Annotated in this window: 97 protein-coding genes and 2 rRNA genes (1 of these 99 cut by a window edge); 67 read left to right on the top strand and 32 right to left on the bottom strand. The window is 50.3% G+C overall.

Features of this window, described 5'->3' with window-relative positions:
* The 4 genes from ACJJIJ_RS00510 to ACJJIJ_RS00495 form a co-directional block, all read left to right on the top strand.
* Nucleotides 1-19, top strand: partial view of a proline--tRNA ligase gene (locus ACJJIJ_RS00510; RefSeq protein ID WP_444938372.1) — the 3' end only. It extends 1,712 nt beyond the left edge of the window; only the last 19 of its 1,731 coding nucleotides appear in the window; its start codon lies off the left edge, out of view; the stop codon is at nucleotides 17-19.
* A 209-nt stretch (nucleotides 20-228) separates the two neighbouring features.
* Nucleotides 229-771, top strand: a complete 543-nt coding sequence (locus ACJJIJ_RS00505; protein WP_444891703.1) for a lytic transglycosylase domain-containing protein — start codon at nucleotides 229-231, stop codon at nucleotides 769-771.
* A gap of 3 nt (nucleotides 772-774) precedes the next feature.
* Nucleotides 775-1,842 carry a helix-turn-helix transcriptional regulator gene (locus tag ACJJIJ_RS00500; RefSeq protein WP_444938371.1) on the top strand — a complete coding sequence of 356 codons (1,068 nt, stop codon included), beginning with the start codon at nucleotides 775-777 and terminating at the stop codon, nucleotides 1,840-1,842.
* Between the two features lie 185 nt (nucleotides 1,843-2,027).
* Nucleotides 2,028-2,870 carry a sterol desaturase family protein gene (locus tag ACJJIJ_RS00495; protein WP_444938370.1) on the top strand — a complete coding sequence of 281 codons (843 nt, stop codon included), beginning with the start codon at nucleotides 2,028-2,030 and terminating at the stop codon, nucleotides 2,868-2,870.
* A gap of 18 nt (nucleotides 2,871-2,888) precedes the next feature.
* On the opposite strand, the gene ACJJIJ_RS00490 is transcribed toward ACJJIJ_RS00495, so the two are convergent.
* From ACJJIJ_RS00490 to ACJJIJ_RS00475, 4 genes are all read right to left on the bottom strand, one after another.
* The gene (locus ACJJIJ_RS00490; protein ID WP_252084612.1) at nucleotides 2,889-3,842 is read right to left on the bottom strand and encodes an AEC family transporter; all 954 of its coding nucleotides are present in this window, start codon (nucleotides 3,840-3,842) and stop codon (nucleotides 2,889-2,891) included.
* 162 nt (nucleotides 3,843-4,004) lie between these two features.
* The gene (locus ACJJIJ_RS00485) at nucleotides 4,005-4,409 is read right to left on the bottom strand and encodes a DUF4345 family protein (RefSeq protein ID WP_444888048.1); all 405 of its coding nucleotides are present in this window, start codon (nucleotides 4,407-4,409) and stop codon (nucleotides 4,005-4,007) included.
* Between the two features lie 642 nt (nucleotides 4,410-5,051).
* Nucleotides 5,052-5,528, bottom strand: a complete 477-nt coding sequence (locus ACJJIJ_RS00480; RefSeq protein WP_226644702.1) for an Lrp/AsnC family transcriptional regulator — start codon at nucleotides 5,526-5,528, stop codon at nucleotides 5,052-5,054.
* 134 nt (nucleotides 5,529-5,662) lie between these two features.
* Nucleotides 5,663-6,871, bottom strand: a complete 1,209-nt coding sequence (locus ACJJIJ_RS00475) for a pyridoxal phosphate-dependent aminotransferase (protein ID WP_444938369.1) — start codon at nucleotides 6,869-6,871, stop codon at nucleotides 5,663-5,665.
* 503 nt (nucleotides 6,872-7,374) lie between these two features.
* Here ACJJIJ_RS00475 and ACJJIJ_RS00470 point away from each other — a divergent pair.
* From ACJJIJ_RS00470 to ACJJIJ_RS00455, 4 genes are read left to right on the top strand one after another with little or no spacing between them, the layout of a single operon-like run.
* The gene (locus ACJJIJ_RS00470; protein ID WP_444938368.1) at nucleotides 7,375-8,394 is read left to right on the top strand and encodes a S41 family peptidase; all 1,020 of its coding nucleotides are present in this window, start codon (nucleotides 7,375-7,377) and stop codon (nucleotides 8,392-8,394) included.
* Between the two features lie 29 nt (nucleotides 8,395-8,423).
* Entirely contained in the window at nucleotides 8,424-9,134 is a 711-nt protein-coding gene (locus tag ACJJIJ_RS00465) for an aspartate/glutamate racemase family protein (protein ID WP_444938367.1), read from the top strand.
* Nucleotides 9,135-9,193: 59 nt separating this feature from the next.
* Entirely contained in the window at nucleotides 9,194-10,126 is a 933-nt protein-coding gene (locus ACJJIJ_RS00460) for a DUF4124 domain-containing protein (protein WP_444938366.1), read from the top strand.
* Between the two features lie 46 nt (nucleotides 10,127-10,172).
* Nucleotides 10,173-10,499 (top strand): hypothetical protein, encoded by a 327-nt coding sequence (locus tag ACJJIJ_RS00455; protein ID WP_444938365.1) that lies wholly within the window; start codon nucleotides 10,173-10,175, stop codon nucleotides 10,497-10,499.
* 152 nt (nucleotides 10,500-10,651) lie between these two features.
* On the opposite strand, the gene ACJJIJ_RS00450 is transcribed toward ACJJIJ_RS00455, so the two are convergent.
* A complete protein-coding gene (locus tag ACJJIJ_RS00450; RefSeq protein ID WP_444938364.1) occupies nucleotides 10,652-11,092 on the bottom strand; it encodes a YqaA family protein in 441 nt (146 codons plus the stop codon).
* A 325-nt stretch (nucleotides 11,093-11,417) separates the two neighbouring features.
* Here ACJJIJ_RS00450 and ACJJIJ_RS00445 point away from each other — a divergent pair, with 325 nt between their 5' ends.
* Complete coding sequence (locus ACJJIJ_RS00445) at nucleotides 11,418-11,615, top strand: CPXCG motif-containing cysteine-rich protein (protein ID WP_444938363.1); 198 nt, start codon at nucleotides 11,418-11,420, stop codon at nucleotides 11,613-11,615.
* A 130-nt stretch (nucleotides 11,616-11,745) separates the two neighbouring features.
* Here ACJJIJ_RS00445 and ACJJIJ_RS00440 read toward each other — a convergent pair whose 3' ends face one another.
* The 3 genes from ACJJIJ_RS00440 to ACJJIJ_RS00430 are packed head-to-tail and all read right to left on the bottom strand — an operon-like array spanning nucleotide 11,746 to nucleotide 15,127.
* A complete protein-coding gene (locus ACJJIJ_RS00440; RefSeq protein ID WP_444938362.1) occupies nucleotides 11,746-13,224 on the bottom strand; it encodes a cryptochrome/photolyase family protein in 1,479 nt (492 codons plus the stop codon).
* Nucleotides 13,221-14,156, bottom strand: a complete 936-nt coding sequence (locus ACJJIJ_RS00435; RefSeq protein WP_444938361.1) for a MerR family transcriptional regulator — start codon at nucleotides 14,154-14,156, stop codon at nucleotides 13,221-13,223. Before ACJJIJ_RS00435 ends, ACJJIJ_RS00440 begins: the two co-directional genes overlap by 4 nt.
* Nucleotides 14,157-14,164: 8 nt before the next feature.
* The gene (locus ACJJIJ_RS00430; RefSeq protein WP_444908721.1) at nucleotides 14,165-15,127 is read right to left on the bottom strand and encodes a YbgA family protein; all 963 of its coding nucleotides are present in this window, start codon (nucleotides 15,125-15,127) and stop codon (nucleotides 14,165-14,167) included.
* A gap of 242 nt (nucleotides 15,128-15,369) precedes the next feature.
* Here ACJJIJ_RS00430 and ydiJ point away from each other — a divergent pair, with 242 nt between their 5' ends.
* The 4 genes from ydiJ (at nucleotide 15,370) to ACJJIJ_RS00410 (ending at nucleotide 21,384) form a co-directional block, all read left to right on the top strand.
* Complete coding sequence (gene ydiJ / locus ACJJIJ_RS00425; RefSeq protein WP_444938360.1) at nucleotides 15,370-18,408, top strand: D-2-hydroxyglutarate dehydrogenase YdiJ; 3,039 nt, start codon at nucleotides 15,370-15,372, stop codon at nucleotides 18,406-18,408.
* A gap of 68 nt (nucleotides 18,409-18,476) precedes the next feature.
* Complete coding sequence (locus tag ACJJIJ_RS00420) at nucleotides 18,477-19,229, top strand: tetratricopeptide repeat protein (RefSeq protein ID WP_444938359.1); 753 nt, start codon at nucleotides 18,477-18,479, stop codon at nucleotides 19,227-19,229.
* A 517-nt stretch (nucleotides 19,230-19,746) separates the two neighbouring features.
* Nucleotides 19,747-20,148, top strand: a complete 402-nt coding sequence (locus ACJJIJ_RS00415) for a 3D domain-containing protein (protein ID WP_444883789.1) — start codon at nucleotides 19,747-19,749, stop codon at nucleotides 20,146-20,148.
* Nucleotides 20,149-20,982: 834 nt separating this feature from the next.
* Complete coding sequence (locus tag ACJJIJ_RS00410; RefSeq protein ID WP_252084600.1) at nucleotides 20,983-21,384, top strand: 3D domain-containing protein; 402 nt, start codon at nucleotides 20,983-20,985, stop codon at nucleotides 21,382-21,384.
* A gap of 237 nt (nucleotides 21,385-21,621) precedes the next feature.
* On the opposite strand, the gene ACJJIJ_RS00405 is transcribed toward ACJJIJ_RS00410, so the two are convergent.
* Both ACJJIJ_RS00405 and ACJJIJ_RS00400 read right to left on the bottom strand, forming a co-directional pair.
* Nucleotides 21,622-22,155, bottom strand: a complete 534-nt coding sequence (locus ACJJIJ_RS00405) for a hypothetical protein (RefSeq protein WP_444899067.1) — start codon at nucleotides 22,153-22,155, stop codon at nucleotides 21,622-21,624.
* Between the two features lie 219 nt (nucleotides 22,156-22,374).
* Nucleotides 22,375-22,635 (bottom strand): hypothetical protein, encoded by a 261-nt coding sequence (locus ACJJIJ_RS00400; protein WP_252084598.1) that lies wholly within the window; start codon nucleotides 22,633-22,635, stop codon nucleotides 22,375-22,377.
* Between the two features lie 199 nt (nucleotides 22,636-22,834).
* Here ACJJIJ_RS00400 and trhO point away from each other — a divergent pair, with 199 nt between their 5' ends.
* Nucleotides 22,835-23,830 (top strand): oxygen-dependent tRNA uridine(34) hydroxylase TrhO, encoded by a 996-nt coding sequence (gene trhO / locus ACJJIJ_RS00395; RefSeq protein ID WP_444903875.1) that lies wholly within the window; start codon nucleotides 22,835-22,837, stop codon nucleotides 23,828-23,830.
* 9 nt (nucleotides 23,831-23,839) lie between these two features.
* Here the strand turns inward: trhO and ACJJIJ_RS00390 are convergent, their stop codons facing one another.
* A complete protein-coding gene (locus tag ACJJIJ_RS00390) occupies nucleotides 23,840-24,232 on the bottom strand; it encodes a hypothetical protein (protein ID WP_444938358.1) in 393 nt (130 codons plus the stop codon).
* A gap of 735 nt (nucleotides 24,233-24,967) precedes the next feature.
* A complete protein-coding gene (apbC, locus tag ACJJIJ_RS00385; RefSeq protein ID WP_252085959.1) occupies nucleotides 24,968-26,119 on the bottom strand; it encodes an iron-sulfur cluster carrier protein ApbC in 1,152 nt (383 codons plus the stop codon).
* A 214-nt stretch (nucleotides 26,120-26,333) separates the two neighbouring features.
* Here apbC and metG point away from each other — a divergent pair, with 214 nt between their 5' ends.
* Nucleotides 26,334-28,361, top strand: coding sequence for a methionine--tRNA ligase (gene metG, locus ACJJIJ_RS00380; RefSeq protein WP_444938357.1), 2,028 nt, complete (start codon nucleotides 26,334-26,336; stop codon nucleotides 28,359-28,361).
* A 28-nt stretch (nucleotides 28,362-28,389) separates the two neighbouring features.
* Here the strand turns inward: metG and ACJJIJ_RS00375 are convergent, their stop codons facing one another.
* Nucleotides 28,390-29,292 carry an EamA family transporter gene (locus ACJJIJ_RS00375; protein WP_444938356.1) on the bottom strand — a complete coding sequence of 301 codons (903 nt, stop codon included), beginning with the start codon at nucleotides 29,290-29,292 and terminating at the stop codon, nucleotides 28,390-28,392.
* 147 nt (nucleotides 29,293-29,439) lie between these two features.
* Here ACJJIJ_RS00375 and ACJJIJ_RS00370 point away from each other — a divergent pair, with 147 nt between their 5' ends.
* From ACJJIJ_RS00370 to ACJJIJ_RS00355, 4 genes are all read left to right on the top strand, one after another.
* Nucleotides 29,440-30,381 carry a D-2-hydroxyacid dehydrogenase gene (locus tag ACJJIJ_RS00370; protein ID WP_444938355.1) on the top strand — a complete coding sequence of 314 codons (942 nt, stop codon included), beginning with the start codon at nucleotides 29,440-29,442 and terminating at the stop codon, nucleotides 30,379-30,381.
* Between the two features lie 169 nt (nucleotides 30,382-30,550).
* Entirely contained in the window at nucleotides 30,551-30,799 is a 249-nt protein-coding gene (locus ACJJIJ_RS00365) for a hypothetical protein (protein ID WP_444938354.1), read from the top strand.
* Between the two features lie 41 nt (nucleotides 30,800-30,840).
* Nucleotides 30,841-31,335 carry a hypothetical protein gene (locus ACJJIJ_RS00360; RefSeq protein ID WP_444888032.1) on the top strand — a complete coding sequence of 165 codons (495 nt, stop codon included), beginning with the start codon at nucleotides 30,841-30,843 and terminating at the stop codon, nucleotides 31,333-31,335.
* Nucleotides 31,313-31,555 carry a hypothetical protein gene (locus tag ACJJIJ_RS00355; protein ID WP_444938353.1) on the top strand — a complete coding sequence of 81 codons (243 nt, stop codon included), beginning with the start codon at nucleotides 31,313-31,315 and terminating at the stop codon, nucleotides 31,553-31,555. The genes ACJJIJ_RS00360 and ACJJIJ_RS00355 overlap by 23 nt, the downstream gene beginning before the upstream one ends.
* A gap of 83 nt (nucleotides 31,556-31,638) precedes the next feature.
* Here ACJJIJ_RS00355 and yghU read toward each other — a convergent pair whose 3' ends face one another.
* Nucleotides 31,639-32,514: a glutathione-dependent disulfide-bond oxidoreductase gene (gene yghU, locus ACJJIJ_RS00350; protein WP_444885955.1), complete on the bottom strand. Its 876-nt coding sequence runs from the start codon at nucleotides 32,512-32,514 to the stop codon at nucleotides 31,639-31,641.
* A 354-nt stretch (nucleotides 32,515-32,868) separates the two neighbouring features.
* Between yghU and rsxA the strand changes: the two genes are divergently transcribed.
* From rsxA to ACJJIJ_RS00315, 7 genes are all read left to right on the top strand, one after another.
* On the top strand, nucleotides 32,869-33,444 hold the full coding sequence (rsxA, locus tag ACJJIJ_RS00345; protein ID WP_444883780.1) for an electron transport complex subunit RsxA: 576 nt from the start codon (nucleotides 32,869-32,871) through the stop codon (nucleotides 33,442-33,444).
* Between the two features lie 9 nt (nucleotides 33,445-33,453).
* Nucleotides 33,454-34,068: an electron transport complex subunit RsxB gene (rsxB, locus tag ACJJIJ_RS00340; RefSeq protein ID WP_252084588.1), complete on the top strand. Its 615-nt coding sequence runs from the start codon at nucleotides 33,454-33,456 to the stop codon at nucleotides 34,066-34,068.
* A 116-nt stretch (nucleotides 34,069-34,184) separates the two neighbouring features.
* Nucleotides 34,185-36,212, top strand: coding sequence for an electron transport complex subunit RsxC (gene rsxC, locus ACJJIJ_RS00335; protein WP_444939547.1), 2,028 nt, complete (start codon nucleotides 34,185-34,187; stop codon nucleotides 36,210-36,212).
* Nucleotides 36,212-37,264, top strand: a complete 1,053-nt coding sequence (locus tag ACJJIJ_RS00330; RefSeq protein ID WP_444883778.1) for an RnfABCDGE type electron transport complex subunit D — start codon at nucleotides 36,212-36,214, stop codon at nucleotides 37,262-37,264. The genes rsxC and ACJJIJ_RS00330 overlap by 1 nt, the downstream gene beginning before the upstream one ends.
* Nucleotides 37,264-37,968, top strand: a complete 705-nt coding sequence (gene rsxG / locus ACJJIJ_RS00325) for an electron transport complex subunit RsxG (protein ID WP_252084586.1) — start codon at nucleotides 37,264-37,266, stop codon at nucleotides 37,966-37,968. The genes ACJJIJ_RS00330 and rsxG overlap by 1 nt, the downstream gene beginning before the upstream one ends.
* The gene (locus tag ACJJIJ_RS00320; RefSeq protein ID WP_444899076.1) at nucleotides 37,968-38,681 is read left to right on the top strand and encodes an electron transport complex subunit E; all 714 of its coding nucleotides are present in this window, start codon (nucleotides 37,968-37,970) and stop codon (nucleotides 38,679-38,681) included. Before rsxG ends, ACJJIJ_RS00320 begins: the two co-directional genes overlap by 1 nt.
* A 354-nt stretch (nucleotides 38,682-39,035) precedes the next feature.
* The gene (locus tag ACJJIJ_RS00315) at nucleotides 39,036-39,746 is read left to right on the top strand and encodes a TetR/AcrR family transcriptional regulator (protein ID WP_252084584.1); all 711 of its coding nucleotides are present in this window, start codon (nucleotides 39,036-39,038) and stop codon (nucleotides 39,744-39,746) included.
* Between the two features lie 92 nt (nucleotides 39,747-39,838).
* On the opposite strand, the gene ACJJIJ_RS00310 is transcribed toward ACJJIJ_RS00315, so the two are convergent.
* Both ACJJIJ_RS00310 and ACJJIJ_RS00305 read right to left on the bottom strand, forming a co-directional pair.
* Nucleotides 39,839-40,999, bottom strand: a complete 1,161-nt coding sequence (locus tag ACJJIJ_RS00310) for an SO2930 family diheme c-type cytochrome (RefSeq protein ID WP_444888028.1) — start codon at nucleotides 40,997-40,999, stop codon at nucleotides 39,839-39,841.
* On the bottom strand, nucleotides 40,992-42,293 hold the full coding sequence (locus ACJJIJ_RS00305; RefSeq protein WP_444883774.1) for a parallel beta-helix domain-containing protein: 1,302 nt from the start codon (nucleotides 42,291-42,293) through the stop codon (nucleotides 40,992-40,994). The genes ACJJIJ_RS00310 and ACJJIJ_RS00305 overlap by 8 nt, the downstream gene beginning before the upstream one ends.
* A gap of 257 nt (nucleotides 42,294-42,550) precedes the next feature.
* On the opposite strand from ACJJIJ_RS00305, the gene ACJJIJ_RS00300 reads away from it, so the two are divergent.
* On the top strand, nucleotides 42,551-43,036 hold the full coding sequence (locus ACJJIJ_RS00300; protein WP_252084581.1) for a hypothetical protein: 486 nt from the start codon (nucleotides 42,551-42,553) through the stop codon (nucleotides 43,034-43,036).
* Between the two features lie 15 nt (nucleotides 43,037-43,051).
* Here ACJJIJ_RS00300 and ACJJIJ_RS00295 read toward each other — a convergent pair whose 3' ends face one another.
* The 3 genes from ACJJIJ_RS00295 to ACJJIJ_RS00285 all read right to left on the bottom strand — a co-directional run bounded on the left by ACJJIJ_RS00295 (nucleotide 43,052) and on the right by ACJJIJ_RS00285 (nucleotide 46,209).
* Nucleotides 43,052-43,987 (bottom strand): alpha/beta hydrolase, encoded by a 936-nt coding sequence (locus ACJJIJ_RS00295; protein WP_444938352.1) that lies wholly within the window; start codon nucleotides 43,985-43,987, stop codon nucleotides 43,052-43,054.
* A 184-nt stretch (nucleotides 43,988-44,171) separates the two neighbouring features.
* On the bottom strand, nucleotides 44,172-44,768 hold the full coding sequence (locus tag ACJJIJ_RS00290) for a Yip1 family protein (RefSeq protein WP_252084579.1): 597 nt from the start codon (nucleotides 44,766-44,768) through the stop codon (nucleotides 44,172-44,174).
* Nucleotides 44,769-45,141: 373 nt separating this feature from the next.
* The gene (locus tag ACJJIJ_RS00285; protein WP_444938351.1) at nucleotides 45,142-46,209 is read right to left on the bottom strand and encodes a branched-chain amino acid aminotransferase; all 1,068 of its coding nucleotides are present in this window, start codon (nucleotides 46,207-46,209) and stop codon (nucleotides 45,142-45,144) included.
* Nucleotides 46,210-46,795: 586 nt separating this feature from the next.
* Here ACJJIJ_RS00285 and ACJJIJ_RS00280 point away from each other — a divergent pair.
* The 15 genes from ACJJIJ_RS00280 (at nucleotide 46,796) to glpQ (ending at nucleotide 65,259) form a co-directional block, all read left to right on the top strand.
* Nucleotides 46,796-48,091 (top strand): tetratricopeptide repeat protein, encoded by a 1,296-nt coding sequence (locus ACJJIJ_RS00280; RefSeq protein ID WP_252084577.1) that lies wholly within the window; start codon nucleotides 46,796-46,798, stop codon nucleotides 48,089-48,091.
* Nucleotides 48,092-48,257: 166 nt separating this feature from the next.
* Nucleotides 48,258-49,415 (top strand): hypothetical protein, encoded by a 1,158-nt coding sequence (locus ACJJIJ_RS00275; protein WP_252084576.1) that lies wholly within the window; start codon nucleotides 48,258-48,260, stop codon nucleotides 49,413-49,415.
* A gap of 17 nt (nucleotides 49,416-49,432) precedes the next feature.
* The gene (locus ACJJIJ_RS00270) at nucleotides 49,433-50,656 is read left to right on the top strand and encodes a hypothetical protein (protein WP_444883770.1); all 1,224 of its coding nucleotides are present in this window, start codon (nucleotides 49,433-49,435) and stop codon (nucleotides 50,654-50,656) included.
* Between the two features lie 95 nt (nucleotides 50,657-50,751).
* On the top strand, nucleotides 50,752-52,305 hold the full coding sequence (locus ACJJIJ_RS00265) for a tetratricopeptide repeat protein (protein ID WP_444938350.1): 1,554 nt from the start codon (nucleotides 50,752-50,754) through the stop codon (nucleotides 52,303-52,305).
* A 275-nt stretch (nucleotides 52,306-52,580) separates the two neighbouring features.
* Nucleotides 52,581-54,671 (top strand): PEGA domain-containing protein, encoded by a 2,091-nt coding sequence (locus tag ACJJIJ_RS00260; RefSeq protein WP_444903865.1) that lies wholly within the window; start codon nucleotides 52,581-52,583, stop codon nucleotides 54,669-54,671.
* Between the two features lie 13 nt (nucleotides 54,672-54,684).
* Entirely contained in the window at nucleotides 54,685-54,891 is a 207-nt protein-coding gene (locus ACJJIJ_RS00255) for a hypothetical protein (protein WP_444938349.1), read from the top strand.
* A 25-nt stretch (nucleotides 54,892-54,916) separates the two neighbouring features.
* Nucleotides 54,917-55,711: a MotA/TolQ/ExbB proton channel family protein gene (locus tag ACJJIJ_RS00250; RefSeq protein ID WP_252084571.1), complete on the top strand. Its 795-nt coding sequence runs from the start codon at nucleotides 54,917-54,919 to the stop codon at nucleotides 55,709-55,711.
* 47 nt (nucleotides 55,712-55,758) lie between these two features.
* Nucleotides 55,759-57,063 (top strand): hypothetical protein, encoded by a 1,305-nt coding sequence (locus tag ACJJIJ_RS00245; protein WP_252084570.1) that lies wholly within the window; start codon nucleotides 55,759-55,761, stop codon nucleotides 57,061-57,063.
* Complete coding sequence (locus ACJJIJ_RS00240; protein WP_444888019.1) at nucleotides 57,053-58,135, top strand: VWA domain-containing protein; 1,083 nt, start codon at nucleotides 57,053-57,055, stop codon at nucleotides 58,133-58,135. Before ACJJIJ_RS00245 ends, ACJJIJ_RS00240 begins: the two co-directional genes overlap by 11 nt.
* Entirely contained in the window at nucleotides 58,132-59,136 is a 1,005-nt protein-coding gene (locus tag ACJJIJ_RS00235; protein WP_252084568.1) for a VWA domain-containing protein, read from the top strand. Before ACJJIJ_RS00240 ends, ACJJIJ_RS00235 begins: the two co-directional genes overlap by 4 nt.
* A gap of 23 nt (nucleotides 59,137-59,159) precedes the next feature.
* Nucleotides 59,160-59,828, top strand: coding sequence for a hypothetical protein (locus ACJJIJ_RS00230; protein ID WP_444883764.1), 669 nt, complete (start codon nucleotides 59,160-59,162; stop codon nucleotides 59,826-59,828).
* An 11-nt stretch (nucleotides 59,829-59,839) separates the two neighbouring features.
* Nucleotides 59,840-60,502 carry a hypothetical protein gene (locus tag ACJJIJ_RS00225; protein ID WP_444899086.1) on the top strand — a complete coding sequence of 221 codons (663 nt, stop codon included), beginning with the start codon at nucleotides 59,840-59,842 and terminating at the stop codon, nucleotides 60,500-60,502.
* A 28-nt stretch (nucleotides 60,503-60,530) separates the two neighbouring features.
* Nucleotides 60,531-61,991 carry a M48 family metalloprotease gene (locus ACJJIJ_RS00220; RefSeq protein WP_444938348.1) on the top strand — a complete coding sequence of 487 codons (1,461 nt, stop codon included), beginning with the start codon at nucleotides 60,531-60,533 and terminating at the stop codon, nucleotides 61,989-61,991.
* A gap of 347 nt (nucleotides 61,992-62,338) precedes the next feature.
* The gene (locus ACJJIJ_RS00215) at nucleotides 62,339-63,970 is read left to right on the top strand and encodes a long-chain-fatty-acid--CoA ligase (RefSeq protein WP_444938347.1); all 1,632 of its coding nucleotides are present in this window, start codon (nucleotides 62,339-62,341) and stop codon (nucleotides 63,968-63,970) included.
* A gap of 191 nt (nucleotides 63,971-64,161) precedes the next feature.
* Nucleotides 64,162-65,259, top strand: coding sequence for a glycerophosphodiester phosphodiesterase (gene glpQ, locus ACJJIJ_RS00210; RefSeq protein ID WP_444938346.1), 1,098 nt, complete (start codon nucleotides 64,162-64,164; stop codon nucleotides 65,257-65,259).
* A 36-nt stretch (nucleotides 65,260-65,295) separates the two neighbouring features.
* On the opposite strand, the gene ACJJIJ_RS00205 is transcribed toward glpQ, so the two are convergent.
* The 3 genes from ACJJIJ_RS00205 to ACJJIJ_RS00195 all read right to left on the bottom strand — a co-directional run bounded on the left by ACJJIJ_RS00205 (nucleotide 65,296) and on the right by ACJJIJ_RS00195 (nucleotide 68,705).
* Nucleotides 65,296-66,075: an enoyl-CoA hydratase gene (locus ACJJIJ_RS00205; RefSeq protein ID WP_252084561.1), complete on the bottom strand. Its 780-nt coding sequence runs from the start codon at nucleotides 66,073-66,075 to the stop codon at nucleotides 65,296-65,298.
* A 376-nt stretch (nucleotides 66,076-66,451) separates the two neighbouring features.
* Nucleotides 66,452-67,372, bottom strand: coding sequence for a dimethylarginine dimethylaminohydrolase family protein (locus ACJJIJ_RS00200; protein ID WP_444938345.1), 921 nt, complete (start codon nucleotides 67,370-67,372; stop codon nucleotides 66,452-66,454).
* Between the two features lie 85 nt (nucleotides 67,373-67,457).
* Entirely contained in the window at nucleotides 67,458-68,705 is a 1,248-nt protein-coding gene (locus ACJJIJ_RS00195; protein WP_252084559.1) for a Zn-dependent hydrolase, read from the bottom strand.
* A 126-nt stretch (nucleotides 68,706-68,831) separates the two neighbouring features.
* Here ACJJIJ_RS00195 and ACJJIJ_RS00190 point away from each other — a divergent pair, with 126 nt between their 5' ends.
* Nucleotides 68,832-69,008, top strand: a complete 177-nt coding sequence (locus ACJJIJ_RS00190) for a tryptophan 2,3-dioxygenase family protein (RefSeq protein WP_444888016.1) — start codon at nucleotides 68,832-68,834, stop codon at nucleotides 69,006-69,008.
* A 58-nt stretch (nucleotides 69,009-69,066) separates the two neighbouring features.
* On the top strand, nucleotides 69,067-69,486 hold the full coding sequence (locus ACJJIJ_RS00185) for a tryptophan 2,3-dioxygenase family protein (RefSeq protein ID WP_444938344.1): 420 nt from the start codon (nucleotides 69,067-69,069) through the stop codon (nucleotides 69,484-69,486).
* Here ACJJIJ_RS00185 and ACJJIJ_RS00180 read toward each other — a convergent pair.
* Together ACJJIJ_RS00180 and ACJJIJ_RS00175 are read right to left on the bottom strand one after the other, a co-directional pair.
* The gene (locus ACJJIJ_RS00180; RefSeq protein ID WP_252084556.1) at nucleotides 69,456-69,878 is read right to left on the bottom strand and encodes an ExbD/TolR family protein; all 423 of its coding nucleotides are present in this window, start codon (nucleotides 69,876-69,878) and stop codon (nucleotides 69,456-69,458) included. The two genes, ACJJIJ_RS00185 and ACJJIJ_RS00180, sit on opposite strands and share 31 nt — an antisense overlap.
* Nucleotides 69,879-70,063: 185 nt before the next feature.
* A complete protein-coding gene (locus ACJJIJ_RS00175) occupies nucleotides 70,064-70,516 on the bottom strand; it encodes a methylglyoxal synthase (RefSeq protein WP_444883759.1) in 453 nt (150 codons plus the stop codon).
* 157 nt (nucleotides 70,517-70,673) lie between these two features.
* On the opposite strand from ACJJIJ_RS00175, the gene ACJJIJ_RS00170 reads away from it, so the two are divergent.
* Both ACJJIJ_RS00170 and ACJJIJ_RS00165 read left to right on the top strand, forming a co-directional pair.
* Nucleotides 70,674-71,078: a hypothetical protein gene (locus ACJJIJ_RS00170; RefSeq protein ID WP_444938343.1), complete on the top strand. Its 405-nt coding sequence runs from the start codon at nucleotides 70,674-70,676 to the stop codon at nucleotides 71,076-71,078.
* A gap of 1,494 nt (nucleotides 71,079-72,572) precedes the next feature.
* The gene (locus ACJJIJ_RS00165) at nucleotides 72,573-73,487 is read left to right on the top strand and encodes a hypothetical protein (RefSeq protein ID WP_444938342.1); all 915 of its coding nucleotides are present in this window, start codon (nucleotides 72,573-72,575) and stop codon (nucleotides 73,485-73,487) included.
* A 70-nt stretch (nucleotides 73,488-73,557) separates the two neighbouring features.
* Here ACJJIJ_RS00165 and ACJJIJ_RS00160 read toward each other — a convergent pair whose 3' ends face one another.
* The 4 genes from ACJJIJ_RS00160 to ACJJIJ_RS00145 all read right to left on the bottom strand — a co-directional run bounded on the left by ACJJIJ_RS00160 (nucleotide 73,558) and on the right by ACJJIJ_RS00145 (nucleotide 79,946).
* Nucleotides 73,558-74,523 (bottom strand): phosphoribulokinase, encoded by a 966-nt coding sequence (locus tag ACJJIJ_RS00160; RefSeq protein ID WP_444938341.1) that lies wholly within the window; start codon nucleotides 74,521-74,523, stop codon nucleotides 73,558-73,560.
* A 113-nt stretch (nucleotides 74,524-74,636) separates the two neighbouring features.
* Nucleotides 74,637-77,789, bottom strand: a complete 3,153-nt coding sequence (locus ACJJIJ_RS00155) for an efflux RND transporter permease subunit (RefSeq protein ID WP_444883756.1) — start codon at nucleotides 77,787-77,789, stop codon at nucleotides 74,637-74,639.
* Nucleotides 77,790-77,791: 2 nt separating this feature from the next.
* On the bottom strand, nucleotides 77,792-78,979 hold the full coding sequence (locus tag ACJJIJ_RS00150) for an efflux RND transporter periplasmic adaptor subunit (protein ID WP_444891347.1): 1,188 nt from the start codon (nucleotides 78,977-78,979) through the stop codon (nucleotides 77,792-77,794).
* A gap of 268 nt (nucleotides 78,980-79,247) precedes the next feature.
* Nucleotides 79,248-79,946, bottom strand: coding sequence for a cyclic nucleotide-binding domain-containing protein (locus tag ACJJIJ_RS00145; protein ID WP_252084550.1), 699 nt, complete (start codon nucleotides 79,944-79,946; stop codon nucleotides 79,248-79,250).
* 343 nt (nucleotides 79,947-80,289) lie between these two features.
* On the opposite strand from ACJJIJ_RS00145, the gene ACJJIJ_RS00140 reads away from it, so the two are divergent.
* The 5 genes from ACJJIJ_RS00140 (at nucleotide 80,290) to ACJJIJ_RS00120 (ending at nucleotide 90,060) form a co-directional block, all read left to right on the top strand.
* On the top strand, nucleotides 80,290-81,525 hold the full coding sequence (locus ACJJIJ_RS00140) for a TonB family protein (protein ID WP_444883754.1): 1,236 nt from the start codon (nucleotides 80,290-80,292) through the stop codon (nucleotides 81,523-81,525).
* Between the two features lie 202 nt (nucleotides 81,526-81,727).
* Nucleotides 81,728-83,797, top strand: a complete 2,070-nt coding sequence (locus ACJJIJ_RS00135) for a M13 family metallopeptidase (RefSeq protein ID WP_444883753.1) — start codon at nucleotides 81,728-81,730, stop codon at nucleotides 83,795-83,797.
* A gap of 210 nt (nucleotides 83,798-84,007) precedes the next feature.
* The gene (locus tag ACJJIJ_RS00130; RefSeq protein WP_444938340.1) at nucleotides 84,008-85,894 is read left to right on the top strand and encodes an MFS transporter; all 1,887 of its coding nucleotides are present in this window, start codon (nucleotides 84,008-84,010) and stop codon (nucleotides 85,892-85,894) included.
* Between the two features lie 270 nt (nucleotides 85,895-86,164).
* Entirely contained in the window at nucleotides 86,165-87,955 is a 1,791-nt protein-coding gene (locus ACJJIJ_RS00125; RefSeq protein WP_444938339.1) for an MFS transporter, read from the top strand.
* A gap of 251 nt (nucleotides 87,956-88,206) precedes the next feature.
* Nucleotides 88,207-90,060, top strand: a complete 1,854-nt coding sequence (locus ACJJIJ_RS00120; RefSeq protein WP_444938338.1) for an MFS transporter — start codon at nucleotides 88,207-88,209, stop codon at nucleotides 90,058-90,060.
* A 218-nt stretch (nucleotides 90,061-90,278) separates the two neighbouring features.
* Here the strand turns inward: ACJJIJ_RS00120 and ACJJIJ_RS00115 are convergent, their stop codons facing one another.
* Entirely contained in the window at nucleotides 90,279-92,210 is a 1,932-nt protein-coding gene (locus tag ACJJIJ_RS00115; protein ID WP_444938337.1) for a cytochrome c/FTR1 family iron permease, read from the bottom strand.
* Between the two features lie 178 nt (nucleotides 92,211-92,388).
* Between ACJJIJ_RS00115 and ACJJIJ_RS00110 the strand changes: the two genes are divergently transcribed.
* From ACJJIJ_RS00110 to ACJJIJ_RS00060, 11 genes are all read left to right on the top strand, one after another.
* On the top strand, nucleotides 92,389-92,868 hold the full coding sequence (locus ACJJIJ_RS00110) for a glutathione peroxidase (RefSeq protein WP_444883748.1): 480 nt from the start codon (nucleotides 92,389-92,391) through the stop codon (nucleotides 92,866-92,868).
* Between the two features lie 2 nt (nucleotides 92,869-92,870).
* Nucleotides 92,871-93,380 carry a MarR family winged helix-turn-helix transcriptional regulator gene (locus tag ACJJIJ_RS00105; RefSeq protein ID WP_444938336.1) on the top strand — a complete coding sequence of 170 codons (510 nt, stop codon included), beginning with the start codon at nucleotides 92,871-92,873 and terminating at the stop codon, nucleotides 93,378-93,380.
* A 397-nt stretch (nucleotides 93,381-93,777) separates the two neighbouring features.
* Nucleotides 93,778-95,313: a 2-isopropylmalate synthase gene (locus tag ACJJIJ_RS00100; protein WP_444938335.1), complete on the top strand. Its 1,536-nt coding sequence runs from the start codon at nucleotides 93,778-93,780 to the stop codon at nucleotides 95,311-95,313.
* Nucleotides 95,314-96,087, top strand: coding sequence for a uracil-DNA glycosylase family protein (locus ACJJIJ_RS00095; protein ID WP_444938334.1), 774 nt, complete (start codon nucleotides 95,314-95,316; stop codon nucleotides 96,085-96,087).
* Complete coding sequence (rimI, locus tag ACJJIJ_RS00090) at nucleotides 96,084-96,557, top strand: ribosomal protein S18-alanine N-acetyltransferase (RefSeq protein ID WP_444888004.1); 474 nt, start codon at nucleotides 96,084-96,086, stop codon at nucleotides 96,555-96,557. Before ACJJIJ_RS00095 ends, rimI begins: the two co-directional genes overlap by 4 nt.
* A 153-nt stretch (nucleotides 96,558-96,710) precedes the next feature.
* Nucleotides 96,711-98,093: an MATE family efflux transporter gene (locus ACJJIJ_RS00085; protein WP_252084538.1), complete on the top strand. Its 1,383-nt coding sequence runs from the start codon at nucleotides 96,711-96,713 to the stop codon at nucleotides 98,091-98,093.
* A gap of 231 nt (nucleotides 98,094-98,324) precedes the next feature.
* Entirely contained in the window at nucleotides 98,325-99,662 is a 1,338-nt protein-coding gene (locus tag ACJJIJ_RS00080; RefSeq protein ID WP_444938333.1) for a YHYH protein, read from the top strand.
* 420 nt (nucleotides 99,663-100,082) lie between these two features.
* On the top strand, nucleotides 100,083-101,444 hold the full coding sequence (locus ACJJIJ_RS00075) for a YHYH protein (protein ID WP_444938332.1): 1,362 nt from the start codon (nucleotides 100,083-100,085) through the stop codon (nucleotides 101,442-101,444).
* Nucleotides 101,445-101,473: 29 nt separating this feature from the next.
* Nucleotides 101,474-102,034 carry a hypothetical protein gene (locus ACJJIJ_RS00070; protein WP_444938331.1) on the top strand — a complete coding sequence of 187 codons (561 nt, stop codon included), beginning with the start codon at nucleotides 101,474-101,476 and terminating at the stop codon, nucleotides 102,032-102,034.
* 223 nt (nucleotides 102,035-102,257) lie between these two features.
* Nucleotides 102,258-103,700 carry an ATP-binding protein gene (locus ACJJIJ_RS00065; protein ID WP_444938330.1) on the top strand — a complete coding sequence of 481 codons (1,443 nt, stop codon included), beginning with the start codon at nucleotides 102,258-102,260 and terminating at the stop codon, nucleotides 103,698-103,700.
* Between the two features lie 5 nt (nucleotides 103,701-103,705).
* Nucleotides 103,706-104,377, top strand: coding sequence for a response regulator (locus ACJJIJ_RS00060; RefSeq protein WP_252085957.1), 672 nt, complete (start codon nucleotides 103,706-103,708; stop codon nucleotides 104,375-104,377).
* 83 nt (nucleotides 104,378-104,460) lie between these two features.
* Here the strand turns inward: ACJJIJ_RS00060 and ACJJIJ_RS00055 are convergent, their stop codons facing one another.
* Entirely contained in the window at nucleotides 104,461-106,224 is a 1,764-nt protein-coding gene (locus ACJJIJ_RS00055; RefSeq protein WP_444938329.1) for an aminopeptidase P family protein, read from the bottom strand.
* 283 nt (nucleotides 106,225-106,507) lie between these two features.
* On the opposite strand from ACJJIJ_RS00055, the gene ACJJIJ_RS00050 reads away from it, so the two are divergent.
* The 5 genes from ACJJIJ_RS00050 to ACJJIJ_RS00030 all read left to right on the top strand — a co-directional run bounded on the left by ACJJIJ_RS00050 (nucleotide 106,508) and on the right by ACJJIJ_RS00030 (nucleotide 111,341).
* Complete coding sequence (locus tag ACJJIJ_RS00050) at nucleotides 106,508-108,091, top strand: peptide chain release factor 3 (RefSeq protein ID WP_444883737.1); 1,584 nt, start codon at nucleotides 106,508-106,510, stop codon at nucleotides 108,089-108,091.
* Between the two features lie 70 nt (nucleotides 108,092-108,161).
* Nucleotides 108,162-108,794 (top strand): lysophospholipid acyltransferase family protein, encoded by a 633-nt coding sequence (locus tag ACJJIJ_RS00045; RefSeq protein WP_444938328.1) that lies wholly within the window; start codon nucleotides 108,162-108,164, stop codon nucleotides 108,792-108,794.
* Complete coding sequence (locus ACJJIJ_RS00040) at nucleotides 108,766-109,545, top strand: TSUP family transporter (RefSeq protein WP_444938327.1); 780 nt, start codon at nucleotides 108,766-108,768, stop codon at nucleotides 109,543-109,545. Before ACJJIJ_RS00045 ends, ACJJIJ_RS00040 begins: the two co-directional genes overlap by 29 nt.
* 3 nt (nucleotides 109,546-109,548) lie before the next feature.
* Nucleotides 109,549-109,899 carry a hypothetical protein gene (locus tag ACJJIJ_RS00035; RefSeq protein WP_444891384.1) on the top strand — a complete coding sequence of 117 codons (351 nt, stop codon included), beginning with the start codon at nucleotides 109,549-109,551 and terminating at the stop codon, nucleotides 109,897-109,899.
* Between the two features lie 29 nt (nucleotides 109,900-109,928).
* Nucleotides 109,929-111,341 (top strand): M20/M25/M40 family metallo-hydrolase, encoded by a 1,413-nt coding sequence (locus ACJJIJ_RS00030; protein WP_444891385.1) that lies wholly within the window; start codon nucleotides 109,929-109,931, stop codon nucleotides 111,339-111,341.
* Between the two features lie 785 nt (nucleotides 111,342-112,126).
* Here ACJJIJ_RS00030 and rrf read toward each other — a convergent pair.
* Both rrf and ACJJIJ_RS00020 read right to left on the bottom strand, forming a co-directional pair.
* Nucleotides 112,127-112,242, bottom strand: a 5S ribosomal RNA gene (gene rrf / locus ACJJIJ_RS00025).
* Between the two features lie 203 nt (nucleotides 112,243-112,445).
* Nucleotides 112,446-115,327 (bottom strand): 23S ribosomal RNA (locus ACJJIJ_RS00020).
* Nucleotides 115,328-115,343 lie beyond the last annotated feature (16 nt).

The following is a 115,343-nucleotide window of genomic DNA, read 5'->3' as shown; positions in this document are numbered from 1 at the left end:
GAAATTCGGCCTGCGCTAATTTGATGATGAGATAGATTTTCTTTATCTATCTCAAAATACCTCCGTGAAATACCAACACAGCACTTTAAGTCCGTTGGTATTTCACAGCCCCATTCAATTCAAATGCCTCTCCCTGTCCAGATTTGCGTAAAAGGTCCATAAAAGGCGCTACCCAATCTCTCTGGATCTCGTAAAATTCCCAACATGATAAGAAAAGCTATTACCGCGATGGGGTTCTGCCTTATCTGCTGCGGTGCGATATCCCAGACTAACACCAAGCAAGTGGACCCCGAGTTGCGGCTCGCCCTGCGCGAGGCCATTACTCAGGCAGACAGCTTTGTCGATCGCTTCGATGCGGAGGTGTGGCTGATGTCAAAATCCCAGCCCCTAGCACGCTACATCAAAGACCCTAAAAGGCGCATGCACGTTCTTAAGGCTGTACATCGCGAGGCAACCCGAGCGGGTTTACGCCCGGAAATTGTTCTAGCGGTAATCCAGATCGAAAGTGCCTTTAACCCCTACGCAGTATCCCGGGTAGGCGCACAAGGCATGATGCAGGTAATGCCATTTTGGAAGAAAGAGATCGGCCGTCCCGGTGACAACCTGATTGATATGGATACCAACCTGCGTTACGGCTGCACCATCCTCAAGCACTACATCAAAAAAGCGAAGGGCAATCTGGCCAACGCCCTCGCCTACTACAACGGCAGCTATGGCCGCCACACCTATAGCAGTAAGGTGCTGGATGCCTGGGCCAACCGCTGGAGATAAGTCGTGACTTCAGGCTATTTATTTTTTTCCGGCGGGGCCTGCGCCTTACTCTTACTGGCCGCAACCAAGGTTTCCGTCAATCACCGACGTCTCGCGGCGGGCCGCTGGCTGATTTTGGTTTTGATCGGTGTTATCTGTTATTTACTGTTACCGACACTCCCTCCCCTTGTCGGGCTCATGGGGCTGCTGATTCACCTGCCGGTGATTCTGGTGCCCGCCGCCTTCTGGCTGTTTACCCACTTGCTCTGTCGCGAGGAAGAACCCTTTCCCCGCTGGGGCTGGGTGCCTATCGGACTCTCCATTGCCTTTAGTGTCGCCGCTAGTCACTCGCCAATCCCTTTAGGCAATAGCGCCGAAGAGGTTTTTTTTAATCTGTCCCAATTTACCCGCTTAGGTCTGATTGGCCTGGGCATGCTCACCCTACTCGGGCAGTTTCACTCGGATTTGGTGGAGGAGCGCCGTCGCTTGCGCGCCATACTGTTGATTGCGGTAGGCACTTATATGCTGATCGTTATCAGTGCTGAATCATTGTTTGCCTACCGCCCCGTCCCCAATGGTGTGCCAACTCTTCACGCCCTACTCGCCAGCCTGCTGTCCCTGGCAGCCTGTTTATGGCTGCTTGCGCTCTCACCCAGCGCCCTGGGCGACTCTCTACCACAACCAGCAACAGATATCCCTGAAGAGGAAGCACCACCTCCAGCACCTGTACCAACCTTGGATGAGCAGCAGCAGATGCAATTGGCTAAATTGCAAAAGCATATGGAAGGTGGAGGCTATAGACACACCGGGTTGACCATTCGCGAACTGGCGGAGCAACTGGATACCCGCGAGCACCTGCTGCGCACCCTGATAAACCGCCACTTGGGCTATCGAAACTTCAACGAATATCTCAATCAATTTCGTATTGATGAGGCCAGCACCCGCCTGGCCGATCCGGAACAGGCGCATCTACCAGTGCTGACCATCGCCCTGGATATCGGCTACCGATCTCTCAGCCCGTTTAATGCCGCTTTTAAGCGCCGTCACAACCAGACCCCAACCGAATACCGTCGCGACAAGCTGCCCGCCTAAGAGGGCAGCAATTCGGAATTCGTCAGCATTTTTTCATTTTCCGTAAGCCTCAGTCAGCAAAGCCCCCCAGACTGCAAGCACTGATGCAAAAGCTCCCCATGTGAGTAGCACCTAGAATCCCAATAGATCCTCAATATCCAACGCTGCCCCTGTAGCAACGCCGATGAAAAAGGATGGTGAAAAAGATGGATTTCTTCGCAGATGTGGCTGATTACGGGACCACCCACTTTAAACTGACCCTATTTCGCTATGTGTTGGCGGCTTCTGTGATGAGTATCTGCGCGAGCTGGCTGTTTCGCGCCTGGATGAACCGGCGCCGCATCCAAAAACGGCGTGCTAGCTGGAGGGATATTCGCCGGGAAGTCAGCTACTCCATGCTGACCGTTTGTATTTTCACCCTGTTTGGCATCAGCATAAATTTGCTACAGGATATGGGGATCGCCAAGCTGTATTGGAACTGGAGTGACTACCCGCTCTGGTGGAGCATCTTGAGCCTGCCTGTGGTAATTCTCCTGCATGACGCCTATTTCTACTGGACCCATCGGACAATGCACCACCCAAAGCTGTTTAAGCACTTCCACAAGCTACACCATATGTCGCGAACCCCAACTCCCTGGACTGCCTACAGCTTTTCTATCGGTGAAATATTTATCAACGGACTTTTCTCTCCACTGATCGCCCTAACGATACCACTGCACCCAAGTATCTGGCTTAGCTTCCTTTTCATAATGATTTTCCGCAACGCCATGCTGCATACAGGCCGCGAATTCCACCCACGCAGCTGGGTCGATGGCGTGCTGGATAATATGACCACCACAACTCATCACGATCTGCATCACCAGCGCTTTCAGGGCAATTACGGTTTTTACTTCACTTGGTGGGACCGCCTAATGGGCACGGAATTTAAGGATTACAAAGAGGTTTTCCGCCAGGCTGTAGACGGTAAACTACACGGCGGGCAGCAGGTGGAAACTACCACGCTGGAACAGCACTCCAGCGATAACAATTCTGGGGAAATAACCGCCTGACCAATGGCTGCAGTGCAATCACTGACTTTCAAAGTAAAGTGTCAACGGTAGTGTTATCAAACTGATAAAAGAGGTGGCAACCACCATTGCGGATGCAACGCCGCCATCGCATCCATAGCGTTTCGCCAGTACGGCGGCAATCGCCCCAGAGGGCATTGCCGCCTGTAAAACCAATAGCTCCCGCTCGATGTGCGGCAACTCAATTGGCATTGCCAGAGCCCATGCCACCATAGGCTCTGCCACCAGCTTTAACAGGACGACCACCAGGATCAGGCCCGCCAGTTGGCGCACAGCGATGGGGCGCAGGGCCAGACCGATACTAAATGCCACCAGCACTATCAAGGATTGTCCGGAAATCCGTAATATATCCTCCAGCAGCTGCACAGTAACATTCCCCTGGGGCAGGCCAAATAGGGAAATAATTGTGCCTAAAACCATCGTGATAAAAATTGGTGATACAAAGAAAGGCTTACAGGCCTGCCAAACATTGACCTGCTCTCCCTCATCCCGGCCGAAATAAATGGCCACAGCAACACCGACAGTGAATACAGATAAAAGTGCGCCATATTCACCAATGAGAACACTGTCTCTCATAACCAGAGGGTTATCGTGAAAAATCCGACGAATCAGCGATAACCCTAAAGTCGAAGAGCCGCCAAAACCGGCAACCAACACGATCGAGCCGAGGGTCTTACGCCCCAGCCCCATCAATTTACCCACTGCCCACGCAGGCACCATGATTGCAATACTCACAGCAAATAAGGCCAGTGCGGGAAGAAGAGCCTGGGAAGAGAAAGGGACTTTAATCAAGCTATGTAAAATTACTGCGGGCAGCGCAAAGTCTGTTGCCAGGCGCCCAAATACTCCTTGTTCTTCTCTAAGAATCACCCCGCGACTGCGTAGCCAAATCGCGCAGGCACAGAGCGCAACCAGGATAACCAGAGCTTCCACCAAACTTTGGAATTGAGACATTACTCATATCCATCAGTGACAGGATGCGGCAAACACCAGACCAAAGCCTTTGAATACAGGCCAGACATCTCTCAGTATTAACGCGAAAAGTAAGAACTGCCCACAGGCCAAAGTCACCGATGAACAGAGCTAAGGGCGATCCCAGTATTTAGCTGTTTTGGATTAATGCCCGTGTTGCAGGGGAAGCCAACGAGATTCCCGATAACAGTAGAGTCCCCAAATTACCATGATCACTTCCAGGGCGAAGAACAGTAAATTGCGTTCATCGAAGCTACCGCTGGAAAACATGCCAAAGAGACGGCCAGCCGCAAATCCAATGTAAGAGATTGAGAGTGAAGCATAGGCGGCACGGCGGTGAGGGCGCATGGCCAACGCAATCAGTAAGAGAACGGCGATTGCCAACATAAAGCCGGCGTAAGTTGCAAGAAACTCGGGCACAGCGGTAGGTGAGGTAAATGAAAACCCGATAGCCGCAGCAAACGACTCCGGATTAAACAGGGCCCCAAGACCGATAGACGCAAAAGCCAATAAATTGAGAGTCAGGTAGACTCGCCCTAAATATTTCAACTGCCACTCCCCTGCACCAGCGGTGATTACCAGCCTCTGGATAGCAGCTTTCCAACCACTGTCGCTGCACAGAAGCCTGTCTAAAGTATATATGAGGTTACAGCCGCCACTCTTTCAATTGGATCACCAACCTCACAAAATGGACATAAAAGGGAGGTAAGTTCTTTAAATTCCGCACAGGATCAAGCCAGACCACCCGCCTGACAGCTAATTCAACCAATTAGAATCCCAGAAGAAAAACGGCTCAAAACAACATGGGTACCCGCCACCTGGGCCAGCCCGAAATTAATCTGGCCGACTAGAGACACCACATTTAACACGCTTGTACAAGAAGGCAGGGCTTACCGCAACAAAATTGTCATACGCATGGCGCAGACTGAGCAGCTCTCCGCAATCTCTAGGCTGGATAACTATTAATAATGCTCAACTCTTTGAGCTGGGGCGCTTCAAGCTATTGAATAAACAGCAAGGAAAGCAAGAGAAAGGATTCTTGACCAGCTGGCAACAGTCTCTATTCGCTGTAGGTATCGCCGAAGAATAAGGATCACTTTTTGACCAGCATGTCAGAAAGTGCAAACGAAAGCCGCACCGCAAATAAGGAGCAGGCAGTGGCATTAAACCTGCCCACTGCCTGGCCTGTTCCTAATCCTGGAAGAGAAGCTCCAATGGATAACCGGTAAAAGGCTTGGTTTTCTCGATCACCAAATGCGAAGTCATACGCGAGATAGCGGCCTCCTCATTGGCCAGTAACTGCTCGGAAACCCGGTTGAAGTCTGCCGCATCAGGGCAAATAAAGCGCAGCATATAATCGAATTCACCAGACATCTTCACGCAGGAAACGATCTGTGGGATATCACTGATAATTCGCCGGAAGTTTTCACTGGTGCGCGCATCCTGGCGCTTCAGGGCCACATTTACATAAAACTCAGCGTGGCGCACCTTGTCCAGATTGATCTCGGCAAGGAACTCACGGATATAACGCTCACTGGTAAGGCGCTTCACCCTGGCCAGGCAGGCGCTCTCCGACAAGCCAATTTGTTCACTCAAATTCAGGTTGCTAATACGGGCGTTAGTTTGCAGAGCCTGCAAAATACGCAAATTATGCCGGTCAATTTTCACGGAACTGATTTCTTTTGAATCTGAAAGGGGGCAAGGATAGCGGTAATCGCCGGAGGCTGAAACTCTATAACCTCCAGAGATGAAAAAGCCAGCCCCCGGCAAGAGAGGCTGAGAGCTGGCTACCGCCACTTGGGTTAACTAGCCTGGCGATTAGCGCAGGTGACAAAACGCTCGATTCGGTCCAGAGCGCGCGACAACTCACTGTCATCGGCCGCTAGCGTCAAACGCACATGATTCACCGCACTTTCACCAAAAGGTGTGCCCGGCAATACTGATACCCGCTCGGCTTCCAGCAGGGCCTCGGCGAATACCTGACCAGAGCTGGCCAACTCGGAAACATTGACCATCACAAACATACCCGCATCCGGGCTGTAACAGCTAAGCCCCGGAATTTTGCCGATTCTCTCAACGATCAAGTTGCGACGACACTCATAGGCGTCACGCATCTGTTTCACGAAATAGGTATCGAACTCCAGGGCAAAAGCCGCAGCTTCCTGGATAAACTGTGGACAGCCGAAGATAGTGGCTCCGGCGAATGCCGCAAGGCGCTCCACCAGGGGGCCGCGCGCTACCGCCCAGCCCAGACGCCAACCACTCATGGCATGAGACTTAGACAGACCATCAATCACCACAATATTGTCCAGAGACTCTGCTGCTGTGCGCAATGAGGTATGGCGGCGGGCAAAAGTGATCATGGAGTACATTTCATCGGACACCAGCCAGATGTCACGCTCACGGCAAAAGGCAGCCAGTTCACGCAACTGTTCGGGAGTTGCCATTGCACCGGTGGGGTTGACCGGGGTATTGATCATGACCACTCGGGTCTCTTCAGTGACTGCCGCTTTGATCGAGTCCACATCGAACGCAAAATTCTGTTCCGCCGGGCAGGCCACCCGCTTTACAGACAGCCTGAGACTGTCGCAAATGGGGACATAACCGATATACATCGGTTCTGGGATAACAATTTCCTCACCAGGGTTCAACAGGCAGGAAAGTACCGCGTAGATAGCATTGGTACCGCCGGGAAACACCACAACATCATCGGGATTGCAGGGGTGGGGTGATACCTTACTCTCGATATCCGCGATAGCTCTGCGCAACACCGGCTCACCGGCGGCGGGAGAGTAATGAGTCCGCCCGACACCCAGGCGAGCGCGGGCAAAATCCAGAATTGGCTCGGGGGTATCGAAGTTGGGGTCCCCCACACAGAGGAAAATGACATCCTCCCCCTTATCGGCAAGATCATGGGCCCGGTCACTGACCGCCCAGACATTGGAATCCTCACAGTTCAGAGCCTCGCTTTGAAGGCTGAATTGGGGGGTAAAATCTGTCACGTTTTTCACTATTTATCTGCCATTTATGCCTGCTAAGGTAGCAACCATCAAAGTAATCTATACCGCTATATAGCCGCATATTTCGCATTACTCAGGAGTTTCTATGGGGATTACCGCAGAAAATTCTGAAGACATTGTCTACACATAAAGGCGGGATAGACTGTTTGGCACCAATAGGTCACAAAATATCTATCGCAGGCGACCGAACAGCCTATTAGGCAGATGCCAGTACATCTGCTCCCTCCGATCACACACAGAAACAGATTCTCCAAACTGGCTCTATAAACGAACCCAGACTCCATAGATGGCGCTCAGTCTTGGGCGCATTTCAACAGCAAAAGAAAAGATAAGAGTCATACATCCTTCACTTACAGCCAAGCCCCCAGTCAACCCCTCCCTATCGACTTAACTGAGGCAAATGTGCCAGAAATTATCCTTGGCGGCCTCTTTTTTCTGCAATCCAGGCCCGTATATTGATTTCGAGGGAATAACGAAAATAGAGGGTTACTGTAATGAAGAAATATCTAGCGGTTGTATTCTTGCTTATCTCATCGCACGGCTTCTCCGCCACCTTCTCAGCAGAGCAAAAAAAATCTCTCATTGATGCGCTTGAGCTTGAGATTTCCAACCGCTATATACTTCAGGAGAACATCCCCTCAATTCGTGAAAGCTTGCAAAAAATTGCACACTCCGAGGCCCTAAAAAAAATTAAAACTCCAAAACAAACAGCCGATCTACTTACTAAGGCACTGGAAAAACACGATAAGCATTTTGGTGTACGTTGGTACGATCCAAACATCCCAAATAAACAACCGAAGCGAGAGGATTGGTTCAGTAAACTGGGCAGGAAAAATTCTGGTTTTACGCGCATTGAAGTGCTCGAAGGTAACATTGGCTATATCGATTTCTGGGGCTTTGATCATGTCAACGAAGTCTCAAAGAAACGCCTAGAAGCCGTAATGACCTTGATTGAAGATACCGATGCCATCATCTTCGATCTTAGAAATAATGGCGGCGGTGATGGCAATATGGGCCGCCTAATTAGCAGTTATCTTTTTGAGAAGCCCACCCACCTGAACAGTATTTACTGGAGAGCAACAGATAGCACCACCGAATTCTGGACTTTCGAAACCCTCAATGGCAAAAGAAAAGCCAAAGTTCCAGTCTTCGTTTTAACCAGCAAAGATACCTTTTCAGCCGCGGAAGCATTTACTTATTATCTAAAACATCTTAAACGAGCCACAATTATTGGCGAAGTCACCAAAGGTGGAGCCCATCCCATACAATTTCTCAGCCTTGATAAGGAGTTCAAGGTATCAATTCCTATCGCAAGAGCTGTAAATCCAATTACCAAAAGCAACTGGGAAGGTACCGGCGTTTTACCAGATATTATCGCTTCAAAAGAGGAGGCTTTTGATATTGCTTACCAAAAGTCTCTACATATCATTCAAAACACAACAAACAACCCACAACAACTCAAGGAAGTTAGTGAACAGTTAGAAGTAATGACTAACAAAGAAAAACTCAACTAGATCAACTTCAGCCTGAGTGATTTCCTCGAATGAAGAATTTTAATCAGACAAAACATATTGGTATTGTTGGCTGCTCCTCTGAGGGCGCAGCCCTATGCTATAAGACAATTTGCACAGAAAGTGGCAAATATCTTGGTGAATATGCTCATCCCGAGATATCCATGCACACTCATTCACTGGCTCGTTATGTAGAATATTTGGATTCCAATGACCTTCAAAGTGTTGGCGATCTAATGCTCTCTTCCGCAGACAAGCTAAAATCCCAGGGGGCCTGTTTTCTGATCTGCCCCGATAATACTATTCACCAAGCCTTTGACTATGTAATAGAGAGATCCCCCCTACCCTGGCTAAATATTGCCGACAGTGTTATTGCTGAAGCCACCATCAAGGGCTATAGAAAGCTGGGCCTACTCGGTACCCGATGGTTAGTTGAGAGCGACGTTTATCCGTCCAAACTAGAGACCGCAAACATAGGTTGGTTACGGCCGCCTAAGAAGGCTGTTAAACGGATCGGGCAGCTGATTATGGGCGAGTTAGTCACTGGGGTATTTCGACAGGAAACAGTGCAATACTTCCAGGACACTATTAACAACCTCAAACAGGATGGATGTGATGCAGTAGTCTTGGGTTGCACCGAAATACCATTGATTATCGATGATAGTAATTCTGCGTTACCAACGTTAAACTCTAACCACCTTTTAGCTGAGGCCGCGATAAAAGAGGCGATTGTAGCCTCTTGAGTCAGGTGTCAGTCAAAGAATCATAGTACCAACTTTCAATTAGTTAAAAGTTTCAAGCAGTGACTCCTCACCTACCAGCTGTATTAGCTACTCTTCTGTCTCTAATTCCACTAAGCGCGACAGCCAATATCTACAAGTGGACCGATGAGAATGGTCAAGTTCACTTCAGTGACAAGAAAATAGAACATGTTAAACAAGAAGTTATTAAGCCTAGAAAGCACAAGTCTGATTGGTCTCGATATGATATTTCCGTCGAAGCCATTGACACCAACCTGAGCAATCAGGAATTAAACAAGATTGTTACAGACGTCAATCTCGTCTATGAATTTTACGATCGCGTTCTGTTTTTTGACTTTTATAAAACGGTACCCGTTAAGGTCTTGGTTCTAAAAGATAAAAAGGCCTACTACGAACACCTAAGAAAGAGAATGGGAAAAGAACCATCAGCCTCTTATGGGATATATTTCTCTCAAGATAACCAAATTATTGTTTACATCCAAGAGGATAGAGCCAGAACCTTCCGCACTATTAAACACGAGGTTAGTCATGCAATAACCGATACTGTCACTCCCTACGCCCAATCCTGGTTAAATGAAGGTTTGGCCGAGCAGATGGAAACCCTCACTAAAGTGAACGGGCAACTGCGCATCACTAGTCACGGGGAAAATTATAGATGGGTAAATCCTCTCAAGCGCCATGAGAGGCTTATGGATATCAGTACATTCCTTAGGCTTCCTAACACAAGATGGCGACATGCACAAAGAAATGGGACTGCGCCTTTACAAGCACAGGCCGGGCAATTTTTATACTTTCTATTATCAACACCAGTCGGTAAAAGCTTTGTAATTCGTTTAGTCCATAAGCTGGAGCGTGGTGATCGTACGCACTCGTATTATCTGGTCGATAAAGACTATATTGGCGGGATCAGAGGTCTGGAAATCAACTGGAGAAATTGGTTAAGTGGGGAAACTGACAAACATATCAACTTTTAAAACGAAGATTTAAGCAAATTTAGACAAAAAATATTCGGTTTAAACTATGAAAGACTTAAGAATCGCAGGCAAGCTCCTTCAATTCAATGGATGGCTAACACTTTTGTTTGGCATATTATTAACTGCCATTTATATATACAGTCAGGGGGCAGCCTTTACTATCAAAGCAGCAGCCCCAGCTATTTTATTTTTAAGCTGGTGTGTAGCACTTATCAGCATAGGAGGAAAGATAAAAAGCGGGGCTAGAATTTATAAAATTCCCGGCATTATTGCTTCATTACTCAGCCTAATAACTTCACCCATAGGCTTTATTTTTGGCCTGGCTTCACTGTTTTATCAAATCAGGGGAAAAGACTCTTTTCTAAATAGCTGACTTGAGTAGCTGGGGGCGCCTTCCCCTCAGCACCCCATCAACTGATGAGGGCCGACCATTTAGTACATATAGCCAGAATATAACACGCATGGATTTTATATGAAATTTACTCGCTTATAGCTCAGCAAACAACACAGTCAAGCCTCCTAAATTCAGGAAACCTGCAACACCATATAACTAACAACTACATAGCGTAAAAGCTTACCTGCCGTCACCAAAATCAAAAACCATAACAATCGTATTCTTAACACCCCTGCCATAACGGTTAATGGATCTCCGACAACTGGAACCCAAGCAAAAGCTAATGAAATCAGGCCATATTTTTTAAAGCGCTGCTCAGCCTTTACAAATTCATTTTCTGACATCCTCAACCATTTTTTTATAATACCCAAACTTGCCCAATAGCCAAGAGCATAATTCACCAATGAACCAGCCACATTACCAATTGTTGCAATAGTCACCAATGCAAATGGCGAAAAACCATTGATCAGCAGAGTGGTTAATACGATCTCCGAACTTACTGGCAAGATTGTTGCCGCCAGAAATGCTGAAACAAAAAGACCGACAAAGCCTAATTCGACCAAACTCCCCATTTAACAAAAACATCCTCCAGGAAAACCATAAGAAACCTATAGGATTTATGCAGAAAAATAAAATTACTATCTCTCCTTTGCATTAACCCCTAAAACTGCCAACACCCATACTCAAAAAAATAAATATACTCCCCTTGAGTAATCACATACCTCAACTCCCCAATACTACTAATTTACTAGCTAAATTATTAGCAAGAATTACAGAAAGATAGAATTTCAAAAATATCACTCCAGACATTCAACTAGAAATAAAATCATTCTGGCATTTTACGTAGGCTTTAACCTAAAATTCAAAAGTCTCGAACTAGATAGACTTTACTTCAGCATGAACCCAATCCTAGAAGAAATTATTCAATGCCCTTACTGCGGCGAACACTTTAGTACACTCATTGATACTTCTGTACTTCCGCAAGAATATATAGAAGACTGCCAGGTCTGCTGTAGACCCATAGTTTTTCACGTTACCGCTGACCTAGAGGGCTCTATTTCTATTAATGTATACAGGGAGGATGAGTCGTTTTGAATACTATCAAATAGTCGGCATAGTCCTCTTCTATTTATCTAGAGTACCTGCTCTGAAATTTATCACTCCAAAAATAAGCCTCAGGCTCTACAAAACTTATCTCTCTCTACCAACTTGGCCTTGGACATGGTTATTTAAGGTTGGCAAATACCTCTATCGCTCGCTTGCGTCCGGCACTCACATCACAAATCACTTGGGGATACCCTTCAATCATTGGGGGCTCATGAATCTCCTTGTTACTTAGTGAGGAAATTTCCGGGACATAATGTCGAATAAACTCTCCGTTGGGATCGAACTTCTGCGACTGGCTATAAGGGTTGAATACACGGAAATAAGGTGCTGCATCTGTACCGGTTGAGGCGGTCCATTGCCAGCCGCCATTGTTTGAGGCAAAGTCACCATCAATCAAGTGCTGCATAAAGTAGCGTTCACCCCAACGCCAGTCGATCAGCATATTTTTACTCAAGAACGAGGCGACAATCATTCGTAAGCGGTTGTGCATCCAGCCGGTTTCATTTAGCTGGCGCATTGCAGCATCGACAATAGGCACTCCGGTTTCACCACTTGCCCAAAGGGAAAATAATCCTTCATCATAGCGCCAAGGAATTTGTTCTGTTTCCTCTTTAAATGGCCTTCCCATACTCAAGCGGGGAAAATCAGTCAGTAAATGTGTATAGAATTCCCGCCAGATAAGTTCGCTGATCCAGCAGGCAATCCCTTCATCTCCACCCTGCCAAAGGCCTTTATTCTGGCTGAGGGCCATCTTGACGCACTGGCGAATAGAAATAGCTCCACTATTTAAATAAGGGGAAAGGCGGGAGGTACTATCTTTCGCTGGAAAATCTCGTTCGGCCTGATATTGATTAATAATTTCGGCAAAAGCTTTCAAGTGCTTTTGCGCAGCTTGCTCACCACTCTCCCAACCTTTAACCCTACCTGATCCATCAATATTGAGTGAGTAGCCCAATAACTGGTTAGGTATTTTCTGCTTTAGTTTTCGATTCCCTTTTACATCCACTGCGAACCACTTCGGCCAATGTTCGCTATTGGCAGAAGGTGGTATTTTCCTGGGAGTGGGCAAGGGCTTAACCTGGCTCCCAGCACATAACTGGATTAGGGCACGCTTGAAAGGGGTAAACACTTTGTAGGGATCACCACTCGCCGTTCTCACTGCTCCTGGCGGTAATAAGGTGCGGTCACTGTAGTATTCAACCGAAACATTGTGTTCCTGCAGTTTTTCTCGAACGGCATTGTCTCGACGCAGCTCATTCAGAGGATACTCAGCATTGGCAAACAATGTCTCTACTTTCAGACGCTGAATAATTTGCTGCAGCGCCTCCGGAACCAGAGAAAACTCAGGGACTTCGAGGAAGTACAGGGGAATATTGCAAGTTTGCAACTGCCCTTGGAGTTTCTGCAAGCAGGCCATACGAAAAGAAACCAGTGCATCGCCTTCATCGTGGTTTCTCCAGGTTTCTGGGCAGGCGATAAAAATTGCGGCCAATTGTTCGCATTGAGTACTGGCATGATAAAGCGCCGAATTATCCTGTATACGCAAATCGCTGCGGAACCAGACTAGGCCCCGCTGTATTGATATTTGTCGGCTCATCGCTTCAGCTGCTCCCGCAGTTGCGTTACCACGAGGTCTGTAGTGCCCGATAGTACTGATATCATCGGTATTTTCTTTAGGTTATCCAAGCTGGCAGACTGTAACTCTACGAAATCCCCCACAAGCCTTAGAGGCTTGCTTAGCCCCTGTAATGCACTCGGTAATTCCTCCTCAAGTAAGGATTTCGGCAGTGTCCGATGGCTGTACCAGAGCAGCGCATGCACATCCAGCTTTCTCGCATTTTCAGTAAGCCCCGGCAGAACGGCCCGATAATCCAAAACCACTACGCCAATACCGGCAGCCAAAAGTGTGGTGCAAAATAATTGCACAAAGGCCCGCTGATCTTCACCGGGGAAATCCAGCAATAGGACTCGACTCTCGCAAGCCAAACGATCTTTATTTAAATTTCTGCGAGCTATGCCGTTGGCCAATAACAACTGTTCATTAACCAGCTGCCAAAAGAAACCTTGCGCGGCTTCCGATCGCCTCAGCCTAGCCAACTCGGTATGCAGTGGCTTGAGCCAATGATCGAGTAACAGTGATGCCGGTAAGGTGGAAATCCAGTAGTCCAATTGCTGGCGAAGCTTTGGCTCGTCAAGGTTTTGTGACAAGTTTAAGGTTTCATCGATGATCTCACGCCAACCACCTGCAGTGATTGCCTCTCTCTCTTTGGCTGACAGGGAGACTGGACCACGTGCCAATAATTCCCGCACCTGCCCAATAGCTACACCTCGGGCCAGGCAGGCCAGTACCTCTTCGATACGCCTGACCTCTTCTTCACTATAAAGTCGGTGCCCCTTGCTGGTTCTAGCCGGTGTTAACAGGCCGTAGCGCCGCTCCCAGGCCCGAAGGGTGACAGGATGCACGCCGGTACGACGTGCTACCTCACGAATTGGTAAGCTGGCTTCAGTAGGGGGGGCAATCTCAACCATCACAATTCTCAGCGAAATTCACACAGACCCAGCTCTGCCGGCTCAGCGGCGAGCAACACCTGGCTGTGGATAAACTGGTGAGGAGTCCGCGGCAAATAATGGCGCAACATGGTAAGCACCGCCGACAGAGGCTTATTACCCTGACGGTATTCGTCAATAAGCAGTGCCAGCTCGGCTCTCTCTTCTTTGCTCAGGTAGCTCTTCAGGTGGCCCTGGCTGTGCATCAAGGCATTGGTGCGGTCCTTTCGGCTGGCCAACTGGCTGAGAATCTCCATTATTTTACCTCTCACCTCATAGGCAAACTCCTCCACCGGCAATGCGCGCGAGTTAGAAACAAACTGACCCAGTGCACGGGTCATTGGCTGACTGTGCGCCAACAGTAGATATTTATAAGCGGTGTAAAATTCAATGACCCTGGCTGGGCGCAGGTCGGTGGCCACATAGCGATGCCAGGCGTCGTAAGCAAAAACACGGGTGAGGAAATTCTCGCGCAAATCGCTGGCATTGAGCCGCCCCACTTCTTCCATCGGCAAATGGGGAAAATGCTGGCGCAGGCGTGCCGCGAATAAGCCGGAGTCGTGCGCCAGCACCCCGGTACCATCTTCTTTATAGTGGGGAGTGGTTCGCACTCCACAGCTGGGAGATTTCTGCATCAGAATAAAACCACGCAGATTCTCCACTTCAGGGACAATCGTATCCGCGTAGCCCTCTAGAGCCTCGGTAACATCTAAGTTGGGGTCTTCCCGGCCAACCGCACGCAACCGGTCACTCACAATAAGGTGAATAGGCGGTCTGGGCACGCCCATGCCAATGGCAACCTCCGGGCAGTAAGCCTGCAACTCAAAACAATTGCCCAGCAGTTGGGTGCAGACTTTACTGTGCTTGTGGCTGCCGTTGTAACGCACCGGATCACCCACGGCACAGCGGCTAATGCCCACCGGAATTTTTTGAGACAAGAGCTGAATATGCATAGTTTTGCAGCACAGAATCGGTTCACGTTCTTCTTTTATAGACTCTCACAACTAGTTGTACAAGAGGTAGCTTTGTACAACTTTTGGAAAGTAATCAAGTCTCTATGGCCGCTTGCGCCCATACACACCATAGCTACAATGCAGGGCCGCATTTTTACCGAGCGGCAGGGCTGTGATTCTTTATCTCACCAGCTACCCCGGCAATTTGCGGCCTCCTCCTCCCCGAAAGTACGGATTAGCCCATGATTCCAGCATTGCGCGAAGTCGACGAGGTTCAGGCGCTCTATTTGCAGTTTTTGCAGGAGCTTGCAGACGCGGGTTTCCGCGGTGACACCACACCCAGTTACGCCAGCCGCACCGTTTTAGCCACCGATAACTCTATTTACCAGGTTCTACCTCAGGCAGTGGTGTACCCACGCAATCACCGCGACCTGCAACTACTGGCGGAACTGGCCGAACAGGAGGAGTTCCACTCCGTAGTGCTCTCACCCAGAGGCGGTGGCACCGGTACTAACGGCCAATCGCTTACCGATGGGCTGGTGGTGGATATCTCCCGCCATATGAACCAGATCCTTGAGATCAATGTGGAAGAGCGCTGGGTTCGCGTACAGGCTGGCGTGGTCAAAGACCAGTTGAATGCTGCACTTAAACCCCACGGCCTGTTTTTTGCGCCAGAACTTTCTACCAGCAACCGCGCTACCATCGGTGGCATGATCAATACGGATGCCTCAGGCCAGGGATCCTGTGTTTACGGCAAAACCCGCGATCACGTGTTGGAATTGCACACAGTGTTAATGGGGGGGGAGCTGTGGCACTCCACCGCTATAGGGGACACTCAGCTGCAAGAAATATGCGCTGAAAATAGCCGCGTCGCAGAGGTGCATCAAACCTGTGACAAGATTGCCAGGGAAAAAGCCGAACTCATCGAGCAGAAATTCCCCAAGCTCAATCGCTGCCTCACCGGCTACGACCTGGCCCATATTCGTGAAGGCAATCGCTTTAATCTCAACAGCGTATTGTGCGGTTCCGAAGGCACCCTCGGGTTTATTGCAGAAGCCAAACTCAATCTGCTGCCCATTCCCAAGTGTGTGGCTCTGGTCAATTTAAAATACGACCACTTCCAGGAAGCGCTGCGCGATGCCAAGGACCTAATGGGCGCAGGCCCCATGTCGATCGAAACAGTGGACAGCAAAGTACTGCAGCTGGCCATGGAAGATATCGTCTGGCACAGCGTCAGTGAATTTTTTCCCGCAGAGGATCGCCCGGTCAAGGGTATCAACCTGGTGGAGTACGCTGCAGATACCGAGGAGGAACTGGAAAAAGCTCTGCAGCAATTTATTGCACATATCGAGGCTGCCATTGGCCAGCCAGGCAAGAGCTTCGGCTATTCTATCGCCCGCGGCCACGCCGAGGTGAATCGTATCTGGGCCATGCGCAAACGCGCAGTGGGTTTGCTGGGCAACGCCCAGGGGGAAAAGCGCCCGATTCCTTTTGTAGAAGATACTGCCGTACCACCAGAAAACCTGGCCGATTTTATTGCCGAATTCCGCGCAGTGCTGGATGAGGCCGGCCTCGACTACGGTATGTTCGGCCATGTGGATGCCGGCGTATTACATGTACGCCCGGCAATTGATATGAAAGATCCCCAACAGGCCGCACAAATTCGCCCCATCACCGACCGGGTGGTGGCACTGACACAAAAATATAAAGGACTGCTGTGGGGAGAACACGGCAAAGGCGTTCGTTCCGAATATGCCCCGGAATTTTTCGGCGAGCTGTATCCCGAGCTGCAGAAAATTAAATCCGCTTTCGATCCACGCAATCAATTAAACCCCGGCAAAATTGCCACACCCAATGACAGCGCCAGCCTGCTGAAAATTGATGTGGTGAGCACCCGCGGTGAACACGATCGACAAATTCCCGCGCAAGTATGGGAGGGATACGACGAGGGTGTGCACTGCAACGGCAACGGTGCCTGTTTTAATTGGAATCCAGACGATGCCATGTGCCCTTCCTACAAGGCCACGCGCAACCGGATCCATTCCCCCAAAGGGCGTGCCTCGCTGATGCGAGAATGGTTGCGTCTATTAAGTAAACACGATGTAGACGCAGTAGCCAGCGCGCGTAAATACCGCGAGCGCTCTTTTTTTGTCGGCCTGCCCAAACGCATCGTAAATACCCTGGCAAAAACCCGCGGCGAGTACGACTTCAACCACGAAGTCAATGAAGCCATGCAGGGCTGCCTAGCCTGTAAATCCTGTGTAGGGCAATGCCCTATTCGCGTGGATGTGCCGGAATTTCGCAGCAAGTTTTTGGAGCTTTATTACAGCCGCTACCTTCGCCCGCTAAAGGATTACGCCGTGGGCGGACTGGAATTCCTGATGCCGCATCTAGCCAGACTACCGCAATTGTACAACTGGCCGCTAAAGCTGAAGCCTGTATCTTTTTTGATGGAGCGTGTTTTCGGCATGGTGGACAGCCCACAGCTCTCACAAAAAACCCTGCAAACCAGCATGAGAGAACTGGGAGTACCCACCGCTACAAAAGCCTGCCTGGATACTCTGGGGCCCTCCCAGCGCAGCCGCGCGGTCATCATTGTGCAGGATGCCTTCACCAGCTATTTTGATGCCGAAGTGCTAGCGGATATTTTGCGCCTGCTCAAACAATTGGACTTTGTGCCGATTCTCGCTCCCTATCGGGCCAACGGTAAACCCCTCCACGTTCATGGTTTTTTACGCCAGTTCCAACGAATTGCCGAAGGCAATAGTGAGATGCTTAACAACCTGGCGGAGAGCGGTATCCCCCTGGTGGGCATTGATCCCTCCATGACCCTTACTTATCGCTCTGAATACAAGAAACTCCTAGGGGAACGCGCTCCGAAAGTACATTTGTTACAAGAATGGCTGGTTCAACAAGAAGATCACCTGCAGCAACAGCGCGCTCGGGTAAAACCTGGCAGCTTTCAACTACTGCCGCACTGCACCGAGCAAACCAATGCCGCCGCCTCACTCAAGGATTGGCAAACGGTATTCGCCGCCTTGGGCCTGGAGCTGCAGAGTGAAAATCTCGGCTGCTGTGGTATGGCTGGGACCTATGGCCACGAGACCGCGCATAAGGAAACATCGCGGGTGATCTTCCAGCAGTCCTGGGCTCCCAAACTCAATGGTGGGGAGCACAACCAACTCGCCACCGGATACTCCTGCCGCTGCCAAGCCAGCCGCTTTGCAGGTGTTAGTCTGCGCCATCCTCTGCAGGGATTACTGGCACAACTCGATAACTAGGGATTTACTGACGTATGAGGGCCGTAACTATGGCCCCATACGTCATCGGGCCAAGCGCGAAAATCCCTATGCATAAACCACTGCCTCATTTATACATATTTTTTTATGCACTTTTCTGCCTAACCGCACTATTAGCGGCAGTCTCCCTTATTTCGGACGTTCTCCCCAACAATACCCAGACTCACAGCGCTAAATCTCACGGGGGAGAAACCCTAGGGGCGATCCACTGGGTCAACGAAGCGGAGGCACTCGCCCGCGAGGGTAATTTTGGCGATGCCTTGCCTCTCTATGAAAAAGCCATTTCCGCTCTCGGCGCCTATCCCTCCCAGCAGCACACCCTGCGCTACCGCTACGGCATAGTACTAAATGCCTTGGGGGCCAAATCGAGGCCAGATCTCTACCCGCTGGCGCGGGCCCAGTTTCAATCAGTTCTGCGCTACCTGGATTCAGGTGCACAACTACCTCACTCCAGCGCAAGAGTGCGCTCTGCCCTGGCACACACTTACCACCGCCAAGCTGCCAGCGAAGAGTTGGCCACGCAGCGTGAACACCTCCTCAGCACTGCTTATCTCCTCTATAAAAGTGCCCTTGAAGGTCTGCTCAATCAGGAGGAATGGCACAACCTTTCTATTACTTATTTCAATCTTGGGCAGGTTTGTGAGTGGCAAGGAAATATTGAAGAGGCCATTCGTTGGCTGGAGAAAGCGGTAGAACTGGATTTACAGCACAAATTACCCGACCTAAAAGAGGATAGTGACTATTTGGCCGCGCTTCGCCAGCAGGTAGAACCGGTACAGCAGAACCGTGGAACCACCCTTTAGCCCTCACTTTTCCCCAAATTGTTTGCCAGAAAATGAATCGACGAAGCCGTTTTGCTGCGTTAAACCACGTTTTTTCTTCAATTCAGACTAATTTGGTGGGGCAGTCACAAATAGTTTCAGGGAAATTTTTTACTTTTCTCGTCTGAATTAGAAAGCCGATCCGGAAAAATAGCTTGTTAACCGTAGGATGACATCGCTGTCACTGTAAATCCCACCTAAAAAATGAAATTTCTTAATCAGAAAAAAATACGAATTATGTAACCATCAATAGCGTATAAGCGCGAACAAAACCCTTAAATATAAAAATAAAAAGGGTTATTGATTTCAAGCACTCACAATAACCAGCCATTCTTTAAGGTCTTTTGTCGCCAAATAAGAAAAAGTTGCCTCAACCCAAATCCCCAGTAATATAACCAGCGTTGATTAAATATTGATCAATCATTTCCAAAAGCACTTGGAAATTTCGTAAGCACCTTTTGGCTTGCGACCATTTGATTCCTGGAGGTAATGGGACATCATGAAACAGACTCTGCGTAACACTGCTTTTTTCATCGCCGCCCTGCTTGCTATTGGTGTGAGTGTCAATGCATCAGCCGCTCTTAAGAAAACCATGATTGTCGACGCTACCGCGTATAACTCGGTGCCCGGCCAGACAGATAGCGACCCTTGGGTAGCTGCCTGGAACAACCGCCTGCGTCCAGGCGATAAAATCATTGCCGTTTCCCGTGACTTGGAAAAGCACGGCCTGACCAACGGCGCTAAAGTACAGATTGAAGGTCTGCCCGGTACTTACACTGTGCGTGACCGTATGAACAAACGCTTCACAAACCGTATTGATGTTTGGATGGAAAAAGATATCCGCAAGGCTCGCGCCTGGGGTAAGAAGAAACTGAAGATTGTTTTTGAACCGGTAAAGTAAGGCTGAACTGATTTCAACGACCCTTTTGGCCCCGCCCTCCAGCGGGGTTTTTTTATTTCTGCCGTTAGGTAAACAATCAAAAGAGAGAATTACTGCTCTCTAACTTTATGCCATCGATTATTAATAATGATTAGTTAGAGGCTTATTCAAACTTATGAGCTTGGAACGTTGAAAGAAGAGATCCTTGTATCCCTGTATCTCTGCATCTCTGCATCTCTGCATCTCTGCATCTCTGCATCTCTGCAGCAGAGTCTACTTCCTATAGTCTCACCACAGATAGTTGAGCCTCTACAACAGAGTTAGGTAGCCACTCTTTAGCTCTTATTTACCCCATTTCTTTGCCAAAAAAAATCAGTGACGAAGCAGTTTTTCCACCTAAAATCAGGCTTTCCCTTCAAAGCAGACAGTTTTGGCGGAATGGTCACAAATAGTTTCAGGGAAATTTTTTACTTTTCTCGTACGAATTAGAAAGCCGATCCAAGAAAATAGTTTGTAAACTGTAGAATGACATCGCTGTCACTGCAAATCCCACCTAAAAAATGAAATTTCTTAATCAGAGAAAGATAGGAATTCTGTAACCAGTAGTAGCGTCTAAGCACAAACAAAAATCTTAAACGTAAGACTAAAAAGGGTTATTGGTTTCAAGCACTCACAATAACCAGCCATTCTTTAAGGTCTTTTGTCGCCAAATAAGAAAAAGTTGCCTCACCCCAAATCCCCAGTAATATAACCAGAGTTGATTAAATATTGATCAACCATTTCCAAAAGCACTTGGAAATTTCGTAAGCACCTTTTGGCTTGCGACCATTTGATTCCTGGAGGTAATGGGACATCATGAAACAGACTCTGCGTAACACTGCTTTTTTCATCGCCGCCCTGCTTGCTATTGGTGTAAGTGTCAATGCATCAGCCGCTCTTAAGAAAACCATGGTTGTCGACGCTACCGCGTATAACTCGGTGCCCGGCCAGACAGATAGCGACCCTTGGGTAGCTGCCTGGAACAACCGCCTGCGTCCAGGCGATAAAATCATTGCCGTTTCCCGTGACTTGGAAAAGCACGGCCTGACCAACGGCGCTAAAGTACAGATTGAAGGTCTGCCCGGTACTTACACTGTGCGTGACCGTATGAACAAACGCTTCACAAACCGTATTGATGTTTGGATGGAAAAAGATATCCGCAAGGCTCGCGCCTGGGGTAAGAAGAAACTGAAAATTGTTTTTGAACCGGTAAAGTAAAGCAGAACTGATTTCAACGACCCTTTTGGCCCCGCCCTCCAGCGGGGTTTTTTTATTTCTGTCGTTAAGTAGGAATCAGAGTAAAAAGTGGATGACCGCTAATTACATACCGGTCCATTATTAATAAGGACTTAATTAGAGAGCACTATAATTGTTCTCTCGGGGCCCTTATGCAAAGAAGCCCCTGAAACAAGCAGGCTCACTCTCTCCTCAAATGACTGAAAAAGGCCACAATTTCTAGGGCTCCATTTCCATCAAAATCCCCGGTAATTCCTTACAGTTCGCACTCTCCAAATGGAAAACACTCGGCTGATGCCCCTCTACGTAACGGTGCTCCAGATTTTCACCCGTGAGTAAAAGCAGATATTCAGACTTGATCCAAATATCCCCCGACCGGTACTCGGTCAACCATAACAGTGAGGGCAGCCCCTCATAGCAATAGCCGTAAAACATGCGGGTTTTTTCTACCAGCTTTTTCGTCATATAGTCGAGATACCTACCCGGATAGGTATAACGATCACCATCTGACTGATTATTACCAACTACTTCACCCGGCCTGGCAATACGTCGTATATATATCGCTAGATTCTCATCGCAATCAATGCAGTGGCGCCCTGCCACTATTGCGTATCCATGCAGCTTCGCAACTAGGCGAACCTCCTTGAGGTCTGCATAAAGCTGCTGTTGGGCAAGTGGCACCAAGGGGTCGGCATGGAGGGGAAGGAGCGGGATCTGCAAGCAGACCATGATAAAAATACCGCGCATTATCATGGGGAAGGCAACCGCTGGTTTGGTAGCACCGCCGGAGACAAAAGCTCCACAGTTGCCTCGCGACGGCGCTGTGATTGGGGTGTGCTGTCACACAGTCGCGATTCCCTTCACCATAACCATAGCAGTTATCGGCATATTGGGCGCAAAGAGCCGCCTCCCAGGACTACCGGGAAGACATCCACCAGCAGCAGATGCACTTTGAGGTCACAGCAAAACTATCTACCAGCCGCCATCCGCTTCTTGAACAGGGCCGACAAAAGTAGAGATGCCCTCTTCCCGCAAAGCGTCCAATGCTTCCTCAAGGGCATCCTGCTCTGTCTCAAAGGCATCCTCCCACACGGTGGAATTGTTATTCTCATCGACAATTTCGAGCAGCCAACCGCCCTCACCATCCTCGAATATATCGATTTGCACAGATACCTCGCCCTCGCGGTAGATCTGGCTCAATTCTGACTCTTTCGGTGCAAATTCTTCGCCCATGGGGTTCACCTCGCTATGACCCTGAAAATTCGGCCAGAACTTTGACAAGTTGCGGCTCCCCGGTCAACAAATATTGTTGTGCTGGGACAACAGCTGGAGCGCTTGCTAAATGTACGACAAGCTGTTTTTTTTGCGATAAAATGCGCGGCGATTTTTTCTGCCCCGGATTTACGCTCCGGACTGCATTTAAGGAAGTACCATGAATCAATTCGTTGTCTGTGCACTCTACAAGTTCGTCACTCTGGAGGACTTTGAGTCTCTGCGCACTCCCCTGCTTGACGTTATGCTGGAAAACCAAGTGCGCGGCACCCTACTCTTGGCCCGAGAGGGCATTAACGGCACTGTTGCTGGTTCCCGCGAGGGCATCGACACCATCCTCGCCTACTTGAAATCAGACGAGCGCCTTGCCGAGCTGGATTACAAGGAGTCCTACACTGGCGAGATGCCGTTTCTGCGCAGCAAGGTCAAATTGAAGAGAGAGATTGTCACTATGGGCGTAGAGGGCATTGACCCCCGCCGAGTGGTTGGCACCTACGTCAAACCAAAAGACTGGAACGCCCTAATCAGCGACCCGGAAGTCGTTGTTGTGGATACCCGCAACGACTATGAATTCCAGGTGGGTACTTTCAAAGATTCTCTCAACCCCAATACCGAAACCTTCCGAGAATTTCCCCAGTACGTCAAAGAGAACCTGGATCCAGCCAAGCACAAAAAAGTCGCCATGTTCTGCACTGGCGGTATCCGCTGTGAAAAGTCCACCGCCTATTTAAAAGAGCAGGGCTTTGAAGAGGTTTACCATCTGCACGGTGGCATCCTCAAGTACTTGGAAGAAGTACCCAAAGAGGAATCTCTGTGGGAGGGTGAGTGCTTTGTTTTCGATGAACGCGTCACCGTCAACCACGATCTGGAGCGAGGCCAGTACGATCAGTGCAATGCCTGCCGTATGCCTATCACCAAGGAGGACCAGCAGTCAGAACAGTTTGAGCAGGGAGTTAGCTGTCCGCATTGCTATGACAAAGTGAGTGACGCCGATCGCCACCGCTTCCGCGAGCGCGAGAAGCAGATTCAACTGGCGAAAAAACGCGGGGAAAAACACATGGGACAAGATGCCCGTGAAATGACTACCGCTAAACGCCTGCAGAAAAAAGAAGAGCGGCGCCGCCAGGCGGAAGCTGAGCAGGCCAAAGCCCAGTAGTCGTAGTAATCAGCGAAATCCTGGCCTGGGAGCGCCCTTGATCTGGGTGAGCCAGGCCTCAGCCTCAGCTTCGGCAACGAATTCCCGCGAGCTATGCCGGCACAGGCAGGTGCCGTCGGTCGACAGGGGGGAAGTACAGCGGTTGCGCGGATGTAAAACGGCAATATAAGCGCAGCGCAACACCGGGTGCTCGGCTATAAAGCTGGTGAACTGCCGCTGCTCCTCCAGGGTAACCCTCGTGCGCGCATAGCGCATATCCAGTAATACCCGCAAAGGTACACGGTGGCGGTACTTTTCTACCAATCGGGCAGCCGCCTCCATTTTTTCTGCAAATCCCACGGGTCCATAAAATAAAACCCGCGCTATACCCCCTATCGGTCGATAGCTTATATTAAAATTCATGGATGAAAGCACTCGCGCTTTTGTCTTTGTTATTTTTATCGACTACAGCTACTGCAATGCCTGATGTATGCCCTACCTGAGACCAATAACACGGTGGCCACCACAGGTTTGCACTCCTGATATTATTGCCCTCGGCGCAGGAAGTCTGTACCACGCAACCGAGTGTTATCCACGAACCGACTAAACATCTCCCGGTATATTCCGTGGATTATCGCGGCTTTTCTGATTATCCGAGTTGTCCCTCCAATAAAAGAAAATCACATAAATACCTTGACGATTGCCAGAGGATATTCAGCAGGAATACTTACTCTTTTTACCGCAGAGGCTGAATTCGAGCAGTCATAGGCAAAACTGCCATAAGTATCTACAGAATAAATTGGGTCTGTTAAAAAAATACTAAAACCCTGACGATTAACTCGGCAGCGTACCAATAATGGCTAACAGGCACACTAGCGCGAGCGAAGGCGCCGTAAATACAAAATCGCAATAAATAAATTATTTAAAGACCCATTTTTCAATGGCTCAACTGCGAGCCATCAACACAAGTCATTATTACGAATCTTTACAGAGACATGAAAAGCCTGCGTTAAATTCTGGCTTATCAAGATTGAGCGCTCCTGCAAAAACGAAATTTCACAGAGGCGCCCGAAGGAGTTCAATATAGGGAGTTTTGCCCCTTTAAAAAACCACAAAAAATAAAAAGTTAATGCTTTGTGATCAATATCGCGGTTGGGTTCAACTAATTTCGATTTCCGGCAGTTCCTCGTCGCTGCTGGCATTCAACCAAACCTGGGCTGCAGCTTTGCGGGCAATTTCCCGGTAGAAACCGGCAATTTCACCCTCGGGATCTGCGGTTACACTGGGGCGACCACTGTCGATATCGGCGCGAATTTTCTGTGCCAGAGGCAATTCGCCAAGCAGGTGGGTATCGTATTCCTCAGCGATACGCTCACCACCACCTATGCCGAAAATCGGCTCACTATGGCCACACTTGGAACAGGTATGAAGGGCCATATTCTCAACAATGCCAAGCACTGGTACCGACACCTTGCGGAACATCTCCACGCCTTTGATAGCATCCTTCAACGCCAAATCCTGTGGTGTAGTCACAATCACCGCACCAGCTAAAGTGGTTTTTTGTGCCAAAGTCAGCTGGATATCGCCGGTACCCGGGGGCATATCCACAATTAAATAATCCAGCTCTTCTTTGGCATCACACCAAAGTGTTTGTGTGAGAATTTGATTGAGTGCACCACTGGCCATAGGGCCGCGCCAAACTGCCGGGGTATCCTCAGTCATCAAGTACCCCAAAGACATTGTCTCGATACCTAATGCATCCACTGGCACGAAGAACTTCTGTTCCTTCACATGCGGGCGGACCCCTTCGGTACCAAGCATGGTGGGCAGGCTGGGACCATAGATATCCGCATCAAGTAACCCGACCCGCGCACCCTCTGCTGCCAGCGCCAAGGCCAGGTTCACGGCTGTGGTGGACTTGCCGACGCCACCCTTACCAGAAGCAACTGCGACAATATTCTTTACGCCACGCAATGGCTCTGGAGCGTTGGCCGATGAGGTGGCAGGGATATCGCTGAATAATTCAAATTGCAAGCCGTGGCCGCCTAGGGGACCACTCTTCATCAGGGGCTCACAGGCCTCGGTAACCCGCTTGCGCCAATGTACTTCCTGGCTTGCGCAGGGGTAGCCGAGGGTAATACCGACGTACACGGTATCATCTTCGTAGCCCACCTCAATATCTGCATCCAGTTGATCCAGCGGCAGGCCACTGGCCGGGTCCTGCAACTGACCAAGGCACTCTGCCAGACGCTCCAGTTCGGCCTGCACTTCCTTTGATAACTCTTCATGATCGTGGTGGTGATCGCTCACGGTATCTCCCTCTAGGTGCTTCTTGTCAGAACCGCATTGTGTCGGATGAAGCGGCCCAGCGCCAGCGACGGGCTCAATCCCGACCGCTTTATACACGAGCATGGCCCACACCTCCCCGGCATAGTACAAATCTGCTATATTTCGCCGTCTTTTGACGATCTCCGGCCACTCCAGCGGAGCCTCCGGCCGCAACCCCACAGCGATGGAAAAACCGATGCCCGATACGCGCAAAATCCTAGTCACCAGCGCACTCCCTTACGCCAACGGCTCCCTGCACCTGGGCCACATACTCGAATATATACAGACCGATATCTGGGCGCGTTTTCAGCGCTCCCGCGGTAACGACTGCCTGTACATCTGCGCCGATGATGCGCACGGCACCGCAATCATGCTCAAAGCTGAGCAGCTGGGTCTGACACCGGAGCAACATATCGCCAATATGCAGGCGGAGCACGAGCGGGATTTCGCCGACTTCCTAATCGGCGTGGACAACTACCACTCCACCCACTCGGAGGAGAACCGCGAGCTGTCCGCTATGATCTATCGCCGCCTCAGTGAAAATGGCCACATCGCTTCGCGCACCATCACTCAGGCCTTCGATCCGGAGAAACAACTCTTCTTGGCGGATCGCTATATCAAGGGCACCTGCCCCCGTTGTAGCACTCCCGATCAGTACGGTGACAACTGCGAGGCCTGTGGTGCCACTTACAGCCCCACGGAGTTGATTGATCCAGTGTCCGCCATCTCTGGCGCCACGCCGGTGGAAAAAGAGTCAGAACACTTCTTCTTCACTCTCCCCGCCTTTACCGAGTTCCTGCGCAACTGGACCCGCTCCGGAACCCTGCAAGATGAAGTGGCCAATAAGCTGGCCGAGTGGCTCGAGGAGGGGTTGCAGGAGTGGGACATCTCTCGCGATGCGCCTTACTTCGGTTTTGAAATCCCCGATGCGCCGGGCAAATACTTTTACGTATGGCTGGACGCCCCCATCGGCTATATGGCCAGCCTGAAAAATTACTGTGATAAAAATGGTAGCGACTGGCTCGATTACTGGAAAAAAGACAGCGATGCCGAGGTATATCACTTTATCGGCAAGGATATCGTCAATTTCCACGCCCTGTTCTGGCCGGCCATGCTGGACTCCGCCGATTTCCGCACCCCCAACAAGGTGTGCGTACACGGCTTCCTCACCGTAAACGGCAAGAAAATGTCCAAGTCCCGCGGCACCTTTATTAATGCCCGCAACTACCTGGACCACCTGAGCCCGGAATATTTGCGCTATTACTTCGCCGCCAAACTCACAGCGGGCGTGGATGATCTGGACCTCAACCTCGATGACTTTATCGCCAAGGTAAATTCCGACCTGGTGGGCAAAGTGGTCAATATCGCTTCACGCACCGCCAAGTTTGTCAGTAAGGCCGGTGGCAAGCTCGCCACCGAGCTAGCCGATGAGCAGCTGTGGAATCAATTTGTCGAGGCCGCACCGCGTATTACCGATTACTACGAGCAGCGCGAATACGCACGCGCCATGCGCGACATTATGGCCCTGGCCGATGCCGCCAATGCCTGGATCGCCGACAAAGCGCCCTGGTCCCTTGCCAAACAGGAAGGCACTGAAGCCGAAGTACTGGCGATTTGCTCTCAAGGTGTAAATATGTTCCGCGCCCTGATCACCTGGCTGGCACCGGTACTACCCAATACCGCGCAAAAGGCAGCGGAATTCCTCAACAGTGAACTGGATTGGACCCAGGCCACCACACCGCTAGCGGACCACGAGATCAAAAAATTCAAACCTCTGCTACAACGGGTGGAAAAAACCCAGGTAGATGCGGTGATGGAAGCCGCACAGGAATCACTGGCCCAGCTACAGGCTGAAGTCAAAGCGGCCAGTGGCCCGCTGGCAGAAGACCCTATCGCCGAGCAGATCCAGTTCGACGATTTTGCCAAAGTGGACTTACGTATCGCCCTGATCGCCAAGGCGGAACACGTCGAGGGTGCCGGCAAACTGCTGTGTTTGACATTGGACCTGGGCGGAGAGACCCGCCAGGTATTCGCCGGTATCAAGAGTGCCTATGCGCCGGAAGACCTGGTGGGCAAGCACACCGTTATGGTAGCTAACCTAGCGCCGCGCAAAATGCGTTTTGGCGTGAGTGAAGGCATGGTGCTGGCCGCCGGTCCAGGCGGTAAAGACCTGTGGATTCTCGAACCCCACGCAGGTGCCAGGCCCGGTATGCGCGTAATGTAATTTATTTTGGAGGTGGGCACTGTCCACCTTAGCGCAGCGATACCGCAATTAAACCGGCACATACCAGCCCCACGCCTAACAGCTGGGGTCTGTGTGCCGGTTCTCCCAACAACCAGATAGCAAATCCCACTCCCAACGGAATACTGAGCTGGCGTAAAGCGACCACGTAGCTCACATTTTCCGTCATCGTCATCGCCAGCAGCACCAGTCCATAAGTCGCTCCCATCATCAGGCCGGTCAAGATACCAACCTTCAAATCCCGCAGATTTTCTAATAATTGTCCGCGCCCCACTCGACTCATACAGCCACATAGTAACCAGACTCCACTGACAAAAAACTGCAAGCCCAAGTAGCTATACGCCACCACCGCTGGTGTTACCGCGTCGCCAAGTGCCTCTTCCAAATAAAGCAGTGCGCCCTTATCCGCCAATGAATATCCCACCGTACCCAGTGCCGCTACCAGAGCCCAGGCGCAGTCCGCTCTCCAGTACACGCTCCAGTGCCATTGACGAAAATACACCAGCGGCACCAGCAAACAGCCGATCGTCACCAACAACATGCCCAGCCAGGCTTGCCAGGGCAGAATCTGCCCCAACAGCACCGTTGCCAGCGCCACAAGGAGTACCGGCAGAGCCCGTGCGATGGGGTAAACCAGGCTGATATCAGCGCGCTGATAGGCCAATGCCAGCCCTCCCATATAAATCATCTGAAAAAAACCGCTGGCCAGTAACAACAACCAGAAAGCACGCGGCAGTGATTGAGCCTGTAACAGGACCCAGAGGCCAAGGGGGAGAAGTAGTAGACCCACACTGAGGGTGGCGATACAGAAAAAAGCTGGGGAGGGGGTGCGGGATTTTCCCAGTAAATTCCAGCCCGCGTGAAGAAATGCAGAGATTAAAACCAATGATGCTGCAGTTATCGATATTCCCATAAAGGCCCTCTTCATTTGTGACAGAAAGGCCCGTAAACAAACCGTAGCCAACCCTACAAGATCTGCAGCCGTCCTATAAAAGCCATTGCATTCGACCTCTGCTGACGTAGCATGCCGCTATCTCACACAGGAAATTGAGGAGATTCCATGCGCGGAGTATTTCTGGACGCAATGACCATGAAACTTGGGGAGTTGAATATACAGTCCCTAAAAAACAGTCTAGATCATTGGGATTTCTATGAGACCACCTCAGCCAAGCAAACCGCCGAACGTATCGCCGATGCGGACGTAGTTATTACTAATAAAGTGGTTTTGGACCGCACGCTTCTGGAGCAGGCCCGCTCTCTCAAGCTGATCTGTGTGTGCGCTACAGGCACGAATAATATTGACCTGCAAGCCGCACAGGACTTGGGTATTCCCGTGCGCAACGTGCAGGGATACGCCGGCGCTTCGGTACCACAACACACCCTGGCACTAATTCTCGCCCTCGCTTCCCGCTGGCATCACTACCATCAGGACGTCATGACCGGCCGCTGGAGTCAGTCGGAAATTTTCTGTTTACTCGATCATCCTGTCGTAGAATTAGCCGGTAAAACCCTGGGAATAATCGGTTATGGTGAATTAGGGCAAAGGGTCGCCAAACTGGGGGAAGCCCTGGATATGCAGATTTTGGTGGCGGAATCCTTCAGTGGAGAAAAACGCGCTGACCGGTCACCACTGGCGCAACTTACAAAGGAATCCGATGTAATCAGTCTGCACTGCCCCCTCACGAAGCAGACGGAGAAATTGATCGATCGCGATTTTATCGCCAACATGAAACCCGGCGCACTGTTGATCAATACCGCGCGGGGCGGTTTGGTGGATGAGGAGGCCGTAGCCGACGCACTGCGCAGTGGAAAGCTTGGCGGCGCCGCACTGGATGTTTTGAGTGAAGAGCCCCCACAGGCAAGTCACCCCCTACTGGCCACTGATATTCCCAACCTGATTATCACGCCTCACAACGCTTGGATCAGCCGTGAGAGCCGCCAGCGCTTACTTGATGGTGTGGTAAACAATATTGAGGCCTGGAAGCGGACACTCACACCATAAATGCCATCAGCCCCCTGTAGAGACACCGATCAATAGCGATATAACTAAATTCACCAAAACAGTTCGGAGTTATTTTTTATTACCCTAAATAAAGAGCCAATGCTCCTGTGAATTGATTGCTGCGACTATAGAATTCTGCGGCAATCATCCCCTGAAAAGGAGCAACCCGATGGCAACTGCAAGATCTCCACATAACTCCAGCAGGGATAAGCTGCAACAGGCCTATAATCTCGCAGGAGAGGCCGCTTCTGATGCTGCTGAAAACCTGAGACAGAGAGCGAGATCTTCTGTCCAGCAACAGAGGCAACGCGCTTCAGATGTTATGGAAAAAGCGGAGTCTTCCCTGCGGGAAAGACCGATCCTCGCAGTCGGCTGTGCTTTTGTGGTCGGCTGGGCAATCGCCAAGCTTTTTAAATAAAGCCAAAGCGTTTGCCTTTTTAACCGGTAAGGAAACCGCCGATGGGCAATGGAGAAAAACGCCAGGGAACTGACCAGAATTCCGACCCGACCGCGCAACAGCGCGGGCGGGACGGTTCCGCTGAAGGCAGCGGTAACGGTGATAGTAGCGACACTGGCGGCAGTTTAGAGGAGACTATGGCTCGTGTTGAAGCCACTCTCACTCTTATAACTGCATGGATGGGTAATATTCAGCGCTTATTTCAGCTAGAGCTGGAGAGAACTCTAACAGCCGGAAAAAGGCTGATTATTCTGCAGTTGATGCTGGTACCTCTGGGAACCGCACTACTCGTCAGCCTTTGCGGTGGCATTGGTTTGATTGCCTACTATTTTAGCCAATCGATCTATATCGGTTTCCTTGTATTTGTACTGATACAAATTGCCCTTTTCCTCGGTGTGTTGCTTTATCAGCAAAAGCTGCGCCCTCTGCTGGGATTTGAAGAAACCAAACGGCAGGTAAAAGAGGCCCTACAAGATGTCGCTGAGACAATTAAATAGAGAAATTACACAATGCCGTGTGGACGCTGAAAAACAGCGCCGCAGTACGTTGCGTTTGTTTGATCAACAGCAAAGGCAAGTCAACCAGCAGCTGGGCAAAATTCCTATAGTGGCCATTCTCGGCGTCGCTTTTGCCGCCGGCTTTATTACCGAAAAACTCTGGCAGCTGCCACACACCTCACAAATCATTCAATTCGCACTCTCTATGCGCGCCCTATAATCTATTTCGCTAAAGCTAAATAAGCAGAGAGACAACCATCTCACCCTGGGCGTGCAATAGAAAAAACTGCCATTCAATACTGCTCAGCTGTCTTTTTGCGCCATTTTGTCCTGGGTTTTTTCCTCAAAATCACTGGCGTCATGGCGTTCATGGAGCTGCTTACTGGGATCCCCCCAGGTGCGGTTCACCATACGCCCACGCTGTACCGCCGGTCGCTGTGCAATTTCATCCGACCAGCGCACAAGGTGTTTGTAACTCTCGGTCTGCAGGAATTCGCTGGCATCATAGGCCTCATTACGGATCAGGGCTCCGTACCAGGGCCAGATGGCTATATCTGCAATGGTGTATTCACGCCCAGCGATAAACTGGTGCTTAGCCAGTTGCCGGTCCAATACATCCATCTGCCGCTTTACTTCCATGGCAAAACGATTGATGGGGTACTCCAGTTTCTCGGGCGCATAGGCATAAAAATGCCCAAAGCCTCCACCGAGATAGGGCGCCGCCCCCATCTGCCAAAACAGCCAATTGAGAGTCTCGGTACGCTGCTCCGGTGTATGCGGCAGAAAGGCGCCAAATTTCTCTCCCAGATACAGAAGAATTGATCCGCTTTCAAAAACCCGAATTGGTGGTGTCGTACTATGGTCCACCAGGGCTGGGATCTTTGAATTCGGATTGATATCCACAAAACCACTGCCGAATTGCTCACCCTCAGTGATGCGAATCAAGTGGGCATCGTATTCCGCCCCTTCAACCCCCAGTGCCAGAAGCTCCTCCAGCATAATCGTAGCCTTGGCACCATTGGGGGTTCCCAGGGAGTACAGTTGCATCGGGTGCTTGCCCCGAGGTAATTCTTTATCATGGGTGGCTCCCGCTATGGGGCGGTTAATTTTGGCAAACTGCCCACCACTTTCCGCATCCCACTTCCAAACCTTGGGCGGAGTATAGGGTTGATCCGGCATTACAGAGCTCCAACTGGTGTTACGGGTTAATCCAATAGAGATAAGGGCATACTCCCCGAGAGTAAAGGGTCGCGCCAATAAATCCATGGAAACCTTAAATCGCCTCTCGTAAGCATCGCGCACTAGCCCAGAGGTACCAACTATTCTCAAAGCCAGAACCTAGCTTGGCGCCTTGCAGGGGTCCTCTGCTGCCAGAAGATCCCCGACTGAGTTGAAGGCCCCCCGCGACTCACCCATAATACCGGCCCTGCGCGACATTCGACGGAGCCCCAGGCCCTCTGCCTCTCACCGGGGCACCTCGACTCCGCCAAGGCGCTAGCATCATTTTGTTCCTGGGCTTCAACCGGACCTGATATGACCGAATTTGCAGTCATCCTGCTCAGCACCATCCTGGTCAACAACTATGTGTTGGTGCAGTTTCTTGGGCTGTGCCCCTTTATGGGTGTCTCCAACAAACTGGAGACCGCCGTGGGTATGGCCGGCGCCACCACTTTTGTACTCACACTGGCCTCAATCTGCTCTTACCTGGTGAATACCTATTTGCTTGAGCCCTTTGGCATCGAATACCTGCGCACTATTTCCTTTATTCTGGTGATCGCGGTAGTGGTGCAATTTGCCCGTATGTTTATCGAAAAAACCAGCCCACTGATGTACAAGGTTTTGGGCGTTTTTCTGCCGCTAATTACCACGAACTGTGCCGTACTGGGCGTAGCGCTGCAAAACACCATGAAGGCCCACACATTTATACAGTCCACCCTGTATGGCTTTGGCGCCGCGGTAGGTTTCTCCTTGGTATTGATTCTTTTTTCCTCCATGCGCGAGCGATTGTTTGCCGCGGATGTACCGCTGCCATTTCGCGGGGCCGCTATTGGCATGGTCACCGCAGGGCTGATGTCCCTGGCATTTATGGGCTTTAGCGGTCTGGTATAGGGTTACGTGATGCTGGACTGGATTTCTGAAATTTCCTCCCCTCTGCTGGTACTCGGCGGTATGGCTCTGGTGTTTGGCGCCCTGCTGGGATTTGCCGCCATTCGCTTTAAGGTGGAGGGGGATCCTCTGGTAGAACAGGTCGATGCCCTGCTGCCGCAAACTCAGTGCGGGCAGTGTGGCTATCCCGGTTGCCGTCCCTATGCCGAAGCAATTGTGCATGGAGACGCCATCAACAAATGCCCCCCAGGCGGTCAAGCCACCATCAACGAGCTGGCCAACCTGCTGGATATGGAACCCATGCCCCTGGATGCAGAGCACGGGGTCGAAGATGTAAAAAGAGTGGCCTTTATTCGCGAAGCCGAATGTATTGGCTGCACCAAGTGCATTCAGGCCTGCCCGGTGGATGCCATCGCCGGCGCAGCCAAATATATGCACACCGTAATTGCCGACGAATGCACTGGATGCGATCTCTGCGTAGAGCCCTGCCCCGTGGATTGTATTGATATGGTGCCCGTAGATATGCCGCTACAAGATTGGCATCCACAAAAGCCCGAAGACGGTATCCAGCTGATTGCCACTGACCGTCGCCCGCAGCAAACAGATCAACGGGGAGGTGCAGTTTGAACCCCGAAAATGAAAACCGCACAGCGCTACAGGAAAAAAAACAGCGGCGCGAAGCGGTAGAGGAGCGTCGCGCCGCCCGCGAGGCACAGCTAATCGCCAGCGAAAAGGCGCGGGAACTGCGCCCCAACGATTTCCACGGCGGCGTACATCCACCGGAAAACAAGCAACAGAGTACCGGCGAACCCATTGGCAGCATTCCCCTGTCCGAGGATTTGATTGTGCCTCTGCTGCAACACAGTGGTGCCACTGCATTGCCCCTGGTCAAACTCGGCGATGACGTACTAAAAGGCCAAAAAATTGCCGAGGCGGATGGCCTGATCAGCAGCCCTGTGCACGCCCCCAGTTCCGGTAAAGTCGTGGCCATAGAGCCCTGCGCCGTCCCCCACCCTTCGGGGCTCGCCGAGGACAGTATTGTGATCCGTACTGACGGCGAGGAGCACTGGTGTGAACTGCAACCCTGTGAGGATTACACCCAGCTTTCGCCTGTTGAGCTTCTGGAGAAAATTCGCGACTGCGGCATCGCCGGCATGGGCGGTGCGGGCTTCCCCACCGCAGTGAAACTCGATCCCCACGGCGGGGCGGAAATCGACACACTGATCATTAACGGGACAGAGTGCGAGCCTTACATTACCGCCGACGACATGCTGATGCGCGAGCGCGCTGAAGAGATTATCGCCGGGATTGGCATCATCTCTTATATCCTTGACGAGCCCGAGCGAGTATTGATCGGGATTGAGGACAATAAGCCGCAGGCCATTGCCGCCATGCGCGAAGCCGCCGGAGATACCCGCTTTGATATCGTGGTGTTCCCCACCAAGTACCCCTCTGGTGGGGAAAAGCAACTTATCCAGATTCTCACCGGCCGCGAAGTACCCAATCAGGGCCTGCCGGCCAATGTCGGCATCGTCTGCCAGAATGTGGGTACCGCCAGGGCCATTTATCGCGCCGTTCGCTATGGTGAACCTCTAATCAGCCGGGTAACCACAGTTGTTGGGCAAGCCCTGGAGCGCCAGCGCAATATCGATGTGCCCATCGGTACTCCCATTCACCATATTCTCAAACACCACGGTATCCACCGCGGCCAGATGCAAAAGGTGATTATCGGCGGTCCCATGATGGGTTACACCATCGACGATGAGCGCGCCCCTGTAGTCAAAACCACCAACTGCCTATTGGTGCCTACCAACCAGGAGTTGCCACCAGCACCGGTAGCCAAGGCTTGTATTCGCTGCGGTTACTGCGCCGAGGCCTGCCCAGCTTCACTGCTGCCACAGCAGCTGTACTGGTATGCACGAGCCGATGAGCGCGAAAAGCTGCAAGCTTATAACCTGTTCGACTGCATCGAATGCGGCGCCTGCTCCTATGTCTGCCCCAGTACGATTCCGCTGGTGCAGTATTACCGCGCTGCCAAAGGGGCAATACGCCTGGCGGAGGAGGAGAAAGAAAAGTCCGACCGCGCCCGCGATCGTTTTGAGTTCCGCAAGCTCCGTCTGGAAAAGGCCGAGAAAGAAAAAGAAGCCAAACGTGAGGCACGCCGCAAGGCAGCCGAACTGGCGCGCCAACAGCGCGAGCAGAGCCCTGAGTCCGAGGAAGCCAAAGAGAGCAAGCAACAAGCAGATATCGTCGCCGCTGCCCTGGCCCGGGTTAAATCCCGCCAGGAGGATCCCCAGCAGCTGCTCGCCCGTGCCCAGCGCACCTTCTCCAGCGCCGAAAGCCGCGTCGAACGCCTGCGCAATAAGGTGGAGGCCGCAGAAGAAGGCCAACGCGACCAGCTGGCAGCCCAACTCAAGGCTGCCGAGTTAAAACTGCAGGAAGCCGAACACAAGCTCACCCTGGCCAGGCGTCGCGCCGATCGCGATCCCGCCAGAGAGCCCAGTCAGGAAGAGACCAGTGCCGCCGTGCGCGCTATCACTAAGGCGCGTGCCTCGGCAGAAGCTCGCTCTCAAATGAGCGATGCCGAGCGACTCGCCGCAGATATCGAGGCCCTGCAGAAGCGTCTAGGCAAAGCCGAGGCAAGGTTGCAAAAAGCCAAAAATGAAAATGATGCCAACCTGGCGGCCTTTGAGACTGCCTTGGAAAAGCTGCAGAAAAAGTTGGAAGATAAGATGCGAGAGCAAAAAGCCGCACAGGATGGTCGCCAGTAATGTCCTTGATGCGAGCCACCTCCCCCCACGCCCGCTCCGGCGATAACACGGCCAAAGTGATGTTGCAGGTAGCGGCCGCCACCGCACCTGGTGTTCTGGCTATGGTGATTTATTTCGGCATCGGCGTGTTGATCAATATTGCCTTCTCTGTAATTACCGCTCTGCTGTGCGAAGCCGCAATCATGAAACTGCGGGACAGGCCCGTGGCTTTCTACCTGCGTGACTACAGTGCCATGGTCACGGCACTCTTACTGGGCATTGCTCTGCCTCCATACTGTGCCTGGTGGTTGCCGGTAGTCGGCAGCGCCGTGGCCATCGTATTGGCTAAACAGCTATATGGCGGCATGGGGTACAACCCTTTCAATCCGGCCATGGTGGGTTATGTGGTATTGCTGATCAGTTTCCCGGTGGATATGACCCGCTGGGTTGGCGCGGCGGATGTGATCGGTGGTGCACCGGATATTGGCGAGGCCATTTCCCTGGTCTTTGGCAGTTACAACGTGGATGGTTTCACCCGTGCCACTCCCTTGGAAATCGTGCGCCTCAACGAGTCAGTGTTGCTGTCACAACTCTACGAGATGGAACCGGTTTTCAGCCAGGGGACTTTTGCCGGGGCAGGCTGGGAAACCATCAGTTTCGGGTTCCTGTTGGGCGGACTTTTTCTATTGTTTCGCGGCATTATCACTTGGCACGCGCCAGTAGCCATGCTCGCAACCCTGACCCTGATCTCTCTGTTTTTCTACGACAGCGGCAGCTCTCTTTCCGAAGGCTCACCACTGCTCCACCTGTTCTCCGGCGCTACCATGTTCGGGGCCTTTTTCATCATCACAGATCCGGTCAGTGGCTGTACCAGTAATAAGGGGCGCCTGATCTTCGGCGCCGGTGTTGGACTCTTCACTTATATTATCCGCGCCTGGGGCAGCTACCCGGATGCCGTGGCCTTTGCGGTACTGCTGATGAACTTTGCCGCACCCACCATTGATAATTACACCCTGCCACGCACTTATGGCCACAAGCGGGCGCGTCGCGCTACTGACTTGGAGGAGCACTGATGCTCAAGCAGTCTATGGCCACCAATGCCGTTGTGCTGACCCTGTTTGCCCTGGTCACTGCAGGCACTCTGGCAGTGACCCAGATCACCACCCGAGAGCCCATTGAACGGGCGATACGCGCAGCCTCTGCCAAAGCCCTGCTAGAAATTATTCCTCTGGATCGCCACAGCAATGACCTACTTGTGGACACCTATCCAATTCCCAAGACCTACTGGAATCAACTAGGGCTCTCTCAGGGTGGCGATATCAACTTAGCGCGCGGCAAAGACGGTAAGATTTCAGCGGTCATTGTACCGGCGGTGGCACCAGACGGTTACTCGGGCCCAATCAAAATGCTGGTAGGCGTCAACCGCGATGGCACCATAGCTGGTGTACGGGTCACCAGCCACAGTGAAACGCCGGGCCTTGGTGATAAGGTCGAACTTAAAAAAAGTGATTGGATTCTTCAGTTCGATGGCCTCTCACTGAAAAACCCACCCTCTAGCGAGTGGAGAGTTCAAAAAGATGGCGGGGTCTTCGACCAATTTACCGGTGCAACGATCACCCCCCGCGCAGTGGTTGCTGAAGTACATCAGGTGCTGGAGTTTGTCGCCAAAAACCATCAGCAAATATTCAGTGCACCGGTGTCCAAGCGAGCCGTTGAGGTGGAAAATCCTGAAGCGGAAAATACTGATGAGGCTCAGCCCAATACGGAGCAGAATTAATGGCGACCCCCGGTTACGCAGAAATTACCCACAACGGACTCTGGAAAAATAACCCCGCCCTAGTTCAGCTTTTGGGGCTCTGCCCCTTATTGGCAGTTACCGGCTCAGTGGTCAACGCTATTGGTCTGGGGCTCGCCACCACTGGTGTACTCACCTGTTCCAACTTGGCAGTTTCCCTAGTACGGAAACAGATGCCCGACACCGTGCGCTTACCCGCCTCGGTGATGATCATCGCCACCTTCGTCACCTGTGTCGAACTCTTGATGAAGGCTTTCACTTATGAGCTCTACCTGGTGCTGGGAATTTTTATTCCATTGATTGTTACCAACTGCGCCATCCTCGGCCGCGCCGATGCCTTCGCCAGTAAAAATCCAGTGCTGCCGTCACTGGTCGATGGTTTTATGATGGGGGTTGGCTTTACCGCAGTGCTGATTGCTATCGGCGCCGTGCGGGAAATACTCGGCCAGGGCACTTTGTTTTCAGATATGGATTTGCTATTGGGGCCTATGGCCAAAGACTGGAGCCTAAACTTGCTGGGAAGTAATTATCCCGGTGTGCTGGTGGCGGTGTTACCGCCCGGTGCATTTCTGGTAGCCGGTCTACTGATTGCAGCGAAAAATGCTATTGATACGGGTATTGAACGGCGCCGCAGTCAGCAAATCAGAATTGTACCTGGCTCCAAACGGGTGCGCGTTACTGGAAAAATCTCTTAAGATTGCCCCAAACAAGCCCTTATTCCCTACGACAATCGTTTAGTGTAGCGAAAGCTATTCGATTGTCGCTGACCTACTTGCCGAGTAATTGTCATATTCCGGTGAGAAAAAGACCTAGGAATGACGCCTAAATCTTTATTTTCTGATTCAATAAAAGCCCCCTATACAAAATTGCACCATATTGAGGAGATTCACGTAGAAAAACCACAAGTGAAGCCTCTGACTTGTGCAATCTTCGTGTAATCGAATGTAATAGCTTTATTCTCTCTTTTTGAATTCGTTTGGCTAGAATGGCACGACCGAACAGCTTGCTAGAGCGATCGGAGCCAACACAAAAAGAACAGGGATACTGCTATGACTGTAGACAATGGAAAGTCTGATCTGGTCTATCACGGCCGCCGCGCACAGCGAGCCGACAGCCGCCTGCGCCGCAAGGCCATCCTAGAGGCCACCCTGCGACTAATCGTAAAAGAGGGGATTCGCGGTATCCGCCACCGCGCCGTAGCTCGCGAAGCGAATGTACCACTGGCCGCCACTACCTACTATTTTAAAGACCTCAACGATCTGATCAGTGATTCATTCACTTACTTCGTTGAGCAGGGATTGGAGAGCACACGCCAACTTCAAGAAGAAAGTTTCAATGCGGCTCGCAACCTCTCTTCACAAGAGCGCGCATCGAGTAGTAGTCACAAACTGTTGGTCCAGCAGCTCACCCGCTTCATCCTCACACATGTGCGCAACCAGGCTGAAGATCGTGACCGCCGTTTGGTTGAGTTGGCCTTTCGCAATGAGGCGCTGCGCAACGAGCAACTGACGCGGGCGGTACGCATGTCAAGCCATGCGAGAGAGTCCCTAATTCAGGAATTCTTCCACTTGCTGGGCGTTGTTGATCCAGAAGCCGCTGCGCAAATCGCTCACGGCACTATTCTCAAGTTGGAATATGAAATTTTGAGTGGCTCCATTGCACTGGATTCTCCATTGCTTGAGCGCACAGTTACCATGATGGTTCGCGGCTTAATTCCTGCAACAGCTACCCAAGTTGCCGAGACCGCAGCATACGGCTGAAATATAAAGACTATCTCACAGGTTAGCGGCACGGTGCCCAAACACTGTGCCGCCTTCTTCCTTAAGTGGCCAGCCTGACATCACTCACTGCACTATGAGCAACTCCCCGACATAGCCGCCACCCACTGGCGTAGTAAGCTCACCCCCTCTTCATGTACCAAACTTCGCCCTAACTCCGGCATCATCGCGCCCGGATCGCTAGACTCTACACGGAAATTCAAAATTGAGTGATCCGGCTCTCCCGGTACTATGGCAAATACCCGCCCTCCACTGCCAGTACCCGCCGCTACTGGTGGTTTACACAAGCCCATCTTGCGCCAGTCTGTTTCACTGTGATGAAGCATCAGCCCCGATGTGTCAGCGGCACCGGCCGGGTTATGACAGTGACCGCAGTTGATATCGAGGTAGGCGCGAGCTCTATCTTCTAGCGATTTTGAAGTATCTGCATAACTAGCCTGGCTTGGTAGTGATATCAGCGCGGGAAGCCCTTTCAGATATCCCACTTTCTGCCAGTGGGATAACTGATTCTCTGTTCCACTAAGATAGGTAAAATCTCGATTTAAGTGTCTTGCTCTCGGGCCGAGTGGAGAAATCTTCTTTCCAGTAAAGTTGTCAGCATGGCAACCGGCGCATTGATTGGCATCGGGCACCACATAAGTAAATTCTGAGACATCCCCAGAGTCGTTCACCAGTTTAAAATGTGTGGTATCACCAGCGATTTCATAAACGGCTTCAGTTTGAGCCGCATTCCAAATATAGGGGATCGCCTGCCAGCCCCTCTGACGTTTTACTAACAGACGGGTCTCAATCAAGCGCACAGCCCGCATATCCAAAGCTTCTCCACTGCGCCCCTCAAGGTAGTCCCGAGTAAAATTATCGGTGCGCAGAACTGTATCACCCTCTCCTCTTGGATAGTAAAAAGTCTTGGTAAGTACCGTTCCCACCGGATACTCAAACTGCTCCTCACCATACTCTGCCGAGGTGCCTGCGGGCATCCACACGGTTCGCAGTTTATGGGCGTAATCGGTAAAAAGCCCAGTATTTAAATCGTACGGCAGCACACCTGTGTTGGGGGTCAAACCGTTATCAATAATATTGACCAGATTCCAGTCACTAAGCCTCTCAGGAATAGCATCTTCGGCAAATAGCTGAACTGGGGCTGGGGCTTGGGCTTTCTCGCAGCCACTAAGGGTAACCATTAATGTTGCAATAAGGAGAAGGAAAGAACTCACCAAATATTTCCACTTATTCATTCCCCCCCTCCAAGACAGCCAAATGATCTCCCGCGCTTTTTTCTTCATCCGGTCGGTCAAATTTCAAAACGACCTCTGGTAGCTTTTTCAGACGGCACTGATGAGCAGAAATATCGGTGGAAATATTCTGATAGTTATTTTGGAAGTCAATATTCAATATGCCCACATCCGTGTTATCGATGCATAGCCGAAGGTGGTCTGGCAGGGCGCCCTCAAACATTTTCTTGCTATCCACAACACCATCCCAAAGTACATCGGGCAAGCTTCCACCTAGTCCAAAACGCGCTAACTTTAGCGCCTTAAGTTCCAAGTGGTCTGGTGATGAACCACCTCCTGCAAAGTGATTGTTATAGATATAAATACCTTCTGGATATGGATCAAAGTCTGCCTGAGTCGACTTATCGCTGTAATAACCCGCAGTAAAGTAGCTACTCACGATAATATTGGCAGTATCATTATCCGCAATCTTGTTATCAAATATCTCAACCTGATCATTGGAATTAATCACGATACCCGATCCTGCAGGAACTGCAGCCACAGGGGTTCCTTCATGCCCAAAGTTTTTTACATTGTTTTTAAATATATCGTTATCATAAATACGCGTACTATGCCCAGGCTGAGGCAAATTTGGCATATTAAAAACCAGAATACCCCCCGTATTATTGGTTGCCACATTACCATACACATCAGCACCGATAGTATTTTCTATTTCGATACCCGCCACATTAAACTCAGCGCGATTGTTTCGCACAATCACATTGCGAGACTGACCGACATAAATGCCAGCATCTGAGGCGCCAATAGCTACTGAACCTTCCACCAAGGTGTTTCGTGTCTGCACCGGATAAATTCCATAGGCACCATTTTCTGTAGATGGACCATTAGTCCACTCAACACGAATATTACGAATAATAATGTTTTGCCCTTCATTAATTTTTAAGGCATCACCCACCGTATCCTCTATTGCCAAGTTTTCTATCGTGAAATCGTTGGCATTGACCAACAGTCCCTCAGCCCCTTGAATTTGACTCTTAAATGAGAGGATAGATTTATCCATTCCCATACCACGAATAGTGACATCATCAACATTTAGAGAAAGACTACGATCAATCTGAAATTCCCCTTCAGGAACAATAATGACATCACCTGGCTTAGCAGCAATAAGTTGCCTCAACAGTTTTTTCTGAAAATCAACGTCATTAGTTGCAGGATTTGATTGAGGGGCTTTCTTCTCTCCGCAGGCGGAGACTAGTAATAACGTGAGAGCCACCCCGATGTAGGACAAGGTCTTCATGCTTCACCCTTTGTTTGAATTATTGTTTGTAGCTACTACATCTGGCTTTGGTAGGTACGAATGTACCAATTAAGTCGCGCAAAAAAACTTGCTAGGCAAGCTTCTGCATACTATCTGACCCCTAGATACCCTTCAAGACACTATTATTATTTGAAAGACTAGAAAACATGCAGGGCTACCAGCTTGGCGCTTCATGCAACCAATTATTGAAAGCACGTTTGCCCGTACCCCACATTCCCTAAGGAATCGCAATCAAGATGGAATTTCGCAAGTTGATTTTAATGCCATTTGCCTTTCTAAGTTTTCAGGTGCTTGCTCAACCGACTTTAAAAATTGAGATTACAACTCCAGAGGGATGGCAGTTTCATACTCGACAGATATTGAGTGAATTAACCCTAAGTAAGGAATCTAAGTCTACATCTGCCCAAACAGCGCCCTCGGAGTACCAGGCCATTCGCTGCGATGGCCCCTGGGGGGCTGTAAAATATACTATCCCTCTATTAAAGGGCCCCGGCATTAAAATCTTATATGGGACAGATAGTCTTTTTCTGCAAGTTATTGAATATTCTGTTGATAGTAAAGAAGGTGCCATTTATTCAATGAGTATTCAATGCATTGATGTCGAGCCCACACAGATAATCAATGCGATCACTGAAATTGAACTCTCTATTGGAAAAGAAGCTTCTGAGCAATTGGAGCTCAGCAATGGCTATATTCTTAAGTACCATTACAAGCCTGGTTGAAGAATTTACAATAATTTAGCTGTTCAGAAATCTACCTATTTTTTCATAAGCTCCTGCACAAATATCTTTGAGCAAATCTTCAACATTTAAAAACCCATGTATAACACCCTCAAAGTGTATATATTCAGCGTGCACACCAACTGACCTCACCCTCTCAAAGTAAAGTTCACCCTCATCACACAAGGGGCAAAACTCTGCTGTTATCACCAGAGTTTTTGGCAGCCTTTGAGTAAAATCCATATAAAGTGGAGATGCCGACTTTCTACACTGGCCATCCCGGAAATATTTTTCAAAGAACCAGTAACATTTCTCAGCTTCTAGAAAATATCCTTTCCCGTATTTTTGGTAAGATTGACAACCTGCCGTATAGTCAACACAAGGATAAATGAGAACCTGTTTGTCTATATAAATCCCAGTGTCAAATTGTGCTATATGCGACAAAGTTACCGATAAAGAACCACCTGCAGAGTCTCCCGCTACTGAGAGTAACTTTTGATAGTCGATCTTGTGTCGGGAAAGGCTCGCCCAAACTCCACGAGCTACAGCGCAAGTATCTTCAATATTGGCTGGATAAGGATTTTCTGGAGCAAGCCGATATTCTGGTGCCACCACAATATGCTGTGTAGCTATCGCCATTTTACGACAAATAGGGTCATAGGCTTTAACACTATCCAGCATATGACCACCCCCGTGCAGATATAAAAGAACCGGTAGTGCCAAGCTCGAATTAGGGTTAAATATCCTCACAGGGACATTGTATCCACTGGTATAGATTTCATCATCTATCACCTGGTCAATGTCCGGGATGTCTGTAACATATTCCTGTATTATCCTTTCCGACCTCTCGCGAGAGTCGATAACACTAAAGGCATGACCTTTGGCTGTACGCTCTGATAACAACTCATTGCATACTCTGAGAAATTCAGAGAGGTTCGGATTTACTTTCCTCAAAAGAGACCTCCAAAGAGTAACAGCATCCATAGTGTTTTGGTGCAGAAAGGAATATTACAATTGAGTTGAGATAAAATAGATTCAAGACAAGCTGATAAATGAAGGGGTAAGCCAGCCGGCTCAAGTAAAACCGACTGGCAGATAAACACAAAAATTCACAGGTAGTGATCTGTGAAAAATAAAATCAGTGGAAAACAGGAGCGGACACATAACTCCAAAACAATACCGTGCCCACCATTATTATTACAGCGATAACCAGGGAAACAGTAATAATTGCACTGGCAAAAAGAAATCCTCGCTCCTCTGAGACACCCATAACAATAGGAATCCCCAGGTAAAGTAGATACACCGCATAAGCTACCGCCACAGTTGCCAACAAAATATCCAACCACAACACCGGATAGATTCCCGCAATACCTGCCAAAAATATTGGAGTCGCTGTAAACCCTGCCACGACTACACCTTTCATCGGGTGCGTTTCTGCACCATAGGTTCTCGCCATCCAGTGAATTAAGTAACCGATTGAGACAACCGCCAATACCATCGTACAATAGAAAACCGCTACCAATTCCAACGCACTCTGGCCGGTTATTCTTACCGGATTCCCATTGCCGATACTCCAACCCACCTGAGTAGTGCCAAAATACCAGGCGATTGCAGGAAATAGTGCCAAAATAATAACGTAGGAGATTTGTCGGCGAAGTTTTTTCTCGGGGAGGCAGCTAATCAACTCCCACTGCTTGCGAGGTTGGAGCATCAGGCCGAACATATGGGTCAACATTCTGTTTTCCTCAGGTTCTAGGGAACTCTGAGTGCGACCTATCTAGTCAAATTGATCTTGGAACTGCCGGTCAATATGAAGGTACTACCAAAAGGCCACCCCAAAAGCTCCAGTGCGTTTCTTCTTGTATCGAGTTACTTGTAGGAGCAACAGTCGTTCAAGTCAACCGTAGAAAAGAGATTGGCGGGAATGCTTACATGCACGTTTCTCGCGGAAACATTTTTCAAGAGTAAGGTGATACCAAACAACCCCAGGCTAAAGGGAAAGCGGCAGAAGTAGAGAAAAATCAAATGCTGCCATGCTAATTTCGCTAATTAAAAAAAGTAACCAGCCACCAACCTACAGCCGGTTACTTTTAATTATTTAGCTAAGCTCAGAAGCTCGCAGGTTCAACAGTCTGCATCCAGCCAAAGCGATCCTCTGCCCGCCCCTCTTGAATATCCAGAAGCGCCTGACGTAAAGCTTCGGCCACAGGACCTGGAGCCTGCTGCAGCTCATAGCAATGCTCTGCATCACCAATAACGCTAATAGGGCTGATAATAGCAGCTGTACCGCAGGCAAAAGCCTCTGTGCAGCTGCCAGAAGCTATCTGGCTGAGTAATCGATCAACCGGAATGGACTCCTCTACGACCTGATAGCCCAGGCTTTCGGCCAGCTCCAATAGTGAATAACGGGTAATACCCTCCAGGATGGAGCCGGTCAGTGCTGGCGTATGCAATGTCCCTTCAATTACCGCAAAGAAGTTCATCCCAGAGAGTTCATCTACGCTGTTTCGGTCAGACGGATTGAGCCATAGAGACTGATCATAACCGCGCTCCTTGAGCCGCCCTACGCTCAATAGAGAGGCCGCGTAGTTACCGCCAACCTTGGCATCCCCTGTGCCACCCACTGCGGCGCGTGCATCTTCCCTCTCCACCCAAAGACGCATGCTACCGGAGTGGTAAGCCTCTGAGGGACTGGCAATCACATAGAACTCATAAGAGCTGCTAGCAGATACGGTAAGGTCCGCCTGGGTGCCAATCAGAAACGGCCGCAAGTAGAGAGACTCGCCGCTATTACCCGGTACCAAGTTGGCACAATAGGAAGCAACAGTACGCACGGCATCGAGAAACAGGGATTCTGGCACCGGGGGCATACACAAGCGTTTGGCAGAAAAGGCCATTCGCTCAGCATTTTTCTCGGGTCGGAATAGAGCAATACCACCAACCTGGGTCCGGTAGGCCTTCATTCCTTCAAAACATGATTGAGCGTAGTGCAGCACTTTTGCTGCAGGATCTATCGACAAGGGCGTATAGGGAATCAACTCACCCTGACTCCAACAACCGTCCTGATAGACCGCACGAAACATTATAGGGGCCATTGCCGTCCCGAAGCCCAGTCTCTCGGGTACTTCATATCCACGCAGGCTTGCGGCCACTTCGGGATCGATATTGATGCTCACCGGCACTCTCCTCTCATTCGAATCGGCTGATTATGGCGCCTGCCGGCCAGCAATCCAAATGTAGTGACCACAGACCCCATGGCTTTAGCCGTTTTCACCTAATCAAACCTATTCATATAGGATGAAAATCCAAATACTCCTGTTCTTACCCCTGCAGCGCAGAGCCATCGAGTAGTCACTTAAATTTACTCTAAAAATTTTTGGCACTTACTTGCCGACCTTCGGCACTGCTATTTCTCCCCAGCTGCTAAACCGAAAGAGTGCCCGCAGGCATCCCGGTAACCTATTCACCGGTTGGTTGAAGTCTCCGTCACAATCCCTCTGATGACAGACTGTGCTGGCTATACTGTTTAATACGCAGCCAGGAGCGCAAAAATAAGCCTCCGGATGCGGCTTCTCTGAGCGGCTATGAGTAAAAAAGACGTGCCTTCAGAGTTGTAACAGAACCACATTTCAGGAGAGAGCTTCCACCGTATCTGTCGGTTTTCCGGCGATCGGGCGGAGACGAGATCCACACCCCTGCGTGATGGCTAAGGCCTATTGCACAGCTGTGGGCAAAGTAAACCGGAATGGAAGTGGTTCAATCGTGACACAGATAGATACCTGCAATCGCCTTGCTATCGGCTTGATGTTTACAGCCACAGCACTGCTGTGTAACGGCGCCATTGCCGCAGATGACGCCACTGCGAATCCAGATCCGAAAGGCCCTCCCCAGGCCTTTATTGAAGCCGCTTCCAAACCGCTGAAAAAAAACCGAAGACAGCTGCGCCCCTCAGAGGCTGTCGAATATTACCGTGAACGCATTGAAGATCTTGAAGCTGAGTATGGTGCCTATGGTATCGGTATTGATGAGCAGCTGCTGGGCCTGGCCACTGCACTGCAGAAAGCTGGAGCCCATGAGGAAGCCGCCACCGAATTCCGCCGTGCAATGTTAGTTAATAGAGTGAATGAGGGCCTCTATTCCCTCAGTCAGATACCGATGATTGAACGCTTGATAGAAAGCCAGATTGCGTTGAATCAATGGGAAGAAGCCAACGACAACCAACAGTATCTCTACTGGTTGCACGAAAAAAATTACGGTAAAAAAGATCCGCGGATGTTGCCTGTAATCAATAACCTGAGTCGCTGGCACCTACAATCTTATGTTGAGAAGAAAGGTGAGACTCTGGTCGAGCACCTAATCAACGCCACCAAGCTCTACACCCTCGCAGTCGATATCATCAGCAAAAATTTTGGCTCCAACGATCTGCGTCTAGTGGACGCACTACGCGGGCTGAAAGCAACGAATTACTATCTCGCCAATTACAAAGGAGAGGCCCAGGCGCCGCTCGTCGTCAATACCAGCTTTGGCGGCGGCCCCGATGTAAGTCAGCGCAGTATGGTAGATCACTATCGAATGAAGAGCTTCAATACTGGCAAAAAAGCGATTACCCGAATCGTCGATGTCTACCAGCGTAACCCTCAATCACCCCCAGCCGCATCTGCAAAAGCAAAAGTCGAGTTGGGCGACTGGTATATGATGTTCAATAAATGGCATTCCGCGCGCCGCACTTATGGAGAGGCTTATAAATCTCTGTGGGACAATGGTGCCTCCAGCGATGAAATTGAGGATATTTTTGGTCGCCCGATCGCACTACCTGCCCTGCCGATTTTGGAATCGGAAAGCAAAGCCCTGGCCAACTCACATATCACTGTTTCTTACGATGTCACTGCCTTTGGCAAAGCACGCAATATTAAAATCCTCAGAGCCTACCCATCCGATAAAGTACAGATTCGCTCCAAAGTCCGAAACATACTTAAACGCGCCAAATTCCGGCCGCGCTTTGAAGATGGTGAAGCGGTAGCAACACGCGGTATTGTTCAGCGCTTTGTTTTCGATTGAGTGATTCACTGAAAAGACACTGAGTGATGTGTTGTGGAGAGCGCGCAAATAATCAAATAACAACTACTTTTAAATTTCCACACCAGCCATTTTCCGGGCAGCTGGGGAGTCGCAGAATTGATCGCGGCCTCCCGGCATAACGCCAAGCCCTTCTAGGAGAAAAGAGATGACAACTCGGAAAGCGGTACGAAAAAGTCACCGCCAGGGCATTAGCTGGCACACTCTGTTCTCTGTCGTTGTACTGACTACAGTGATTACTGGATGTAAAAGCCAGCAAACCCAATCGCAACCACCGGCGATGCCCTCTTCCAGCTCACAATCTCAGTCTCAGAGCAGCGCCTCATCAAGCAGCAGTTCTAGCAGTAGTTCACAGAGCTCTAGCCAGTCACAGTCCAGTAGCAGTGGTGGGCAACCCAGTAGTCGTTCTTCGAGCCAACCCAGCGCGAATATGCCAACGGCACAGCGAGAGTCCCAACAAAAGTCCGGAACAGCTTCCAGTGAAAATCAACGTTCCTCCCGTGAACCCTCAGCAGGTGATAGCATGCCGGAGGCAGATTCCCGCAATCGCTCTCCATCATCCCCTGTCTACAGTGATTCACAGCAATCTCCGGATGAAAGACGTACGCCTCCAGATCCCTCTTCTAGCCAGGACGGCACCCCGCCGGATGAGATCGACTTCTCCGAGGAGGAGCAAACAGCTTCGGCTTCAAGTAGCTCCTCATCAAGTAGTTCTTCCTCGAACAGCTCCTCGTCGAGTAGTTCGGCCTCAAATAGCAATGCGTCCACCAACGGTCAACCCAGTAATGGCTCTACTCGCGCTGGCAGTGCGCCCAATGAAGTTCCCAGCACAGCCGCGGAGAGAGTCGCAGAGCTTGAGGGCCGCTTCGAATCCACCATGGTGAGCTACGACGGCATGATCCTGCGTGAACGGGACTATGTCCGTAACAGGCCTGGTTCCGCTTCAAAAGAGGGCGAGGAAGAGGCAATGGATGAAGCGCCACCGGGAGAATCACTGGAAGATCTCATTGAATCTGCGGAAGCCGAAATCCCCCCTCCACCCGGAAGCGGAGCACCCAGCGGCGGGGGCCCACAGCAAAACAATTCCAGCGGCCAGGTAACAGGCCCCGGTTTACCCACTAAGGGGCGCCAAGGGGAGTACAACCACAGCGGCTCACAGCCAGTGGTGCCTGCAGATATTCCCAGTGGTACCGATGACGATGTAGTAGCAAGACAAATTCGTGAAGCCGCCACACGGGAGACCGATCCTGAATTACGGGAAAAGCTCTGGGAAGAGTATCGAAAATATAAAAATGCGACGAAGTAGTTACAGAGGACGCATAGATGGCACTTTTAACTCGAAAAAACTATCGCTGTTTATTTACAGCTCGGCTCGCATTGATAACTGCTGGGTTACTGCTAGCACTACTTAGCGGGTGTACCACAACCGAAGTACGAACTACTGCATTTACTCCCCTCACCATTGAGGACAAAAATATTGCGGAAGAGCGCCTGCTGGACGTCGGCGTTATCCAGTTCGATCCCGGTATAGACACTGTTGAAGTTGACGAAGACACCCTGGTCTTTCCCGAATTACGCCAGGCTGAGTCCCGCTTTATGGCAGTTACCCTGGCTGACTCATTGCAGTCCAGCCTGGGTTGGGGGGCAGTGAGAGTTATCCCATCTGCCCGCACCAATATTGATGTAACAGTTTCTGGAAAGATAATCCAATCCGATGGTGAAATTCTCACCATGGAAGTGACCGTTACCGATTCCCGTGGTCAACGCTGGTTTACCAAGGAATATTCGGAATACGCTTCTCACTACGCCTATGATCGTAAGCACCCTACTGAAGGAGATGCCTTTCAGGGAATCTATAACCGGGTTTCCAATGACATGTTGAATTATCGACAAGGGCTATCCAATCAACAGATTGCTGAAATCCGCACTATCTCTGAGATGCGCTTCGCCAGGAGCTTTTCCCCCGAAGCCTTTACGCGCTATCTGCAGCAAAGCCAAGAAGGTATTTATTACCTGAGCGCTCTACCTGCAGAAAATGATCCTATGTTGCAGCGAGTACGAAAAATCCGTGAGCGCGATTATCTATTTGTGGACACACTCCAGGAATACTACGGCACTTTTGCCAAAACCATGGAAGTACCCTACCAAGAGTGGCGAGCACGCAGCTATGAGGAAGTTCGGCAAATGCGCGAACTCAAGCGTAAAGCCCGCAACCACACCATCATGGGAGCCGCGGCCATTATCGGCGGTATCGCCGCAGCCGGTGCAGGAGGAGGCAGTGCCCAGGCTGCGGGACAGGTAGGTATTGGTGCTGGCGGTTATTTAATTAAGAGCGGCTTTGATCGTCGCGCAGATGCCAAGATGCATCTCGAAGCTCTGCAGGAATTGGGAGACTCGATGGAGGCTGAAGTCGAACCACAAATTGTCGAACTGGAAGATCGCACCGTCACCCTGAGCGGCACAGTAGAGAACCAATATCGTCAGTGGCGGGAAATCTTGAAAGAAATTTATGAAGCCGAAACAGCGTCTTCCGAAACCAGTATATGAAGTGCAGACCTTATCGAGGTAAACCGGTCAGATTTTAACCCTTAGCAAGCACCCAAGATCTTCACTGGGTAACTTAATAAAACGGCGGAATCACTATGCAGCACCGCAATAACACCAAGGAAGATTCAACTCCGATCGAGCCCGCAGAGTTTAGCTTTGGCGGTGAGGAAGCTCGCATCCCCAAGAAAACCAACCCTAAAACTGACAAGCCGGAAAGGGAAAATTCATACTGGCCTTTTTTGCTGGGGGCAGTAATGCTCAGTGGCTTGGTAGGGGTTTTCTGGGGACTTCCCCAAGTTGTACAAACTCCAAAATTACAAACCGATAAAATGGCTGTTGCCAAAACAGTAAATACACCAGAGGAAGATCCTGCACAGGCATCCCCCTATTCCGATGCTGAAATCATGCAGCAACGCAGGGATGTGCAAAAAATTCTGCAAGATATTCTCGCCCTTAAAGAGGAGCTACAAGAACGTCAAGTTGAGTTATGGGCATTCGAAGATTACTACTCCGCTGAAGACCTAGCTCTAAAGGCTGATAGCCTTTATCGAAAAAGACAATTCATGCAAGCCCTGGAAAAGTACCGGGAATCCTTACAAGCTCTAGAGACATTGCGTGACAGTATTCCCGAGCGAATTGAGTTACACCTTAGCGAGGGTAAACGCGCTTTGGATATAGGGGATAAGGATTCTGCACTAGATGCATTTAATCTAGTACTTACTATCTCTAAAGATCACCCAAGAGGTCTCAGGGGACTTGAGCGGACCGATAAATTACCCTCTGCCTGGTGGAGATATATTCAGGCAAAAGACGCCTACTCCGATTCCGACCTAGACCAGGCTAAGTCATCTCTTGAGCAATCACTCTCGGTTGACCCTGAGACTGTTGAAGCTCAAGCATTACTGGCAAAGGTTGAAATAGAAATCACTGAGAGAGACTACCAAAAGGCTATGTCTTCTGGCTACGCAGCGATTGCCGATAAAAATTACACATCCGCTAAACAATTCTTCAATCAAGCGCAAGCATTAAAGCCTACTGCTAAAGCACCGACCATCGGCCTACAGCAGGCAAAAAATGGTATGGAGCGGGAGAAAATTAATAAACTACTGAGCTTGGCACGCTCACAGGAAAAAAAAGAAGATTGGCGTGATGCTCTTAAAAGTTATACGGCCTTGTTGAAAAAGGATAGTAGCCTGGTTGCTGCAGTTACGGGGAAGGCACGCTCTTCTGCCAGGGCCAAATTAGATGATCAGTTACAAGAATTACTCAAAGACCCCCTTACCCTTAGTGAAGGTAAGCGCAACCACTTTGCCCGCACTGTCTTAGCCGATGCACGTAAAGTAAACGGTCAAACACCACGCTTAGTTCAGCAAATAGAAGACCTAGAAAATGCGCTTACCCAAGCTCTGATACCTCTACCCGTTCGTTTCAAATCCGATCGTAGTACCAGTGTCACGATTTACCATGTTGGACGTCTGGGTAATTTTGACCAACGAGAAATCGCCTTAAAACCCGGTCGCTACACAGCCATTGGTACCCGCGATGGGTATCGGGATGTACGGCGTGAGTTCATTGTAAAACCCGGAAAACCTGTCACCGAAGTGGTCATTCAGTGCGCAGAGAAAGTAAACGGCGCTAATAATAGCTGAAGACAAGAACCCCTGAGCGAGATGAAAATCCAATTAAGAAGATATTCGCAAGGGGCAAATCCTGAGATGAATCAGAAGATTCATTCACAGGAAAAGAGGTGTTCTGTGACAAACGGCTCGCTGATCGCCAACCCTCCGGTGGCAGCGAGCTAAGCTTTATTTCACACAAAAAAACATCCAACCCAGCCTTGGTATCGGCTGCGCTTTAGCGCGTATTTCATCGGTGCCAGATTATTGCGATAACTCCATAACGACACAGCAATAGGGAAGTGTAAATGGCAGTGAAAGAGGCGGTCTCAGTTCGTGATAATGAGCCTGTAGTCGATGACTCACCTCTCATCGAACCTATAGGTTTCACACCGGTTCAAGTCAGCTCTAACCGTGCACGCCTGTTCCTGTCCAAGCGTGCACTGGTAGTAGCGGCCTGCCTGTTATTAAGTCTCTTGGCGCTGACCTATTTAGTCATCGCCCGCTCCCTCATATTTGAAACCGTGCCTAACAATGCAAAAGTCAATATTAATGGCTTTGCCCTGCCACTGGGAGATGGACATCTGGTGCTTCCCGGCAACTACAGTTACACCATCAGTGCAGATGGTTATTTATCCAAGAGTGGTGAGGTTGAAGTCGGCAGCGATGGGCACAGCCGCCATGCAGTGACCCTGGATAAGCTGCCAGGCCATCTGCAAGTTGAAACAGACCCCCCGGTTCCAGTCAAAGTAATAATCAATGGCGGTGAAGTGCCCAATACAAACGGACTGGTGGAAAATATACGTCCAGGTTCCCTTCGGGTAACAATTCTTTCCGATCGTTATCTCCCCTATACCCAAGTAATCAAAGTCGAGGGGCTCGACAACACTCATCGCTTGCAAGCAAAACTTCGTCCAGCCTGGGCCAATATACGTATTAGTAGTAATCCCCCAGGTGCCACTGTCACCTCCAATGGAAAAACCCTTGGCACAACACCTCTCAATACAGAGCTGGTGCAAGGGGATAGGGTTGTCTCCATCTCCCTACCAGAACATAAAACTGTCGATGTCCCAATAGCAGTTACCGCCGGTGTGGACCAAGCCCTTCCCACGGTAAATCTGGGCCCAGCCGATGGACTATTACGAGTTGTTTCAATTCCCGAAGGCGCCAGTGTAACTGTTGATGGGGAGTTCCGTGGACACACTCCTCTTGAACTTGAATTGTCATCAGGAGAAGCTCATCGATTACGCTTTTTTAAAGAAGGTTACGCCTCTGTAGTACACACCATAGACCTTTCCGCCGGAATGGAACGGGATCTCAGCGTTAACTTGAACGCCGTGTACGGTAGGGTATTTGTAACGAGTGTACCCACTGATGCAGAGGTTTATATTGATGGGCAATATGCGGGTAAAAGCGGACAGTCATTCAACCTCCCAACGAAAAGTCACAAAATTGAAGTGAGGAAGAATGGCTACCAAGCATTTGATACCAGAGTAATCCCAAGCGACAAGCTGGAGCAGACGGTACGCGCAGTATTATTGACCAAAGAGCAGGCTCGCTGGCAGCAGGTTCCGGCATCCTATCAACATGGCGCGAATGGAACCATGAAGTTGATGCGCCCCAATGCTGTATTCACTATGGGATCCTCACGACGTGAACAAGGGCGCCGTGCCAATGAGGTGATGCGCCAAGTCGCTCTCAATCGTCCTTTTTATATCGGAGCCACCGAAGTCACTAATGGAGAATTCAGACGCTTTAAACGTATGCATACCTCAAGGCATGTGAATGGAGTTAGCCTGGATAATGACAACCTACCTGTCGTCAATGTCAGTTGGGCCGATGCGGCTTTATTTTGCAACTGGCTCAGTGAACGTGAAGGTCTTAACCCTGTATACCTAACCGAGCGCGGCAAAATAGTTGGGTTTGATTCAGCGGCAGATGGCTATCGTCTTCCCACAGAAGCCGAATGGGCCTGGTTGGCACGCTATGATAAGGGCACCATGCGTAAATACCCCTGGGGCAATGAACTACCTATCGGCGCCAACTCTGGTAACTATGCCGACAGCCACGCCGCCAAGCTGGTCCCGGCAGTATTACGTACCTATAGCGATCGCTATGCAGCCACAGCTCCCGTCGGCAGTTACAGTCCAAATCCTCTTGGTATATACGACTTGGGTGGCAATGTTTCTGAGTGGATTCACGACCTCTATACCATTGGTACCGGACTCTCATCGCGCCTGGAAGAAAATCCGATTGGCCCACAGGATGGCGACTACCATGTAATTCGCGGCTCCAGCTGGCGTCATTCAGGGTTAACCGAACTGCGTTTATCTTACCGCGATTATGGCGAAGCGCCCCGCAATGATATTGGATTTAGGGTCGCACGCTGGATTAATTAAAGAAGGAGTGAAGATGTTCAGGATCATTTTAATACTCATCATTCTTTTACCCTCTTACTTATTTGCCCAGGAGAAAGAAGATACCAATGAGATGACCGTTGCTCAGGTGAACAAGGAGAAAACAGAAAAAAACAAACGCAAGGGCAATCGTTCAGATGATTACAAGTCTTCAGAAGAAATTTCTGAAGATTTATCTGTTTCTTATCCTGTGGATATTTAAAAGAGAAGCCGCCAAGGGCACCATCATGAAATTCAAATCCTCAGACTTTGTGTTCCAGATTTTTGCTCTGCTGGGATCTATTATCCTGGTTCACGCCATTTATGTTGCCATCATTCGCCCTAACGCAGATGCCTTGATAGAAGAACAGCTTGCACGGGAGGCAGCAGGAGAAACCTACGTTCAGCAACGTTCCATTTATATTGTAATGAAAGACTACGAGCAGGAAGCTTGCTTTGTACTGATGCTGTGGGCCATGGCAATCATGGGCCTAAAGGCACACCGCAGCATACGCGAGCGCAAACTGCTCGATAAAGCCCTTCTTAATATCAGCGAAGGCACACCTATATTACCCGAAGACACCCGCGACCTGTCCCGCCCCATACAAGCACTACCCGAAGAGGAGCGAAGTTATCTCGTGCCAAGAGCACTGCTCACCGCGCTACAAAGATTCGGCTCTACCAAAAATGTGGCTGCAGTTTCCAATTCGGTAAAAGAAGTGTGCGAAACAGAGGGCGATCGGCTCGACTCGGAATTAGCAATGGTGCGCTATATCACTTGGGCAATTCCCTCGATCGGGTTTATCGGAACCGTGCGCGGCATCGGCGAGGCGCTTTCTCAAGCCCATAAAGCAGTAGAGGGTGATATTGCCGGGGTTACCGTAAGCCTTGGGGTCGCCTTCAACTCAACCTTTATTGCCCTGGTGATCAGCATTGTCATTATGTTTTTTACCCACCAGTTACAGCTTATGCAAGAAAGACTGGTCTTGGATACACAGAACTATTGCGATAACCGCCTGCTGAGATTTCTCAAAATCAGCTAGCCGAACTCAAAATTATCATCTCGGATATTCGCCGCGAGGAATACTCCATGGGACAAGGTGTCCTTGAAATCAATGACTGTGGTTTAAGAGTTTTTATCGATACCACGGAAGTTCTGGAAAGCCCCGGTATTGCGGTAATTGAACCGGGACGTATTCACATAGGCACCGCAGCGCAAATGCGTGCCCGCAGTCACCCCACCCAAGTCAACAACCAGTTTTGGCGAAGACTAAGTTTAGAATCTTTAAAATCAACCAACCAGCGCTGCCGCCACCATGCCGATCTTGCCTACTGCCACTTACAAGAAATATCCGAACACTGTGATCTTCCCGAAGAATTGGTGCTAGCAGTACCAGGCAATTTTACCCGCGAGCAATTAGCGCTGTTACTCGGGATTATTAAAGAAAGCAATATGAATGTGGTTGGCCTGGTTGACTCTGCCAGTGCTGCTATTGGTGACTTGGCCCCCGCTGGATTGCAAATGCATGTAGAACTGCAACTACATCAAACTCTCGTTTCCCGTATTTCGGTGGATAACCAAGCCACCGTAAAATCATCGGAGAGTGTTGCAGATGCAGGCCTATGTCATTTTCAAGAGGCCTGGGCAAGAGTTTTCACGGATGCTTTCGTTATGCAGTGCCGTTTTGATCCACTGCACTCTGCAGAATCCGAACAGCAACTCTATGATTTGATGCCCCAGTGGGTCAGCCGCGCAATGAGTCAGGGGGAAGTTCTTGCAGAGTTAGATGATCGTACGGCAAAAATATCTTTGCGCCAACTTCAGGACGCTACAGCTCCTATTCTTTCCCGTGTTCGGGCAATGATTGAAAACCTTGCAGATAGTGGCAGTGTGAGCTTTATATCCCATCGCTGGGCAGAAATTCCCGGTGGTCTGCAGATAGCCCAACGTATGCATCTTCTATCCAGGGACAGCACTGCCCAATCTATTAAGAATCGCTGGAAAGAATTGCGCAGTCCTGACTCTGCTTTGCGATTAGTGAGCAGTGTCAGAGCCGCCCCAGAAAGTGAAATCAGCCTGCATTTAGAAGCACCTTCAGAAGCCGTAGCCACACATCTTTTATATGGCCATCGCGCCCTTGCCGCACAACAACCACTATTTGTTTTCTGGCACGAAGATAAATTTCAGGTTACTCCCACCCCTCCTGAGCACCCAGCAGCGACGGTTACCAACCATGCGGGGCGTCTTGCATTAAGAGTAGATGCGGGAATTCGTCTGATGCTTAACGGTGAGGAAATTGCAGCACCGGTTAACCTAAACGCCGGAGATAAGATCGGAATTGCGGATCGCCATGACGTCATAACTGCAATCAGTGTGGAACGCTATGAGACGTAAACAGCGTCGCTTTTCTACCTTCAGCTTATCTTTTCTAGACATCATGTCCTGTGGATTTGGTGCGGTTGCACTGATTTTTCTAATTATTAAGCATGGCTCCGATCACGAAATCGAAGTAGAAACTGAGGACTTGAGCGCTGAAGTCAACCTGCTACAAGAAGAAGTTGAAATTGGGGAGGAGCACCTTGTATTGGCGCGCAACACCTTGGATATCGTCAGCGATGAACTCGCAGAGGCACAAGGACTTGCACGTCGTATACTCGAACAAATAGAGGAGGTAAAAGGCAATATTGCCGAAGTGGACAGTATTGATGAAAAGGAAGACATAAAAAGATTACAAGACAAACTCAAAAAATTAGAACAGGCCAAAAAGGACTTAGAGGAGGAAAATAAGAAGCTCGGTAACAATGTGCGCAAATATAGTGGAGATGGTGACCGTCAATACCTTACAGGGCTTCGACTTGGTGGTAATCGCATCCTGATTTTACTTGATGCCTCTGCTTCAATGCTCGGTGATGAACTTATCAAAGTTATTCGCGCCCGCAATATGTCATCAAGGGTTAAACGTCAGACAGAAAAATGGCGTCGGGCCATCAATACCGTTTCCTGGCTCACCGCCCAGTTACCACCAGACAGTCAGTACCAGATCTATACTTTCAATACATCTTTTCGCGCCGCAATCACCGGGACGGAAGATCGCTGGCTCAATGTAGATGATCGTGACCAGTTGGATAAAGCAATCAAACAATTGGATGAAATCGTGCCAGAAAATGGCACTAGTTTAGAAAGGGTATTCAATGCCATTCACGCCATGACACCTTTACCCGATAACATTATTTTGATCACCGATGGCCTGCCTACACAAGGTATGAAGCCACCCAGAAGTGCCACTGTCTCAGGTAGGGAACGCCGTAATTTATTCAAACGTGCGGTTAAAGTGCTTCCCAAGAATGTTCCGATCAATATCATTCTCACTCCAATGGAAGGCGACCCTTTCGCGGCCAGTGAATACTGGAAACTGGCCATGCAAACTCAAGGATCTTTTCTCGCCCCATCAAGGGATTGGCCATGATTGGTTCTTCAAAGAAAAAACGCCAAGAAGAATTCAGCATCTCCTTTCTCGATGTCATTTGCTGTGGATTTGGCGCTATTGTATTGCTGTTAATGATTGCCAAAACAGCCGAGCCCATTGTATTGGAAGAAGCGGAGATAGATCTGGAGGCTCAGGTTATAGAACTTCAAGAACAAATCGCAGAAATTCGTGGTGAAACCACCGTCCTCAACCGGGACCTCAACGCCAAGCGCGAGCAGATTGACATTGAGCGCAAGCGCATTGCCAATCTACGTGGAGAACTTCAAGCTCTGCAGGCCGTCTACGCCAGTAAAACGGAAGGACAAAGCCAGGAAGGCAAGTTGAAGGGTGAATTGACTATCGCTCTTCAGACGATGACCGAAGAAATGCGTCGCCTACTCGGCGAAAACTACCAGCGTAAAAATAATGTCATAGGTGGTATACCAGTCGACAGTGAATACATTCTTTTCATTATCGACACCTCCGGCAGTATGTTTAACTATGGTTGGGACCGCATGATGGCGGAAATGGTCAATACTTTAGACCTGTATCCCAACGTCAAAGGTATTCAGGTAATGAATGACATGGGGGATTACATGTTTTTCAATTACCGCAACAAGTGGATCCCCGATACCCCTGGACGTCGCCAGGCGATCCTCCAACGATTAAAAACATGGAACCCTTTCAGTAACTCTAGTCCTGTAGAGGGCATACAAAAAGCCGTGCGTAGTTTCTACGATCCCAGTAAAAAAATTAGCATCTATGTATTAGGTGATGAATTTACAGGGAAATCAATTCGCAATGTCATGTTGGCTGTGGATCGAGTCAATGCCCAACATGGAGAGGGTAAACGCAATATTCGCATCCACGCAGTAGGGTTCCCAATACAGTTTTCCAGGCCTCCGCATTTGCAAACTACCGGATTACGTTTTGCCGCGCTGATGAGAGAACTAACCTATCGTAATGGTGGCACTTTTGTTGGACTTAATGATTTTCGCTAGCTGATTGTTATCAGGAGTCATGCATGAAGCACAGGATAAAGGAGACACCCACATTTCACCTGGCGATTGTGGTTTTTCTCTCTCTAATTGTTACGGCCTGCTCCCATACGGTTCAGGTTGAAGGAAACTATCCCGCCCCTGTAGGTCATCAATTTCCACTCTCAGTGGGTATCTATCTGAGCGAGGATTTCAAAAATTATACCTATCAGGAGGATAGTGAGGACCGAGAGGAATGGAAAATAAATACTGGCAGAGCACAGGGAAATCTATTTGAAACAGTTCTCCGCTCTATGTTTGTCAATACTATCTCACTTTCTGAATACCCTAAAGATGTCCCCGCTAATGTTGAGCTTGTTATAGTTCCGGAAGTCCGTGAACTTCAGTTCACCATGCCCAGAGAAACAAGAGTCAATATTTTTGAGGTGTGGATCAAATATGATATGAACGCCTATGACTCCCAGGGAAACCAAGTTGCCAACTGGGTGATCACTGCTTACGGTAAAACACCAACCGCCTTTTTACAGTCCCAAGAGCAGGCCTTAACCCAGGCAATCAATATTGCTCTTCGCGATGCAGGTGCAACCTTATATACAGGTTTCGAAAAAGTTCCCGAGCTACAGGCATTTCTCTCTGGCAGGATTAGATCTGCGTCATTACAGGAATTTAAAGTAAAGTCCCCACAGGCTGAATAGAGGGTTTCATCGTGTTCAAGCCATTAATTGTTATATCCCTGCTCATCCTTAGCGGATGCACCACTGTAGTTATTGATGAATACAGACGTAGCGATGGTGAACTTGCGGCTGGGGATTCCGTGGTGATATTAGGGCGTCGCCATTCCAGTGATTACGAAACGGAACCCAATCTTATCGACTGTGTAGGCAGAGAATTACACAATCCTGAGATGGGGGTTAATATTATTCCCGAAAAAGAGTTTGTTGATCTTATGTATCCCTGGTTCGAGCCAAGAACCGCCCCCATGCATGTGCGTTCACTCGATCGCCTTATGGAAAATAAGGAGGTCCGTGAACGTATGGAGTCTTATGGGGTGAAATACATCGTCTGGATAGACGGCTCTACAGAAACCACTGCCAGTGCCGGCTCAATAAGCTGCACGATCAGTACTGGCGGAGCTGGTTGTTTCGGTTTCGGTACCTGGGATAAGGAATCTGATTATGAAGCATCAGTATGGGATTTTCGCGATCGAGAGCTGTCCGGAAAGCTGAGCGCAGATGCCAAAGGCACATCTTATATGCCCGCCATCGTAATACCAATCCCCCTGATCGCACGGGTACAAAACAATGCTTGCAAAGGGATGGCCGTGCAACTACAGCAATTTTTGGTACCCGCAGCAGGCACCAGTTCTTAAACAATAAATAAGTAGGGAGGCAGGGTTAATGCAAAATTTCTTTCGGTGGTACATCTTTTTATTGGTCCTTGTATGTACTGCATGTGCTTTCAACCCGGCCACCAACCGACCCGATCTGGTCTTGATGTCCGAGGATAAAGAGATTTCTATCGGCAAAGAAATGCATGAAAAGCTGATCGAAAGCACCCCTATCTACCAGGATCCAGTACTCACCGCCTATGTTGACCACGTAGGGCAAAAAGTAGCGGCAGCCAGCGATAGGCCCGACATCAAGTATCACTTCACGATTATCGATAGCCAGGATATCAACGCTTTTGCCCTACCTGGAGGCTATGTATATATCAATCGCGGCCTGCTGACTTACCTTCACTCCGAAGCAGAAATGGCAGCTGTGCTCGCCCATGAGATCGGCCATATCACTGCACGCCATGCCGTTCGTCAAAAAACTGCTGCCACTGGTGCCAGTGCCGCATCAGTATTATCTGTATTGGTAACAGGCAGCCGCGTTGTTGGTGATGCAGCAAATCTCTGGAGTACTGCTGCGGTGAAAGGTTATGGGAGGGAAATGGAGTTGGAGGCAGACCGCTTTGGTGCGCAGTATATGTTCAAAGCCGGTTATGATCCCACCGCAATGCTCAATGTAATTGGCATACTAAAAGATCAGGAAATCTTCGCCCGCAGACGGGCGCGTGTGGAGGGTAAAAAACCGCAGACATATCATGGCGTTTTTTCTACTCACCCACGCAACGATATTCGTCTACAGGAAGTAGTCAAGGCCGCAGGTACCCTACCTGAAGAGAGCAAGGATGTTAAAGTAGCCTATTACCGTGAAAAAACTGATGGTCTTGTTTACGGTGATAATGCCAGGCAATCCAATAAAAATCGTTTTAATCATAGACGTTTAGGCTTCTCACTGCTGTTTCCTGATGGTTGGACAGTAGCCAATCAACGCTCCTCCATCGTAGGCACAGCTCCTGACCAATCAGCAACAATTACGATTAAGGTCGCTAAGCGTGAGGGGAATCAACCCGCAGATATGGCCTTGCGTGAGCAGTACGATTTACGCAAGCTGGAACAAGATGAAAAACTAAATCAATACCGACTAGAGGGACACACAGGTAAAGTCCCACCACTTGAAAAGAATAATATTGATCTAGATCGAGTTGCAATTATCTACTATGGCAGCCGTCAATTTATGCTGGAAGGTAAAGTGGCCAATGCATCATCGCAGAAAAAGGATGATCTTGAACATTATGACACACTATTTTTAACCAGTATTCGCAGTTTCAGACCCTTGCGGGAAACCGATATTGTAGAGAAGGATATAAGACGACTGCGCTACGTAAAAGCCACAGAAAAAACTACCTTTTCCTCCCTGGCACGACACATGGAAATTGGTGAATATGCTGAGGAACAGCTGCGACTTCTCAATGGTTATTATCCTCGGGGCGAACCAGAGCCCGGTGAATGGATCAAAATAATCCAGTAAAAAAGCTACCACCTTTCAATTATTCTTGGCATTTGTAGCAATATTCTGTATACCTGAGAAATACCGTATGGAAAATTAAATAATAACTTGCGGAATTCACTATACGTGCAGAATTTTTCATTCTCCATAGAGACCCATTGGTCTACCTTACTCACAATTGAAGAACACTCTATGCCAGTAACATCAGTGGTGTATGGATACTTTAATTAAGTGCATAGAAACATATTCACAACTTATGCACAGCACAATGTATTCTTTTTATTCTTCATTCATAGCAAGGCATAAATATCGATCCGCACAACCCTATATAGATCAAGTGCTAAAAACCATAATAATAGGAGCTTTAAATGAACGGCATGATGATGCAGTCACAACTTACCCTAACCGGTATCATGCAGCACGCCTTGAGTAATTCACCCAATAGTGAAATTGTCTCCATTACTACGGATAATCCTCAGTTTCGCTACACCTACAAAGAGGCCTTTAAACGCTCTGCCCAACTTGCCCAGGCCCTAGCCAGACTTGGAGCTAATAATGGAGATCGTATCGGCACTCTGGCCTGGAATGACCATCGTCATTTTGAACTCTACTATGCGACTTCCTGTAGCGGATTTGTTTGCCATACCATCAATCCACGCTTATTTCCTGAACAAATTCATTATATTGTCGAGCATGCCGAAGATCGCTGGCTGTTTATCGACCCAATGTTTGTTCCGCTTATTGAAAAAATGGTTGATAGACTCAACAGCGTAGAGGGTTTCATCGTTTTAACCGACAGGGCTCATATGCCCCAAAGCACTCTACATAATTACTATTGCTATGAAGAGCTTCTCGATAATCATTCTGGCGATTTCCACTGGCCGGAACTGAATGAGCAAAGTGCCGCCGCTCTATGTTATACCTCCGGCACCACAGGGAACCCTAAGGGAGTCCTCTACTCTCACCGAGCAATGACACTGCACACCTACGGGGTACTAATGCCCGATGTCTTCGCCATACGCCGCGATGAAGCCATCCTTCCCGTAGTGCCCATGTTTCATGTTAATGCTTGGTCCATTCCCTACGCGGCACCTGCTGTTGGCGCTAAGTTAGTTTTACCAGGCCCTAAAATGGGTTGTGGTGAAACGCTTAGTAGACTTATACAACAAGAGTCAGTCACCATCGCCGCTGGCGTGCCCACCGTTTGGCTAGCACTTCTCAAATATTTGCGTGAAAGTGGAGAAAAGGTCTCTAGCTTGAACCGTGTGGTCGTCGGCGGCTCTGCCTGCCCTTGGAGTATCATGGAAGAGTTTGAAGAAAAGCATGGTGTCTATACCCATCATGCCTGGGGTATGACAGAGATGAGCCCACTTGGTACCTACAATGCCCGCATAGATGAATATTTACCTAAGAATGAAGCCAAGGCCCTGCGCCTGAAGCAGGGCCGTGCGGGATTTGGAGTAGAAATGCGAATTGTAGACCCTCTCGGCAGCCCCCTTCCTCACGATGGTATTGCTTTTGGCACACTACAGGTAAGAGGCCCTTGGGTTTGCGAACGCTACTATAAAGCCGAAGAGTCTGCGCTCACGGTGGACGGATGGTTTGATACCGGCGATGTGGCCACTATAGACTCTTTAGGCTATCTGACCATCACCGACCGAACCAAGGATGTGATTAAATCTGGGGGAGAATGGATATCTTCCATTGAGCTTGAAAATTTCGCTATAACCCTTGATGGAGTTGCCGAGGCAGCAGTTATAGGTGTCGCTCATGAAAAATGGGCCGAACGGCCACTATTGATCGTGGTGCCAGAGACCGACGGAAAGCTCGAAGCCAAGCAGATTCTCGCCGCTTTTCACGGGCGCTTCGCAAAATGGTGGATTCCTGATGACTGTATTATCACCTCAGAAATCCCCCATACCGCTACGGGAAAAATTAGCAAGAAAGACTTGCGGCAGCAATTTGCACAACACCTCTGGCCTCAAGAAGTATCAGTATAAATTACCATCAGAAAGGCAAGCATCTTAGCAACCAGTTCAACCGGGCAATAAGCCCGGTTTGCCACTTGAAACCGTTGAGCAAATCTAAATGCCCTATGGTTCACACTATATTTAACCACTTTAGCATTGATATATCTCTGTCATATTCTTTTGCTAGAAAGCTTCCCACACTTATTTGGGATCTCTTGCAAATGTTCAAAAGAATTCTGTCTACCTTATTACTCATTGGCTCTGCCAGTGCAAATATCACCTGTGCTGAAAACAGTACCGCTGGAGCCGAATCCCCCTTGGTTATCGCTCATCGTGGTGCCTCTGCTTACTTACCAGAGCACACTCTCGAAGCAAAGGCCATGGCCTATGCTATGCGACCAGATTATATTGAGCAGGATCTGGTTCTTAGCAAAGATAATCACCTGATCGTGATGCATGATATCTACCTCGATAGCACCACCAATGTTGCAGAGATATTTCCTGGACGAGCTCGTGAAGATGGGCATTACTACACTATCGATTTCACGCTGGAAGAATTAAAAAAGCTCCGTGTTAGCGAAGCTTTCTCAATAGGCGAGGATGGGCCTCAGGCAAAATATCCGCATCGCTTCCCCCTATGGAAATCCAGTTTTCAACTATCCACTTTCGAAGAAGAAATAGAACTCATCCAGGGTTTAAATAAATCCCTTGGATATAAAATTGGTATTTATCCAGAAATAAAAAAACCATACTTCCACCACTGGGAAGGAAAAGATATCGCCACAATCGCTTTGCAAAAACTTAAGGAATACGGCTATAGCGACAAACAACAAAAAGTTTTTTTACAGTGCTTCGATGCAGAAGAGTTACAACGTATCAAGTTTGAACTAATGCCCGCCATGGGGATGGATCTTTCCCTCGTTCAGCTTATTGCTGCAACCAGCTGGGGGGAAAAACTGATTGAGATTGATGGCATAATTCAAAATTATGATTACGATTGGATGCTGGAGCCTGGCGGCATGCGCAAAATCACCAGCTATGCCGATGGCATCGGCCCTTGGTACCCCATGTTAATAGAAGTTGAGGATGGTAAGCCAAGGGCCAATAATATCGTCCGCCGTGCCCATCGCAGGGATCTCCAAGTTCACCCCTATACTTTTCGCGCCGACCCGGAGAAGCTTCCAGAGGAATTCGATAGTTTTAACCAATTCCTCCACTTTGCCGCCTACCAACTGCGCGTCGATGGAATTTTTACTGACCAGCCCGATCAAGCTGTCAATTACCTTTCCCGCCCTCACCATAGAAAACGCAGATATTAAGCAAACAAAAAAGTGGCCGCATCAGCGGCCACTTTTTTAATCAAACTTTGAGAAATCTGCAGGGCGCTTCTCCATAAAGGCAGTAGCCGCCTCTTTAAACTCCTCAGAAGTGAGGCGGTCCTGGAAATGGCGACCCTCCTCCTGAATAATCTCCAAACCCTTTTCCTGGGTTGCGCGACGCAATAACTGCTTGGAAAGCCGCACGGCAGCCGGTGCCTTCGCCGCTAGCTCAGCGGCCACCTCTCGGGCCCGAACAATCGCCTGCTCCGGCTCCACCGCCGCATTACAGATACCGATCTCCACAGCTTCCTGAGCACTAAACTTTTTGCCCAATAGCAATAATTCCGATGCTTTTGCGTGGCCGGCAATACGAGGCAATAAGTAACTGGAACCATACTCAGGGCATAACCCCAGGTTGACAAACGGCATTTGGAACAGGGCATCATGTCCGGCAAATGACAGATCACAGTGCAACAGCATAGTGGTACCGATACCCACTGCAGGGCCATTCACTGCTGCAACCACTGGCTTGGGAAAGTTGTAAAGTGCGCTCATAAACTGGAATACCGGAGACTCCTCACCCTCTGCAGAGCCACCGAGAAAATCTGTCAAATCGTTGCCACTGGTAAAAATGCCCTCGGCACCAGTGAGAATAACTACGCGGATTTCACTATTATTGACTGCACTATTGAGCAACTCTGCCATGGCAGTATACATAGCCATAGTCAGTGCATTTTTGCGCTCAGGGCGATTGATGGTTATTTCCAGGATACGCTCGTTTACCTGGGCCTGAATTTCCGCACATGCGCTTTGCATAATGTTCTCCGGGTTCGAATCATTTAAGACTGATAGACAGCCGCAGCGGCCAAAAAAACAGAGCTGTGAGTAAACGCAGAGCTTCTGATAGTGCTTCCGGAATACTAATAGGATCTTGGCCTAAGTGTGCAACCACAAATAAACAGATTTCCGTTGATTAGCGCGAAATTTCTATGCCTTTCCCAAGGGAAACCACTTTTATCTTATTAGTTAGCACAAAAGGCTTGATAACCGGGTGTATAGCCGCGAGCCGCCTTTGACAGGCGATTCATATTAACGACTATAAGCCCAGAGGCGAGTTCATAACCAACCACATTCGTTGACGGGAATAACCCGGTGGCTCATAGATCACCGAGCTATTCTTTCAGGGCACTTGTTAGGGCTTTAGCGCGGACTCTCTACGCAGAGGCTGGCACATACAGTGAACACCACCACCTCCGGGAGTAATCATGGAGATATCCGGATCAATTACCTCAAGACCATGAGCCCGACACTTCTCCGCGAGGCCAGTATTGGCTTTGGGTAGCATCACTCGGTCATTCCCCAGGGCCACCACATTAACTCCCAGTTCAAGTACTTGCGGGAAAGGAATATCGATAATCTCTATATTGCGACTCTTAAACCACTGCACCAGCTCCGGCTCGACGGCATCAACACAGATGGCCGCAAGCTTTTCCGCCAGCATTGCCACCATAACATCGATATGCAGGAAGAAGGGGTCAAACTGGTAGCCCTTTACCTCCCAACCCTCCTTCTCTACCCAGCTCTTCATCTGCGCAAAGCCCTGAGGACTGGTGCGCTCACCAGAATAACCGCACAGAATCACTCCCGGCTCAAGCACCATAAAGTCACCACCTTCCAGAGAGCCGGCGGTGATGACATCATAAATGGGGATATCCAGTTCCGCATACTTCTTAACGATAGGGGCCCACTCCCCCCGGCGCCAAGGGCTAAACATTTGCGTAACAATAGGTCCCCAGGGCGTCATTACCGAAGAATCACGTCCGTAGATCTGATAGGGCAAGCTGCTGTCTGCCGGAATCAAATGGGTAGTCACTCCCGCATGGCGATAGGCATCCAGCATTTCTTTATGCTGCATCTCAGCCACTTTGTGATCGAACTGCATGCCTAAGCGTTCAGCTCGGCGTGCACTGGCATTTCCCGTTCGCCAGCTGAAGTTATCCACCGGCCCGATGAGTACATCGCGCAATACGCCGTACTCCGAGTCCATTCCCCAGTTAGTCAGTGGAGCTGTACCACCGTTACCCTTGCGGTACTTCAAGGTAAATTCACTCATGATCAACCTAAATCTATTGATAGGAACCCAGCCAACCTTTTAGGCTTACCAGGCGTTCTTATTGCATATTGGCTAGTAAGGATAATCAGCCCGCTTCGGCGCTATTTAACATGGCGTGCAACAAAACATTACAGCCCGCTTCCAAGTGGCCTGGCTCAGCCGACTCTGCTTCATTGTGTGAAAGCCCCCCGGCACAGGGAACGAAAATCATAGACACGGGTGCAACCCGCGAGATATAGACCGAGTCGTGCCCAGCTCCAGAAACCATCTTACGATTGCTATAACCCAGGTTTTGTACCGCACTGTCAACCGCCTCAATACAGTCTTTATCAAAAGCCACCGGTGGTGAGAACCACTCTTCGCGTACATCGATGACAACACCGCTGGCCTCTTGCGCCTGCTCGGCTACCCGGTAGAGAGTGCGGTGTAAATGCTCCAGCCCCTCCGGTGTTGGGTGGCGTAAATCCAATGCGAGCACTACTTTTTCCGGTACGGTATTGCGGCTACCCGGTTCTGCACGCAAGTCGCCACAGGTAATCCGGGCATCCTCGGAGTAAGCCTTCACTTCCCCATATAGTTTCTCGCACAGCCACGCCATGGCCTGGACAGGGTCGCGACGATCCTCCATTGGGGTGGGCCCTGCATGACAGGGGGTACCAAAGAAGGTCACATCGTACCAGCGGATTCCCTGCACCCCGGTAACGACTCCAATCACTTGATCCTGTTTTTCCAGAATAGGTCCCTGCTCAATATGCGCCTCAAAGGCCGCTTTGATAGGTGCCGGCTGGACCGGTTCAGGACCTAAATACCCAATACGCTCCAGCTCCTGGCCAATGGTTATGCCAGATTTATCCATGCGGCTGTGGCCATAATCGAGGCTAAACTCCCCCGCCCAAACACCGGATCCGACCATGGCTGGTGAAAAGCGAGCCCCTTCTTCGTTAGTCCACACCACCACTTCCAGGGGTGCCTTGGTTCGAACCCCACCCTCCTCAAGGGTGCGCAATACTTCGAGGCCGGCCAGCACACCGTAAACTCCATCAAACTTGCCGCCAGTGGGCTGGGTATCCAGATGCGATCCTGTAATCACTGCGGGGAGGTCATTGTCGGTACCGGAACGGCGAGCAAAGATATTCCCCATGCGATCCACGCGAATTTCACAACCGATTTCCCGGCACCAGCGTACAAACAGGTCGCGCCCTTTACGATCCTCATCAGTCAGAGCCTGCCGGTTACAACCCCCAGCAGGAGTTGCACCAATTTCAGCCATTTGCATAAGACTTTGCCAGAGACGTGTGCCATCAATACGCAATTGTTGTGCGGGGTTTTCCATTCAAAAAGCTCCGGGCCTGATATTGAGGATCATATTAATCACTTTGGCAAAAGTTATGTTTTGATCCTTACAGATTAAAGAGAGCATTATTTCGCCGTTGATCAAAACTCGACCAGAATTTACCAAATGACTCTCACTTATAGCTCATACTTGAAAATAGACGAGCTGCTAGGGTGCCAGAAGCCCCTATCAGATGGCTCTAAGCACGATGAACCTCTGTTTATTGTGAAACACCAGAGCTTCGAGCTCTGGTTTAAGCAGATGTTACATGAACAGAGCTTCCTGGTATGGCTCTTCAGTTGACCGCGCCTTACATCCCCTTAAGCGAGTGGGTAAAATTTACCGCACGCTGATTCAATAAGTGGATATTCTTGAAACGCTGACACTACTGGAATTCTTATCCTTCAGGGACCGGCTCTCAACCGCTAGCGGCTTTCAGTCATTTCAGTTCTGCGAGATAAAGGTTCTGATTGGTATCTATCACAATGATCCCCTGCTGAATGAGATCTGTGAGGGCTGCTCGATATCGACTGTTCTTTACAACAATAATGGTAGAGCGAAGGATGGAAGCAAAGCAGGCACTGGCGGATCGGCCATGAGCGGGCAAAAAGCAATTTTTACCGTTTGCCTTTCCTGCGCTATTGAAGGCTCCCGTTGCGGGGTCTCAGTAATTAGCAGCAGGCATAAAAAAAGCCAGCATATTGCTGGCTTTTTTTATGCAATGCGAAGGCTCGCTCGCTTCTCTCTGGTTTACTTCTCGAAAGGCACCAGGGAAACTTGAATAGCCGGATTCACTTCCTTAGCAGCATCCGCGATCTGTACATAAGTATCCGCACTCGACTTGTTATGCGCACGTACAATCACAATAGCTTGAGGGTTCTCGGCATACAGCTGCGCGATACGGGCACGAACAGCGCGACTATCAATACGGCTACCAGCAAGACTGATCTCATCGTTGGCGTTCACAACCAGCAGGATGTTTTGCTTATCTGAATCAGGCGGGTTGTCCTGGGTCTGGTTCGGATCAGGCACATTTACGTCCAACGCTTTCTCTTTTACAAAGGACGCCGTTACGATAAAGAAGATCAACATGATGAACACTACGTCCAGCATGGGCGTTAGGTCGATATCCGCCTTCTCTTCTTCTACGGCCTTTCCGCGTCGTCTACTCATAAAACACCGTGCTGTTATCAAATACCAAGGGTGCCGGTTTAACCGGTCTCATCTGGTGGGCAAGATTGCCGCGAATCGCCAGGCATTGCAAGTACAACCTATAACCAATAGAAATAACCCCTAAAAATCAATAAGTTAAGAAAGCCAGCTGAATAATCAGATCATTTTTTGATCGAAAGATCCGACTATCGCTGCTGCAGATAACGCTGGTAATCCGGTACCTCCCGGTCAAACTCACGCTCCATTAGGGTCGACTGAACAATCATGTCTGCACTACTCGAATTGCAGGCCACGGGTATATTCCAAGCAGCAGCAATACGTAACAGTGCTTTGACATCTGGATCGTGAGGCATAGGCTCAAAGGGGTCCCAGAAAAAGACTAGCAAGTCTACCTTGCCTTCACTGATTCGGGCTCCAAGTTGCTGATCCCCCCCTAGGGGACCGCTCAATAGCTTCTCTACTTTGAGACCGGTAGCTTCCTCTATCTTACCGCCAGTTGTGCCCGTAGCCAGAAGACTGTGCTTCTCCAGAAGATAACGGTGACGAAGACACCACTGTATCAAGGTCCCCTTGCGGTTGTCGTGGGCGACCAGGGCGATCCGTTTACTCGCGGGTAACGCCTTAGAGATAAATTCCATAAGGACCTCAATAAAAAGTAACTCTTCTATATTATCTCAATCACACGGAAGTTGTTCCCTCTACTCCACCCCACGAAGTATTAAGGAATTGCTCCCCACAGAAGTAGGTTCACCTCGGTATAATGGTGAAAACCTCGTACCTAAGTAAGGAGAGAATATGAGTGTAGGAGCCTGGGAGCCACAGGTGAGTGGCCGGCAAGAAGAAAACCAGTGGGAATTCGACCGGGATCAATTGCAGAGGCTTATCAGTGTTGCCGCCTCTGAAAACAGCCTAAGCGCAAATCTAAATAAAGATGACTTAAAGGCCTCAAAGCTGATTCGCCTGCCGTCACAGCAATGGTTAGAAGAGAGCCAACACTGGGACAACGAGCAGTTATGGCAACTCATACGCTTCTTCACCCTTGCAGAAATGGAACTGACCGGCTGGGATGCCGGGGCAGAGTCTGCTGTCATTCCCCTGGCCAAAGAGCTGCGCCAACGCAAAGCACCATTACAAAAAGAACAACTTCTCTGGATTCGTCAACACTCCAATAACCGCTACCTTCCCTACGGGCCACTGTAACCTTTAGATACCAAGACACGGTGATAGAGCCGCAATTCCTTCCTCTATCACCAAAGTCTCTGCTTAAGTTATCAACTCTTTATAAAGAAGAATCCATCTCCAAGCGCTATTAAGATAGCTTGAAAACTTTCAGCTAATTCACCGCAATCGCCATCACTATCAGAAACCACTGCAAGGGAATATCTTGTTAACCTAGAATTCTCTGCCCAGCATTAAACTGAGCCCCCTAAGGCTATTCATAGCAATGCCTACTTAGGAAGCATACTTTTAGCTCCAGGAAGTGATGACTCTACAAAAGACTCAACCTGTCACTAGATAACAAAGAATTTACTTTAAAGCCTTCATTATCCCAGTTACCCAAGTGAATGTTCTTGAGCGTTTTAACACTCAGCAAATACCCACTAACTTTTTGATACTTAGTTAACAGACCAGTTGAGTTAGTCTGCAACAAAGCGATTAGTTCCTACGACTATTTCAAGATAGCCACAAACACTCAAAACTCAACCAGAATTCAGATCGGCTGTTGGCATCAATGGGAAAATTCTTGGCCAATATCCAGCTTAACCACCGAGCTTTTCTCTTAACTCACCTAAACAGAGTAATATCCCCATAAATAAAGAGGCTATCTTATTCATCAAAGCCTACATGTACACGTATAAGAAGTGCCTTACTGATCCGCGACGGCTCAGCTGAACTTTGAAGGCGTTGTACATCACTAACCTCTCGCAGGTGCAGGATAGTAATATCCACGGCTTTCGAAGTTCTTCTGTTAGACAGTGCATCCAGACTAGAAGTCCATGAAAAGAGTGGGCATTTCTCCAGAGCCTGCCATTACTTTTACTCCACTTAAGAAGCCAGAGCTTTTAAGGCATGGTTAGAGTCACTTTCACTATAGTGAAAACAGTATTCAGCCACATTAACTCAGCGCGGCAGGGTTACATCTGATAAAGACTGCAATGATTCATAGTCGCAGGCTCCGAGCTTAAGCATTTGTCGATAACAGTCCGTTAAGTTTTGTTAACTCTTTACTTACTCAACACACTAACCCCACTACCTGGGTTTGCGCTAAATCGGAACTGTAAGTGCTCTCCAGTTTAATCTCTTATACAAAAACGAGAGTCATCAATAAACCATAGGAAATTACTCAACTATTCACTTGCAATTACACCTTTCAGTTTATGCAACGAGAGTAAAACAAAAGCCTTCTTTACTGCGCAAATACCTACTACGACTCTCTTTTTAGGTCCTCAAATTGAAAATATATAAAAAAAAACGATTTTTTTTACATGAAATAGCAAAATTCCATATAAAACACTTGCATTTAGGTATACAAATAAGCTGCAATTAGCGCCGCTCACTTGGGGGGACTCACTATCAATTGTTTTCTGCCGAAAACAGACGTCTTCGACAGTGCATTTCACTGGGAAGATGGCTGAGAATAATTGATAGGAATGCCCCCATTTAACAAAACAATACATTTGCAGGGAAATTTAAATGGCTACAAAAAAAGTATCCGCAGTCGCCACTAGCGATGTTGCACAGCTGGAAGCGGAGCTGCGCTCCCTTACCGCAAAACTGGAAAGTGCCCGTCTCAAACAAGAGAAGGACCTGACCGCTAAAGTAGAAAAGTTGGCAAACAGTGCCAAGAAAACCGCAGAAAAAGCTAAAGCGACTCAAGAAAAAGTTGCCGCTGTCCGCGCTAAGAAGAAAACCCCGGCCCAGCAAAACCAGCTGAAAAAAGCGCGTGATGCTGCTGCTGCAGCCAAAACTGCCGCTGCAGAGGCCAAAACTGCCGCTGCAGAAGCAAAAGAAGAGCTGGCCGGCATTAAAGCTGCAAACAAGCTTGCAGCTAAAGTAGCCAAAGTCGTCGCTAAAGAAGAAGCCGCTATCGCCAAGAAGCTGGCAACCGAAGAGAAGAAGCAAGCTACAGCAGAAGCCAAAAAAGCTGCAGCTGCTGCCAAGAAAGCTGCCACTGCAGAGAAGAAAAAAGCTGCTGCGGTAAAGAAAAAGCCCGGTCGCCCAGCCAAAGCTGACTCAGCTAAGAAGAAGCCAGGCCGTCCTCCTAAGGCTGCAGCCACTACTGAAGAGCCCAAGAAAAAGCCGGGTCGCCCAAAGAAAACCGAAGAAGCTAAAAAGCCCGGTCGTCCAGCCAAAACCGAAGCTGCCAAGAAAAAGCCTGGCCGTCCAAAGAAAGCAGAAACAGAAGCCGCAGCAACTGAAGCTGCTCCTGTAAAACGCGGTCGCGGCCGCCCGCCAAAGGCAGAAACTGCGAAAAAGAAGCCCGGTCGCCCGGCCAAAAGCGAAGCAGCCAAGAAAAAGCCAGGGCGCCCCAAAAAAGCCGCAGCCCCAGCTGCAACTGAAGCTGCTCCTGTAAAGCGCGGCCGTGGTCGTCCGCCCAAGGCTAAGTAATAAGTAACTCACTTAGCTTGTTCAGCGGGAACAACAGCGTTCGCTGAACCGCCCCCGGCAAGCCCGGGGGCTATCCTTTGCACTGACCGATTTGAACACCAATACTGACCGCGCGTATGTGGTGATCCTCCCCCAAATACAAAATGCAATCGGCCCAGTTAGGCATATCAATTAACAGATTTCGTGTTATCCGTTCATAGTGCTCAATAAAGCGGTCCAGCTCAGACTCCTCCATCCCCGCCCCTGTGCGTTTACGTAACTTTTGTTCCTGTAGTTTGCGCCACTCAAAAATTGACTCCATTCCAGGAGCACACAGCATCACCATGATATCCACGCGCTGAAATAGTTCGCGATAGATCCCTTCCAATTGCTGATTAATAAAACGTCTCCAGCTGCCGGAAGTGTCCTCTAACCTCTCCAATGAATTAATAGGCTGAATTGGTTTTATCGATGCCTTAGCGCCGAGACACCATCCCTCAAGTAATACAATATCCACCTTGCCACTATGCACAGGCCAAAGGTTACTGGGCACCCTGTCATCTTTGGATTTATCAAAACGCGGCAGAGAAACTTGTGATTGATCTCCAGCACTGCAAAGAGCATCCAGAGTATCTAACCCCAATTGAACATCGTGAGTGCCCGGTACTCCTCGGGTGCGCAAGAGCGGGTGAACCTCTTCGGAGAGCTGCAGCCGCTGGGAATGAGTCAGGTAAATGTCATCCAAAGAAAAAGTGCAGCAGTTGAACCCCTGTTTCGCCAGTATCAGGCAAATAAAGTCTGATAACGTTGACTTGCCAGTGCCCTGCCCACCACTAATCCCCACAACCAGGGTCTGCCCTTCCTTGTGTCTTTTCATGAGCCATAAAGCCAATGGCAAGTAATAGGCCTCTATCTCATGAGAAAAATCTGCTGGCAGTTGGTGCTTCTGGATAAAACTACCAATCACTTGCCGTAGACTTGTCCCTGCTAATTCACGGCTAAGTTTGATAATTTCCTCCGGCCAGCGACATATTCCAGTCTCTAACTTGTTTCCCAACCTTCCCTCCAGATTCTGCTCCAATTTTTAATCAAGCCTCTTATTCACCATAAAGAAACGGGGGCTATAGCCCCGCAAAAAGTGATCACAAGAATAATTTAATACTGAATTTGCTAGCTCAATCGAGGACCTGCTAACTTTCTCCAAGAGAGTTTGCTGCGCAAATGCCCAGGCAAAACCAAAAGAACCGGGGTCACCAGTAACGTCAGGAGTGTGGAGAAGGACAATCCATAGACGATAGCACTGGCCAGTTTGACCCAGAATGATGCGATTACACCGTCGACCACAACATTTCGTCCTACCATGTCGACACTCACACCTAGGGCTAGCGGCAACAAACCTAAAATCGTCGTCGCAGTAGTGAGAAATACCGGGCGTAACCTCTGCGTGGAAGCTTTGAGAGCCGCCTCTGCGGGGCTAAGATCAGGCTCACTTTTACGTACAAAGTTATAGGTATCGATCAAAACAATATTGTTGTTAACCACAATCCCCGCGAGGGCAACAATCCCCACTCCAGTCATGATGACACTGAAGGTGCTCTGGCTAAGCAATAAACCCAACATCACACCAATCGTCGACATAATCACCGAAGACAAGATCAGCAATGACTGATAAAAACTGTTGAATTGGGTTACCAACAGGATAAACATCAAAAACAGTGAAAGTAGAAAAGCCACCCCTAGAAACTGAAAGGACTCACTCTGCTCTTCATCCGCACCGCGAAATAATAACTCCACGCTTGGATCTACCGGATTCTGCTCAAGCCAAGCCCGGATTTCTTTGACCTTATCGTCTGGCAACACACCCTCCTGGGCGTCAGCTTTTACTTGCATGCGGGTAATGCCGTCGATCCTTTCAATTTTGTCTACTTTCGGCATGGCCACTGTATGTACAAAGCTGCTGATAGGCACTGTACCGCGCGGAGTATTGACCTTGAGTTGATCAAGAGCGGCTATACCGCGAGCACTTTGCGGGTAACGAATACGAATATCCACCTCTTCATCAGTATCATCGGGACGGTATTCAGCCACTCGCACACCATTGGTTACCAGCTGAACCGCTCGTCCTACTTCAGTCAGATCAGCTCCATACAAGGAGGCCTTGGCACGATCCACCCGCACCTCCCACTGAATCCCTGGGAGTGGTGCAGTATTGACAATATCTCGTAATCCACCGAAATCATCTTCCATTGCCCGGTGTAGTCGCCAAGTCTCGGCCAATAATTTTTCATAGTTCTGCCCGCGTAGCTCTAACACAATATCTTTGCCAACTGGCGGGCCGCCTTCCATTACGTTAGCCGTAACCTTGATCCCTGCAAAATTTGCTGTGCGTGCACGAATATCTTCGAAAACTTCCCGGCTGCGCCGCTCGCGCTCTTCAGCCGGCAGCAGCTCCACCAACATATTGGCAATCTGGTCCGGGGCACGATCGGAGTTACCGGAAATTCCACCGGAACCGATTGTCGTGTGCGCTATACGTACTTCTGGAATACTCAGGACCGCTTTTTCCACTTGGGCGACCAGCACTTTCTTCTCCGCCATGGAGAGATTGCCCTGCGCTCTAATCTCAACATTGCCGTACTGCTCTTCGGTCTCGGTGAAAAATTCAACCCCGGCACCAAAGCGGCCAAAAGCAATAAATATGCAGACCAAGAGAACAATTGTGGTGGTAAAGGCCATCCCTGGGCGACGCAAGACAAAAGCCAAGAGGCGGGCATAGTAACCAGTAATTCCCGGTAGGAGCGTGGGCTGCCCCTCCTCTAACTGCTTTAAGTAACTACGCGTTGAAGCTGTTAAATTACTTTTGCCAAATAAAGCGCCCAGCACCGGTGCAAAAAACAGTGCATAGAGCAGTGATCCCGCTAATACCGCAAAGACAGTCACCGGCAGGTAGCGCATAAACTCGCCGACCACTCCCGGCCACAGCATTATCGGAAGAAAAGCGGCGAGCGTAGTTGCCGTTGAGGCGACAACCGGCCAAAACATACGACTGACCGATGCGATATAAGCGTTACGAGCACTCAAACCCTCTGCCATTTTTCGATCGGCAAATTCGGTAATCACGATGGAACCATCAATCAGCATACCGAGGGCCAGTAACATGCCGAACATCACCATAAAATTAAAGGAGTACCCCAGATACCAGGTGACGATAGAACCGAACAGCAGCGAGAATGGCACCCCCAATCCAACCAGAATGCCTGAGCGGAAACCCAGGGCAGCCACCACAATAATCATTACCAGCAGCATTGCGGTAAGAATATTGCCCTGCATTTCACTGACCATATCCCGCGCAAAGTTGGACTGGTCAAAAACAAACTCCACTTTTACGCCTTGGGGTAAAGCTCCCAGCTCCTCTTGCACAACCGATCTGACCCGATCTGCCACATTTACGGAGCTGGCGTCATTGCGTTTCTCGACATTAATAGCGAGACCGGGGCGACCGTTGATGCTGGTAAAACTCACAGCATCCTTGAAGGTGCGGCGAATATCGGTCACATCACCCAGGGTAACAACGCCATCTGCCGAATTCTTTAACGGGATCTCATAAACATCCTGTGCACTCTCAATCAGGCCGGGAACTTTGACAGAAAAGCGCCCGCGATCTGTATCCAATTCTCCTGCGGGAATCAGCAAGTTATTACCCAGCACCGCGTTAATCAGCTCTGCACTGGTCACCTGATAGTGCTCCAGGCGCACCGGATCAATAGTTGCCTCGACTACCTCTTCGCGATTGCCGTGTAGATCTGCGCTCAATACATCGCTGATATTTTCTATTTTGCGCTTAAGTAACTGGGCACTACTGAGCAGTACCCGCTCACTAACTTTTTCCCCAGAGAGGGTAACCACAATGGTGGGAAAAGGTTGCGCCGATGCCTCCTCAACGGTGGGTTCTTCCGCATCCCTTGGCAGCTCTGCACGGGCCCTCTCCACCGCGTTGCGTATATCATCCACCGCATCATCCACATCAATTGCGGAGTCAAATTCCACCACGATATAGGCCAGGGACTCACGGGCGACCGCAATCACCTCGACAACTCCCTCGACCGCACGGATTTCCTGCTCCAAGGGGCGCACCAAAAGGCGCACGCCATCCTCAGGAGAAATCCCCTCATGGGTAACCTGCACCATGACAAATGGCGGATTCACTTCAGGGCTAGATTCAATTGTCATAGCACCGCGGGCCACAAGCCCCACTAAGACAATCAGCAACATCAGGCAAATGGCACTGCGATTGCGCGCAATCGCATTCTCCAATAATTTCATCGCTAGTTACCTTCCTGATCATCCTGTGCACTGGGCACTGAAACCGGCTCAGGGGTGATATCCACAGGCTGGGATTGCACACTGAGTGCAGGTTCTGGTGGTGACATTTCCACCTTGACAATATCGCCCTGGCTCACATATTCCTGACCGACGGTGATCAGAGTAACCGGGTCCGGCAGGCCACTGACCCAAACACCCCCGTCTCCATCACCCACCAAAGTGACATTGATAAAATCGACCCGATTGTTTTCATTGAGCACCCGCACACCCAGTGTGCCGCTGTCATCCAGAGTCAGTAGTGAGGAGTTAATATGGTGTGCCAGTATTTCACCGGTGGGCAGAGCCAAGCGACCACTTAAACCACCGCGCAGCAAGTTGCCGGGATTATTCACTGCCACCTCGACACGGTAAGCGCGGGTGATCTCTTGAGCCTGCTGGCTGATGTAACGCAATTTACCCTGAACCGGAATACCACGTTGTAATTCTGCACTGGCCGGGCCCGCGGGCACTAAATTGCCCACTTGATTCTCGGAGACCTCACCAACTACCAGAATTGGATCCAAATCCAGCAGGGTCGCACATTCTTCTCCCCGGCGAATAAAATCACCCAGCTCTACTGCGCGCTTATTGACCACGCCGGCAAAAGGCGCGCGGATTTTCAAGTTATCCACCATCACCTTGGCCGAGGTGAAATCCGCCTGCGCTTGCGCCAGAGCAACATTCTGCTGAGCCATGGCCGTATCGGACTGCAAGCCTTTCTTTTTTAGCCGCTCAGCGCCAGCATAATCCAGACGCGCTTTATTGAGCGCGGCTTCGGCCAGGGCCAGTTTTTCCAGACGGTCCTCCGCTTCGATTTCACAGATCACCTCACCCTGTTGTACTTGGCTTCCCTCTGGCACTGGCAGCCGGGCTATAACACCATCCAGTTCCGCTCTCAGGCGCACGCTGCGATTTGCTTCGGTATGCCCATTGACCAACACCCGTGTCGCGTAGGACTGAGCCTCAATCCGCCGGGCCTGAACCCGCATCGCCGCCTCGGGAACAATCCCCGCTTTTTCGGCGGAATTCGCACTCTCACTATCCTCTTCAGGTAGCAAAACTCCACTGAATAGCCAGGCAAGGGCCAGTAGGGTAACGAGTAATGCGATTCGATAATTTCGGTTAGACCAGATAGATACCAGTGCACTCATAAATAGAAACCTGTCAGGCACAAATAAAGCGGCCGGCAGCAACGCTGGCGCAGTGTTTTGAGTAGGCCAAATTTTACACAGCCCAGTCGTATTCCTAAATTGAATTTTCAGAGAAATAGACCAGCTGACAAGGCTGCGGGGCCGGTAACATCAGTCGATGTCTGAGTAAATTGAGTATAAGAAGGGACAGGTGCTTCGCGTGGAGCAAAGAGGGGAAATCGGTCAGACTGTCTTCACAGGGCACTCCGACCGCATCATTTAGTGAGAATTAAGACAGCATCGATTCCAAAAAGCCCAGCATGTCTGACTCATCATCAATCAGTTCACCGGAACCAAATTCCGCATTCCAATCGAGAAGTATTCTGGCCAGAGCCCTTGCCTGTTCGGCCAGGGCAACTAACTCTTCGCGGCTATTCTTTGGCCCGGTGTAAAGCTTTAATTTGCGATGGCTGTCGGCCAGTTGATGGCTGGGGTACTTAGAGCGATACACTTCCAACTTCCAGCGCAGCGAATGCACCATATTGCGATAAAACGTCAATTTTGTTGGCAACTGCAGCAGAGTGAAATCTTCAAGATCCCCAAACAGGGAGCAATCGAGCCCGAGCACCTGGGTCTCGCGGCTATTGTGCGCAGCAAAAATATTCGCGCTACGAGGCTCTGCCAACAACATAGAGAGATCGCCAAATAATTCCCCTGGGCGAATAACCGCCAGGGGACGCTCGCCATTAAGCCCATTGCCCTCCACTTGAACCTGCAGTTCTCCCCGCAAAAGGAAAAAAACCCACTGATCCACGTCGCCGGCGCGCAGCAGCTGTTCACCAGGTTCCAAACTCAAAAGTCGGGAGCGCTTTAACAATACATCGTACTGCCACTCACTGGCCGCACGAATATCTCGAAACAGATGAATGACGTTAAGAAGCTTATCGACAGCTTCCCGCGGATAGTCAATAAGGGGCTTGGTTTCCATAGATACCGCAAAATTAGTGAAAACTTTTCCATTTTTTCTAAAAGTGTGGCCGATGCCACTTGGCGATGCTGGATTCTAAACGATATCGATCTGCCACACACATCGTTGGCTATGACAATCGTTTCCCACTCGGCACCCGCGATCCTGCAAAGGGGGGCATTCTAACCTCTCCAGGCTTGAACTCCATTCCAGTTGCAGTAGAGTTAGGCGAAGTGTTGAGTACAGTGTGCTCACTCACACTTTGAATGCGCACTATTTCATCTGATTTGTGTGCACCGGGGAGGGACACCTCAATCTTAATTACCGGGACCCGAGTGTCCGGATATGCAGACACCATAGAACAATGAAATCGATAAAAATTGTCTTCTCACTTTGGGTGTTAACATTTGCTGTAACTACCTCAGCTGCACCGCTCTTAAATGGCCTTGCGCTCGAACAACAATTTAACAAAGAACTCTATATAGCCGCTGTCTACTCGGAGAGTCTTTCTAGTGATTCAGCCGGCCTTTACAACCCAGAGACACCGCGGCGCCTGGAAGTACGGGTGCTCGCCAAAAGCCTGCCCGCGCGCCGTTTCCGCAACCAGTGGATGGAAAGTATCGCCATCAATAACCGCGGTGACACCCTGAGCAGTCAGGCGGAGGATATGGTGACCTTCGCCAACCTGTTTAAAGGCCGCCTACACCGCGGGGACCAGTTAGCCATCGATTTTGCTGCCGACAGCGGTATCACCTCGGTTTCCCTAAATGGCATTACCCTCGGTGAGATAGCCAATCCGGATTTCTTCAATACCCTGCTGCGCGCCTGGATCGGCCCTGTCCCCCCCTCGACAGATTTTCGTGACGGACTGCTCTCTGCCGGAAATATTCCCGACTCCCTGCGCTCCACTTTTGAGAGCCTAGAGCCCAGCAGCGAGCGGATCGCCGAGCTGCAGTTGAAGTTGATTAGCCAAGAGGAAGCCCTGGCGGCGGCGCAGGCACCACAGAAAGAGGAGGAGCTATCCAAGCCCACACTGGTTGAGGTGGATCTCGCCCCGCCCACCATGACTCTGACTCCGGCAAGCTCCGAAGTGTTGGAGGTGGCCGAGCAAATCACAGAGCAGGTAGCTCAGACTGAAGCCACCGATGGGCTCTCACAGACAGAGGAAGCCCCCCTGCAGCAGGAAAACGAAAGTAGCGGCGAGCCTATCCAACTAGCCGCAAACGGCCCCGAGGATATAGCGCTGGCAGAAATGGATGAGGAGTTTGAGGAGGAAGAAGAGGCCCCCCTAACCGCCGGTATGATCTTGGCTCGCCAAATTTACACTTCCAACCTACTGCGCCACACCTACCGTCATATTCGCTATCCGAAACGCGCCCAGGAGCGGGGCCAGGAAGGTAGTGTGCGCCTGAATGTGGTTATTAACACCCGCGGCGAAGTAGAGGAGATTCAGGCAGTGCAAGAATCCCGCTTTGGAACTCTCAACCGTGAAGCTCGCGCTGCGGTAGAGAGAGCGGCGCCATACCCCGCAGTACCCTCCCAGCTGGGCGAGGAGACTTTCAGCTTCTCACTGCCGATTACCTTCAATCTACCCGACTGACCCACTCTTTCGCAAAAGCCCCACTCTGTGGGGCTTTTTACTAAGAAATTTCGCTAAATTTGTAACTCCTAACCAAATTAGCCAAGCCACCATCTGCCGCAATCCATCCGCCGCTAAACGCAGCCCTCTTGCCCAACCTTACTGTCCCCTTTTACCATGTACGTTTGATACAACTGTGCAAAATTTAGCCAAAAGAGCCGAAATGAAAAAACTATTACTACCTGTCGCTATTGCAGGCATTCTCGCCGGCACCCAGCTGTCACTAACAGCCCACGCCCACGATCACAGTGGCTCCAGCCACCATAAGGCCACTGCTGAACAGCAGCAGCTCACTTCCGGTATCGACCTCACCGCGATGGATACTAGTGTTCGCCCACAGGATGACTTCTTCGCCTATGTAAACGGCACCTGGCTAAAGAACACCGAAATTCCAGCAGATAAATCCCTCTGGGGCGGCTTTACAACCCTGAGAGACAAAAGCACAGAACAAGTTAAAACACTGATCATGGAGGCCAGTAAAGGCGCCAGCAGCAAAGATGCCAAGCAGATCGGTGACCTCTACAACAGCTTTATGAATGAAAAGCTGATTGAAAAGAAAGGCATTACCGCTGTCTCCTCCGAACTCGCCAAAATCGACGCAATTAAGACCCGCAAGGATCTGACTAACTATTTCGCCTACGCTGATATCGCCGGCTACGACGTACCCTTCGGTGGCGGCATCTACCAAGACCTGAAAGAGGTCGAAAACTATATTTTCTACCTGTGGCAGGCCGGCCTGGGTATGCCGGACCGCGACTACTATTTCGAAGATACCGAGAAGAGCAAGGGGCTGCGCAAGGCCTATAAAGAGTATCTGGTAGAAATCCAAAAGTTAGGCCAGCTGGATAATGCCGAAGCGTTCTCCAAGAAAATCTTCAAGCTGGAAGAGAGCCTCGCCAAGCATCACCGTACACGCCTGGACAACCGCGACCCCGAAAAGTATTACAACAAGAAATCCACTGCGGAGCTGAAAAAGCTGATGCCCGCAGTTGACTGGAACAGCTACCTAAGCGCAGCCAAACTGGCCAAGGCTGACAGCTTTATTGTGGGCCAGCCCGAGTACCTGGAAGCCGCTAATCAGATCATTGTCGACACCGATATGGCCACCTGGAAGCGCTACCTGAAGGTCAAGGTACTTTCCGCCATGGCGCCTTACATGCACAGTGAGATTGCCCAGGCACATTTCGATTTTTACAACACCAAACTCCACGGCGTAGAGCAGATGGAACCCCGCTGGAAGCGCGGCACCCAGTTTGTGAATGGCGCAGTGGGTGAGCTGGTCGGCAAGCGCTACGTTGAAAAGTACTTCCCACCGGAAGCTAAAGCGCGCATGACTGTGCTGGTGGACAACCTGAAAGCCGCCTACCGTGAATCCATCGAGTCCTTGGAGTGGATGGGTGAGGACACCCGCAAACAGGCATTGTTTAAGCTGGAAAACTTCACCACCAAGATTGGCTACCCGGACAAGTGGCGTGACTACTCCGCACTCAAGGTAGATGCCGATAACCTGGTGGGCAATGTGCTGGCAGCCAATATGTTTGAGGCCAGTTATGATCGCAACAAGCTGGGCAAGCCCATCGACCGCGGTGAGTGGGGCATGAGCCCACAGACCGTGAATGCCTACTACAACCCGGCAATGAACGAGATCGTGTTCCCCGCAGCAATTTTGCAACCACCATTCTTTAATATGAATGCCGACGATGCAGTGAACTACGGCGGTATCGGTGGTGTGATCGGCCATGAAATCGGCCACGGCTTCGATGACAAGGGCAGTAAATTCGATGGCAAGGGCTATCTAAATAACTGGTGGACTGACTCTGACCGCAATAACTTTGAGAGCCTTACCAGTAAGCTGGTCTCCCAATACGACGCCTACGAACCCTTAGAAGATGAGCACATCAACGGCAAGCTGACTCTGGGTGAAAACATCGGCGACTTGTCCGGCCTCGGCATCGCCTATAAAGCCTACAAAATGTCCCTGAACGGCAAAGAAGCACCGGTCATCGACGGTTTCACCGGCGATCAGCGCGTATTTATGGGCTGGGCACAGGTTTGGCGTAGCAAGATCCGCGATGAAGCTCTGAGCGGCCGTATGAAGGTGGATACCCATTCTCCTGCGGAGTACCGAGTGAAAGGGGTCCTCCCCAATATCGAAGCTTTCTACGAAGCTTTTGATATTAAAGAAGGTGACGGTATGTACCTGCCGAAAGAGGAGCGCGTGAAGATCTGGTAATCGCTGGCAATAATCCTGCCATCTGTTACCGGCTTTCCGCTCTACCGGCCGCCCCGGCGGCCGGTTTCTCTCAATATTTTCCTCGAAGTTTCCCTCTCTCCTAATATTTCCTCATTCTTGTACCATCCATTTCATCAACACTACAGGATGGACAAATCTTTGCCGCAATAGCTTAAGATGGATGGCGTGCTTTCATAAGAGATACCACCAATGGCCCATCGCACCCAGTTCCAACTGCTTGCCAGCCGCCGCTTTCTGCCCTTCTTTATCACCCAGTTTTTAGGTGCCTTTAACGATAACGTATATAAAAATGCGTTGATCGTGATGATCGCCTTTCGCTTGGTGGAAAGCGAAGCCAATGCTCTAATTAATATCGCCGCCGGCCTGTTTATTCTGCCGTTTTTCCTATTTTCCGCCTCTGCAGGTCAGTTGGCGGACAAATTTGATAAGAGCCGCTTAATTAGACTGATCAAGCTGGGAGAGATCGTTATTGGCTCCCTCGGTATAGGTGCGCTTTATAGTGGCAGTAATCTGCTCTGCCTTGCCGTTTTGTTCCTGCTCGGAGTGCAGTCCGCCTTCTTTGGCCCGGTGAAGTACGCCATCCTGCCACAATCCTTGAAACGCTCTGAACTGGTCGGTGGTAACGCCCTGGTAGAGATGGGTACTTTTGTTGGTATCCTCGCCGGCACCATTGTGGGCGGCCTACTCGCCGGACTGACCGGGCAAGGGGAACACGGTCTCTTCTACCTCAGCCTGATTATTATGGGGGCCGCGATATTCGGTTACTTGGCAAGCCGCTGGATTCCTCAAAGTCCAGCGCCCTCGCCAAATTTGCATATCAACCCAAACCCCATCACCCAAACCAACAAAATCCTGCGCACTACTGCCAAAACCCCATCAATTTTCTATGCCATTATCGGCATCTCCTGGTTTTGGCTATTGGGCGCGGCTTATCTGACGCAGATACCCAGTTTTACGAATAATGTACTGGGGGGAGATGAATCCCTTGTCACCCTATTGTTGTGTGCCTTTACAGTCGGTATTGCCCTGGGCTCCATGCTGTGCGAGCGTTTATCCAACGGCCATATCGAATTGGGCCTAGTACCACTGGGTGCCGCCGGTCTCACCATTGCCGGAATCGCCCTTTCCAGTGCCGGGGGGGGCTTTCAGGAACTGCAAGAGCCCACCTTAAGCGCTTTCTTCAACAGCGATGGCGCCCTCACTATTCTTATCTGCATCGTATTGTTAGGTATTTTTGGTGGCCTCTACATTGTGCCTCTCTACGCTATGATGCAAGACCGATCGCCTCGAGAAATTCGCGCACAGATTATCTCGGTCAACAATATTCTTAACGCGCTGTTTATGGTTGTTTCAGCGCTGCTGGGTATTTTGTTCCTGAATATCCTAGGAGCCACGATTCTACAGTTTTTCCTGGTCATCGCCCTGATGAACGCCGCCGTGGCTATCTTTGTATTCACCAAGGTTCCCGAATTCGCGATGCGTCTACTTATCTGGATGCTCTCCCACACAATGTATCGGGTTAAGCATCAAGGGTTAGAGCAGATTCCCGCAGAGGGACCAGCCCTGATCGTGTGTAACCATGTAAGTTATGTGGATGCCCTACTGTTAGCCGGCGCCGTACGCCGCCCAATACGCTTTATCATGTATAAGCCGATTTACGAAATCCCGGTACTACACTTTATCTTCCGCACTGGGCGCGCCATTCCCATCTGCTCCAAGTCACGGGATCCTGCAGGCTATGATCAGGCATTCAAGGACATTGAGCAGGGTTTGCAAGATGGTGACCTGCTATGTATTTTCCCAGAGGGACAACTCACTAAAGACGGAGAGATGCAACCGTTTAAAGCCGGCATTGAAAAAATCCTTGCGCGCACCCCTGTGCCAGTAATCCCCATGGCCCTACGCGGACTTTGGGGCAGCTTCTTCAGTCATAAAGGTGGACACGCCTTCACCACCCTGCCAAAGCGCTTCTGGTCCAAAGTCAGTGTCGTGGCAGGCGCTCCGATTAAAGCGCCTGAAGCCAAGGTAGAGGCATTACACGATGAGGTACTGGAGTTGCGCGGGGAATTAAAATAGATCAACACATATTTTGGGGCTGGGATAACACCAGCCCTGTCATCAAAACCCTTACGCGCCAGGATATTTGACCAGACCAAGGCTACTGTAGTCTTACTGCTGTCCTATGCTTAACCAAACTTCCTTCAATGTAACCCCATCTTCAGAACCTTATAAAGCACGATGACCGAATACGGGTCTAACAAGGAATATTCGCAGCATCACTCAACAAATATGAATCCCCGACTGATAACCAATCAGATATAGGCTGTCTCATGTAAGGAAGTGGCAATGGCTCGACAGAATCAGTTTCAGCTATTGGGAAAACGCCGCTTCCTCCCCCTATTCCTTACTCTGATCACTGTCTATTTCAACAACAATATCTTCAGAAATGCTCTCTTAGTTATTCTCGCTTTCCAGCTGGCAAAAAACGAAGCCAATACTCTGATCAATCTGGCAACCGCACTTTATCTTTTACCTTTTTTCCTGTTTTCTATCACAGCGGGACAATTGGCAGATAGGTTCGATAAAAGCAAATTTATTAGGCTGATTAAGCTGCTAGAAATCCCCATTGTACTTCTGGGGGCTGTTGCGCTGTATGCCAACAGTAAGATGCTAAGCTTCTTAGTTTTATTCCTATTAGCAACCCACGAGACTTTCTACGGCCCTGCCCGCTATGCAGTTATGCCCCAACACCTGAAACGAAAAGAACTGATGGGTGCTAATGGGTTGGCACAAATGGCAATTTTTGCTGGCAGCCTTAGCGGTGCAATCGTAGGCGCTCTACTCGCAGATTTTATCAAGCCGGGACAACATGGGGTTTTATATCTTAGCCTTGTCATGTCTGGTATCGCAGTTTTCGGTTATTTAAGCAGCCGCGCAATACCTCCAGCACCACCATTGTCACCCCGCTTAAAAGTGAATTGGAACCCAGTAAAGCAAACTCTGAAAATTTTACAGCAAACAATGAAGAACCCTTCGGTTTTTTATTCCATCATCGCCTGTTCTTGGTTTTGGCTAATCAGCACAACTTTTATTGCGCAAATTCCCAGTTTCACCAAAAACACACTGGGCGCCAGCGAACCCGTGGTTACCCTGATGATTTGCTGCTTAACAATTGGTATTTCGCTTGGATCCCTTATGTGCAATACCTTATCTCGAGGCCGCATTACACTTGGCATAGTACCCATCGGTGGCCTTGGAATAACTCTGGGCGGGCTTGGTCTGGGTTTTAGCGCACTAGGTTTTCATACTATATCTGGAGCTTCCATATCTGAATTTATGATGAGCGACAATGCAGTTTCAATTTTGCTCTACACAGTATTGGTGGGTTTCTCCGGGGGGATCTTTATCGTGCCACTCTACACCATCATTCAAGACCGGGCAGAAAAGCAAATACGCGGACAAATTCTTGCACTGAATAACATGTCCTACGCCCTATTCGTTGTCATAATCTCAATAGTCAATATTATATTACTAGATGCGGCAAAGATATCTATCACCCAACTTATAATATTCCTTGCAATTTTAAATCTCCTTGCATTAATTTTTATCTGTTTCAATTTACCCGAGCTGTTAGTGCACCTAACCACCTGGGCCTATACAAATGTCGTGGCTCGAGTGCAAGGAGAAAACTTGAAACTGATACCGGAACAAGGAGCCACTCTCATCATCTGCACGTCCATGAATTACCGGGCACCTCTAATCCTATATGAGATAATACCGCGCCCCGTTCGTTTTATCTTACCGCAATCATTATTCAACCATAAATTAATACGCTTTGCCCTTAGCAAGGGGGGCACACAACCTATAATTTACAATTCAGAAAAAACAGAAAAGAATATCAACCTTCTCAACGAAATAGAAAATGCAATAAAAAAAGAGGAACTTTTGTGTCTATTTATTGACAAGCAAGATCATTCAAGTACAACCATTAAAAGAAGAAAACAGTTATGGGGCATATTTAGGAATCAGAACGCTCCCATTACTCAAGCCCTATTACAGATCAAGAAGACAAAAAGCCAGTTAAGTAGAAGAACATTATTAACCTTAAAAAACATTTACAAAGAAGACGATATTTAAAAAGAAAACCTACAAAGACAGCCTCACCATTTAAGGATAAAGACCTCAAAAACCACAACTACTCTTTTACAATAACAATCAACACTATAAAACCAGATTCCATCTACTAGTTGGCAGCAGTTCCTCCTACTCTCCAAGCATCCACTGATTCAGCTTTACCCTATGCTATTAGTTACTCACTTTTGCACTGATACAATGGTTTAGTCACTGGATTTGTTCAAGGGAAGCAACCCAACTAAAGAAAGGCGCCAATGGCCCAGCAAAACCAATTCACCCTTTTTACCAAGCGCCGCTTCCTGCCACTGTTTCTCTCATTGATCAGTGCCGCCTTCAACGACAATATTTTCAAAAATGCACTCCTGGTGATGCTGGCATTTCGTCTGGCGGAGTCCGAGGCCAATGCCTTAATCAATCTCGCAACGGGCTTTTATATACTGCCGTATTTTCTCTTTTCGGTAACGGCCGGCCAGCTAGCGGATAAATATGACAAGAGCCGAATTATCAGGATATTGAAGTTAGCGGAAATATTTTTTGTCTTGCTGGGAGCCTATAGCCTTATTTATAACAACCAAATCCTGAACTTTATTGTGTTGTTTTTAATGGCAACACACACCGCTATATTCAGCCCTGTGCAGTATGCCCTACTACCCCAACACCTCAAGCGCAGCGAGTTGATGGGAGGCAATGGATTGGCACAGATGGCTTCCTTTGCCGGGGTGTTAGTCGGGACTATTGCCGGTACCCTACTCGCCGGTTACACAAAACCGGGCCAACCGGGACTGGAGGAATTGGGAGCCATCATGGTTGTGATAGCCGTCTTAGGCTATCTTGCCAGCCGAATGATCCCACAAGCACCCCCCCCGACCCCAGACTTACGCATCGACTGGAACCCCATATCCCAAGCTTGGCGTATAATGCGGCTAACGGTTAAGAATCCATCAGTTTTTTACGCTATTCTCGCCTGCTCCTGGTTCTGGCTGGTCAGTTCAGCCTATCTAGCACAGGTGCCCAGCCTCACCAAGAATGTACTAGGCGCGAGCGAGCCAGTTATCACCATTATTCTGTGCTGCCTATCCATTGGTGTGGCGGCGGGCTCCCTGATGTGCGAAGCACTCTCCAGAGGGCGCATCACATTTGGCATAGTACCTATCGGCGCCTTGGGGATCACTCTAGGTGGGCTGGGCCTCGGTATAACCACTGCACAGTTTGACACCTTGTCCGGGGCATCTATCAGCGAATACCTGCAAAGTGATGGCGCTTATGCCGTACTCATATATACCGCTTTACTGGGTATATTTGGCGGTATCTTCATTGTACCGCTTTATACAATCATGCAAGACAGGACCGACTACGCTGTGCGTGCGCAAGTCCTATCCCTAAACAATGTTTTAAACGCCCTATTTATTGTACTGATCTCGCTGCTTAGTATTTTTTTCCTCGATGTACTGAAAATTACAATTCCGCAGCTATTTATCCTGATGGCTCTGGTGAACTGTACAGTAATGACTTTATTGTTTTTCAAACAACCAGAATTTATTGTGCACTTACTCGTGTGGCTTTCCTCGCATCTATTCGCCCGCACCTCCTACGGAGAACTCAAGCACATTCCCGCCACAGGAGCTGCATTGCTAGTCTGCAGTCCAGCAGCCCGGCTGGCGCCCCAACTGCTTATGGATACTCTGCTGAGGCCGATTCGCTTTATTCTGCCCCAGGGGTTTAATCAATTTCCTTTGCTGCGATTTATTTTTAACAATCACAGTCTTGCGCCCATTTTTTACGACGCGACAAGAGATAAAGAGAAGTTCACAGCGGAAATACGTCGAGCTGTAGGGAATGGTGAATTAATCTGCTTCTTTCCCGTTAATGATCACTGTGACAGTGAATTTGCTGATGCTCAAAAGCAACTAAAGGAGGTCTTAACCCATACAGCCACCCCCATATTCCCCCTTACTCTGAAGGGATTGCACGATGAGGTTTCAGGCAACCCCAATCATAAAAAAATGCGCTTTTTCCCCAAAGTACATATCGGCGTAGGGCAGCCTATTGCAGCGAAGGATATAAACGGATCAGCCTTAGCTGAGCAACTCAACCAAAGTGATACCTGATGCACCGATTTAACCAGCAGCCACTAACCCACCAGTAAAAGCTATGCCTTATTCGAACCCCAAATTCAGAGTTTAATCTCGCTCAAGTCCAGCAACAGCTGCGAACTCCACACCCAAATAGGGTAATTGGCATATTCAGATTCTAAGTGGGGCTTCTTTAGCAAAAAAATACCCGCTTCTAGGAGCGGGTATTTTCAATACTTTCAAGCTACGTTTTATTAAGCAACCTTGGCAGGAGCCTCAGTAGAAGCACTCCCCTTTCTCATCAGCCAAAGCGCTCCGATAAGCACCAAGGCTTGCAAGCCAATCCCCTGCCAAGTTGGGTAAATACCCAGCCAGTCGAAGCTAAACTGCACCGGCAGCGGTGAAATACCAATCCAGGCCGCCTCCTGCAACGCGGCAACCGCCTTGCCTGCAAGTACGAATGACAGTGCCAGCAATACATAAGTGGTCACGCTGAAGAATTTACCGATCGGCAGGCTTACCGAGTAACGCACTAGGGCAAAACCAATCACCGCCAGTAAAACTACACCAGCGCCAACCCCTGTCCACAAAGTGCCATAATGACCTGCAGAAGTCTGCGCCAGTAGAGATTGATAGAACAGGATGGTCTCGAAGATCTCACGGTAAACTGCGATAAATGCCAGCCCTGTAATACCCCAAAGGGCACCGGTACTCAGGCTACGGTTGATGCTTTCACGGATATATTTCTGCCACTCGTCCGCTTGTGTTTTGCTGTGCATCCAGAAGCCCACATAGAAGAGCACTACCGCGGCCAACAAGGCGGCCACGCCCTCCATCACCTCACGACCGGCACCACTAATGGTGATCAGTGTCTGCGCCGCAATCCAGGTGGCAAAGCCGGCAGCAAAGGCACCGACCCAGCCCACATGCACAAATTTGAGGGCATCGCGACGGCCAGTTTTTACCAGGATGGTAGTCAGAGCAATCACCACCAATAGCGCCTCCAACCCTTCACGCAGAAGAATCACCAGACTGGCAATAAATAGAGCAGCACCAGACAGGTTGCCCTCCTGCATTAGCGACTCCGCTTGAGCTAGTTGCTGCAGGATTGTCTCAATCTGCGCCCGAACCTGTTGGGGGTCGCTATCGGCATGAAGTTGCGCGCGCAATCCCAGCAACTCACGCTCAGTGGCCAAGCGCAGGTCTGCATCCAGAGAATTCAGGGAATTTTCCGCCATCTCAAAACCATCGAGATAGGCGCTGATAGCCAGTGTGCGAGCTTTGGCGAAGTCGCCCTGTTGATAGGCCAGCAGCGACGCCTGTAACTGTGTGCGCGCCACATCAATGGGAGAGCCGCCTACCGAAGCCTCTGCGGTAAATAGCACACTCGGATCAGCGCGTAGTGCCGCCACCGTCTGTGAGGAGATTTCCGGACGATCATTGCGCAGCACCTGTGGGCTATACATCACCATATCTTGCAAGGTAGGTTTCATTTCCGCAGCCGGGTCGCTTTCACCGGCAAATGCCAAGCCACCCACGTAAAAAGCGAGAGACCAGCGCTGCTGCTCGGTGAGATTAGCAAAAGCAGTCATGGCGGTGCCATCAATACCATTGCTGATCGCATCGTAAAGCCCCAACAGAGAACGATTAACAGCGCGCTCGCGCTCGTGGAAATTAGTCGGCGCAGGCTCCAGATTCGCCGCCAGGGGGCCGTCGCCGTGGCCCTCCACACCGTGACACGCAATACACTGGGCCTGATAGAGCGCGAGAGTCTCTTCAGTACTGACTAATCCACTTGGCAGTGATAATGCCGGAGCAATAGCTAGCAACCCCTGGCGCAAACTGGCTGTGTGCACCTGCACTTCATCAATATCCGCTTTGCGCTGGATCGCCGCCTGTAAGGCCTGGGCCTCTGCGCGAATAACACTGGCCTCGGTGGAATCTTTTAGCTGCTGCCCACGGTCGATCAGCAGCCCGGCGAACTCCTCCATTTCAGCAAATTCGTCAGCATTGATGATCTTGCCTCCGGCCACAGCCTCCGGGTAATCAACGCCAATATACTCCGCCATTTGCATCAACTGGCGCAGTTCCTGATCTGAGAGCCCCCCTTGCTGGGCCTGGGCGGGGATAATCGAAATGGCCAGCAACGCTAAAAACAAGCGAGCCAGATGGTGGGAAAGGCGCATGGAGTGTCCTTTTCAGTTACTACAAACAATATTCGTTATGGAGCGCACAATATTATTGATAATCATTCTCATAATAAACCCCATGCTTAAACTCACCTATATTCATTGAGTTGAAAAAGTCTTGCTTTTTACATTGCCCACAATTAAATTGTGCACAACTTAAAAAGCGGAGCACACCATGACAGACCTTTACTCAATCCCCGTAAAGACCGCCAGCGGCGAAACCACTTCCCTTGAGGACTACAAGGGCAAACTGATCCTTGTGGTAAACACTGCCAGCAAGTGTGGATTCACCAAGCAGTACAAAGGACTCGAAGCCCTCTACGATCAATATAAAGACCGCGGCCTAACCGTGCTTGGCTTCCCCTGTAACCAGTTCGGCAAACAGGAACCCGGCAGTGACGATGAAATCCAAGAGTTCTGTGAACTGAATTTTGGCGTCAGCTTTCCCGTTTACGCCAAACTCGATGTCAATGGCCCCACGGCTCACCCACTGTTTGTGGAGCTGAAGAAAAGAGCACCGGGCCTCCTTGGCACCGAAGGCATCAAGTGGAACTTCACCAAATTTCTGATCAGTAAGGATGGCAAGGAAATTAAACGCTACGCCCCAAAAGACACCCCTGAGTCCCTGCAGGAAGAAATCGAACGGATGTTGTAACTGTGATTTGCGACGAAGATTCCGAGCTGGCTCTCAACCGCCAGCTCTGTTTTGCCCTCTACGCTGCCTCCAGGGCTATGACGAAAGCCTATCAGCCCATGCTGCAAGACCTGGGCATCACCTACCCCCAGTACCTTGTGTTGATGGTGCTCTGGGAGTGGGCACGTGAAGATGAAAACTGCGAAGTCGAAAAAGACGGAAAGGATAATGAGAGAAGCCTCCGAGCTCTCGGGCAGCGCTTGATGCTCGATTCCGGCACTCTCACCCCCCTATTGAAGCGCATGCAGGAACATGGACTGGTAGAGAGAAAACGCGCTCCAGGGGATGAACGGGTCACCCTAGTGGCGGCCACCAGTGCTGGTCTGGCATTAAAGCCCCGAGCCAAGCAGTGGGTGCAGCAAAGCATCCAAAACTCAGCCATTACTCGTACTGAGGTGAAACAGCTTCACGGTGACCTCTGGCAATTTCTTCACAAGCTGGAAGGTAGCAGCCCCAAAGGTGCCGCAAAGTAGAAACAATATTTTCCTCATCGCCCCCGGGAGCCTTCACCCTTGGGGTAAACACCCCAAGAGAGAAAAAAAGCCAACAAATAGGGCAAACATTAGGACGCAACCACCAACAAAAAACAATTTAAATGAATATTTAGGATGAGCATTGACCTCAAGCTTAAATGACCTCCATAATATGCGAAATCCAGTCCGCTGCCGGTATCGCCACACATGAAGACTGACAACTGTACTTTTCAGCCTCGCCATTTCGCCCTAGCTTCCTCGCTACGACTGCCCTTGCGCGGCATATAATTTTTCTCCCCCCCACCCTCAACAGAATTCCCAACTTTATTTGGACGTTGCGTAGACAGCGGCGAAGCCCCTTGTTTAGCCTCGAAACAAATAAGGAGAAAAAACAGAAATGAGCACCAAAAAAGATAAGTTAGTCATTTTTGATACCACTCTGCGCGATGGAGAGCAGAGTCCCGGCGCCTCTATGACCAAAGAGGAGAAGGTGCGCATAGCCCGTATGCTGGAACGCATGCGTGTAGATGTGATTGAAGCTGGCTTCGCCATTGCCAGCCCCGGAGATTTTGAAGCTGTTCAGGCGGTTGCCGAAGCCGTGAGCGAGTCTCGTATCTGCAGCCTCGCGCGCGCCGTCAACGCCGATATAGTGCGCGCCGGAGAGGCCCTGAAAAAAGCCAACGCCTCGCGTATTCACACATTTATCGCCACCTCCCCAATTCATATGCAATACAAGCTGCAGATGGATCCGGAGGATGTGCTGCAGCAAGCGGTGAAAGCCGTAAAGACCGCGCGCCAGTTTACCGACGATGTTGAATTCTCCCTGGAGGATGGCAGTCGTTCTGAACCGGAGTTTATGTATCGCATTATCGAGGCGGTGATCGCCGCCGGTGCCGGTACTATCAATATCCCCGATACTGTCGGTTATGGTGAACCGGGCGAGTACGGTGCCATGTTCCGCCGGGTTATCGAGAGTGTCCCCAACTCCGACAAAGCCATCTTTTCTACCCACTGTCACAACGACCTGGGTCTGGCGGTGGCCAACTCCCTGTCCGCCGTTATGAACGGCGTACGCCAGGTAGAGTGCACCATCAACGGCTTGGGTGAGCGCGCCGGTAACGCCTCTTTGGAAGAAATCGTGATGGCGGTACAGACCCGCCAGGATCTCTACCCGGTACACACCGGCATCGACACCAGCCATATTGTGCCCACCTCACGCATGGTCTCGTCGGTAACCGGCTTCCCGGTACAACCCAACAAGGCCATTGTCGGTGCCAACGCCTTCGCCCATGAGTCCGGCATCCATCAGGACGGGGTACTCAAACACCGCGAAACCTACGAAATCATGCGTGCCGAAGATGTGGGTTGGGGGCAAAACCGCCTAGTGCTCGGTAAACATTCCGGCAGGGCCGCGGTACGTGCCCGCTATGAGGAGCTGGGCATCGCCTTTAGCGATGGCGAAGAGTTCCAACTGGTATTCCAGCGCTTTAAGGAACTGGCCGATAAGAAGCACGAAATTTTCGACGAGGACCTGCACTCTCTGGTGGCCCTGCGCGAGGAACCCGCCGAGCGCTTCAGGCTGCTCGATCTGGACGTACGCACTAAAATCGGCAGTGCGCCACAAGCCTTTATCGAACTATCCATCGATGGTGTGCCCCACCAGACTGAGGCTCAAGGCGGCGGACCGGTAGATGCCACTTTCAAAGCTATCGAGCATATCGTAGATAGTGGCGCAGACTTAAAACTGTATTCCGTCAACGCCGTCACTCAGGGAACAGATTCCCAGGGCTCTGTCACCGTGCGATTGGAGAGAGATGGCCGTCTTGTCAATGGTGTTGGCGCCGATACCGATATTTTGATTGCCTCGGCACAAGCCTACATGGATGCGTTAAACTTGCTCGCCATCAGTGAGAGTAAGAAACAGGGCGTGTAAGTGAACGAGCTGCAGCGAGCGGAATATCTGTCGGTACTGGGTATAGCCAGCTATGTGCCGCGCTTTGTATTACCGCTCGCTCCCGAGCCCCGCCAGGCCAAGCTGCCGCCGGCGGAGCCGGATGCCGCTACTGACCAACCGCTGCCATTAGCTAGCAACCCCCTGCCGCAGTCTGCGGCACAGATTGTTGACGCACCGGCAACCAAGGAGCGTGATACTGTCGCGGCCGAGATCAACGCACTAACTAGCGCGACAAAAGCACAGGCTCCGGTAAAACCTACTATTGCCATACCGGTGGCGGCGCCGAGCCAGCAAGTGAAACCCTTTGTACTCAACTGCTGGCGTCTTGGCGAAACCCTGCTGGCAGTAGACAGCCACGAGCCCGGTGCCGCACTGCCACTAGAGTCTCTGTTCGGCAATATCGTTCGAGCGCTTAACTGGCACGAGCTACCGCGTCAGCAAGAGCGTCTGCATTGGCCAATGGCAGAAAACCGCTTCGGCCCGGCGGCAGACGCCTCGGAGGCCCGCGATACCTTTTCCAGTTGGCTGGAGGCCTCCTGCTCGCGCTATCCAGTGCTGTCGATCTGGTTGATGGGGCAAGAAGCACAGGAATTCTGTACACCTCAGCCCCTGGAAAGCGATATTAACCACTGGGATGGTATACGCATCCTGCCCATGCCCAGTCTGTCGCAACTGCTACAACAGCCGCAACGCAAGCGCGAACTCTGGCAGCTGCTGCGCAAAGCCTATCCCGCAGAGACCCGCGCTCAATGATGTTGTCCAACACCAAATTGGATTTACGTCTCGCCGAGGAGACTGACTGTGCCGCTCTGGCCAATCTGGCGCTCAGTGCCCACAGCCACCCCTGGAGTGAGACACAATATCTGCAGAGCCTAAAAGCCGGGCACCAGTGCTGGCTACTCAACAGCGGCAGTGAGACTGTCGCCTGCTGTGTAATCAGCCAGCTGTTTGACGAAGCGGAAATTCTCGATGTGGCCGTGGTACCCCAGTGGCGCCGGCATGGCTTGGCGGAAACGCTGTTGCGCCGCCTTATCGACGAGCGACACAAAGATATCCGGCGGCTATTGCTGGAGGTGCGGGCCTCCAATCTCGCCGCGCAGTCACTCTATCGCAAACTGGGTTTTTCTGAGGATGGCTTGCGCAAGAATTACTATCCCGCGGAAAACGGCAAACGCGAGAATGCTGTACTCATGAGCCTCGCCCTGGCAGAGCCGCAACCGTAGCTTAAAACAGTCAGCGGGCGTTTTTGGCCCAAATTTCTCGCCGTGCCATCCCACGCAGTTTTCCGCAGGGGATGCTGCCGAACCATATCTTCATTGCCTGAGCAGTATCAGAAAATCTGCCCAAACCACCGATTTGTTGGAAAGAGTTATCGAATGTCGCTATCTAAAAGCAGTCCCTCACTCCTAGAAGGCTCGGTTTCCGGCCACCTGCAGAGACTGGCTCTGCCCATGGTGTGGGGTATCCTCGCGGTAATGTCCTTCAATATCGTGGATACCTATTTTGTCTCACAGCTGGGCAGTGCCCCTCTAGCGGCTATGAGCTTCACCTTCCCAGTTGTGATGGTCATCAACAGTTTCTCCATTGGTCTCGGCGCCGGTACCTCCTCCGCGGTAGCCCGTGCCTACGGTGCCGGAGATGTAGGGAATGTGCGCAGATTAGTAACAGACGCCTCGGTATTGGCGCTCCTCATTTCTCTGCTGATTACTGTCGCCGGCCTGTTGAGCATTCGCCCCCTGTTTTCCCTGCTCGGTGCCAGCGAAGAGCTGATGCCACTGATCGAGGACTACATGGTGCCCTGGTACATCGGCACTATCTTCGTGATAGTCCCCACCATTGCCCTTTCGGCTCTGCGCGCTATCGGCAACAGCGCGCTGACCGGTCGAATCATGGTGGGGGTGGCCCTGTTCAATGTGATCCTCGATCCTATTCTGATTTTCGGCCTGCTAGGGTTTCCCCGGCTGGAATTACAGGGTGCAGCGATCGCCACTGTCATCGTGCGCGCCATCAGTTTCTTCTTCGCCTTCTATTATTTGATCCGCCGGGAAAATCTTGTGGCCGCGCCCCAATGGCACTTCGGTACCCTAGTCGAATCCTGGCGCAAAGTCCTCGCCGTGGGGCTGCCGGCGGTACTCACCAATGTCATTATCCCCATGGCCGGTGGTGTTGTAGTAGCACTGGTGGCCGTACACGGCGACGAGGCCGTGGCCGGACTCGGCGTGGCCCTGCGTATCGAGCCAGTTGCCCTGATTATTTTTTATGCACTTTCTGCAGTCGTCGGCCCCTTTATGGGACAAAACGCCGGGGCCGGCAACACCGACCGGCTGCGGGAAACCGTCAGTGTACTGGCGCGCTTCTGCCTGATACTGGGGACGGGGTTGGCGGTACTGCTTTATTTGATCGGCGAGCCAGTAGTGCGCTTGTTCAGCGACTCCCCAGAAGTTATCGCCGTGGCTGTCGCCTACCTGAGCCTGGTGCCGTTTAGCTATGCCGGTTACGGTTTTGTAATGTCGGCCAATGCCGCCTTCAACGGCCTGGGTCGGCCATTGCCTGCAACCATGATCTCGTTCCTGCGGGTACTCGGTATCTATCTCCCCCTAGCGTGGGTCGGCAACTATTTCTGGGGCATGACCGGATTGTTTGCTGCTACCGCCGCATCCAACCTGTTGCTCGGCGCCCTATCCTGGTGGTGGCTGCGCCACGATACCAGCAAGCGCAGTGCGGAAGTCGACACAACAGAACCCCTATCGGCCAGTTAATTTCAGTTCAGGAAAACACAAGCGACAGCCTCATTGCGCAACTCTCCCGTCCATGAGGCTGCCTCTTGTTCAACTTTACAGCGCTGTATTTGGCTCTGCCGCACTTCATAATGAATTATCCGCCACACTAGTGAGCTTGCATATTACTTCCCACTTTGCACGTTAGTTTCAGCCGTGGCCGAACCCAGAGTCCGGTCACGCCTACTTACTCCGCAGCAAGGACGGTGATTTATGCAAGAAAAGGAAAGTGCATCGCTTCGCTGGCAACTGTGGCGCAACACAGTCCTGTCAGCTCTACTCTCGACCCTGGTTTCAACAAGCCTAATGGGCTGCGATCAGGACGACCCCGATCCCCCTCCAAAAGATGATTCCGGAGATAATGGCGGCGGTAACAACGGGAACCACGAGCCCTGGATTCTGAACACCACTGGCGTCCGCGCACCCTATATCTACGAAAGCGATAGCAACGAACAGGTATTGGTGAACATCCAGAGTGTGGAGTCAGTCATGGTGGACGGCAAAGATTACACTCTGGTAACGGCGACAGGTATCCCCGATTACGAAACCGAAATCACCGACAACCTATACGGTTGGCTGATCAATCGCCCCAAGGCCGCCACTGATTTCGTCAGCGGTAGCCCCATTGTACAGGTTGGCGATGTCGTCAGCTTTGGCCAGGATATCGGCTACCGCAGTAACACTCAGAGTTGTGCTACGAGTGCGGGATACGGCTACTGGCCTCCCGGTCCCGTGTGCCCTGAGAACGTCTCTCACCAAGGCTACTTCCCACTGGCACCAGAAATGTCCGATGAAAACTGTGAAAGCGGGCTTGGAGCACAGGGCTACTGGGTCAACGGCACTTCCATCTATCAGTGGAGCGATGGCCAGGTAGTGGATGGCACTTGGCACACCTTGGCACCGGTGGCAGAAAAGTACGATGTAGATATCTGCGGAGGCCATGCGGCTAGAGGGGATTACCATCACCATTTTTACAGCGGCTGCCTGGCGGATCTGGTTGGGGACTCAGGCGGTACTCACTCCCCGATTTACGGCTTTACCGCCGATGGCTATCCCATCTACGGCCCCTGGGAAGCCGATGGAGAACTGGCCATAAGCAGCTGGGCCATTCGCAATTACGACGACCCCAGCGCACCGAGTGGTTGCGGCATAGCCGGGGAGCGCAGCTGCTTGTTGATCGATGAGTACGATCTTACTAAAGGCACTGAAGTACTAAACAATAGAGGTCCCAGCACCAGTGATGTTTTCACTTCTCTATCGGGTAATACGTTTATTACCAGGTCTGGTTTTTTCTATGAGGATTATTATTGGGATAGCGTCCTTACTGCGCTCGGCGGTGCCCATCTGGATCAATACAACGGTCACAGCGATAGTGAACGCGGTTACCATTATCACCTCACCGTGACCCAGGCCGAAGACGGGCAGCTTATTCCAGCCTTTCCCTATACCTTCGGGCCGCGCTTCTACGGTAAGCTTGATAGCCAGACGATCGTCAGTGTCTGTTCCGATGAGGTCGGGGGCGGTACTCCGCCGAGACCCCCACCAAGGTAAGCCGAAACACCTTAAGGTTTTGCATTTATTTTTAAGCGCTGCTGCAATTAAACCGCGCTGCGGGATTCCCCCACAGCGTGGTTGGCAATCTCACCCCCACAACTGTCACTACGCTTGAAGACTATTCCCCAAGGCAAACTTTGCAAAATTTAACAGTGTCGATCTCTGCCAGAGAGCGACATCATATTTTTTCATCACGTTAAAAAATCGGCAAAGGGGGAATGAATGACTTCCCCATACCCATTGGGGAGAAAGGTTTTTGCAGACATAGCCGCTTTCACGCAATGGTCTGTTTTAGTGCAATAGTGAAAGGCATTTCTCATCGGGAAAACCAGCTGCGCAAGCCCCCATATTGTCCATATTTTGTCCTCTTTTCTTCAGTACTTTCAGGTGGCTTCTCCCTAGATGTCAGGGTTACCCATGAAAAGAATAGAAATGCTCCTCCCGGACCAGCGCTCGCTTTTATCCTGCGCCATCGCCCTTACACTGATCACCGGTGCCTTACAGGGATGCGGTGGCGGAGGGAGTTCTTCCTCTGATACAGAAATCAGCAGCGAGGGCAGTGATTCCTCAACCGGCAGCAACAGCGGTGATGACCGCAATGGGGACGAAGACACTGGGGGAAGCGACAGCAGTACGGAAGACACCGGGGTCTGGGTCGTCAATACCACCGGAGAGCGCGCGCCCTATATCTACGAGAACAACAGTAATGAGCAAGCTCTGGTCAATGTGCAGAGTGTTGAATCCGTTACTGTAAGCGGCAAGGAATACACCCGGGTATCCGCAAGCGGAATTCCCAACTACGAAATTCTGATCACCGAAAATATCCTCAGTGCCCTGCTCACCCGCCCCAAGGTTAACAGTGATTTCCTAAACGGCAGCCCCAATGTGCAAGTGGGTGACTTCATCAGTTTTGGTCAGGATATCGGTTATCGCAGCAACGCCTCCTGTGGTGCCGAAGCAGGCTATGGCTTCTGGCCCCCCGGCCCCGTCTGCCCGGAGAATGTCTCGCATCAGGGCTACATCCCCAAATCCCCGGAAGCTGCAACAGAAGACTGTGAAACTAGCCTCGGCGTGCAGGGCTACTGGGTAAATGGCACCTCTATCTATCAGTGGAGCGACGGCCAGTCTGTCAACAACACCTGGCACACCCTAGCCCCTCTGGCCGAAGTCTATGATGTGGATGTCTGTGGTGGTCATGCCGCCAACGGTGATTACCATCATCATTTCTACAGCGACTGCCTGGCAAATCTGGTGGGGGATGTAGGTGATGCCCACTCACCAATTTATGGTTATACCGCCGACGGCTACCCGATTTACGGGCCCTGGGAAGGCGACGGACAATTGGCAACAAGCAGTTGGGCGATACGCGACTACGAGGATCCCAGCTCAGAAACCGGTTGTGGCGTCGCCGGCGAGCGCTCATGCCTATTGGTTGACGAATACGACACTAGCAAGGGCGTTGCGAATACCAACAATACCGGCCCATCCACCAACGGCAGTTATACCTCCCTATCCGGTAACGAATTCGATACTACGGCCGGCTTTTTTTACGAGGACTATTACTGGGATCCTGAACTGACAGCCCAGAGTGGTGCATACCTGGACCAGTACAACGGCCATACAGATGAAGAACGCGGCTACCATTATCACTTGACTGTCACACTTAGCGATGACGCCCAATTGGTGCCCGCATTCCCTTTCACTTTTGGACCACGCTTTTACGGAAAACTGGATGAGCAAACCATTGTAAACCGGTGTTCTTCAACCATTGGGCGCTGACATCGAGCATCATTAAAGGCGAACTTTCTATGAAAATAATCGGGTATTTTCTTATTGGCTCCCTCTTCGGTCTGATGGTATCGGGCAGCCCCGCACTGACCGCCCAAGCCAACCCCCACGCCGGTCACAACGGCGATCAACATCCGGTCATAGAGATACCCGTGCATATAGCCGTACCGAGAATTGAACTGGACATCAGCAGAGATAGCCTGTCCGGTTTCAATTTACATATCGGTTACGACCGCTTCGAACTGGAATCCCCCCGCTACGCCAGCAATAAGCCACAGCGTTTCCTCGAAGGGCACGCACACCTCTACATCAATGGGGAAAAAATACAGCGCCTCTACGCCGCCGACGTGCATCTGCCAGAAAAACTGCTGAAGCCTGGCTTCAACCAAATCACAGTGACTCTCAATGCGCACGACCACAGTACCTGGAGTCGCGGGGGCAAGCGGGTTTTGGCAACACTATTTATTCAGCGCAACAGAGATAACTTTGTCCTGCACCATTTTTCCACATCGCCTTTATCTCAGGGTGAAAGGAGGGAAGAGAGTAAGAAGCCACAAGATTTAGCGCACATTAGCCAGTAAGCCGCTGGAGGTTTTCCCGCTGTATTTATTCAGCACGATTTTTCGCAAAGTACCTGAATTGCTTTGTATTCTTGGTCATAAACAGTAAGTAATTGGTCACTGAGATTGCCTCCCCTTTTGCTGTAAGTGTACGCTTGGAGAATCATTCGAACGGGCAAAGCCCAAAATGGTGGAACGGGAGAGTCCGCTATACCCACTGTCCGTAGGAAGGACTGCAAGAAAGATGTCGTTAAATATTCGCAACAAACTCAGCCTGGCTTTTTTACTCACCACGGCGATTACTGTCGGTGGTATGTTTGTTTTTTTCCAGTGGAGTTTCAGCCACGGTTTTCAGGCTTATATGCGTGCACAAGAGTTGCGCGATGTGGAAGGACTGGTCCAGGCACTGGAAAGCTTTTACCGTCGTAAGGGCAGCTGGAAATCTCTAGAAGCGAATGGCTCCGAGTGGATTGACCTGCACAGACAAACAATCTTTCGTCGCTTCGACCGCTTACCGCCACCCCCACCACCTGATGGAATACCACCGCGAGGCATGTTCGGGCCAGGCCATCACCCGCCTATGGGTAACCGCTTGGGGCCGCGCCTAAGCCTTTTTGACAGTGAAAAGCGACTCGTAATTGGTCGACCAGCACCGGAAAAAGAATTGCTCTATCAGCCAATTAAAGTAGCAGATAAAACTGTTGGCTACCTCACTATCAATCCACCGCCCGAGCTCTCCAATAATTATGAACAGGGTTTTATCCGGGAGTTATCCCGCACTTTTGCGCTGATCTCCATCGCCACTTTTCTCGTTGCCCTAGCCATTGCCATACCCCTGGCCTGGCAGCTGGTACGCCCTATCCAACGCCTGGCCGAAGCCACCCACCGCCTCACTTCGGGAGATTATAAAACCCGAATTGATATCGAGCGGCGCGACGAACTTGGCCAGCTGAGTGCGGACTTCAACCGCTTGGCGGCAACCCTGGAGGCCAACGAACACGCGCGCAATCGCTGGATGGCCGATATCTCCCATGAGCTGCGCACTCCACTGGCAGTACTCAAAGGGCAAATTGAAGCCCTGCAGGATGGTGTACGCACCGCCACACCGGAAAATCTCAATATTTTGCACGATAAAATCCGCCAGCTCAGCCGCTTGATAAACGACCTCTATGAGCTTTCGCTATCCGATGCCGGGGCCTTGAACTATTGCAAATCCGATCTCTCACTGGGCCCATTGCTGACCAGGGTAGTTAAGGATTTTCACAGTGCCTTTGCCGAGAAAAATATCGATTTGCAATTGCAGTGTGAGTTGGCCGAAAACAAACTAATTTACGCTGATGAGGCACGCCTACAACAATTATTTGGCAACCTCCTCACCAATAGCTTGCGTTATACCGATAGCGGTGGCCAACTTAAAATACATGCCCGCGCGGAGGCGCAAACGGCTATTATCACCTTTACTGATTCCTCTCCGGGAGTCACCAGTGCAGATATGCCTCACCTTTTCGATCGTCTCTATCGCACCGAAGTCTCGCGCAGTCGAGAAACCGGGGGGGCGGGCCTGGGGCTGTCGATTTGCCAGAATATTGTCCAAGCCCACGAGGGCAGTATTTCCGCTGGCCCGTCTCGCCTGGGCGGCCTGGAAATTAGTATTTATCTCCCTCTCAGCGAGAGGATCAAATGGTAGGAATAATGGGCGCAAGGATTTTAATTGTCGAAGATGAAATAGAACTGGCCAACTTGCTGCTGGATTACCTTGAAGCAGCTGGCTACCAGGCCGATATACTCACTAATGGCAATGAGGTCATCCCCCATGTTGAGGCCCACCCCCCGGACCTGATTTTGCTCGATCTGATGTTACCGGGGAAAGGTGGATTGGAGATCTGCACGGCAATCCGCCGCTACAGCAGCGTACCGATTATAATGCTGACCGCCAGAATTGAAGAGGCTGACCGCTTGCGCGGCTTGGAAATTGGAGCGGACGACTATGTGTGTAAACCCTATAGCCCCAGGGAAATCGTGGCGCGGGTCAAAGCCGTTCTGCGTCGTACGCACAGTTCCGAGCAACAAAAACTCGGGGAGATCCAGCTGCAGCGCAACACCGGTCAACTGTTGATCGGGGGCCAAGACGTGGGCTTAACGGCCCTGGAGTTCCATCTCTTCGAGCTTCTCTACAGTGAGCCGGGCCGTATTTTTTCCCGAGAACAAATCATGGATCGTATTTATTCCGACTACCGGGTAATCAGCGATCGAACTATCGATAGCCACATAAAAAAAGTGCGCAAGAAAATTGCGGCCTTGCTGCCGGATAAGGAATTAATCCATTCAGTTTACGGTGCGGGATACAAATTTGAGGTGCAGTAATTATTACGGTGTAAACGCATAGTACTCTGTATTTTGATAGAGCCGCAAAAGAGATGCTGGGAGCTGGGCTCCCAGCGATCAAATTACAAAGCCTCGGTGGCTTTCTGTAACCAGGAAGCCGTTTTTTCATTCACCAGAGGCGTAATGATCTTCCGCACACGCTGGTGGTAACAGTTCAACCATTGCAGCTCTTGCGCGGTGAGAAGTGTAGTATCAATCAGACTCCGATCGATCGGCGCCAGTGTTAATTCCTCAAACTGCAAAAAACCTTGGTAATCCACACTCTCTTTTACAAACACCAGATTTTCAATACGAATACCGTATTGACCGGTGAGATAAAAACCCGGTTCATTGGAGAGAATCATACCGGGCTGTAACGGGGTATTGGTAACCGCTTTGCCGATACGCTGTGGCCCTTCGTGCACACTTAGGAAACTACCAACACCATGACCTGTTCCGTGGGCGTAATCCAAGCCGGCATCCCATAGAGATCTACGTGCAATCGCATCAATCTGCTCTCCACAGGTGCCCTGCGGAAAACGTAGGGTAGCGATGGCAATATGTCCTTTGAGCACACGGGTAAAGTGCTCTCGTGCAAGTGCAGGAATTTCTCCCAGGGCCACTGTACGAGTTACATCCGTGGTGCCATCGGGATATTGAGCGCCCGAGTCGCACAGGAAAATGCCCTCAGGAGCCATCGGCAAGCTCGACTCCTCGCTCACCCGGTAGTGCACTATGGCACCATTGGGACCATAGCCCGAAATAGTTTCAAAGCTATTGCCGCGAAAGCCTTCGCGCTGCTGACGCTTGCTGTAAAGCAGCTTCACCGCAGCCAGTTCATCCAAACCTTCTGCCAATGCAGTGGGCAGTTCGGCTAGGAATTCACACAGCGCTGCACCATCGCGCTCATGCGCTGCCCTGGAGCCCGCCAGCTCTACGGAATTTTTACACGCCTTGGCCTGGGTCACAGGATCACGCTCCAATAGCAATTGCAAATCCAGAGCGCGTAGCTGCTGCAGAGTCCAACAGTTACTAATTGTGGGGTCTACCCAAATCCTGTTCACGTGGCGGCGGCGCAGACCTTCAAACAACTGGCCCTTCTCGGTCACCACCATCACTTCCCGATTGAGGTGCTCCAAAAGCCCCTCACCAACTGCCGGTTCGGCCAGATACAAAATTGCGCTGCCGTCTCTGAAGAGCACTCCACTGGATAGTGCTACAGGTAAATGGGGAATGTCGTCTCCACGAATATTGAACAGCCAGGCACAGCTCTCGGGATTTGCCAGCCACAGAGCATCTACACGCTTTTCGGCGAGAAGAGTGGCGATGCGCTGGCGCTTTTCACTGGAGTGCTCACCAGTAAACACATAGGGGTGGGGGCAGGCTTGGCCACAGGGAGATGCTGGCCGGTCGAGCCAAATCGTATCAATGGGATTGTGCTCCAAGGGCTTTAGAGCAATATCTCGTTCAGCCAAATACTCTTTCAACAGCGCCAACCCCGGCTCCGTATGCAGGCGAGGATCAAAGCCCAGAGACTGACCCGAGCGCAGCTGATCACCCACCCAACGGGCAATAACCTGGCTATTTAGATCCTCCAGGGCTATGGGCAGGTCTCCCAATTGCTGCTGGCCTTGCAGGGTATAGCGACCATCTACAAAAAGAGCAGCTTTATCCAGGCCAATCACCGCCATGCCCGCAGATCCAGTAAAGCCAGTAATCCAGGCCAAACGCTCATCTGCTGCGGGCACATATTCATTCTGATACTCATCGGCGCGGGGAACCAGGAAAGCCTCCACGCCCTGTCGCCGCAACTCCTCCCGCACTCGCTGTAATGGTTCCTGACTCATACTTCCCCCATGGTTTTCCAGCACCCGAGCCACTTCTGCAGCCCCATGCTTAGTCACTGTTCTTTGTGATGACCTTGACTCGACTGAAAAGTCGAATTTATTCAAAAAGATGTTCTGGAGTGCCAGCAGTGCTGGCAGCTCCGCCTATTGACACTGCCGAAATGGTTTTTATGCCCCAATTTCAGAGGCCAATTTCGCAGTATACCCCACCCTTGTATCAGCGCCGGCGTGTATAATGCAGACCTGTTTTTATTCCGAATATCGAGTGATCGAATCTTAAAATATGGGCCAGAGTTCTTCCCTGGCGGGCTACGCCGGCCGCCGCACCTTCGCTATCATTTCCCACCCGGACGCCGGTAAAACAACCGTGACCGAAAAGCTACTTTTATTCGGAAATGCCATTCAGCTGGCAGGTTCGGTTAAAGGGAAAAAAGGTCCCCACGCGCGCTCCGACTGGATGACCATGGAACAAGAAAGGGGTATCTCCGTCACCTCCTCGGTGATGCAGTTTCCCTACAAGGAGCGCACGGTTAACCTGCTCGACACCCCCGGGCACGAAGACTTCTCCGAAGACACCTACCGGGTACTCACTGCGGTCGACTCTGCACTGATGGTGATCGATGGCGCCAAGGGTGTCGAAGACCGCACCATCAAATTGATGAATGTGTGCCGACTGCGTACCACGCCGATTCTCTCCTTTATCAACAAACTGGATCGGGATATTCGCGACCCCATCGAAGTGATGGATGAAATTGAAGAAGTCTTGAATATCCAAGCCGCCCCCATCAATTGGCCACTGAGCTCCGGTAAAAATTTTAAAGGGGTATACAACCTCTACACCGATACAATTCACGTATTTACTCAAGGCCAGGGTCACACAATTCCCGACGATATCCAGATCAAAGGGCTCGACTCCGCTGAGGCCGATGAGCTACTCGGCGAATATGCCGAGGACATCCGCGAAGAAATCGAACTGGTACGCGGCGCTACCCACGAATTCAATCTGGAAGCTTATTTAGCTGGCGAACTGACTCCGGTATTTTTCGGCACAGCACTTGGTAATTTTGGCGTACGTGAAATGCTCGATGGATTTGTCGAATGGGCCCCGGGCCCTCAGCCTCGCGCCACCCAGGAGCGCCAGGTAGAGCCAAACGAAGAAAAGTTCTCCGGTTTTGTGTTTAAGATTCAGGCCAATATGGACCCCAAACACCGCGACCGTATTGCCTTTATGCGCGTCTGTTCCGGTACTTATAGCCGCGGCATGAAAATGAAACATGTACGCATCGGCAAAGATATAAAAATTGCCGACGCCGTAACATTTATGGCTGGCGACCGAACCCACGTGGAAGAGGCTATTGCCGGCGATATTATCGGCCTGCACAACCATGGCACTATCCAGATCGGAGATGCCTTTACTGAAGGTGAGTCTCTAAAGTTTACCGGCATTCCCAATTTCGCCCCGGAGTTATTCCGTCGTATTCGCCTGAAAGATCCTTTAAAACTAAAGCAACTGCAAAAGGGCTTGCAGCAGCTCTCCGAAGAGGGCTCTACCCAGGTATTTTTTCCACTGGATAACAACGACATTATTGTCGGCGCCGTCGGTGTCCTGCAGTTTGAAGTGGTCGCCTATCGCCTCAAGGACGAATATAAGGTGGAAGCCATTTATGAAAATGTAAATGTAAATACTGCTCGCTGGGTGGAAAGCGAGAGTGTAAAAGAGTTGGAAAACTTTAAACGCAAAGCGAGTACCAACCTCGCCATAGATGGCAGTGGACACCTGACCTACCTAGCGCCTACCCGTGTGAATTTGCAGTTGGCCGAGGAGCGTTATCCGGATATTCGCTTCTACGCCACCCGCGAGCATTAACTTGGGTGGACGTTTCCTGAAATCGCTTGTCAGTTCCAGGATGTTTGAGCAGTAGACAGAGAGATCAATAATGAGTCAGCAGAAAGAATTACCGGAAGAAATGCCCCGCCTAGGCAACGGCCTGACCGCTGCTATTGGTAGGCTGCTGATCCGGCTGATGGGATGGCGCCTGGAAGGTACCTTCCCTCCGGAAAAAAAAGTGATGGTGGCCCTGGCCCCGCACACCTCCAACTGGGACTTTGTCGTGGCCATGCCTTTTATCATGGCTTATAGGGTGAAAATTTCCTGGCTCATGAAGAAGGAAGCTTTTTTCTTCCCCTTTAAAAATCTCTTTATGTGGCTCGGTGGCGTGCCCACCAATCGTGGTTCTGCAGGGGGCATCGCCAAACAGGTAGCTAGGCAATACCGCAATAACGAAAAAATGTGGGTCGGCATAACTCCCGAGGGAACTCGCAAGAAAGTCACTAAGTGGAAAAGTGGCTTCCTGCGAATTGCTTATGCTGCCGAGGTACCAATTTTACTGGTTGCCTGGGACTTTTCTCGCAAGCGTTTCTGCCTGGACTCCCTCTACCATCCCACGGGAAACCTGGAAGAGGATATGACGGAAATCCAGCGTCGCTTCAGTAAATACCGGGGGTTTCACCACAATATGCAAACCGATCTCTTGGAGGGCAGTGATTCCTCCCGTGATAGAATTCAGTAGCAATTTAACCCTTAGCACATATTTGATACTCGCCGCGGTGGCTTTCACCGCTGGCTTTATCAACGCTATCTCCGGCGGCGGAGGCCTACTAACCCTGCCCACACTCTTATGGGCTGGCCTCCCCCCCCTAGATGCCCTCGGCACGAATAAATTCCAGGCCGTTTTCGGTACTCTCTCATCCAGCTTCAACTACTTTCGAAAAGGGCACTTACAACTGAAACCCCTGTGGCCGGGCTTGATAGCAGCCTTTTTTGGTTCCGCCCTGGGTACCTGGGCAGTCACCAAAGTCGGGGGAGACATACTCGATACACTACTGCCTATATTAATTATCGTCATCGCCCTCTACTTCGCATTTTCGCCGCGAATTTCTGATATTGACTCTAAATCCAGAATAAGCCCTGGGCTATTTAACATTCTGATTGGTGGTGGGATTGGTTTTTATGGAGGTTTTTTTGGTCCTGGAATAGGGGCCTTCTATGCCCTGGCATTCGCCGCTCTACTGGGTTACAACATGCGCAAAGCCACGGCATCAAGCAAACCGCTGGTATTGGCCACCAATATCACCTCACTGGTTATATTTATACTGGGCGGATACTTTTCACTGATAGTCGGTATCACTATGGCGGGCACCCAGATTATCGGTGCAAGATTAGGATCTAACCTGGTTATTTCCCATGGAGCCAAACTGATTAAGCCTGTAGTTATTCTCGTTACTATGACCATCGCGATAAAATTACTGCTGGAGCCCTAGAAAGTGACCCTGTTCCTCACTCTGCTGCTGTCCTTCTGTGCTTTTGTCATTGTGATCTGGACATTAATGCATCTGCGCACTCCGCGATTTCGTATGGACAGAGCCAGCTTTATTAAAGGCCTAGAGGATGCCATCACCGGCCAGGCTAGCGAGAGTGAATGGCGTGCCCTAGTGGCGATACCAATGCGCCATGATCCTGAGTTGGAAGCAATGCGACTCAAGTGTCTCGAAATAGAAGAGCACGAGTCCAGTGATCACCCGCCCTATTTATTTACCGAGAAGGGGCTGGAACAACTGCGGCATATTCGCAGTAGGCTACTTATCAACACACCTAACAAACAACCTAGATCTTGAGTCAACGAGCTTTAATCAAGGATAAACATATGTTTAAACCACTACTGACCCTCACTGGGGCCTTTATTGCAACTACAGCGATCAGCATCACCCAGGCGAAGCCACTACCCCAGGAAGATCTGTCCGTGGCAGAAGTATTGCGTGATCGCGCCCTGGCTTCTTCTGATGCCTATAGCATCGTTGAATCCTTGACGGTAGAAGTGGGCCCCCGTCGCGCAGGTACGGAAGGTGATCGGCGTGCAGTGGTTTGGGCCCAGGAAAAAATGAAATCCCTGGGGTTCGATCGGGTTTATACAGAGCAAATTGAAGTACCCCGCTGGACACGTGGACATGCCCACGCCCAGGTGGTTTCGCCCTACCCCCAACCACTGGTGGTGTCTTCCCTGGGCTATAGCGTAGCAACCCCCAAAGATGGCCTTACTGCGGAAATCGTCGAGTTTCCCGATGTTGAAGCCCTACTGCAAGCCTCCCCTAAACAGGTAAAAGGGAAAATAGCCTTCATCAACAAGCGTATGGCAAAGGCACGCACCGGAGAAGGCTATGGCCCTGCAGTGCAAGGGCGCAGTAAAGGTATGCGTGCAGCCGCTGAGAAAGGTGCTGCCGCACTGCTCCTAAGGTCCGTGGGCACAGACTCTGACCGCTTTGCCCATACCGGCATGATGTCTATTAATGATGTCGAAAACCCAGTTCCCGCACTGGCACTGTCAGCCCCGGATGCCAACCTTTTAGAAGCCATGTTGAAACGTGGCAAGCCGGTAGAAGTTAAGCTCGATATAGATAATCAGCGTCACAGTGATGGCCCATCATTTAACGTTATTGGAGAAATTACTGGCCGCGAGAAACCCGAAGAAGTCATGATTATTGGCGCCCATTTGGATTCTTGGGATGAAGGTACTGGAGCGCTGGATGATGGCGCCGGAGTCGCCATAGTAATGGAGACCGCTCGCCTGATTGCCGAGCTCCCCAAGCGTCCTCGTCGTACCCTGCGAGTAGTTCTCTTCGGCGCCGAAGAAATTGGCTTGGTCGGTGCCAAGCAGTATTTAGATGCACATCGTCACGAGTTGGATAATATTATTGCCATCTCTGAGTCTGACTTTGGCGCAGGTAAGATCTGGAGATTTGATACTCGTTTGCCTGAGAGTAAATTCGATATTGCCGACCAAATGATGCAATTACTAGCACCTCTCGGCATCGAGCGCGGACATAACAAATCCTATGGCGGACCAGACAGTAGTGTGTTTGTCGCCGAAGGAGTCCCTGCCTTCGGTCTCTACCAGGATGGTACCGACTACTTCGACTATCACCATACCCCTAACGATACCCTCGATAAGGTGAAGCCAGAGAACCTGCGTCAGAACGTCGCAGCCTGGGTAGTGATGTCCTTCCTTGCCACCGAGATGGAAGATGACCTCGGCCGAATTCCCTCAAAAATAAAAGAGTAAACTAAGCACCTCACAACCACGACAAGAGTCTCCTCAGTGGAGGCTCTTTATACCTCACCTACCCTATTCGTACCATTCCCCAAGTTACCCACAGCACCAAGGCATATTTCTATTTCCTGCTGATGACCATTCCATTAACAGGCTGTTACTAACAGAATCCATGGATAGAGCTGTGTATAACTCAGGGATATCCACGCTCAGGCCCCTGTTTCCGCGGGGCTCTTTTCAACGGGCAAAAAAACACCAGCCATTTATCCACTTTCCAGCGCTTGGCGTTATTAACAGAAAGTCTGGATAGACTTGTGCATAACTGCGGTATATCCGCGCCAGGCCCCGTGGTTGCACAGGTTCATTAAAACGTGCAAAAAATCACCGGTATTTTTATTGGTATTTCTGCGCCGTTTTTTTCAACGCAATGATTTTTCTAGGTTAAAGAGCACTTTTTAATTTCAGGTGTTTTTTTGGTGGTGCTTGAGGTGCAGATTAAATAAAGCGCGTTATTTTTTTGTATTTCCATTTTTTACTTACAGAAAAAATTTAAGAAAGTGCTTTATTTATAGGAGGGAAGGCTCCTCGGAGCTTTTTAGAGCCTGCGCTTTTTTCATTGGCTTTTACCGAGTTGGATTTTTCGGCGGGAGTGTTGCGAGTAAAAATTCGATTGGGCTTTTTATTTTTTCTGTATTTTGAATTTATTTTTTTATTCTCTGTGTTTATTTTTTTATGCATTCAATTTTTTGTACATAAAAAAAGGGCCACCCTATTGGGTGGCCCTTTTCGGATTAGAAGCCTGACGATGACCTACTCTCACATGGGGAAGCCCCACACTACCATCGGCGATGTTGCGTTTCACTTCTGAGTTCGGCAAGGGATCAGGTGGTTCCACAACTCTATTGTCGTCAGGCAAACTGGCTTGGGTTGGCGTTGGTCTTATAAGCAATCTGCTTGGCCTGCCGTGTTATCGCTGTTTGCCTCGGTCTGTTGACCGGCGATAACCCCAAATAAGTCGGTAAAACAATCTGTAGTAATACACCGCAAGCGATCATTGTGTGTCTTTCATTCCACAATCCGCTAGCTTAGCTAGTCGTTAGTAACCATCTCTGTTGTATGGTCAAGCCGCACGGGCAATTAGTACTGGTTAGCTCAACGCCTCACAACGCTTCCACACCCAGCCTATCAACGTGGTAGTCTTCCACGGCCCTTTAGGACTCTCAAGGAGTCAGGGAAATCTAATCTTGAAGGAGGCTTCCCGCTTAGATGCTTTCAGCGGTTATCCCGTCCGAACATAGCTACCGGGCAATGCCACTGGCGTGACAACCCGAACACCAGAGGTTCGTTCACTCCGGTCCTCTCGTACTAGGAGCAACTCTTCTCAAATTTCCAACGCCCACGGCAGATAGGGACCGAACTGTCTCACGACGTTCTAAACCCAGCTCGCGTACCACTTTAAATGGCGAACAGCCATACCCTTGGGACCGGCTTCAGCCCCAGGATGTGATGAGCCGACATCGAGGTGCCAAACACCGCCGTCGATGTGAACTCTTGGGCGGTATCAGCCTGTTATCCCCGGAGTACCTTTTATCCGTTGAGCGATGGCCCTTCCATACAGAACCACCGGATCACTATGACCTACTTTCGTACCTGCTCGACATGTCTGTCTCGCAGTCAAGCGCACTTATACCATTATGCTCATTGCATGATTTCCGACCATGCTGAGTGCACCTTCGTACTCCTCCGTTACTCTTTGGGAGGAGACCGCCCCAGTCAAACTACCCACCATACACTGTCCTCGATCCGGATAACGGACCAGAGTTAGAACCTCAAACATACCAGGGTGGTATTTCAAGGACGGCTCCACAATAACTAGCGTTACTGCTTCAAAGCCTCCCACCTATCCTACACAAGTAGGCTCAAAGTTCAGTGCAAAGCTGTAGTAAAGGTTCACGGGGTCTTTCCGTCTAGCCGCGGGTACACTGCATCTTAACAGCGATTTCAATTTCACTGAGTCTCTGGTGGAGACAGCGTGGCCATCGTTACGCCATTCGTGCAGGTCGGAACTTACCCGACAAGGAATTTCGCTACCTTAGGACCGTTATAGTTACGGCCGCCGTTTACCGGGGCTTCGATCAAGAGCTTCGCCGAAGCTAACCCCATCAATTAACCTTCCGGCACCGGGCAGGCGTCACACCCTATACGTCCTCTTACGAGTTTGCAGAGTGCTATGTTTTTAATAAACAGTCGCAGCCACCTGGTCACTTCGACCGGCCTCAGCTTAGGGAGCAAGTCCCATCACCAAAACCGGCGTACCTTCTCCCGAAGTTACGGTACCATTTTGCCTAGTTCCTTCACCAGAGTTCTCTCAAGCGCCTTGGTATTCTCTACCTGACCACCTGTGTCGGTTTAGAGTACGATTCACTATTGCCTGAAGCTTAGAAGTTTTTCCTGGAAGCAGGGCATCAACCACTTCACCCACTAAGTGGGCTTCGTCATCAGTTCTCAGCCTTAGGGACCCGGATTTGCCTAAGTCCCCAGCCTACAACCTTAAACATGGACAACCAATCGCCATGCTGGCCTAGCCTTCTCCGTCACTCCGTCGCAGCAATAGCGAGTACAGGAATATTAACCTGTTTCCCATCGACTACGGCTTTCGCCCTCGCCTTAGGGGTCGACTAACCCTGTCCCGATTAGCGTTGGACAGGAACCCTTGGTCTTCCGGCGGGGAGGTTTTTCACCTCCCTTGTCGTTACTCATGTCAGCATTCGCACTTGTGATACCTCCAGCAGACCTCCCGATCCACCTTCAACGGCTTACACAACGCTCCTCTACCATGCTCCTAAGAGCATCCGCAGCTTCGGTTACCAGTTTTAGCCCCGGTATATCTTCCGCGCAGGCCGACTCGACTAGTGAGCTATTACGCTTTCTTTAAAGGATGGCTGCTTCTAAGCCAACCTCCTAGCTGTCTGGGCCTTCCCACATCGTTTCCCACTTAACTGGTATTTGGGACCTTAGCTGGCGGTCTGGGTTGTTTCCCTTTCCACGACGGACGTTAGCACCCGCCGTGTGTCTCCCGCGATTGCACTCCTCGGTATTCGGAGTTTGCATGGGGTTGGTAAGTCGGGATGACCCCCTAGCCCAAACAGTGCTCTACCCCCGAGGGTGAGACGCGAGGCGCTACCTAAATAGCTTTCGAGGAGAACCAGCTATCTCCCGGCTTGATTAGCCTTTCACTCCGATCCACAGGTCATCCCCTAATTTTTCAACATTAGTGGGTTCGGTCCTCCAGTTGATGTTACTCAACCTTCAACCTGCCCATGGATAGATCGCCGGGTTTCGGGTCTATTGCCTGCAACTAAACGCCCTATTAAGACTCGATTTCTCTACGGCTCCCCTAAGCGGTTAACCTTGCTACAGACAATAAGTCGCTGACCCATTATACAAAAGGTACGCAGTCACCCCGAAGGGCTCCTACTGCTTGTACGTATACGGTTTCAGGTTCTATTTCACTCCCCTCTCCGGGGTTCTTTTCGCCTTTCCCTCACGGTACTGGTTCACTATCGGTCAGCTGGGAGTATTTAGCCTTGGAGGATGGTCCCCCCATATTCAGTCAAGATAACACGTGTCCCGACCTACTCGATTTCACTCTAAATGCCTTTTCGTGTACGGGGCTATCACCCTGTATCGCGGTACTTTCCAGAACCTTCCACTAAAACATAAAGAGCTTAAGGGCTAATCCCCTTTCGCTCGCCGCTACTCAGGGAATCTCGGTTGATTTCTTTTCCTCCGGGTACTTAGATGTTTCAGTTCCCCGGGTTCGCCTCCATAACCTATGTATTCAGTTATGGATACTCCTAAAAGGAGTGGGTTTCCCCATTCGGACATTCTAGGATCAAAGCTTGTGTGCCAGCTCCCCTAGACTTTTCGCAGGCTCCTACGTCCTTCATCGCCTCCAGCTGCCAAGGCATCCACCGTATACGCTTAGTCGCTTGACCATACAACACAAACGAC

The sequence above is a fragment of the Microbulbifer mixtoriginis (SeqCode) genome (assembly GCF_052467945.1).
This window is presented reverse-complemented; position numbering and strand designations above follow the sequence as displayed.

Bases quoted from the DNA above. Each gene is read 5' to 3' on its own strand.
- ACJJIJ_RS00305 (WP_444883774.1), bottom strand. From the start codon at position 42,293: ATGAAGACCTTGTCCTACATCGGGGTGGCTCTCACGTTATTACTAGTC.
- ACJJIJ_RS00320 (WP_444899076.1), top strand. From the start codon at position 37,968: ATGGCGACCCCCGGTTACGCAGAAATTACCCACAACGGACTCTGGAAA.
- ACJJIJ_RS00310 (WP_444888028.1), bottom strand. From the start codon at position 40,999: ATGAATAAGTGGAAATATTTGGTGAGTTCTTTCCTTCTCCTTATTGCA.
- glpQ (WP_444938346.1), top strand. From the start codon at position 64,162: ATGTTCAAAAGAATTCTGTCTACCTTATTACTCATTGGCTCTGCCAGT.
- ACJJIJ_RS00060 (WP_252085957.1), top strand. From the start codon at position 103,706: ATGGGCGCAAGGATTTTAATTGTCGAAGATGAAATAGAACTGGCCAAC.
- ACJJIJ_RS00300 (WP_252084581.1), top strand. From the start codon at position 42,551: ATGGAATTTCGCAAGTTGATTTTAATGCCATTTGCCTTTCTAAGTTTT.
- ACJJIJ_RS00170 (WP_444938343.1), top strand. From the start codon at position 70,674: ATGAGTGTAGGAGCCTGGGAGCCACAGGTGAGTGGCCGGCAAGAAGAA.
- ACJJIJ_RS00220 (WP_444938348.1), top strand. From the start codon at position 60,531: ATGCAAAATTTCTTTCGGTGGTACATCTTTTTATTGGTCCTTGTATGT.
- ACJJIJ_RS00390 (WP_444938358.1), bottom strand. From the start codon at position 24,232: ATGAATTTTAATATAAGCTATCGACCGATAGGGGGTATAGCGCGGGTT.
- ACJJIJ_RS00125 (WP_444938339.1), top strand. From the start codon at position 86,165: ATGGCTCGACAGAATCAGTTTCAGCTATTGGGAAAACGCCGCTTCCTC.
- ACJJIJ_RS00175 (WP_444883759.1), bottom strand. From the start codon at position 70,516: ATGGAATTTATCTCTAAGGCGTTACCCGCGAGTAAACGGATCGCCCTG.
- ACJJIJ_RS00235 (WP_252084568.1), top strand. From the start codon at position 58,132: ATGATTGGTTCTTCAAAGAAAAAACGCCAAGAAGAATTCAGCATCTCC.
- ACJJIJ_RS00405 (WP_444899067.1), bottom strand. From the start codon at position 22,155: ATGATAATGCGCGGTATTTTTATCATGGTCTGCTTGCAGATCCCGCTC.
- rsxG (WP_252084586.1), top strand. From the start codon at position 37,264: ATGCTCAAGCAGTCTATGGCCACCAATGCCGTTGTGCTGACCCTGTTT.
- rimI (WP_444888004.1), top strand. From the start codon at position 96,084: ATGATGTTGTCCAACACCAAATTGGATTTACGTCTCGCCGAGGAGACT.
- ACJJIJ_RS00055 (WP_444938329.1), bottom strand. From the start codon at position 106,224: ATGAGTCAGGAACCATTACAGCGAGTGCGGGAGGAGTTGCGGCGACAG.
- rsxA (WP_444883780.1), top strand. From the start codon at position 32,869: ATGACCGAATTTGCAGTCATCCTGCTCAGCACCATCCTGGTCAACAAC.
- ACJJIJ_RS00455 (WP_444938365.1), top strand. From the start codon at position 10,173: ATGAAAGACTTAAGAATCGCAGGCAAGCTCCTTCAATTCAATGGATGG.
- trhO (WP_444903875.1), top strand. From the start codon at position 22,835: ATGAATCAATTCGTTGTCTGTGCACTCTACAAGTTCGTCACTCTGGAG.
- ydiJ (WP_444938360.1), top strand. From the start codon at position 15,370: ATGATTCCAGCATTGCGCGAAGTCGACGAGGTTCAGGCGCTCTATTTG.
- ACJJIJ_RS00435 (WP_444938361.1), bottom strand. From the start codon at position 14,156: ATGGTTGAGATTGCCCCCCCTACTGAAGCCAGCTTACCAATTCGTGAG.
- ACJJIJ_RS00140 (WP_444883754.1), top strand. From the start codon at position 80,290: ATGAAATCGATAAAAATTGTCTTCTCACTTTGGGTGTTAACATTTGCT.
- ACJJIJ_RS00115 (WP_444938337.1), bottom strand. From the start codon at position 92,210: ATGCGCCTTTCCCACCATCTGGCTCGCTTGTTTTTAGCGTTGCTGGCC.
- ACJJIJ_RS00420 (WP_444938359.1), top strand. From the start codon at position 18,477: ATGCATAAACCACTGCCTCATTTATACATATTTTTTTATGCACTTTTC.
- ACJJIJ_RS00360 (WP_444888032.1), top strand. From the start codon at position 30,841: ATGGGCAATGGAGAAAAACGCCAGGGAACTGACCAGAATTCCGACCCG.
- ACJJIJ_RS00205 (WP_252084561.1), bottom strand. From the start codon at position 66,075: ATGCAAAGCGCATGTGCGGAAATTCAGGCCCAGGTAAACGAGCGTATC.
- ACJJIJ_RS00470 (WP_444938368.1), top strand. From the start codon at position 7,375: ATGAAGAAATATCTAGCGGTTGTATTCTTGCTTATCTCATCGCACGGC.
- ACJJIJ_RS00120 (WP_444938338.1), top strand. From the start codon at position 88,207: ATGGCCCAGCAAAACCAATTCACCCTTTTTACCAAGCGCCGCTTCCTG.
- ACJJIJ_RS00215 (WP_444938347.1), top strand. From the start codon at position 62,339: ATGAACGGCATGATGATGCAGTCACAACTTACCCTAACCGGTATCATG.
- ACJJIJ_RS00400 (WP_252084598.1), bottom strand. From the start codon at position 22,635: ATGGGCGAAGAATTTGCACCGAAAGAGTCAGAATTGAGCCAGATCTAC.
- ACJJIJ_RS00240 (WP_444888019.1), top strand. From the start codon at position 57,053: ATGAGACGTAAACAGCGTCGCTTTTCTACCTTCAGCTTATCTTTTCTA.
- yghU (WP_444885955.1), bottom strand. From the start codon at position 32,514: ATGCCGGATCAACCCTATACTCCGCCCAAGGTTTGGAAGTGGGATGCG.
- ACJJIJ_RS00190 (WP_444888016.1), top strand. From the start codon at position 68,832: ATGACTCTCACTTATAGCTCATACTTGAAAATAGACGAGCTGCTAGGG.
- ACJJIJ_RS00370 (WP_444938355.1), top strand. From the start codon at position 29,440: ATGCGCGGAGTATTTCTGGACGCAATGACCATGAAACTTGGGGAGTTG.
- ACJJIJ_RS00255 (WP_444938349.1), top strand. From the start codon at position 54,685: ATGTTCAGGATCATTTTAATACTCATCATTCTTTTACCCTCTTACTTA.
- ACJJIJ_RS00075 (WP_444938332.1), top strand. From the start codon at position 100,083: ATGAAAAGAATAGAAATGCTCCTCCCGGACCAGCGCTCGCTTTTATCC.
- ACJJIJ_RS00375 (WP_444938356.1), bottom strand. From the start codon at position 29,292: ATGGGAATATCGATAACTGCAGCATCATTGGTTTTAATCTCTGCATTT.
- ACJJIJ_RS00430 (WP_444908721.1), bottom strand. From the start codon at position 15,127: ATGCATATTCAGCTCTTGTCTCAAAAAATTCCGGTGGGCATTAGCCGC.
- ACJJIJ_RS00505 (WP_444891703.1), top strand. From the start codon at position 229: ATGGGGTTCTGCCTTATCTGCTGCGGTGCGATATCCCAGACTAACACC.
- ACJJIJ_RS00445 (WP_444938363.1), top strand. From the start codon at position 11,418: ATGAACCCAATCCTAGAAGAAATTATTCAATGCCCTTACTGCGGCGAA.
- ACJJIJ_RS00270 (WP_444883770.1), top strand. From the start codon at position 49,433: ATGGCACTTTTAACTCGAAAAAACTATCGCTGTTTATTTACAGCTCGG.
- ACJJIJ_RS00355 (WP_444938353.1), top strand. From the start codon at position 31,313: ATGTCGCTGAGACAATTAAATAGAGAAATTACACAATGCCGTGTGGAC.
- ACJJIJ_RS00450 (WP_444938364.1), bottom strand. From the start codon at position 11,092: ATGGGGAGTTTGGTCGAATTAGGCTTTGTCGGTCTTTTTGTTTCAGCA.
- ACJJIJ_RS00495 (WP_444938370.1), top strand. From the start codon at position 2,028: ATGGATTTCTTCGCAGATGTGGCTGATTACGGGACCACCCACTTTAAA.
- ACJJIJ_RS00070 (WP_444938331.1), top strand. From the start codon at position 101,474: ATGAAAATAATCGGGTATTTTCTTATTGGCTCCCTCTTCGGTCTGATG.
- ACJJIJ_RS00155 (WP_444883756.1), bottom strand. From the start codon at position 77,789: ATGAAATTATTGGAGAATGCGATTGCGCGCAATCGCAGTGCCATTTGC.
- ACJJIJ_RS00315 (WP_252084584.1), top strand. From the start codon at position 39,036: ATGACTGTAGACAATGGAAAGTCTGATCTGGTCTATCACGGCCGCCGC.
- ACJJIJ_RS00440 (WP_444938362.1), bottom strand. From the start codon at position 13,224: ATGAGCCGACAAATATCAATACAGCGGGGCCTAGTCTGGTTCCGCAGC.
- ACJJIJ_RS00410 (WP_252084600.1), top strand. From the start codon at position 20,983: ATGAAACAGACTCTGCGTAACACTGCTTTTTTCATCGCCGCCCTGCTT.
- ACJJIJ_RS00365 (WP_444938354.1), top strand. From the start codon at position 30,551: ATGGCAACTGCAAGATCTCCACATAACTCCAGCAGGGATAAGCTGCAA.
- ACJJIJ_RS00415 (WP_444883789.1), top strand. From the start codon at position 19,747: ATGAAACAGACTCTGCGTAACACTGCTTTTTTCATCGCCGCCCTGCTT.
- ACJJIJ_RS00260 (WP_444903865.1), top strand. From the start codon at position 52,581: ATGGCAGTGAAAGAGGCGGTCTCAGTTCGTGATAATGAGCCTGTAGTC.
- ACJJIJ_RS00275 (WP_252084576.1), top strand. From the start codon at position 48,258: ATGACAACTCGGAAAGCGGTACGAAAAAGTCACCGCCAGGGCATTAGC.
- ACJJIJ_RS00465 (WP_444938367.1), top strand. From the start codon at position 8,424: ATGAAGAATTTTAATCAGACAAAACATATTGGTATTGTTGGCTGCTCC.
- ACJJIJ_RS00030 (WP_444891385.1), top strand. From the start codon at position 109,929: ATGTTTAAACCACTACTGACCCTCACTGGGGCCTTTATTGCAACTACA.
- ACJJIJ_RS00200 (WP_444938345.1), bottom strand. From the start codon at position 67,372: ATGAGTGAATTTACCTTGAAGTACCGCAAGGGTAACGGTGGTACAGCT.
- ACJJIJ_RS00265 (WP_444938350.1), top strand. From the start codon at position 50,752: ATGCAGCACCGCAATAACACCAAGGAAGATTCAACTCCGATCGAGCCC.
- ACJJIJ_RS00490 (WP_252084612.1), bottom strand. From the start codon at position 3,842: ATGTCTCAATTCCAAAGTTTGGTGGAAGCTCTGGTTATCCTGGTTGCG.
- ACJJIJ_RS00195 (WP_252084559.1), bottom strand. From the start codon at position 68,705: ATGGAAAACCCCGCACAACAATTGCGTATTGATGGCACACGTCTCTGG.
- ACJJIJ_RS00330 (WP_444883778.1), top strand. From the start codon at position 36,212: ATGTCCTTGATGCGAGCCACCTCCCCCCACGCCCGCTCCGGCGATAAC.
- rsxB (WP_252084588.1), top strand. From the start codon at position 33,454: ATGCTGGACTGGATTTCTGAAATTTCCTCCCCTCTGCTGGTACTCGGC.
- ACJJIJ_RS00150 (WP_444891347.1), bottom strand. From the start codon at position 78,979: ATGAGTGCACTGGTATCTATCTGGTCTAACCGAAATTATCGAATCGCA.
- ACJJIJ_RS00050 (WP_444883737.1), top strand. From the start codon at position 106,508: ATGGGCCAGAGTTCTTCCCTGGCGGGCTACGCCGGCCGCCGCACCTTC.
- ACJJIJ_RS00245 (WP_252084570.1), top strand. From the start codon at position 55,759: ATGGGACAAGGTGTCCTTGAAATCAATGACTGTGGTTTAAGAGTTTTT.
- ACJJIJ_RS00080 (WP_444938333.1), top strand. From the start codon at position 98,325: ATGCAAGAAAAGGAAAGTGCATCGCTTCGCTGGCAACTGTGGCGCAAC.
- ACJJIJ_RS00145 (WP_252084550.1), bottom strand. From the start codon at position 79,946: ATGGAAACCAAGCCCCTTATTGACTATCCGCGGGAAGCTGTCGATAAG.
- ACJJIJ_RS00085 (WP_252084538.1), top strand. From the start codon at position 96,711: ATGTCGCTATCTAAAAGCAGTCCCTCACTCCTAGAAGGCTCGGTTTCC.
- ACJJIJ_RS00135 (WP_444883753.1), top strand. From the start codon at position 81,728: ATGAAAAAACTATTACTACCTGTCGCTATTGCAGGCATTCTCGCCGGC.
- ACJJIJ_RS00180 (WP_252084556.1), bottom strand. From the start codon at position 69,878: ATGAGTAGACGACGCGGAAAGGCCGTAGAAGAAGAGAAGGCGGATATC.
- ACJJIJ_RS00065 (WP_444938330.1), top strand. From the start codon at position 102,258: ATGTCGTTAAATATTCGCAACAAACTCAGCCTGGCTTTTTTACTCACC.
- ACJJIJ_RS00165 (WP_444938342.1), top strand. From the start codon at position 72,573: ATGGCTACAAAAAAAGTATCCGCAGTCGCCACTAGCGATGTTGCACAG.
- ACJJIJ_RS00290 (WP_252084579.1), bottom strand. From the start codon at position 44,768: ATGTTGACCCATATGTTCGGCCTGATGCTCCAACCTCGCAAGCAGTGG.
- metG (WP_444938357.1), top strand. From the start codon at position 26,334: ATGCCCGATACGCGCAAAATCCTAGTCACCAGCGCACTCCCTTACGCC.
- ACJJIJ_RS00130 (WP_444938340.1), top strand. From the start codon at position 84,008: ATGGCCCATCGCACCCAGTTCCAACTGCTTGCCAGCCGCCGCTTTCTG.
- ACJJIJ_RS00250 (WP_252084571.1), top strand. From the start codon at position 54,917: ATGAAATTCAAATCCTCAGACTTTGTGTTCCAGATTTTTGCTCTGCTG.
- ACJJIJ_RS00110 (WP_444883748.1), top strand. From the start codon at position 92,389: ATGACAGACCTTTACTCAATCCCCGTAAAGACCGCCAGCGGCGAAACC.
- ACJJIJ_RS00045 (WP_444938328.1), top strand. From the start codon at position 108,162: ATGAGTCAGCAGAAAGAATTACCGGAAGAAATGCCCCGCCTAGGCAAC.
- ACJJIJ_RS00230 (WP_444883764.1), top strand. From the start codon at position 59,160: ATGAAGCACAGGATAAAGGAGACACCCACATTTCACCTGGCGATTGTG.
- ACJJIJ_RS00100 (WP_444938335.1), top strand. From the start codon at position 93,778: ATGAGCACCAAAAAAGATAAGTTAGTCATTTTTGATACCACTCTGCGC.